Source organism: Polaribacter sp. IC066, from assembly GCF_007997085.1.
GTDB lineage: Bacteria > Bacteroidota > Bacteroidia > Flavobacteriales > Flavobacteriaceae > Polaribacter.
This window is the reverse complement of sequence record NZ_VORR01000003.1, coordinates 1-115,343: the sequence shown is the minus strand read 5'-3', so window position 1 is coordinate 115,343 and position 115,343 is coordinate 1. Positions and strand designations below refer to the sequence as shown.

Annotated in this window: 102 protein-coding genes and 1 tRNA gene (1 of these 103 running past the window's edge); 61 read left to right on the top strand and 42 right to left on the bottom strand. The window is 31.1% G+C overall.

Annotated elements, in window-relative coordinates; all coding sequences use genetic code 11:
- The 11 genes from ES044_RS01805 to ES044_RS01755 form a co-directional block, all read left to right on the top strand.
- Positions 1 to 342 carry the end of a tetratricopeptide repeat protein gene (locus ES044_RS01805; RefSeq protein ID WP_147117617.1) on the top strand. 639 nt of this gene lie to the left of the window's left edge, so only the last 342 of its 981 coding nucleotides appear in the window; its start codon lies beyond the left edge, outside the window; it ends in the stop codon at positions 340 to 342.
- A 69-nt stretch (positions 343 to 411) separates the two neighbouring features.
- On the top strand, positions 412 to 1,116 hold the full coding sequence (locus ES044_RS01800; protein ID WP_223813538.1) for a DUF4292 domain-containing protein: 705 nt from the start codon (positions 412 to 414) through the stop codon (positions 1,114 to 1,116).
- Positions 1,116 to 2,351 carry a murein hydrolase activator EnvC family protein gene (locus ES044_RS01795; protein ID WP_147186853.1) on the top strand — a complete coding sequence of 412 codons (1,236 nt, stop codon included), beginning with the start codon at positions 1,116 to 1,118 and terminating at the stop codon, positions 2,349 to 2,351. The genes ES044_RS01800 and ES044_RS01795 overlap by 1 nt, the downstream gene beginning before the upstream one ends.
- A gap of 342 nt (positions 2,352 to 2,693) precedes the next feature.
- Positions 2,694 to 5,675 carry a hypothetical protein gene (locus tag ES044_RS01790; RefSeq protein ID WP_147117614.1) on the top strand — a complete coding sequence of 994 codons (2,982 nt, stop codon included), beginning with the start codon at positions 2,694 to 2,696 and terminating at the stop codon, positions 5,673 to 5,675.
- Between the two features lie 10 nt (positions 5,676 to 5,685).
- Positions 5,686 to 6,693, top strand: a complete 1,008-nt coding sequence (locus tag ES044_RS01785; protein ID WP_147117613.1) for a mechanosensitive ion channel family protein — start codon at positions 5,686 to 5,688, stop codon at positions 6,691 to 6,693.
- A 566-nt stretch (positions 6,694 to 7,259) separates the two neighbouring features.
- The gene (locus ES044_RS01780; protein WP_189663144.1) at positions 7,260 to 8,021 is read left to right on the top strand and encodes a GLPGLI family protein; all 762 of its coding nucleotides are present in this window, start codon (positions 7,260 to 7,262) and stop codon (positions 8,019 to 8,021) included.
- 261 nt (positions 8,022 to 8,282) lie between these two features.
- Entirely contained in the window at positions 8,283 to 8,612 is a 330-nt protein-coding gene (locus ES044_RS01775; RefSeq protein WP_147117611.1) for a hypothetical protein, read from the top strand.
- Positions 8,613 to 8,715: 103 nt separating this feature from the next.
- On the top strand, positions 8,716 to 9,468 hold the full coding sequence (locus ES044_RS01770) for a GLPGLI family protein (RefSeq protein WP_147117610.1): 753 nt from the start codon (positions 8,716 to 8,718) through the stop codon (positions 9,466 to 9,468).
- A gap of 285 nt (positions 9,469 to 9,753) precedes the next feature.
- Positions 9,754 to 10,098: a hypothetical protein gene (locus tag ES044_RS01765; protein ID WP_147117609.1), complete on the top strand. Its 345-nt coding sequence runs from the start codon at positions 9,754 to 9,756 to the stop codon at positions 10,096 to 10,098.
- 122 nt (positions 10,099 to 10,220) lie between these two features.
- Positions 10,221 to 10,976: a GLPGLI family protein gene (locus tag ES044_RS01760; protein WP_147117608.1), complete on the top strand. Its 756-nt coding sequence runs from the start codon at positions 10,221 to 10,223 to the stop codon at positions 10,974 to 10,976.
- A 61-nt stretch (positions 10,977 to 11,037) separates the two neighbouring features.
- Entirely contained in the window at positions 11,038 to 13,644 is a 2,607-nt protein-coding gene (locus ES044_RS01755) for a carboxypeptidase-like regulatory domain-containing protein (RefSeq protein WP_190311487.1), read from the top strand.
- 28 nt (positions 13,645 to 13,672) lie between these two features.
- Here the strand turns inward: ES044_RS01755 and ES044_RS01750 are convergent, their stop codons facing one another.
- Genes ES044_RS01750 through ES044_RS01740 form a run of 3 tightly spaced genes read right to left on the bottom strand, consistent with a single transcriptional unit; the run spans position 13,673 to position 15,653 of the window.
- The gene (locus tag ES044_RS01750; RefSeq protein ID WP_147186852.1) at positions 13,673 to 14,179 is read right to left on the bottom strand and encodes a mechanosensitive ion channel domain-containing protein; all 507 of its coding nucleotides are present in this window, start codon (positions 14,177 to 14,179) and stop codon (positions 13,673 to 13,675) included.
- Positions 14,180 to 14,188: 9 nt separating this feature from the next.
- Positions 14,189 to 14,698 (bottom strand): acyl-CoA thioesterase, encoded by a 510-nt coding sequence (locus ES044_RS01745; protein ID WP_147117605.1) that lies wholly within the window; start codon positions 14,696 to 14,698, stop codon positions 14,189 to 14,191.
- Between the two features lie 43 nt (positions 14,699 to 14,741).
- Positions 14,742 to 15,653, bottom strand: a complete 912-nt coding sequence (locus tag ES044_RS01740; protein ID WP_147117604.1) for an SPOR domain-containing protein — start codon at positions 15,651 to 15,653, stop codon at positions 14,742 to 14,744.
- Positions 15,654 to 15,747: 94 nt separating this feature from the next.
- Here ES044_RS01740 and dprA point away from each other — a divergent pair, with 94 nt between their 5' ends.
- Positions 15,748 to 16,851: a DNA-processing protein DprA gene (gene dprA / locus ES044_RS01735; RefSeq protein ID WP_147117603.1), complete on the top strand. Its 1,104-nt coding sequence runs from the start codon at positions 15,748 to 15,750 to the stop codon at positions 16,849 to 16,851.
- Between the two features lie 121 nt (positions 16,852 to 16,972).
- Here dprA and ES044_RS19160 read toward each other — a convergent pair whose 3' ends face one another.
- Positions 16,973 to 17,104 (bottom strand): hypothetical protein, encoded by a 132-nt coding sequence (locus ES044_RS19160; protein ID WP_262713728.1) that lies wholly within the window; start codon positions 17,102 to 17,104, stop codon positions 16,973 to 16,975.
- Positions 17,105 to 18,110: 1,006 nt separating this feature from the next.
- Here ES044_RS19160 and ES044_RS01730 point away from each other — a divergent pair.
- The gene (locus tag ES044_RS01730) at positions 18,111 to 19,166 is read left to right on the top strand and encodes a hypothetical protein (RefSeq protein WP_147117602.1); all 1,056 of its coding nucleotides are present in this window, start codon (positions 18,111 to 18,113) and stop codon (positions 19,164 to 19,166) included.
- Positions 19,167 to 19,709: 543 nt separating this feature from the next.
- Here ES044_RS01730 and ES044_RS01725 read toward each other — a convergent pair.
- The 4 genes from ES044_RS01725 to mfd form a co-directional block, all read right to left on the bottom strand.
- The gene (locus ES044_RS01725; protein WP_147117601.1) at positions 19,710 to 20,336 is read right to left on the bottom strand and encodes a hypothetical protein; all 627 of its coding nucleotides are present in this window, start codon (positions 20,334 to 20,336) and stop codon (positions 19,710 to 19,712) included.
- A gap of 120 nt (positions 20,337 to 20,456) precedes the next feature.
- Positions 20,457 to 21,314 carry a DMT family transporter gene (locus ES044_RS01720; RefSeq protein WP_147117600.1) on the bottom strand — a complete coding sequence of 286 codons (858 nt, stop codon included), beginning with the start codon at positions 21,312 to 21,314 and terminating at the stop codon, positions 20,457 to 20,459.
- Positions 21,314 to 21,856 carry a metal-dependent hydrolase gene (locus ES044_RS01715; RefSeq protein ID WP_147117599.1) on the bottom strand — a complete coding sequence of 181 codons (543 nt, stop codon included), beginning with the start codon at positions 21,854 to 21,856 and terminating at the stop codon, positions 21,314 to 21,316. The genes ES044_RS01720 and ES044_RS01715 overlap by 1 nt, the downstream gene beginning before the upstream one ends.
- A gap of 1 nt (position 21,857) precedes the next feature.
- On the bottom strand, positions 21,858 to 25,202 hold the full coding sequence (mfd, locus tag ES044_RS01710; protein WP_147186851.1) for a transcription-repair coupling factor: 3,345 nt from the start codon (positions 25,200 to 25,202) through the stop codon (positions 21,858 to 21,860).
- A 166-nt stretch (positions 25,203 to 25,368) separates the two neighbouring features.
- On the opposite strand from mfd, the gene ES044_RS01705 reads away from it, so the two are divergent.
- Positions 25,369 to 25,962 (top strand): hypothetical protein, encoded by a 594-nt coding sequence (locus ES044_RS01705; protein ID WP_147117597.1) that lies wholly within the window; start codon positions 25,369 to 25,371, stop codon positions 25,960 to 25,962.
- On the opposite strand, the gene ES044_RS01700 is transcribed toward ES044_RS01705, so the two are convergent.
- Both ES044_RS01700 and ES044_RS01695 read right to left on the bottom strand, forming a co-directional pair.
- Positions 25,959 to 26,444, bottom strand: a complete 486-nt coding sequence (locus ES044_RS01700) for a thioredoxin family protein (RefSeq protein ID WP_147117596.1) — start codon at positions 26,442 to 26,444, stop codon at positions 25,959 to 25,961. The genes ES044_RS01705 and ES044_RS01700 overlap by 4 nt on opposite strands.
- 33 nt (positions 26,445 to 26,477) lie before the next feature.
- Positions 26,478 to 28,712 carry a TonB-dependent receptor gene (locus ES044_RS01695; protein WP_147117595.1) on the bottom strand — a complete coding sequence of 745 codons (2,235 nt, stop codon included), beginning with the start codon at positions 28,710 to 28,712 and terminating at the stop codon, positions 26,478 to 26,480.
- Between the two features lie 108 nt (positions 28,713 to 28,820).
- Here ES044_RS01695 and ES044_RS01690 point away from each other — a divergent pair, with 108 nt between their 5' ends.
- From ES044_RS01690 to ES044_RS01615, 16 genes are all read left to right on the top strand, one after another.
- Positions 28,821 to 29,474 (top strand): metal-dependent transcriptional regulator, encoded by a 654-nt coding sequence (locus ES044_RS01690; protein ID WP_147117594.1) that lies wholly within the window; start codon positions 28,821 to 28,823, stop codon positions 29,472 to 29,474.
- Between the two features lie 6 nt (positions 29,475 to 29,480).
- Positions 29,481 to 30,389 (top strand): metal ABC transporter solute-binding protein, Zn/Mn family, encoded by a 909-nt coding sequence (locus ES044_RS01685; protein ID WP_147117593.1) that lies wholly within the window; start codon positions 29,481 to 29,483, stop codon positions 30,387 to 30,389.
- Positions 30,390 to 30,394: 5 nt separating this feature from the next.
- A complete protein-coding gene (locus ES044_RS01680; protein ID WP_147117592.1) occupies positions 30,395 to 31,135 on the top strand; it encodes a metal ABC transporter ATP-binding protein in 741 nt (246 codons plus the stop codon).
- 415 nt (positions 31,136 to 31,550) lie between these two features.
- The gene (locus ES044_RS01675) at positions 31,551 to 32,624 is read left to right on the top strand and encodes a metal ABC transporter permease (RefSeq protein WP_147117591.1); all 1,074 of its coding nucleotides are present in this window, start codon (positions 31,551 to 31,553) and stop codon (positions 32,622 to 32,624) included.
- Complete coding sequence (locus ES044_RS01670) at positions 32,617 to 33,777, top strand: metal ABC transporter permease (protein WP_147117590.1); 1,161 nt, start codon at positions 32,617 to 32,619, stop codon at positions 33,775 to 33,777. The genes ES044_RS01675 and ES044_RS01670 overlap by 8 nt, the downstream gene beginning before the upstream one ends.
- Before the next feature lie 39 nt (positions 33,778 to 33,816).
- Positions 33,817 to 36,945 carry a UvrD-helicase domain-containing protein gene (locus ES044_RS01665; RefSeq protein WP_147117589.1) on the top strand — a complete coding sequence of 1,043 codons (3,129 nt, stop codon included), beginning with the start codon at positions 33,817 to 33,819 and terminating at the stop codon, positions 36,943 to 36,945.
- A gap of 48 nt (positions 36,946 to 36,993) precedes the next feature.
- Positions 36,994 to 38,187: a glycine C-acetyltransferase gene (kbl, locus tag ES044_RS01660; RefSeq protein WP_147117588.1), complete on the top strand. Its 1,194-nt coding sequence runs from the start codon at positions 36,994 to 36,996 to the stop codon at positions 38,185 to 38,187.
- A 116-nt stretch (positions 38,188 to 38,303) separates the two neighbouring features.
- Entirely contained in the window at positions 38,304 to 39,671 is a 1,368-nt protein-coding gene (locus ES044_RS01655) for an OmpA family protein (RefSeq protein WP_147117587.1), read from the top strand.
- 180 nt (positions 39,672 to 39,851) lie between these two features.
- Positions 39,852 to 41,360, top strand: a complete 1,509-nt coding sequence (gene atpD / locus ES044_RS01650) for a F0F1 ATP synthase subunit beta (RefSeq protein WP_147117586.1) — start codon at positions 39,852 to 39,854, stop codon at positions 41,358 to 41,360.
- Positions 41,361 to 41,459: 99 nt separating this feature from the next.
- Positions 41,460 to 41,753: a FoF1 ATP synthase subunit delta/epsilon gene (locus tag ES044_RS01645; RefSeq protein ID WP_147117585.1), complete on the top strand. Its 294-nt coding sequence runs from the start codon at positions 41,460 to 41,462 to the stop codon at positions 41,751 to 41,753.
- 549 nt (positions 41,754 to 42,302) lie between these two features.
- Positions 42,303 to 42,905, top strand: coding sequence for a hypothetical protein (locus ES044_RS01640; protein ID WP_147117584.1), 603 nt, complete (start codon positions 42,303 to 42,305; stop codon positions 42,903 to 42,905).
- A gap of 631 nt (positions 42,906 to 43,536) precedes the next feature.
- A complete protein-coding gene (locus tag ES044_RS01635) occupies positions 43,537 to 44,283 on the top strand; it encodes a sensor histidine kinase (protein WP_147117583.1) in 747 nt (248 codons plus the stop codon).
- Complete coding sequence (locus ES044_RS01630; RefSeq protein ID WP_147117582.1) at positions 44,280 to 44,924, top strand: response regulator transcription factor; 645 nt, start codon at positions 44,280 to 44,282, stop codon at positions 44,922 to 44,924. Before ES044_RS01635 ends, ES044_RS01630 begins: the two co-directional genes overlap by 4 nt.
- A gap of 20 nt (positions 44,925 to 44,944) precedes the next feature.
- Positions 44,945 to 45,337 (top strand): 30S ribosome-binding factor RbfA, encoded by a 393-nt coding sequence (gene rbfA, locus ES044_RS01625; RefSeq protein WP_147117581.1) that lies wholly within the window; start codon positions 44,945 to 44,947, stop codon positions 45,335 to 45,337.
- Positions 45,338 to 45,373: 36 nt separating this feature from the next.
- Positions 45,374 to 46,576: an ABC transporter permease gene (locus ES044_RS01620; RefSeq protein ID WP_147117580.1), complete on the top strand. Its 1,203-nt coding sequence runs from the start codon at positions 45,374 to 45,376 to the stop codon at positions 46,574 to 46,576.
- Positions 46,577 to 46,683: 107 nt separating this feature from the next.
- Positions 46,684 to 47,268, top strand: a complete 585-nt coding sequence (locus ES044_RS01615; RefSeq protein ID WP_147117579.1) for a hypothetical protein — start codon at positions 46,684 to 46,686, stop codon at positions 47,266 to 47,268.
- 16 nt (positions 47,269 to 47,284) lie between these two features.
- On the opposite strand, the gene dusB is transcribed toward ES044_RS01615, so the two are convergent.
- The 3 genes from dusB to ES044_RS01600 form a co-directional block, all read right to left on the bottom strand.
- Positions 47,285 to 48,286, bottom strand: a complete 1,002-nt coding sequence (gene dusB, locus ES044_RS01610; RefSeq protein WP_147117578.1) for a tRNA dihydrouridine synthase DusB — start codon at positions 48,284 to 48,286, stop codon at positions 47,285 to 47,287.
- Positions 48,287 to 48,292: 6 nt separating this feature from the next.
- Positions 48,293 to 48,694 carry a DUF4345 domain-containing protein gene (locus ES044_RS01605; protein WP_147186850.1) on the bottom strand — a complete coding sequence of 134 codons (402 nt, stop codon included), beginning with the start codon at positions 48,692 to 48,694 and terminating at the stop codon, positions 48,293 to 48,295.
- 157 nt (positions 48,695 to 48,851) lie between these two features.
- A complete protein-coding gene (locus tag ES044_RS01600) occupies positions 48,852 to 50,075 on the bottom strand; it encodes a M28 family peptidase (protein ID WP_147117576.1) in 1,224 nt (407 codons plus the stop codon).
- Positions 50,076 to 50,119: 44 nt separating this feature from the next.
- On the opposite strand from ES044_RS01600, the gene ES044_RS01595 reads away from it, so the two are divergent.
- The 3 genes from ES044_RS01595 to ES044_RS01585 all read left to right on the top strand — a co-directional run bounded on the left by ES044_RS01595 (position 50,120) and on the right by ES044_RS01585 (position 51,992).
- Positions 50,120 to 51,214 (top strand): TolB family protein, encoded by a 1,095-nt coding sequence (locus ES044_RS01595; protein WP_147117575.1) that lies wholly within the window; start codon positions 50,120 to 50,122, stop codon positions 51,212 to 51,214.
- A gap of 138 nt (positions 51,215 to 51,352) precedes the next feature.
- Positions 51,353 to 51,688: an EF-hand domain-containing protein gene (locus ES044_RS01590; protein WP_223269087.1), complete on the top strand. Its 336-nt coding sequence runs from the start codon at positions 51,353 to 51,355 to the stop codon at positions 51,686 to 51,688.
- 28 nt (positions 51,689 to 51,716) lie between these two features.
- The gene (locus ES044_RS01585; RefSeq protein WP_147117574.1) at positions 51,717 to 51,992 is read left to right on the top strand and encodes an EF-hand domain-containing protein; all 276 of its coding nucleotides are present in this window, start codon (positions 51,717 to 51,719) and stop codon (positions 51,990 to 51,992) included.
- Between the two features lie 300 nt (positions 51,993 to 52,292).
- On the opposite strand, the gene ES044_RS01580 is transcribed toward ES044_RS01585, so the two are convergent.
- Positions 52,293 to 52,877: an SOUL family heme-binding protein gene (locus ES044_RS01580; RefSeq protein WP_147117573.1), complete on the bottom strand. Its 585-nt coding sequence runs from the start codon at positions 52,875 to 52,877 to the stop codon at positions 52,293 to 52,295.
- Between the two features lie 478 nt (positions 52,878 to 53,355).
- Here ES044_RS01580 and lepA point away from each other — a divergent pair, with 478 nt between their 5' ends.
- From lepA to ES044_RS01570, 3 genes are all read left to right on the top strand, one after another.
- Positions 53,356 to 55,152, top strand: coding sequence for a translation elongation factor 4 (gene lepA / locus ES044_RS01575; protein ID WP_147117572.1), 1,797 nt, complete (start codon positions 53,356 to 53,358; stop codon positions 55,150 to 55,152).
- 50 nt (positions 55,153 to 55,202) lie between these two features.
- Positions 55,203 to 55,373 (top strand): hypothetical protein, encoded by a 171-nt coding sequence (locus ES044_RS18405; RefSeq protein WP_189663141.1) that lies wholly within the window; start codon positions 55,203 to 55,205, stop codon positions 55,371 to 55,373.
- A 376-nt stretch (positions 55,374 to 55,749) separates the two neighbouring features.
- Positions 55,750 to 56,871 carry an ATP-binding protein gene (locus ES044_RS01570; protein WP_147117571.1) on the top strand — a complete coding sequence of 374 codons (1,122 nt, stop codon included), beginning with the start codon at positions 55,750 to 55,752 and terminating at the stop codon, positions 56,869 to 56,871.
- A 275-nt stretch (positions 56,872 to 57,146) separates the two neighbouring features.
- Here ES044_RS01570 and ES044_RS01565 read toward each other — a convergent pair whose 3' ends face one another.
- Both ES044_RS01565 and ES044_RS01560 read right to left on the bottom strand, forming a co-directional pair.
- Positions 57,147 to 57,557 (bottom strand): carboxypeptidase-like regulatory domain-containing protein, encoded by a 411-nt coding sequence (locus tag ES044_RS01565; protein WP_189663140.1) that lies wholly within the window; start codon positions 57,555 to 57,557, stop codon positions 57,147 to 57,149.
- 332 nt (positions 57,558 to 57,889) lie between these two features.
- Positions 57,890 to 58,588, bottom strand: coding sequence for a zinc metallopeptidase (locus tag ES044_RS01560; protein WP_147117569.1), 699 nt, complete (start codon positions 58,586 to 58,588; stop codon positions 57,890 to 57,892).
- Between the two features lie 147 nt (positions 58,589 to 58,735).
- On the opposite strand from ES044_RS01560, the gene ES044_RS01555 reads away from it, so the two are divergent.
- From ES044_RS01555 to ES044_RS01530, 6 genes are all read left to right on the top strand, one after another.
- Entirely contained in the window at positions 58,736 to 59,773 is a 1,038-nt protein-coding gene (locus ES044_RS01555; protein WP_147117568.1) for an asparaginase, read from the top strand.
- Between the two features lie 238 nt (positions 59,774 to 60,011).
- Positions 60,012 to 60,737 (top strand): MotA/TolQ/ExbB proton channel family protein, encoded by a 726-nt coding sequence (locus tag ES044_RS01550; protein ID WP_147117567.1) that lies wholly within the window; start codon positions 60,012 to 60,014, stop codon positions 60,735 to 60,737.
- Between the two features lie 8 nt (positions 60,738 to 60,745).
- On the top strand, positions 60,746 to 61,207 hold the full coding sequence (locus ES044_RS01545) for a hypothetical protein (RefSeq protein ID WP_147117566.1): 462 nt from the start codon (positions 60,746 to 60,748) through the stop codon (positions 61,205 to 61,207).
- A 4-nt stretch (positions 61,208 to 61,211) separates the two neighbouring features.
- Positions 61,212 to 61,856, top strand: a complete 645-nt coding sequence (locus tag ES044_RS01540) for an ExbD/TolR family protein (protein ID WP_147117565.1) — start codon at positions 61,212 to 61,214, stop codon at positions 61,854 to 61,856.
- A 19-nt stretch (positions 61,857 to 61,875) separates the two neighbouring features.
- The gene (locus ES044_RS01535) at positions 61,876 to 62,343 is read left to right on the top strand and encodes an ExbD/TolR family protein (RefSeq protein WP_147117564.1); all 468 of its coding nucleotides are present in this window, start codon (positions 61,876 to 61,878) and stop codon (positions 62,341 to 62,343) included.
- 116 nt (positions 62,344 to 62,459) lie between these two features.
- Complete coding sequence (locus ES044_RS01530) at positions 62,460 to 63,134, top strand: porin family protein (protein WP_147117563.1); 675 nt, start codon at positions 62,460 to 62,462, stop codon at positions 63,132 to 63,134.
- On the opposite strand, the gene ES044_RS01525 is transcribed toward ES044_RS01530, so the two are convergent.
- The 3 genes from ES044_RS01525 to asnS form a co-directional block, all read right to left on the bottom strand.
- Positions 63,129 to 63,656, bottom strand: coding sequence for a hypothetical protein (locus ES044_RS01525; protein WP_147117562.1), 528 nt, complete (start codon positions 63,654 to 63,656; stop codon positions 63,129 to 63,131). The genes ES044_RS01530 and ES044_RS01525 overlap by 6 nt on opposite strands.
- 62 nt (positions 63,657 to 63,718) lie before the next feature.
- On the bottom strand, positions 63,719 to 65,179 hold the full coding sequence (gene rpoN, locus ES044_RS01520; RefSeq protein WP_147117561.1) for an RNA polymerase factor sigma-54: 1,461 nt from the start codon (positions 65,177 to 65,179) through the stop codon (positions 63,719 to 63,721).
- Between the two features lie 84 nt (positions 65,180 to 65,263).
- A complete protein-coding gene (asnS, locus tag ES044_RS01515) occupies positions 65,264 to 66,697 on the bottom strand; it encodes an asparagine--tRNA ligase (RefSeq protein WP_147117560.1) in 1,434 nt (477 codons plus the stop codon).
- Positions 66,698 to 66,837: 140 nt separating this feature from the next.
- Here asnS and ES044_RS01510 point away from each other — a divergent pair, with 140 nt between their 5' ends.
- A complete protein-coding gene (locus ES044_RS01510; protein ID WP_147117559.1) occupies positions 66,838 to 67,140 on the top strand; it encodes a hypothetical protein in 303 nt (100 codons plus the stop codon).
- Positions 67,141 to 67,279: 139 nt separating this feature from the next.
- The gene (locus ES044_RS01505; RefSeq protein ID WP_147117558.1) at positions 67,280 to 67,882 is read left to right on the top strand and encodes a hypothetical protein; all 603 of its coding nucleotides are present in this window, start codon (positions 67,280 to 67,282) and stop codon (positions 67,880 to 67,882) included.
- On the opposite strand, the gene ES044_RS01500 is transcribed toward ES044_RS01505, so the two are convergent.
- The 4 genes from ES044_RS01500 to pyrH form a co-directional block, all read right to left on the bottom strand.
- On the bottom strand, positions 67,877 to 68,605 hold the full coding sequence (locus tag ES044_RS01500; RefSeq protein ID WP_147117557.1) for a response regulator transcription factor: 729 nt from the start codon (positions 68,603 to 68,605) through the stop codon (positions 67,877 to 67,879). The two genes, ES044_RS01505 and ES044_RS01500, sit on opposite strands and share 6 nt — an antisense overlap.
- 215 nt (positions 68,606 to 68,820) lie before the next feature.
- Positions 68,821 to 71,196 carry an efflux RND transporter permease subunit gene (locus tag ES044_RS01495; RefSeq protein WP_147117556.1) on the bottom strand — a complete coding sequence of 792 codons (2,376 nt, stop codon included), beginning with the start codon at positions 71,194 to 71,196 and terminating at the stop codon, positions 68,821 to 68,823.
- 96 nt (positions 71,197 to 71,292) lie between these two features.
- On the bottom strand, positions 71,293 to 71,847 hold the full coding sequence (gene frr / locus ES044_RS01490; protein WP_147117555.1) for a ribosome recycling factor: 555 nt from the start codon (positions 71,845 to 71,847) through the stop codon (positions 71,293 to 71,295).
- Between the two features lie 23 nt (positions 71,848 to 71,870).
- A complete protein-coding gene (pyrH, locus tag ES044_RS01485) occupies positions 71,871 to 72,581 on the bottom strand; it encodes a UMP kinase (protein WP_147117554.1) in 711 nt (236 codons plus the stop codon).
- A gap of 226 nt (positions 72,582 to 72,807) precedes the next feature.
- On the opposite strand from pyrH, the gene tig reads away from it, so the two are divergent.
- From tig to dnaG, 4 genes are all read left to right on the top strand, one after another.
- Positions 72,808 to 74,133: a trigger factor gene (gene tig, locus ES044_RS01480; protein ID WP_147117553.1), complete on the top strand. Its 1,326-nt coding sequence runs from the start codon at positions 72,808 to 72,810 to the stop codon at positions 74,131 to 74,133.
- Between the two features lie 212 nt (positions 74,134 to 74,345).
- Positions 74,346 to 75,005 (top strand): ATP-dependent Clp endopeptidase proteolytic subunit ClpP, encoded by a 660-nt coding sequence (gene clpP, locus ES044_RS01475; protein ID WP_147117552.1) that lies wholly within the window; start codon positions 74,346 to 74,348, stop codon positions 75,003 to 75,005.
- Between the two features lie 79 nt (positions 75,006 to 75,084).
- The gene (gene clpX / locus ES044_RS01470) at positions 75,085 to 76,320 is read left to right on the top strand and encodes an ATP-dependent Clp protease ATP-binding subunit ClpX (protein WP_147117551.1); all 1,236 of its coding nucleotides are present in this window, start codon (positions 75,085 to 75,087) and stop codon (positions 76,318 to 76,320) included.
- A 250-nt stretch (positions 76,321 to 76,570) separates the two neighbouring features.
- On the top strand, positions 76,571 to 78,586 hold the full coding sequence (dnaG, locus tag ES044_RS01465) for a DNA primase (protein ID WP_147117550.1): 2,016 nt from the start codon (positions 76,571 to 76,573) through the stop codon (positions 78,584 to 78,586).
- A 713-nt stretch (positions 78,587 to 79,299) separates the two neighbouring features.
- Here dnaG and nadE read toward each other — a convergent pair.
- Positions 79,300 to 80,088 (bottom strand): NAD(+) synthase, encoded by a 789-nt coding sequence (gene nadE, locus ES044_RS01460; RefSeq protein WP_147117549.1) that lies wholly within the window; start codon positions 80,086 to 80,088, stop codon positions 79,300 to 79,302.
- Between the two features lie 60 nt (positions 80,089 to 80,148).
- Between nadE and gldB the strand changes: the two genes are divergently transcribed.
- Together gldB and gldC are read left to right on the top strand one after the other, a co-directional pair.
- A complete protein-coding gene (gldB, locus tag ES044_RS01455; protein WP_147117548.1) occupies positions 80,149 to 81,111 on the top strand; it encodes a gliding motility lipoprotein GldB in 963 nt (320 codons plus the stop codon).
- A complete protein-coding gene (gene gldC / locus ES044_RS01450; protein ID WP_147117547.1) occupies positions 81,111 to 81,443 on the top strand; it encodes a gliding motility protein GldC in 333 nt (110 codons plus the stop codon). The genes gldB and gldC overlap by 1 nt, the downstream gene beginning before the upstream one ends.
- A gap of 5 nt (positions 81,444 to 81,448) precedes the next feature.
- Here gldC and folK read toward each other — a convergent pair whose 3' ends face one another.
- The 4 genes from folK to accD form a co-directional block, all read right to left on the bottom strand.
- Positions 81,449 to 82,573: a 2-amino-4-hydroxy-6-hydroxymethyldihydropteridine diphosphokinase gene (gene folK, locus ES044_RS01445; protein ID WP_147117546.1), complete on the bottom strand. Its 1,125-nt coding sequence runs from the start codon at positions 82,571 to 82,573 to the stop codon at positions 81,449 to 81,451.
- 109 nt (positions 82,574 to 82,682) lie between these two features.
- Entirely contained in the window at positions 82,683 to 84,962 is a 2,280-nt protein-coding gene (locus ES044_RS01440) for a polyribonucleotide nucleotidyltransferase (RefSeq protein ID WP_147117545.1), read from the bottom strand.
- A gap of 223 nt (positions 84,963 to 85,185) precedes the next feature.
- A complete protein-coding gene (gene rpsO, locus ES044_RS01435; RefSeq protein WP_147117544.1) occupies positions 85,186 to 85,455 on the bottom strand; it encodes a 30S ribosomal protein S15 in 270 nt (89 codons plus the stop codon).
- 138 nt (positions 85,456 to 85,593) lie between these two features.
- A complete protein-coding gene (accD, locus tag ES044_RS01430) occupies positions 85,594 to 86,463 on the bottom strand; it encodes an acetyl-CoA carboxylase, carboxyltransferase subunit beta (RefSeq protein WP_147117543.1) in 870 nt (289 codons plus the stop codon).
- A gap of 1,059 nt (positions 86,464 to 87,522) precedes the next feature.
- Between accD and ES044_RS01425 the strand changes: the two genes are divergently transcribed.
- Entirely contained in the window at positions 87,523 to 87,915 is a 393-nt protein-coding gene (locus ES044_RS01425; protein WP_147117542.1) for a hypothetical protein, read from the top strand.
- A 97-nt stretch (positions 87,916 to 88,012) separates the two neighbouring features.
- Positions 88,013 to 88,195 carry a hypothetical protein gene (locus ES044_RS01420; protein ID WP_147117541.1) on the top strand — a complete coding sequence of 61 codons (183 nt, stop codon included), beginning with the start codon at positions 88,013 to 88,015 and terminating at the stop codon, positions 88,193 to 88,195.
- Positions 88,196 to 88,389: 194 nt separating this feature from the next.
- On the opposite strand, the gene fbaA is transcribed toward ES044_RS01420, so the two are convergent.
- Positions 88,390 to 89,457 carry a class II fructose-bisphosphate aldolase gene (fbaA, locus tag ES044_RS01415; protein WP_147117540.1) on the bottom strand — a complete coding sequence of 356 codons (1,068 nt, stop codon included), beginning with the start codon at positions 89,455 to 89,457 and terminating at the stop codon, positions 88,390 to 88,392.
- A gap of 112 nt (positions 89,458 to 89,569) precedes the next feature.
- Positions 89,570 to 92,050 (bottom strand): BamA/TamA family outer membrane protein, encoded by a 2,481-nt coding sequence (locus tag ES044_RS01410; protein WP_147117539.1) that lies wholly within the window; start codon positions 92,048 to 92,050, stop codon positions 89,570 to 89,572.
- A gap of 69 nt (positions 92,051 to 92,119) precedes the next feature.
- Here ES044_RS01410 and ES044_RS01405 point away from each other — a divergent pair, with 69 nt between their 5' ends.
- Positions 92,120 to 92,851 (top strand): TrmH family RNA methyltransferase, encoded by a 732-nt coding sequence (locus ES044_RS01405; protein ID WP_147186849.1) that lies wholly within the window; start codon positions 92,120 to 92,122, stop codon positions 92,849 to 92,851.
- A 130-nt stretch (positions 92,852 to 92,981) separates the two neighbouring features.
- On the opposite strand, the gene ES044_RS01400 is transcribed toward ES044_RS01405, so the two are convergent.
- From ES044_RS01400 to ES044_RS01380, 5 genes are all read right to left on the bottom strand, one after another.
- Complete coding sequence (locus ES044_RS01400; protein ID WP_147117537.1) at positions 92,982 to 93,689, bottom strand: porin family protein; 708 nt, start codon at positions 93,687 to 93,689, stop codon at positions 92,982 to 92,984.
- A gap of 2 nt (positions 93,690 to 93,691) precedes the next feature.
- Entirely contained in the window at positions 93,692 to 94,423 is a 732-nt protein-coding gene (gene ubiE, locus ES044_RS01395; protein ID WP_147117536.1) for a bifunctional demethylmenaquinone methyltransferase/2-methoxy-6-polyprenyl-1,4-benzoquinol methylase UbiE, read from the bottom strand.
- A 138-nt stretch (positions 94,424 to 94,561) separates the two neighbouring features.
- A complete protein-coding gene (locus ES044_RS01390) occupies positions 94,562 to 95,467 on the bottom strand; it encodes a NifU family protein (RefSeq protein ID WP_147117535.1) in 906 nt (301 codons plus the stop codon).
- Positions 95,468 to 95,571: 104 nt separating this feature from the next.
- Positions 95,572 to 97,008 (bottom strand): OmpP1/FadL family transporter, encoded by a 1,437-nt coding sequence (locus ES044_RS01385; protein ID WP_147186848.1) that lies wholly within the window; start codon positions 97,006 to 97,008, stop codon positions 95,572 to 95,574.
- Positions 97,009 to 97,038: 30 nt separating this feature from the next.
- Complete coding sequence (locus ES044_RS01380) at positions 97,039 to 98,175, bottom strand: hypothetical protein (protein ID WP_147117533.1); 1,137 nt, start codon at positions 98,173 to 98,175, stop codon at positions 97,039 to 97,041.
- Between the two features lie 155 nt (positions 98,176 to 98,330).
- On the opposite strand from ES044_RS01380, the gene proS reads away from it, so the two are divergent.
- The 4 genes from proS (at position 98,331) to ES044_RS01360 (ending at position 104,000) form a co-directional block, all read left to right on the top strand.
- Positions 98,331 to 99,809 carry a proline--tRNA ligase gene (gene proS, locus ES044_RS01375; RefSeq protein ID WP_147117532.1) on the top strand — a complete coding sequence of 493 codons (1,479 nt, stop codon included), beginning with the start codon at positions 98,331 to 98,333 and terminating at the stop codon, positions 99,807 to 99,809.
- Between the two features lie 188 nt (positions 99,810 to 99,997).
- Positions 99,998 to 100,069, top strand: a tRNA-Glu gene (locus ES044_RS01370).
- A gap of 36 nt (positions 100,070 to 100,105) precedes the next feature.
- Positions 100,106 to 100,357 (top strand): 30S ribosomal protein S20, encoded by a 252-nt coding sequence (rpsT, locus tag ES044_RS01365; protein WP_147117531.1) that lies wholly within the window; start codon positions 100,106 to 100,108, stop codon positions 100,355 to 100,357.
- Positions 100,358 to 101,195: 838 nt separating this feature from the next.
- Entirely contained in the window at positions 101,196 to 104,000 is a 2,805-nt protein-coding gene (locus ES044_RS01360) for a M16 family metallopeptidase (protein ID WP_147186847.1), read from the top strand.
- Between the two features lie 696 nt (positions 104,001 to 104,696).
- Here ES044_RS01360 and ES044_RS01355 read toward each other — a convergent pair.
- The 5 genes from ES044_RS01355 to ES044_RS01335 all read right to left on the bottom strand — a co-directional run bounded on the left by ES044_RS01355 (position 104,697) and on the right by ES044_RS01335 (position 109,702).
- A complete protein-coding gene (locus ES044_RS01355) occupies positions 104,697 to 105,038 on the bottom strand; it encodes a hypothetical protein (RefSeq protein WP_147117529.1) in 342 nt (113 codons plus the stop codon).
- A gap of 95 nt (positions 105,039 to 105,133) precedes the next feature.
- The gene (locus ES044_RS01350) at positions 105,134 to 105,565 is read right to left on the bottom strand and encodes a hypothetical protein (protein ID WP_147117528.1); all 432 of its coding nucleotides are present in this window, start codon (positions 105,563 to 105,565) and stop codon (positions 105,134 to 105,136) included.
- Between the two features lie 6 nt (positions 105,566 to 105,571).
- On the bottom strand, positions 105,572 to 105,937 hold the full coding sequence (locus ES044_RS01345) for a DUF2237 family protein (RefSeq protein WP_147117527.1): 366 nt from the start codon (positions 105,935 to 105,937) through the stop codon (positions 105,572 to 105,574).
- A 155-nt stretch (positions 105,938 to 106,092) separates the two neighbouring features.
- Complete coding sequence (locus tag ES044_RS01340) at positions 106,093 to 108,591, bottom strand: outer membrane beta-barrel protein (RefSeq protein WP_147117526.1); 2,499 nt, start codon at positions 108,589 to 108,591, stop codon at positions 106,093 to 106,095.
- A gap of 19 nt (positions 108,592 to 108,610) precedes the next feature.
- The gene (locus ES044_RS01335; RefSeq protein WP_147117525.1) at positions 108,611 to 109,702 is read right to left on the bottom strand and encodes a formylglycine-generating enzyme family protein; all 1,092 of its coding nucleotides are present in this window, start codon (positions 109,700 to 109,702) and stop codon (positions 108,611 to 108,613) included.
- A 131-nt stretch (positions 109,703 to 109,833) separates the two neighbouring features.
- Between ES044_RS01335 and ES044_RS01330 the strand changes: the two genes are divergently transcribed.
- From ES044_RS01330 to ES044_RS01315, 4 genes are all read left to right on the top strand, one after another.
- Positions 109,834 to 110,832: a GntR family transcriptional regulator gene (locus ES044_RS01330; RefSeq protein WP_147117524.1), complete on the top strand. Its 999-nt coding sequence runs from the start codon at positions 109,834 to 109,836 to the stop codon at positions 110,830 to 110,832.
- 2 nt (positions 110,833 to 110,834) lie between these two features.
- On the top strand, positions 110,835 to 111,728 hold the full coding sequence (locus tag ES044_RS01325) for an aldose 1-epimerase (protein ID WP_147117523.1): 894 nt from the start codon (positions 110,835 to 110,837) through the stop codon (positions 111,726 to 111,728).
- An 11-nt stretch (positions 111,729 to 111,739) separates the two neighbouring features.
- On the top strand, positions 111,740 to 112,888 hold the full coding sequence (gene galK, locus ES044_RS01320) for a galactokinase (protein WP_147117522.1): 1,149 nt from the start codon (positions 111,740 to 111,742) through the stop codon (positions 112,886 to 112,888).
- 215 nt (positions 112,889 to 113,103) lie between these two features.
- Entirely contained in the window at positions 113,104 to 114,126 is a 1,023-nt protein-coding gene (locus ES044_RS01315) for a UDP-glucose--hexose-1-phosphate uridylyltransferase (RefSeq protein WP_147117521.1), read from the top strand.
- 342 nt (positions 114,127 to 114,468) lie between these two features.
- On the opposite strand, the gene ES044_RS01310 is transcribed toward ES044_RS01315, so the two are convergent.
- Entirely contained in the window at positions 114,469 to 114,687 is a 219-nt protein-coding gene (locus ES044_RS01310; RefSeq protein WP_147117520.1) for a hypothetical protein, read from the bottom strand.
- Between the two features lie 460 nt (positions 114,688 to 115,147).
- Positions 115,148 to 115,343, bottom strand: a 196-nt coding sequence (locus tag ES044_RS18730) for a hypothetical protein (protein WP_223269086.1), incomplete at its 5' end; no start/stop codon positions are given.

Genomic DNA, 115,343 nt, shown 5'->3' with positions numbered 1-115,343 from the left:
AGCGCTTTAGAAGATCGGTTTAGTAGCGATAAATCTTATCAAGTTTTAGAGCAAATTTTAAAAATTTCTGATGATAAACCCGCTGTTTTATTAAAATATAGCGATGAAGGTATTTCTCTATTTCCGGCACAGCCTTATGTTTATTTAATGAAAGGGAAAGCTTTAAACGATTTAAAAGATCATAAAAAGGCACTTTCGGTGTTACAAAATGGTATTGATTTTGTGATAGAAGATATTATGGAAGCTAATTTTTACCAAGAAATGTCAAGAGCCTATCAAGGTTTAGGAAATAGAAAAGACCAAAATAAATACAAGCTAAAAGCTGAAAAATTGAAAAGTTAATTCATGAGATTTTTAAAATACATACTTCTTTTTACAATGATACTCACTTCTTGTAAATCAACAAAAAATATGATGAATGTCAAGGCAATAGCCAAAGATATGTCTGCGAAAAAAGTAGCAAGAAAGCATATAGCCGCTAATTTTGATAGAAAGACGATTGATGCGAAACTAAAGGTTAATTTTGATAATGAAAAAACAAATCAAAGTTTGTCGGTAAGCATGAAAATTAAAAAAGATGAAGTTATTTGGTTAAAAGGAACTAAATTTCTCACAATTTTTAAAGCAGAAATTACTCCAACTTCAGTGCGGTACTATTCATCGGTTTTTAAAAATTATTTTGAAGGCGATTTTTCGATGTTAGAACAGTTACTCGGTGTTAAGATTAATTTTGAGCAGTTGCAAAATCTGTTTTTAGGGCAGTCTTTAATAAATGTAAAAGAAGAAGAACAAGAGGTAAAAATTGGAAATAACACGTATGTTTTATCGCCAGAAAAGCAAACTGAATTGTTTGATATTTTTTTCACCATCAACCCAGCTCATTTTAAATTAAATCAACAAGCTATTATCAATGCCGATAATAATTTGCGTTTAGAGATCGATTATCCTTCTTATAATTTAATCGATACTGAAATTTTTCCTTCACAGGTTCAAATAAAAGCAAAAAACTCAAAAAGGGTTACAACAATAGATTTGATTTATAAAACGGTTGTTTTTGATACAGCGGTAGAGATGTCTTTTAATATACCAAGCGGTTATAAAGAGTTAAAGTTTTAATGGGTACTTTAAAGTTTCATATAATTTTTTCGTTGATTTTTTTGATGAGTTTTTCTTCTTTTAGTCAAACAAAAGAGCAGTTAGAGTTGCAGCGCAAAAAATATAGAGTAGAAATCACCAAGCTGAATACGTTGCTTTTTAGTGAAATAAGGAAAGAAAAAAATGCATTAGAAGAGTTAAAAGACATCAAACAAAAAATTGATGTCAGAAATAAATTGATCAATACCATTAATTTAGAAGCACAACTTTTATCAAAAGGAATTAGAACCAATCAGCGTAAACTGCAAAAACTGAACAAGAGTTTAGAAGATTTAAAGGCAGATTATGCGGCAATGATTTACAAGTCTTATAAGAGTAAATCGCAACAAAGTAGAACAATGTTTTTGTTGTCTTCACAAAATTTTTACCAAGCGTACAAACGTTTAGAGTATATGAAACAATATACATCTTTTAGAAAAAAACAAGGTGAAGAAATTCTTGTACAAGCTGTTTATATTAAAAAATTAAACGATTCTTTAGGCTATCAAAAACGTGTAAAGGATACCTTGATTTTGGTAGAAAAAGATCAAAAAGCAGCAATAGAAGTAGATAGAAAGAAACAAGAAGGTCTTATTACAACCATTAAAAAGAAAGAAGGCAAATACAAAAGAGAGATTCAGCAGAAAGTTAAAGAAGAAAAGCGAATTGCGGCAAGAATAGATAAAATAGTAAAAGAAGAAATTGCGAGCGCTAACAGATTGGCGCTCTCTAAATTAAAAGATAAACCCGCAGCTACCAAGAAAAACGAGTTTATATTAAGTCCGGAAGCAAAAGCACTAGCTGCAAAATTCGAATTGAATAAAGGAAAACTACCATGGCCAATTCAAGAGGGCGTGGTGGTTAGAAGGTTTGGGAAACAATCGCATCCTTCATTTCCAGGAATTATAATTAATGGCACAGGTTTGCATATTGTTACCAGTAAAGGTAGCAGTGCTAACGCTATTTTTAACGGAGAAGTTTTAAACATTTTAGTGGGTTCTGGCGGAACAAAAAACGTGATGATACGACACGGAAACTACATTACTTCTTACAATAATTTAGAGAATTCTTATGTTCAAAAAGGCGATAAAATAATCACAGGGCAAAAGATAGGGAAGATATTTACGGATAAAATTACGGGTAAAACAACGCTCGTTTTTGTGCTGTTACAAAACACCAATAAACTAGATCCTGCTTCTTGGATGTTAAGAAGGTAAAACATTTTTAAAATTGAAGTTGCACCAATTTTATGGCAGCTTTAACTAATAACACGCTTTTTTTTAGTTCGTTTTTAAGATAATTTGACAAAGAATTAGGCTCATTTTTGATTACAAATAAGTCAAAAGAGTTTTTAGAATAAATTAAATTCACAATTTATTACCGTAAAGCTACAATTCAACTCCAATTAATATCCTCTAGATCAGCCACCTTTTATTTTTTGCTTTGGATTTTTAAAAATTTGATGTTCAAATATTTTTATGAAATCATTCAATATTCTTTTGTAATTTGCATTTAAAAACAGGGGCATCTAATATCCCTTTACACCTTTAATTTTATCTATGGAAGAGATTATTTCACAGCAACAGAGTGCCATAGTAACGCTGTATAATGAAAAATTAGTACCGGTTTTTTTACAGAAAATTACAGAACATCATAAAGTAATTTTAAAGATAGAAGAGCTTCAAAAAAAATTGACTTCTAAAAGTTTTGAAAAGGAAGATAAGGATCTTGTAATTATAGATTTAAACACCTATAAAGCCAATATAGAAACTATTGTTTCAAGCTATTTTTCATCCTTAAATTTAGAAGGAGAAGTGTTGTTTGATGCTTATTATACTTCGTTAAATATCCATTTAGAGACAGTTAATGAAGTTTTAAATCGTACGCAAGATAAAGAGCGTTTTTTGGGTTTAGAAACAGATTCTAAAATACTAAAGTTTCAAAAAACGATTAAACATTTGTTGTTTAAAGTGTCTAAAATTCCTTTGAAAACAACCAATGTTTTCAGAAAAACTAAAAAAGAGGTAATTTTTTGGGGACAAGAAATTCCGCTTAAAAATGCAACAGAATATTATTTTAAAAGCGAGCTTACCAATAAATTAGCAGTGGTTATTGAAGCTTTTTATAAAGAAATTTCTGAAATCACCAACAAATATTGGTCAATAGATAAGCAAATTGATGCGGCAATAGAACTTTTTTTAGAGAACAATGTTCCTTTAATTTTTTCTGATGAATTATTTTCTGGTATCAGAGAAATACCTGCTGCCGAAACAAGAATTGAGCATTATAAATTAGTTTTTAGCGAAATTTATGAAGCCACTGTTTTAAAATATACAAACGCCTTATACAAAGTCGATACTATTGAGTTATCTGCTAGTTTTTTTAAGACACATAAAATTATAAAGTATCAAAAAAGTGTTGTCGAAAAAAGTCAAAAAGAAGAATTGCTTTGGCAGAATACCATGAGCGTTTTTAAAAGCGATTGGGAGTTAGACATCGAAATACACCAAATTGTTTTTAACGTGTTGCTGAACTATAGCGAACTTGAAAAATCAATCCATAAACGAACTACAATAATTGAAAAGGAGTTAGAAGTCATTAAAAAATATGTACATGCTGTAAAACTGGTCATCACAGATAAAAAGACAAGTACAGCTATAAAAAACAGTATTGTAAGTGAACTAAAAAACCTTAAGACTACCTTTCAAGAAATAATTGATAAAACAACCACACTTGTTAGCAACCAAGAAATTTCATTACAAATTAATCAATTTGAAGAAAGTACACAGAGTACTTTAAAAACACTGTCTACAAAAAGAGCAATTAGTACAGACAATAATTACGTGTCTAAAACAACAACATCTTCTATCAATTATATTTCGCCTTATGAACTGGTAAGCTATCAAAGTTGGTCAAGTCTTGCAGGTAAAATTAAGCAAGCAAAAGTAGATTTGAATGTAAAAGTAACTACTTTTATAGAAGATATAAATGCATTAGATAATATAATTGAGTTCAATTTAGAATCTGCATTGTCTCTTTTTGAAAATATTTCTCAAGAAAATACGCCTAAAAAAGTGGCGTTAGAAGGATTAGAAAGAAGTGAAGAAAAAGTAGAAAATTTAAAAAATACGCTGGCAAATTTAAATATTGCGAATGCCGAATTATTACTACCAAGTATCGAGGCGTTTAATAAAAGTATTTTAGCGTTAACAGATACCGAAAATATTGTAGAAATTAGGCTCATTATAGCCAAAGCAAAATCTATAGAAAAAAGTAAACTCCTTAAAAAGAAAGTAATAAATAACGCAAAGAATTTTATACCAATAGCGTTACTTTTTATAAAAACCAACTACTCAAAATCGGTAGCTTTTGTAAAAAGCATATTGCATAAAACGGGTTTGTTTAATGAAATTACAGAAGTAAATAGCGATTTATCAGACTTTTTAAAACAAGCAGAAAAAGCGTTAGATGAACTGCCTTATGTGTACCAGCGTTTATTTCGTTCTGAAACTTTACAAAACGAAGCGCTGTTTATAGGAAGAATCGAAGCTATTGACACCTTGCAAACTGCTTTTAGTACATTTGACAAAGGTAATTTTGCTGCGACTATAATTGTGGGAGAAAGAGGTTCTGGTAAAACTTCTTTAATTCATTATTTTCTGAATAAGAACAAACAAATTACTAAAACAATCTTTTTATCATCAAACGTAAATATTAGCGAAACGAACGAGTTTATGAATTTTTTGAATACTTCTTTTTCGAAAGATTTTAGTAGTATAGAAGAATGGATTCAGTTTTTTAATAGCGGCAAGAAAAGAACAATTGTTTTAGAAAATGTACACTATTTATATTTTAGAAAGGTAGGAGGTTTTAATGTATTGCATCAACTTTCTGCCATAATTTCTGCCACAAAAAATAATGTTTTTTGGATTGTTACTTCTGCTAAATATGCATTTCAATATTTAGATAAGCTGTTACAATTATCAGAGCTTTTTGCATTTACCATAGAAATGAATGAAATAGATAAAGAAACCATAAAAGAGGCCTTAATTAGAAGACATAAGATTAGTGGTTATAATTTATATTTCGAAAAGCCACCGGTTTTTTATCTGTCTAAAAAGTTTTTAAAATCTTCTTTAGAAGCACAACAAGAGAGTTTAAAAGAAGAATTTTTTAGTGATATTCATAAAATTGCACAAAGTAATTATAAAATTGCTTTTATGTATTGGATTCGCTCTACAGTTATGGTTTCTGGCAGTACCATTCATATGCGTTCATTAAAAACGATTGACACATCATTTTTAAATAAAATAGCACCGATAAAATTATTAATGCTCAATAGTATTTTATTACAAGAAAGATTAGATATGAAAGATATTGTAGAGCTTTCTAGTTTAGATGCGCAACATACCCAAAACATTGTGCATAATTTGCAGGAAAAAGGCTTATTAACAATAGACGACGGTGAGTTTTATACCATAAATATATTTTTATACCGTCAAATTACTTCTCTTTTAAAGAGCAAAAACGTGATTCATTAAACCTGATACCATGAAAAAAATAGTATTCATTTTTTTTCTTTTTTTAGCCAGTTTAATGGTTGCAAAAGATAGTAGCGTTGCGTTTCAAGAGCCTTTATCGCCAATAATACAAAAAGCAGATACTGCAAAAGTTACAACGTTAGACATTAATGAAATTGTAAAATCAGAAGCTCAAAAAGAAGTAAAAAAAGAAGTAAAAGCGACTAAAGATAAAATAGTTAAAAATTTAACGCCGCCACCCATCTGGGAATTTTTTTCTGCGGGCAAAATTATTTGGGCATTAATTTTTATCATTATTGGCTATCTGCTCATCCGTTTTGTAGTTTCCTTACTTGAAAAATATGCAGAAAAATTTACAAATCAGCGTATTACCATCAAAGGAATTATTCCGATAATTAAAATATTCGGTTGGATATTTATCATCGTTTTAATCATTGTCGGCATTTTTCAGCCACCGTTAGCAACCTTAATCGCAGTTTCTGCATCTTTAGGTATTGCCGTCGGGTTTGCATCACAAGATATCATTAAAAATATTTTTGGCGGTGTCATTATCTTATTAGACAGGCCTTTTACGGTGGGCGATAAAATTGAGGTTGGTAGCCATTATGGCGAAGTTGTAGAAATTGGTTTACGTTCTATTAGAATTGTTACCGCAGATGATTCTTTGGTAAGTATTCCGAACGGAGAGTTAATGAATCAATCTGTTTCAAATGCGAATACAGGTGAAGCCAATTGCCAAGTGGTAGCAGAAATTTATTTACCAATTACTGTAGATACAAAGCTTGTAAGACAAATAGCAAACGAGTCTGCACAAGTGTCTAAATATATCTATTTAAACAAACCAATTTCCGTACTGTTTTTTAACGAAGTAAAAGAAGGACGTTCGTATTTAAAAATGCGTTTAAAAGCCTATGTAGTAGATATTCGGTACGAATTTGCTTTTAAAAGTGACATGACAGAAATTGTAATGAAACAACTTTTAGAACAAAAAATAATGGATCCAAAAGACTTGAGATAGGGTTTCGTTTGTTTTAATTAATATTTTCAAATATTTGGGGAGTTCCCTAAAGTAGTGGAGTACACTTACCTGTTATTTTCAATTTGTGTTGTTGGTTAATGCTAATTTTGAATAGTTTTTTAAAAACTTACCATATCTTTTTTATCCCTTTGTTGTAAAATAGCAATTAATGAATTATTAAGATTATAAGATTTTTTGTATCTGTTTAATGATATAGTTTTACAACTGTAGCAAATTTCAATGGTAAAATAGAGATTGAAACAAACAATACGAAAGAACTTAAAACTGTAGTTGTCGAATTTAATGGAGTAAGTATTCAAGATGATTTTTTTTTGGATGCGTTGAAAAAGGAACTATTTTTTATAAAAAATTAAGAGATGCAAGGTATAGTTAGAGAGCGCTGCAGCTGAATAGGAGCTAGTGTTAGAGAATGCAGTAAAAGAGTATGCGCATGGCTTCATGTTCTTGTGTTATATGATGATTAATTTTTGAACAATAAAAAGCTTTGATTTTAACTAAATAAGTTTGTTTTATTTTTTAAGTGAACTTTTTTTTAATTTTAAATGATGATGATAAAAACGTTAAACTTATTTTTATTTTGTTTTCTAATTAGTATCGCAGTTTTTTCGCAATCTAAAAAACAATATATCAAAGCCAAAGTTAGTTATGGTATAAAGACATATATAGATAAAAATCTAGGTAGACATAGAGTTTTGTTAGGGTCATTTCCAGAATCGATGCCTAAAGTAGAAACAGTAGCTTCAGAATTTGATTTCACTCTGGTTTTTAACGATTCCATTTCCATATTTTATTTGGAGCGTAAATTATTTTCTGCTAAACTCGCTGCTTTTTTAACAACTACTCATGTAGGTTTTTATGGTCGCATTAAGCAACAACCAAATAATTATATAACAGAAGAGTTACAAGAAGATTTTGGAAAATTTTTAGTAGCACGTTCTTATCAAGAATGGCAATTGCATGATGAAACCAAAATGATAGGAGAGTACTTATGTTTTAAAGCAACTACGTCTAATACAATTACAAATCCTAAAGGTGAAGTATTTACGCGTAATTTTACAGCATGGTATACCCCACAATTACTTTATAAATATGGGCCTTTAGGCTATGGCAATTTATCTGGTTTAATCATAGAATTACAGGGAGAAGGATTTACCTACGGAGTAAAAAAAATAGTTTTTTATGAGGACATTGAAGAAACAAAAGAAAATAAAATGCCCGCATTAAAAAGAAAAAAACTAATTACAGAAGTAGAGTTTGAAAAACTGGCTGCAGAAGATGAAAAACGCTGGTTAAATAAAAATGAATAGTATCTTGTACTTTTGTAATGTAATCGTGGAATACGCTGTTTAATTGTATTTATTAGCATTTTATCGTTTAAATTATGGCGTGTAAAATTTAAATTATTATTTAATTTTTTTGAATATTAAAAAAGTTACTTTCACCAAAGTAATAAGCCATTCTCATATTTGTAACTAATTATAACTTTAATGTGTATACTCTTAAATAAAACTTAATTTCTCTTGTTTATCTGTTAATTGCATAATATTAACTAATTAACCATTAATATTATGAAAAAATTATTATGCATCGCATTTTTTAGTATTGCAATTATGGTAAATGCTACAGCGAAAAAAGAAACTGTTACAAATAACTCTAAAGAAGTTATGATCGAGAAAAGCGACTTGGATAAAAAACTTAAAACTGAGAATATCGAATTTAATACAGATATTTCTGAAGTGGATATGTTTTTTGGATCTGGAAGTCAAGGAAACTCAATGTATGCTGAATATAGAGGAGCAGGTATGAGTCATAGAGATGCAAGAGCAGAGAGAAGAGCATATGTTAGAGATTTTAGAGGGAATGGGCCTGATGAATGGTTATCTATTTTTATAAGTTGAGCATATTAACAAACAAATAATAATTTTTAAAGCACAATTGGTGTTTATATAAATAAAAAAGGTTGGTTTATTTTAAACCAAGCTTTTTTAAATTTTTTATTTTATGAATATAAAACCATTAAGTTTACTTTTTTTTTTAATAAGCATTATAAGCTACTCACAAACTAATAAGCAATTTATAAAAGTTAAGGTTAGTTATAGTGTAATGATACATTTAGATAAAAATGAAAAAATTTATAAAATTATGGAGAAGTACTCGCCTGGATTGGTTTCCAGAATAGAAACAGTTGATTCTGAAATTGATTTCTCTCTAGTTTTTAATGATTCCATTTCTATTTTCTATTTAGAAAAAAAATTATTTTCAGATAATAGAGCCGTTAGATCTGTAATTATTAATTCAGGCTATTATGGAAGAATTAAGCAACAAACTAAAAATTATATAACAGAAGAGCTAGAAGAAGATTTTGGGAAGTTTTTAGTAGCACGTTCTTATCAAGAATGGCAATTGCATGATGAAACCAAAATGATAGGAGAGTACCTATGTTTTAAAGCCACAACGTTTCAGACAACAACAAGCCCTAAAGGTAAAGTGTTCACGCTTAATTTTACAGCATGGTATACCCCACAATTACCTTACAAGTTTGGTCCCGCAGGATTTGGTAATTTGCCAGGTTTAATCATAGAATTACAAGGCGAAAAAGCCACTTATGGTGTTAAAAAAATAGTTTTTTATGATGATGAACAAATTAAAGAAAATAAAATGCCCGAATTAAAAAGAAAAAAACTAATGACAGAAGTAGAGTTTGAGAAACTGGCTGCAGAAGATGAAAAACGCTGGTTAAATAAAAATGAATAGTATCTTGTACTTTTGTAATGTAATCGTGGAATACGCTGTTTAATTGTATTTATTAGCATTTTATCGTTTAAATTATGGCGTGTAAAATTTAAGTTATTATTTAATTTTTTTGAATATTAAAAAAGTTACTTTCACCAAAGTAATAAGCCATTCTCATATTTGTAACTAATTATAACTTTAATGTGTATACTCTTAAATAAAACTTGATTTCTCTTGTTTATCTGTTAATTTATCTGTTAATTTATCTGTTAATTGCGTAATATTAACTAATAAACCATTAATATTATGAAGAAATTATTATGCATCGCATTTTTTAGTATTGCAATGATGGCAAGTACGGCAGCGAAAAAAGAAATTGTAGTAAACAACACTAAAGAAGTTAAAGTTGAAAAAAGTGATATCTTTAAAGAAATCAAAACTTTAAATCTTGAACCTGAAAAAGAAATTTCTGAAGAGGATATGTTTTTTGGTTGTGGAAGTGATGGGAATTTTTATTATGCTCTTAAAAGAGACGAAGGAATGAATCATAGAGATGCAAGAGCTGAAAGAAGAGCTTTTGTTAGAAACTGTAGAGGAGGAACATGGGCGTGGTTGAGCATAGGTATTTCGCCATCTGGAGCAACGTTCTAAATTATGATTTAGGTTTTTGGTTTTGAAATTGAAATAAAAAAAAACTAAAAAAGCCTAATAATAATTTAGTAATCACTAAAAAGAGTTTGTTTGATAAAATAAACTCTTTCTTAATTTAAATAATGAATAAAAAAACGATATTTTTCTTTAGATTTTTTTTGTTGACAAGTATTATAGCACTATCGCAAACCAATAAGCAATATGCAAAAGCAAAAATTAGTTATAGTGTTAAGACTTATATTGATAAAAAACTACCTAGTTATAAATTTTTACAACAAAGAAGTCCTGAATTGCTTTCCAAAAGAGAAACCATTGCTTCAGAATTTGATTTTTCTTTAGTTTTTAATGATTCTACTTCTCTTTTCTATTTAGAACAAAAATTATATTCTGATAATAATGCGGCTAATATGGCTCTTATAGATGCAGCGTATTTTGGGAGAATTAGACAAGAAACAAATAATTTCATAACAGAAGAGTTACAAGAAGATTTTGGGAAGTTTTTAGTAGCACGCTCTTACCAAGAATGGAAATTGCATGATGAAACTAAAACAATCGGAGACTATGTATGCTTCAAAGCCACAACCTTTTACACGACCACCAATCCTAAAGGGAAAGTATTTACACATAATTATACAGCATGGTATACGCCACAATTACCTTACAAGTTTGGCCCCGCAGGATTTGGTAATTTGCCAGGTTTAATCATAGAATTACAAGGCGAAAAAGCCACTTATGGTGTTAAAAAAATAGTTTTTTATGATGATGAACAAATTAAAGAAAATAAAATGCCCGAATTAAAAAGAAAAAAACTAATTACAGAAGTAGAGTTTGAAAAACTGGCTGCAGAAGATGAAAAACGCTGGTTAAATAAAAATTAATATTCCTGTTGTTTTTTAGAATATGCTTTGTAAAAAAATAATTGTTTGTTGTTCTTTATTGTTGAGTAGTCTCATTTTTGCGCAACAAGAAACTATAATTGTTAGTGGTGTTGTGAAAGATAGCTTACAACAGCCATTAAATAATGTAACTATAATTGCGAAACCTAGCCAAGTAAAATTAAAAATAAAATATGCGATCACAGATAATGCTGGCTTCTATAAACTTCTATTAGTAAAGGGTGCATCTTATGCATTTAACATTTCGCACCTAGGTCATAACTCCATCAATAAAGAGGTTCTTTTTTCAGCAAATACTTTAGATTACAACTTTAACCTAAATACAAGAAATGAAAGTTTAGAGGAAGTTGTCATCAATTATAAATACAAACCTTTAGAGAAAAAAAAGGACACCATTACGTATAATTTGGGCGCATTTACCAATGGGAACGAATTTAAGATGCAAGACGTACTTGCTAAATTACCAGGCATAAAAGTAGAAGACAATGTTATTAAGGTACAGGGTAAAACAGTAACAAAGTTATTAGTAGAAGGCAAGTTGTTTTTTGATGGCAGCACCAAATTAGCCATTGAAAACATCCCTGCCGATGTAATGGCTAAAATTGAAATTATCTCCGACTATAAAGAATCTGAATTGTTAAGAAATTTAGCAGATAATGAAGATTTGGCACTAAACGTAGTTTTAAAAGAAGATAAAAAAGATTTTGCATTTGGTGATGTAGAAGCTGGTGTTGGGTTAAATGAATTTTATAGTGTACACAATGCTTTATTTAAATATAACCCAAAATCTAATATTAGTGTTATTGGCGATATTAATAATTTTAATAACAGTAGTTTAAGTTTTAGTGATTTATCACGATTGGTTGGTGGGACAAGCAATTTATTTAAAAGAGGCGATTTGTCTAATAATTTAATGTCTTTTGCATCAAATAATCAAGAGCGATTCAAATCTACTACAAGATTTTCAGCTATAAATTTTCAGAATGATATCAATGATAAATTTGCTATTACTGGTTATGCTATCTATGCGAATAATGATATTGTAAACAAAGCATCTTCTATCATAGAGTATTTAGGAAATGAACCTATTATTGAAACCAGAGAAGACTTTAGAGATGCTAATGATAATGCTGCAATGTTTAACCTAAAGTTTGATTATAACCCGAATGCGAATCAAAAATGGATTTATAACATCAATTATCTAAATAATAATTCAGATTTTTTAAATGAATCTTTATCAAGTGCCGTAAATACAAATCAATTTATTACAAGTGTAGCTGGTAAAAACGATAATTTTTCGCATAATTTAGAGGGGTATTTTAAATTGAATGATACACATACCATGGGTTTGGCTTTGCATCATAGTATTACCAATATGAATTCTACAAATAATTGGTCTAGTAATGCTCTCTTTTTAGAAGAATATTTACCAATAACACAAACAACAGAATACAACATAAAACAGATAAATAAGATCAATTCTCAAAAATTAAATTTTCTTTTAAAAGATTACTGGCTAACCAGTAGGCATTTTCACCTGTTTTATAATATTGGGTTTAATCATAAAAAGTCTACAATAAGAACAGATATAAGTCAGGTTTTTACAGATAACTCCACTACCGATTTCTCTGAATTAAGCAATAATAACCTTTTAACGCTTTCTGATGTAAATGCCGGTTTTGGCATAAAGTCTCAATTAGGCAAACTAGAAATTGTTTTAGAGGCGAAACCACATTACTTTACTTTTATACGCGCTCAAATTGAAAGTACCAACTTGTTTATTGAGCCAAAACTCGACATCAACTATAAAATAGACGCTGATATAGATTTAGATTTTGGTTATGATTTTACAAACAGATATTTAAATGATGTCAGCTATTTAGAGAATTTAAAAGTAGTAGGTTTTAATGCTGTTTTACAAGGAAACCCAAACCTTACAGATACACGTTCTCATAATTTTAGCCTGTATTATAGTGATTATAAAAATATTGACGACTATTTTATAGACGCTTCCGTAGATTACAGTATCAATAATCCAGTAGAAAATAATACGATTATTCAAAGTGGTATAAACAGATTAAATATGCCTGTTATTCTTAATTTGCCCGAAGATAATTTGAGTTTAAATACAGAGCTCGGTCTTATGTTTTATAAATCTAGTTTAGAGTTTGGCGTAGATTTAGAATGGCTTAAATTGAATCAAATTATAAATGAAGAAACAAGTGTTATCAATTCTTTTGAGTACGGTTTAAGTAGTAAGTGGTTATATAAATTAAACAAAAAAACACAATTAAATTTAAAATACAAACATACTGGGTTTCAAGTAACTTCTGATGAAGAATCTCGATCTATAGAAAATATAATTTCTCTAAACTTTGATAGTAAGTTTTTAAAGAACTTTATTTTTAAAACTGATTTTTCTACACACTTTGTAAAAAACTTTAGTGAGAACACAGATAATTACACGCTTCAAAATTTATATGTAGGGTATTCTAAACCAAATAATAAGTTTTCTTACAGCTTAAATGTTAGAAATATGTATAATAATGGCGTTGTTGTAAGAAATTCTTTCAGTAATAATTTACTGATGTCTAATCAGGTTTTTACGCTACCTCGTGTGTTTTTGGTTGCCTTTAAATACAAATTCTAACGTTCTATAACTATTAAAAAACAGATTCTTACTGCTCTGGTTGAGGAGAATATTTTATATTTTTTTGAAGAATAACAGCATTAGGAATGCTAATGAGCTCTGCCGTTGGTGTTTTTAGGGTGATAAAAAAAGCACCAATATCTTTAATTTCTCCAGTTATATTATTGTCTTTTTCTAGGATGGTAATGCTATCGCCAATTTTAACCGGATAATTTACATACAAAATAATACCTGCGGTAATGTTTGATAATAAAGACCATTGTGCAAAAAAAGCAATCCCTAAAATAGAAAAAAAAGAAGAAATATAAATAAGAAGTTGTTTTTCATCTACGCCCCAAATAAAGGCAATAAAAACAACAACGGTCATATAAATTAAAATAGAGATTACTTTATTGGTGATGGCAATTCTAGCTTCTATAAATCCGAATTTTAATTGAATTCTACGCAATGATTTTGTAATTATAAGTCGCAAAAAGAAAGCGCCTACAAAAACGACAATAGACTCTAAAATTTTAAAATGATTTAGAAATTCCATACCTTAAATTTAACTAAACAAAGCTTTTAGTTCTGTAGCTTCATCAGGTTTCATTTTTCCTGCTAAAACCAAACTTAATTGCTTTCGTCTTAAAGCACCTTCAAAACGTTCTTTTTCTAAAGCGGTTTCTGGTATTACTTGCGGAATTAAGACGGGTTTCCCTGTTTCATCAACAGCAACAAAGGTATAAATACCCTCATTTACTTTTGTTTTATGTCCAGATTGTCTGTCTTCAATCCAAACATCTACATAAATTTCCATAGAAGATTTAAAGGCTCTAGAAACTTTTGCTTCAATAGTAACCACACTGCCCACGGGTACTGATTTATTAAAAGCAACATGGTTTACAGAGGCAGTAACCACAATTCTTGCAGAATGCCGTCTAGCAGAAATACTGCACGCTCTGTCCATTCTTGCTAATAACTCTCCTCCAAAAAGGTTATCTAGGTAATTAGTATCTCCTGGTAGTACTAAATCTGTAAGTACTGTTAAAGAGGCGTGAGCTGTTTTTGCTTCCATTTTTTAAATTTTGGCAAAGATAAGAATCGCTTATATATAAATGTTATTTTTTAAGCAATAACCAAGCATCTTTAGAAACTGTATTCTGAATTTTATATAAGTCATTAATAGCGTCATTTCTATCGGCAAAACTATTAAAAGCAACTTCTGTTAATCCCCATTTATTAACACCTAAAATATGAGCATTATATCCTTGCTTTTTAAGCTGATCTACTTTCTTTTTAGCATTTTCAGGAAATTGAAAAGCACCAGCAACCACATGAAAAGGTTTCAGAATTACCGCTTCTTTTAATACATTTAACTGTATTGTTGGCAAAGGATTAGAAATAACAAACGTTGCTGCTTGTATTTTTTTTTCTAACGCAATCTCTTGCTTTGCTAAAAGTTGTTTTTGTTCATCTTGCTGATACATAGTAGTGCCAACAAAGGTTAACGATAATAAAATTGCAGCGCTAGCCGCATATTTAATAAAGGCAGGAACTCTTTTTTTGTTCTGTGTTTCAGATGCAGAAACGAGGGGTTTTACAACTTCTTTATATCTTTTTATAGACGAAGATGTTAGGGGTGCTAAACCAAAAGAGTCCGCTAAATAATTCACTTTATGATTGGGTTCAAAAATAATTTGCCCCTCTTTATTTAAAGATAAAACGCCAATAGAACCAATTTTTAAAGAGTTATTTTGTAACTCATTTTGCCATTTTAGTACCGATACCGCAATAGCATTGGTAGCTTGCTCAAAAGAAATATTTTCTGATGATGCAATATAATTTGCCAATAAACCATCATTTACATTTAAATGACTATTAAACGTAATTTGTTTTGATGGCGGCGAAAACGTATCTGTAAATGCATCTATTTTTGCACCTATTTTGTTGGTTACAAAACCACCAAAATTTGGTACAATTACACACTCATATCTATACAGTAAATCGTTAATGTAATTGGCTAATATCATATTTACAAATATATAAGAATTGTGTTCTAAATGATATTTTATGTTTAAAATTTATCAACAAAAAGTTATATATTGACAATGAAATTGTTAGAAAATGAAAGAAGAAAAGTTATTAGCTATTTTGCGCCTACAAAAAAGTAAAGCAATTGGAGATATTTTGGCAAAAAAGCTCATTGTACATGTTGGTGATGTTGAGCAAATTTTTAAAGAAAAATCAGCTACTCTGCAAAAAATCAACGGAATAGGAAATCATGTTTTAAAACATTTGTTTGATGAAAAGAATTTAGAAAGTGCAGAACAAGAGTTAAATTACATCAAAAAAAATAATATTAAGTACACTTATTTTCTAGAAGATAAGTATCCTATAAATCTTCAAAATTGTATCGATAGTCCTATTTTAATATTCAAAGATGGCAACATCAACTTGAATAATGATAAAATAATTTCGATTGTTGGCACCCGAAATATGAGTTCTTACGGACGAGATTTTTGCACAAAAATTATAGAAGATTTAGCACAATACAATCCTTTAATAGTGAGTGGTTTTGCTTACGGTGTTGATATTTGTGCGCATAAAGTAGCAGTGCAAAATAAGTTACAAACCATTGCTGTTTTAGCCCATGGTTTTGAGCAAATTTATCCGAAGGTTCACAAAAAATACATCAATCAAGTAAACGAAAATGGTGGTTTTTTAACTGAATTTTGGAGCGAAGAACAACCGCTACGAGAAAATTTTTTAAAGAGAAATAGAATTGTTGCAGGCATTTCTAAAGCGACTATCATCATAGAATCAGCAGAAAAAGGAGGTTCTTTGGTAACCGCAGATATTGCAAATTCTTATGATAGAGATGTATTTGCAGTGCCTGGCAGAACAACCGATATATATAGTAAAGGTTGTAATAGCTTAATTAAATATAACAGAGCAACGTTGTTAACGGCTGCCGAAGATGTGGTAAAAATGCTAAATTGGGACGTGAATGAAAGACCCAAAAAAATAATTCAGAAACAATTATTTTTAGAATTGAATGAAAAAGAACAGAAAATTTATGATTTCTTAAATGAAAAAGGACCACAATTATTAGACATCATTTCTTTAGAGTGTAACATTCCTATTTATCAATTATCATCCATTTTATTGCAAATGGAAATGAAAGGAATTACAAAACCTTTGCCAGGTAAGTTGTTTGTAATTGTCTAAACATTATTAATATTTAAATAAAATTAACCTGTTGTATATTTTGATAAAATGCTATCAGTTTAATTAAATTTTACAATTGAAAACATTCTTGTCCGATAAAAGACTCGAGATTGCCCCGCTTTCAGAACCAATAACCAATAACCAATAACCAATAACCAATAACCAATAACCAATAACCAATAACCAATAACCAATAACCAATAACCAATAACCAATAACCAAGAACCAAGAACCAAGACTTGATTCTAATCATCTGATAAACAACTATAAATTAAAATAAAATTGTCTATTTTATGTTGATGAAATTGTTTTTAAAAAAGCAAGGTGGCGTTTAAAAAATTCGCAGAATCCTTTACTTTAAAAGGGTTTGTTAAACTAAAAATATTTTTAATCGGACGCCAATGAATTGAAATGTGTAAAGTTTTATTGAGCATAAGAATTTTAGCTTCTAGATTAGTTTTCGATATAGTTTTGTGCTTAAAAATCAAACGAACTAACATACTTTTAAGTTTGAATTATAAAATGTACAATAGGTTTAAATTATTGACTTTTTTTACTTTGTTATTTCTGTTTGAATTTAGATAACACTGCCCCCAGACTCCAAAAAAAATGCGCTATTTTGTTTGTAATTTTTTCGAACATTTGTTAAGTATTTTACACTTATTTGCACGTCTCAATAATACAATCTAAACCCAATAAAATAATAATTTTATTTTGAGATTGGATTGTTTAAAACAAAAATAACAAGAAAAAATAATTTTAATTTTCGCAATATTATTTGCAACAAGATCAGCCTTTTGTAATACTATAACTTCTGAATTAATACCTTTAACAATTTATGATTCCTGTGGTGGTGTTCATAAATTTGATGATGGCTAAATACTATGGTAGGAAATCTTTGATTACAGTGAATTTCTAGATGAATTTTACCGTGGTAAAAAAAATAAATACTGTATTTTTTATAATGAATCTTGCTTGCAAAACTTCTTTGTTTGCTAGCAAAAAAAACTATGAATATGAAATTTCTGACAACTCTAATAGTTTTTAGCTTTCTTAGATTTTCTTTAAGATAGCGGCAGCAAATAATTATAAATTTTAAACACTTTCAGAAAAAACTCGCAAACCTCTATGCTGCGAGCAATTTTATAGTAATTTTTGCTTCTGAATATTGTAAAATTTTCAAGGATGAAGCACCAAGATAAATTCGTTTTTAAAATTCTTTTAATTATTCTTATTTTTGAACCAAATGAATCGAAAAGATGGCGGTAGAAAAAAAGTTAATGTCTAAAAAGAAACCAACGTTTCCTATTAGTGAGATGTTGCATAATTATTTAAAAAATTATAACAGAAATATTATAATTCCTATTTTTTATGACGACTTGCTGCGCTTTCAGGGTTCAATTACCGTTTATGATAAAGATGACGAAGATACACTTTGGGTAAGAACGTATTATTCTGAATTTGATAGAGTAGAAATTGATAATAGCTTAAAGAAAATTTATACCATGTTGCATTCAGACGGAAATAATGAAGCCATTCCGTTTTTAAATGTAGATGCGATTGATTATTGCACCTTTGGGAACTCGAAACCATTTCGAATAAAAATCAGAAATATTTTAAATGATAATTACATCTATTTTTACGTTAAAAAAGCTGACGCTTCTCGGGTGTACGGTTTAGAATTAGAGCATATTTTGTCTCCGCATAATATCAATTTTTTGGTGTACAAAGACACGCTCATAGAAGAGCATATTGTTGGCATTCCTGGAGACGATTTTATCAATGATTTTTTACCCAAATGTACCGAGTTAGAAAAAGCTCAAATAGCAAAAGAGTTTGTAAAGTTTAAAGAACGATGCTTGGTGCGTTTGCTAGGAGATATGCGTTCTTATAATTACGTAATTACCCCAACACATGATTTTGATAGTATTGTTTACAAGATTAGAGCAATCGATTTTGATCAACAATCTTTTGAAGGAAATTTAAAAGTCTACAATTTACAGTTTATGAAAGAAAACTTTAAAATGATAGAAATGGTGGGTAAAAAATTACAAAATAACTCTATTCGGCAGTATAAAATTGAAGAGCGTTCTTACATGGCAAAAAGAATGATTACGGCGCCAAGAAGAACCGCTCGTTTGATAAAATGTATGAAAAATGACACCATTTCTTTCCCAGAAAATGTAGCACTTTTAAAGAGGCAATTAATTCAGTATGTAGGAGATGTAAAGTTTAAAGATTGCAAAAATATGGGCGAAATTTTAGAAACTATTTTAGACTTTGTAAAGCGTAATTATTTAGACCTTAAAAAGTAATAATCAGCATTGTAAAGATCAATTTTTAATTTTTTTTTGAAGCTATTTCATGCTTTTCATTATATCTTTTTATGCTTAATTTTTGATCAGCATTTTTAAGTAACTATAAATGTTTTGAGGGTTCACGAAAAACACAGAAACCAGTTGAGCATAAAAAGGATGCCATTGCAATCATGGCTAAACTTGTTTGCTAGTTTTTTATGGTAACGAAAAAGGGTTTACAGATTTATTTTATTAAAGTTGATTTATGAGTTCTTTTTAGGTTTTAAAGTTTTTATTTTTGAGAATACATTGAAAGTTTAGTTGTCTAGATAATTCCGAACTTTAAGAGAGGAATCAACTTCAAAAGAAACAGGCAAGTTGTATTTTGTTTTACAGTTTCTTTTCCGTGTTTTCCTGGGATAAATTGTGGTAGTTTTTGAAGCATTTCTTTAATTTCTTTTCTCAAGCTTGGGTGAGGTGCTCTTATTTTTATATCAGATAGATTCCCTTTCTTATCAATTATAAGCTGTGTGTATATTTTCTAACAGATAAATTGAAGTTTTAATGAAGGTTTTTATCAAAGTTTTCTTCAACGAATTTTTTCATTCTTGAATCAAAATCTTTTTTAGCATTTTTTGTGGATAAATTTTTAGATTTTTTAAATCTTGGAGGTTCTTCTATGCTGATAAAACCAATTTCTTCAGTCTCGTAATCCAACGCAATAATTCCTTCAATAACATTTATTGGTGCCTTTCCCACGATTATATTTTCAGGAAATGAGCTTGGAACAATTATCCGGTTTGTGTCTATTTTATGAGAGTTAATTGTATTTTTAATAGGAATAATAAAATCTAATTTATCTTCAGTTAAGTTTAGAGAATCTTTTATAATTACGTTTTTAATTTTCTGTTTCTTTCCTTCAGAATATTGGCAACTAAAAAGTGTTGTTCCCATAACAAAGAATAAAATCAAAACAAATAATTTTTGAAATGATAATTGTTGATGAAAAGTTATTTGAGGTATTTCAATAATAATCGTGTCTAACTGTTTTTTATAGAAATGGCCACAAATACGCTCCTTTTTATTCTCAAGAATAAAATTCTGAATTTCTTTAGGAAATCTGTGTGTAAAATCAACTACTGTTTTTGAACATGAACCGCAAAACTTACCTTTATCTTTTGGTGTCATTGCGTTCTAGTTTTCGTGACAAGGTTTAGGAATGGTAATTTTAAACTTTGAGTTCATAGTTTTAAGTTTTTATACTTGAAATCAAAGAAGATGCCAGGGTTAAAATTTTGTTAAATAACTTTATTTTTTAACTCTAAAACTCTCTATAACAACCGTTAATAAAATTAAACTTCCGCCCCAAAAAGTATTCCAAGTAGGAATTTCATTCACAACAAAAAAAGCAATTATAATTCCGAAAATTGGTTGAATACTGCTGATAATCGTTGCGGTAGCCGCAGAAAAATGCTGCAGAGATTTTACCATCATAGTATGACCAATGGCAGTCGTTAAAACCGCAAGTAAAATTAAATAAGGAAACTGACTCTGGAATCCTGAAACATCAACATAAAATAAAACAGGAGCCAAAATAATAGTAATGATTGCTGTTTGATACAACATGAGCATACTTCCGTTATAATTAGTAACATGCTGTTTTAAGATTAAAATTCGCAAAGAATAACAAACTGCAGAGACTATACCCAATAAAATACCTTTCAATTCGTCACTTTCTAACGTGAATTCTGGTGCTAAAATATAGAGTCCAGTCAATACTAAAATTCCGAGAAAAATATAAACAGGATCAAATTTCGATTTAGAAAAAAGTGGTTCTAAAAAAGCGGTAATAATAGGAAAAGTAAATAAAGACAACATTCCTATGGCAACACTAGAGAGTTTTAAAGCAAAAAAGTACGTAAGCCAATGACCCGCCATAAAAAGGGCGCTCAACAAAAAAGGAATCCAATCTTTTTTAGCTTTTATTTTTAAATCTACTTTGGTAAACTTACAGAAACCATAAATAAAGACAAAAGCAAATGCAGATCGAAACCAAACAATTGCTTCTACAGGCATGGCTATATATTTGCCTAATACTCCAGAGGTACTGATAAATAGTGTGGCGAATAGTAAGCTAGAAATATTTTTAAAGTTGGCGTTTTGCATTATGGTTTTTTTCTGTTTTTTTGTATTAGAAAAGTAATTAGAATATAGATGGTTCCCGGGATTCCAATCCAAATAAGTTCACTAAAAATTACTTTTAATCCTCTTTCACTAAAAAAGCGAGCAATACAGATGGGTGAAACTTTAATGGGTCTCCAAGAAAAAAAATAACGAGTATCATTAAAAGGAGAAAAAAAAGCAACTCCTTTTCCTCCAGTGGTCATGGCATCTAAAATTGAATGAGAAGCTGTGCACAGAAAGAAAAAAAACATTAAAAGGATTCCTTTTTTAGATAAGAAATGTTGTTTGTAGAAAATAAAAGCAATCAAAACACCAAAAAACAAGGCAAACACAAAGGAATGTGAAAACCCTCTATGACCCCAAAAACTGCCATAAGAAATATCAAAATAAAAACCAATAACATCTGCATCAGGAATAACTGCGCAAAGAACAGCGAGTAGAAATAATTCCGAAGTTTGTTGCGGTTTAGAAAAACTTTTTCCTAACGCAACAGCAACAAACGCATGCCCAAATATTGAAGCCATTTTATACTTTTTGCAAGATTCCTAAAGCTGTTTTTACAGTATCAATTCTAATAAAAGTGATTAATAATCGCAATCCGTTTTTAGTTTCTTTTTCTTTCATGACACAACTTTTAGAATTCTGTTGCACATATTTTAACATTCTAGAAAAAGAGGTAGTTTGGTAAAATTCACTTTGTTGATCAGCTACAAAATAACCAATCATTCTTTTTTGTTTTAAAATAATTTTATCTAAACCTAGTTCTTTCGCCAACCATTTTATTCTCACAGAATCTAGTAAATCTTCAACTTGAGTAGGAATTTCTCCAAAGCGATCAATAATTTCAGTTTCAAAAGTTTGCAATTCAGCTTCATTTACAAGTTCACCTAATTTGCTATACAAAGCCAATCTTTCAGTAATAGAATTGATATAATCATCTGGAAATAAAATCTCAAAATCGGTATCAATCGTAACTTCTTTTACAAACTCTTTTGGTTTAGAATCGTCTGTAGGGTAGAGTTCCTTAAACTCATTTTCTTTTAGTTCTTCGATAGCTTCTTGTAATATTTTTTGATAGGTATCAAAGCCAATGTCGTTGATAAATCCGCTTTGTTCGCCACCTAATAAATCTCCTGCGCCACGAATTTCTAAATCTTTCATGGCAATGTTAATGCCGCTTCCTAAATCAGAAAATAAAATTAAGGCTTCAATACGTTTTCTGGCATCGTCCGTCATCATATGATATGGAGGGGTAATAAAATAACAGAATGCTTTTTTATTAGAACGACCAACTCTACCTCGCATTTGATGCAAATCTGATAAGCCAAAATTATTCGCATTATTAATAAAAATGGTGTTTGCATTTGGCACATCTAATCCGCTTTCTACAATGGTGGTAGATACCAAAATATCAAATTCATTGTTCATAAAGCCCAGCATTAAACCCTCTAGCTTTTTGCCTTCCATTTGTCCATGACCAATGCCAATATTTGCATACGGAACTAATCTTTGCAACATACCAGCAACTTCTTTAATATTCTCAATTCTATTATGAATAAAGAAAACTTGTCCGCCTCTAGAAATTTCATAAGAAACAGCATCACGAATTATTTCTTCAGAAAAACGAATCACATTACTCTCTATAGGGTGTCTGTTTGGTGGTGGAGTTTTTATGACTGATAAATCTCTTGCCGCCATTAAACTAAACTGCAAAGTTCTCGGAATTGGTGTTGCCGTCAATGTTAATGTATCAACATTTTCTTTTAAAGTTTTTAATTTGTCTTTTACAGCAACCCCAAATTTTTGCTCTTCATCAATAATTAAAAGTCCTAAATTTTTAAATTGTAAACGTTTATTTGTTAACTGGTGTGTACCAATAATAATATCGACAGAGCCGTCATTTACGCCATTTATGGCTTCCGTTCTTTGTTTTGCAGTTCTAAATCTGTTTAAATAATCAATTCTTACAGGAAAATCTTTTAAACGTTCTGTAAATGTTTTATAATGTTGAAAAGCTAAAATGGTTGTTGGAACTAAAATTGCCACTTGTTTACCGTTATCAACAGCCTTAAAAGCAGCTCTTACGGCAACTTCTGTTTTTCCGAAACCAACATCACCACAGACTAATCTGTCCATGGGCTGCTCTTTTTCCATATCATTCTTCACATCTTGTGTAGAGGTAAACTGATCAGGCGTATCTTCATACATAAAGCTACCTTCTAGTTCATGCTGAATATGCGTGTCTGGGCCAAATGCAAAGCCTTTTTGTAACTTTCTTTTGGCATATAATTGAATTAAATTAAACGCAATATGTTTAACTCTTGCTTTTGTTTTTTGTTTTATTTTTTTCCAAGCACCAGATCCTAATTTATAAATTTTAGGTGCTTTACCGTCTTTTCCACTAAATTTAGAAATCTTATGAAGTGAATGAATACTAACATATAAAATATCTCTTTCTCCATACACCAATTTAATGGCTTCTTGTTTTCTTCCTTGAACATCAATTTTTTGCAAACCACCAAATCTTCCAATTCCATGATCCATGTGTGTTACATAATCGCCTATTTCAAGCTTATTTAATTCTTGTAAAGTGATGGCTTGCTTTTTAGCGTAGCCATTTTTTAATCGGAACTTATGATACCGGTCAAAAATCTGATGATCGGTATAACAAACCAACTTATTATCAACATCTACAAAACCCTGATATAATGGAAAAACAACAGTTTCATAATGCACTTCTTGCACAGCGTCGTCAAAAATATCATGAAAACGTTGTGCTTGTTGCTCGTTTGCACAGAAAATATAATTTGTAAAACCTCCTTTATGGTATTCTTCTAAATTTTCAATTAACAAATCAAATTGTTTGTTAAAAGAGGGTTGCGGAATGGTGTTAAAGGTTATCTTTTCAGAAGTTGTTGTCTCGTTATATGTATTGTCTGCACCAAAATTAACTAAAGAAAAATCTTGTAATTGATCTTTAATAAAATTGCCATCGCAAAACAACTCATTGGGTTTTGCATGGTTTATTTCTTTGGATAAATCGTTGAAAGCTTCTTCTGCTTTTTGAAAGAATTTATCTAGATTCCCAACTAATAAATCGATATTTTTTGTAAATACAATGGTGTTCGAAGCGATGTATTTTAAGAAACTTTCTCTACTTTCTTGCAAGGTTTTATTCTCTACATTGGGCATTATAGAAACTTTTTTCAGTTTCTCGGTAGAGAGTTGCGTTTCTACATCAAAAGAGCGAATACTGTCTATCTCATCACCAAAAAATTCTATTCTATAAGGTTCATCATTAGAAAAAGAAAAAACATCTATAATACCACCTCTCACCGAGAAATCTCCGGGTTCAGTAACAAAATCTACGCGTTTAAACTTGTATTCGAACAGCACTTCATTCACAAAATCTAATGACAAGTGATCACCAAGAGCCACTTTTAAGGTGTTTTTTTCTAGTTCTTTTTTAGTGACCACCTTTTCAAATAAAGCGGCTGGATACGTAACGATTACTGCAGGTTTTTTCCTGGAATTAATTCTATTTAAAACTTCTGCACGCAATAAAACGTTGGCGTTGTCGGTTTCATCTAATTGGTAGGGTCGTCGGTAAGAACTAGGGTAAAAAAGAACATTTTTATCACTTAAAAGTTGCTCTAAATCATTTAAGTAATAAGCCGCTTCTTCTTTATCGTTAAAGATTAAGAGGTAAGGTTTGTCTACTTTTTTAAACGTTTCTGAAATCACAAAAGACAATGAAGAGCCAACTAAATTCTTTATTTGAAAATAGTTTTTCTTTTGTTGAAGTACTTTAATTATCTGCGAAATATAGGCAGATTTTTGATATTGATTTACAATATTCTGCTTACTCAATTTGAAATATTTTCTGCAAATGTACCATCTTATGCAACAAAAAACCACAAACAAAATTCTTTTATTAAAGAATACAATATATTTGTAGAAAAAGTGCTTATTTTTTATGCAATCAAATACACCCCTAAATAATTGTTCGTACGGTTTAAACCTAAAGTGTTACGACATGAAAAAGAAACTATTTAGAATATTTCTTTTACTTTTTTGCGTGTTGTCTATGAATGCACAGCATAACGATAAGAAATGGTCTGTTGGTTTTAATGCTTCTGTAGTATTTTTTAACAAAGATGGAATTAGAAAAGTTAAGGATAATGTAAACTCACAATTTCCAAGTTTACAGGTGAGTCGAAAAATAGGTAAAAATCTTTCTATAGATTTGATTTATACCTTTGAAATGGTAGAAATTATTAAAGGTGGGAATGCATTCCCGTACTCAGCGCTTGATGCTTATTTAAGTTACGATCTTCCTGAACTTTTTTTTAATATTTATCCGTTTGTTGGAATCGGTGCAGGATATATTTCTGGCGCTACAACTACACCAGATCCGCAAGGATCTCTAAGTTTAAATTTTATGGGTGGAGGTATTCTTTGGCTTACCGATAGATTTGGTCTTACAGGAAGGTTAATTTATAAAAATGTTTCTGCTGATTCAGAATCTATGGCGACTCATTTTCAGGGTCTTGCTGGAGTTATTTTTAATTTAGATGTGGGTTCAAATGCAGGAGAAAGGCGAAAACGTATTTGGGATCGGAAACATTAATTTTTAGTGAGAAGTGTTTTTTCTAAAATGAAATACATGTTTTTACTGTTGATATAAGTATTTATTTGAAAGGCTATCTCTAAATTGGTATTTAAGATGGTCGTTGTAGGATACTGAATTTTATTATTTATGGATGCTAACTCTTTAGCCAGTTCATGAGTTCCTGTTTTAGCTCCAGAAGGTTTGTACACGAATTTTTTACCTAAAAAAAAGATGTCTTTTTTTTCTTCACCATTCAATTTTACAAAATAAAATTGTTCATTTAAAATACGAATAACTTCTTGATCTTTAAAAGTATTTTGTTTCATTCCGAAGCAAATTTTACACCAATCTGTGTGCATAAAAACTACGATTGGTTTTGCTTTTTGTTGCTGTAACTTCTCAACTTCTTCAAAAGTAAAAACCCTTAATTCACTTTTTTCAGATTGAGAAAATATGGCCAATTTTCCCAAAAAAATAGTAAGAATTAAGAGTTTTTTCATCAACAAAAAATATATTTATGTTTTATAAAAGTACTAAAAAAGTGTGTAACGAATACCAGCAAAAGCTCTAATTCCTTGGTTAGAGGCAAACATGTAGGCTGGGTCAAAAGCTAATTCCGGATTTTGTTCTGTATCAATACCAGTATCAAAAGGATTATTTGCACCATTAATGCTGTTTGCTGGTGGCGTAAAGTTTAATAGGTTTTTTACACCGCCATAAACTTCCCAACTATTGCTAAATTTTTTTGTTAACTGAATGTTCTGAATGCTAAACCAAGGCGAATTTGGATCTCTAGAATCATTTTCTCCTAATACTGGCAGTCGCATTGGTCCATAAACATTTCCTGTATAATCCACAGAAAAATTATTATTAAACTTGTAAGAGATAGACCAAACACCGCTAAAACTTTCAGTTAATATTTGTCTTGTTTCAATGTTATCTTCAGTAATAGAAACATCCATTAAGGTAGCACCTGCGTTTATAGATAAGCCATTGGTAAAGGTGATGTCTGTATTTAAAGAAATACCTTGAGATACAGAAAAACCGTCTAAATTTGCATAAATAATTTTATTAGAGTCAGTTTCGTAATCTGGTAAAATTCTATTGCTAAAATATGTGTAAAAAGCACTTGCGTCTATGGTGATAAAAGAGTTTTCTGTGTTTATTTTTTTAACATAATTTAAGTTTGCGTTCCAAGAAGTTTCTGGCGCTAATTCGCCATCAAATTCAACTTCTCTTGCACCTGTTAAAGCCGCATGATCTTCTGTAAAAACATTGGCAACTCTAAACCCGTTACCAGCGCTTATTCTTACAATATTAGAATTGTCTTTAGAATTCCATTTATAATTTACTCTTGGCGAAAAAATATTTCCGTGCAAACTATTATGATCCCAACGAACACCTAACAATAGTTTTTTTCGTTCACTCAAACTAATTTCATCTTGCGCAAAAATACCTGGTAAATGGATGATTGAAGGGTTGTTCTCACCACCATTTTCATTTAAAGTTGCAAAAGTATTATCATCATAAAAAGTATATCTATATGCTGCACCTAATAATAAATCGTGTTTTTCGCCTAATTGTTTACTGTAAATGAACTGACCAAAACCAATTAACTGTTCTGCATCGTAAGAAGTATCTCCGTAAAAAGAATCTTGATAATGACCATTTGCACTAAACTGAAAACTAATATCTTCTGATGTTGGCAATTCATACGTTCCGAATGTTTCCCATCTATTTGTATAAATACTTTCTCCGTAAATTTGATTTCCTCCTCTAAATTCTTTTTCCCAATCCATTTCTCCGCCCCATCGATCTTCATACATATATCTACCAGCAATGGTAAAAACCTTATTACTTTTTCTTTCAATATTAATTTTATTAAAAATTGAAATTCGATTTTGAAGCGTTAAATCTGTAAAATTATCATTGTTGTTGTCAATTCTATTTTGAAAATTAAAATAATTTACACCTAATAAACCTTGCACTTTTTCAGATGCTTTGTAGCTCATACTGATATCCGTATTCACTTCTCCCCAAGAAGTACTCATAACATCCGTAGATAAGATAGGGGCATTTGTAGCTTTTTTGGTAATTATATTTATAATACCACCAACTGCTTCAGAACCATACAGGGTAGATGCGGGGCCTTTTACAATTTCAACTCTTTCTATTAAGGCTTGCGGAATTCCAGTTAGTCCGTAAACAGTAGAAAGTCCACTTACAATTGGCATTCCGTCAATTAAAACAAACGTATAAGGCCCCTCTAAACCATTAATATGAATATCACCAGTATTACAAACATTACAATTTAGTTGTGGTCGAACGCCGTTTACATTTTGTAAAGATTCAAAAACAGAAGGGGTAGGGTTTTTTTTGAAGAATGTTTCACTATAAACTTCTACAGGCACCGGACTGTTTGTTTTTGATACAGGGCGTAAAGTACCAGAAACTACAATTTCATTTAAAGAATCATCCTCAAGTAAAGTAATATTTTTGGTAATTTTTTGATCACTGTTAATCGTAATTTTAATAGATTTTGTTTTGTAACCAATACTACTAATTATTAATTTATAGCTGTCTTTAGGAATCTTGTTTAGCTCATAAAAACCATTTTCATCAGAAGAAGTGCCGATTTTGGTTTTCTTTAAATACACATTTGCGTACGGTACTTCATCACCATTTTCTGTGGTTATTTTGCCGGTAATTGTTTGTCCGAAAGTAAAGGTTGATAAAAATAAAAACCCAAGAATTACAATATATTTCATTTTAAAACACTTTAATTTTCGGCAAATATAACATTATTTTTAGACTAGTCTAAAAATTATTTAATAAATATAAAAAGTATATCTTTGTCCTATCAAAAATTTAGTTGAATGTTTACACTTTCTGAAGAGAATTATTTAAAGGCAATTTATCATTTAGAATCAGATTCTAAAAAAGGGATTAGTACAAATGCAATTGCCAAAAGTTTAGAAACAAAAGCTTCTTCTGTAACAGATATGATTAAAAAATTATCTGAGAAAGAAGTGGTGCTTTATAAAAAATACCAAGGAGTTACGTTAACCGAATTCGGAAAAAAAACCGCAGCCAATATTGTAAGAAAACACAGATTGTGGGAAGTTTTTTTAGTAGAGAAATTAAATTTTTCTTGGGATGAGGTGCATGATGTTGCAGAACAATTAGAGCATATAAAATCGCCAAAATTAATTAATGAATTAGATGCACTTTTGGGTTTTCCGACACATGATCCTCATGGAGATCCAATTCCTGACAAAGAAGGGAATGTAAACACAGTTGATAAAATTCTTTTATCAACCTTAAATAAAGAGGAAAGTGGCGTTTGTGTTGGGGTGAATGATTCTTCATCAGAATTTTTACGCTTTTTAGATAAGAAGAAAATCACACTAGGAAAAAAAATTACGGTGCTAGAAAAAGAAGATTTTGATGATTCTTTATCCATAGAAATTGATGGAGAAAAACTATCAATCTCAAAGAAAATAGCAAATAATTTATACCTAAAGAAGTAGCATAATATGAAAAAATATATAATTTTAGTATTATTAATAACCGTTTTCGCTTGCCAACAAAAACCCAAAAAGAACGGAAAATTACAAGTGGTTACTACCACAACAATGATTACCGATCTGGTAAAAAATATTGGTGGTGATAAAATAGACATCCAAGGATTGATGGGTGCGGGCGTAGATCCGCACTTATACAAAGCAAGTGAAGGCGATGTAAGTAAACTATTTAATGCGGATGTAATTGTGTATAACGGTTTGCATTTAGAGGGGAAATTAGAGGATGTGTTTGAGAAAATGCGTCAACAAGATAAAAAAACCATTGCAGCTTCTGATGCTATTGATACCGCTACCTTAATTGGTTCAGAATATTTCGCGTCTAATTACGATCCTCATATTTGGTTTGATATTGCCAATTGGGAAATTATCACGCAATATATTACCGATAAATTATGTGAGTTTGATGCTGAAAATGCAGCAACTTATAAAAAAAACGGAGCGAATTATTTAAAAACATTAGCATCTTTAAAGACAACAATAATCCAACAAGTAAATTCTTTACCAATTGAAAAGAGAATTTTAGTAACAGCGCATGACGCTTTTAATTATTTCGGAAAAGAATTTCAGTTTAATGTCGTTGGCTTACAAGGTTTATCTACCGCAACAGAGGCAGGCGTAAAAGACGTTCAGAGATTGGCGAATTTTATTGAAGAAAAAAATGTAAAAGCAATTTTTGTAGAAAGTTCAGTGCCAAAAAGAACCGTGGAAGCTTTGCAAGAGGCGGTAAGGGCAAAAGGCAAGGAAGTAGTGATTGGAGGAACGTTATATTCTGATGCTTTAGGAAGTAGAGGCACAGCCGAGGCTACCTATATTGGCATGTATAAACACAATGTGAAAATCATTGTAAATTCATTAAAATAGAGTCTATGGAACCACAAAAAATAGCAATTGCTGTAGATGATTTAACGGTTGCATACAATTATAAACCTGTTTTATGGGATATTGATTTAGCGATTCCTGAAGGTGTTTTAATGGCAATTGTGGGTCCGAATGGCGCAGGAAAATCAACCTTGATAAAATCTATTTTAGGAATTATAGATCCGATTGCAGGTAGTGTTTCTATCTACGGAAAACCCTATGACAAACAACGGAAATTAGTTGGTTATGTTCCTCAAAAAGGAAGTGTAGATTGGGATTTTCCTACCACAGCTTTAGATGTAGTGATGATGGGAACTTACGGAAGTTTAGGTTGGATTAAAAGACCTGGCAAAAAAGAACGAAAAACAGCATTAGAGTCTTTAGAAAAAGTAGGAATGCTTTCTTTTAAAGACCGACAAATAAATCAATTATCAGGCGGGCAACAGCAACGGGTGTTTTTGGCAAGAGCTTTAGCGCAAAATGCTGCTATCTATTTTATGGATGAGCCTTTTCAAGGGGTAGATGCAACCACAGAAATTACGATTATCAACATATTAAAAGAATTACGAAAAGCTGGAAAAACAGTGGTTGTTGTACATCACGATTTACAAACCGTGCCAGAATATTTTGATTGGGTTACGTTTTTAAATGTAAAAAAAATAGCAACAGGCCCCGTAAAAGAGATTTTTAATGATGATAATTTGACCAAGACCTATGGGATAAATTATAAGGTTAGTGTGCAGCGGTAGGTTTTTTTGAAATAGAGACAAGAGACAAGACTAAAGCATCAAAATTTATGTTTTCTATGCACCTATTTGTTGATTTTTTTAAAACAAGAAGCAAGAAACAAGAAACAAGATAAAAAAGAAACAAGAGACAGACTAAAATAACAAAATCTATGCTTTTTATTTGTATATGTGTTGATTTTTTAAACAAGAAACAAATTTTAACGATTATAACTTAAATATTTAAGTTTTTTAGATGAGTTCGTATTCATAAAATATATAAATTTAAACAACCAACCACCAACCACCAACCACCAACCACCAACCACCAACCACCAACCACCAACCACCAACCACCAACAACTAAAAACTAAAAACCAAAACCATCGACTTTTCAGAATACATACAACTAGTTTTTACAGATTATACCCTACGGACAATCACCTTGGGTACGGCAATATTGGGTGCAATTTGTGGTATGTTAGGTAGCTTTGCTGTTTTGAGAAAACAAAGCTTGTTGGGTGATGCTATTTCACACGCAGCTTTACCTGGAATTGCAATCGCTTTTTTAATTACAGGCACAAAAGAAACCAATGTATTACTGATAGGTGCTTTGGTAAGTGGTTTGTTGGGTGCATTTTGGATTCGAAGTATTACCAAAAGAACACATTTAAAATCAGATACTGCATTGGGTTTAATTTTATCCATTTTCTTCGGATTTGGGATGTTATTACTAACCTATATTCAAAAGCTACCAAATGCGAACCAAGCTGGCTTGGATAAATTTTTATTCGGACAAGCAGCAACTTTGTTGGCAAGAGATGTTTGGTTTATGGCGATCGTAACTTTTATCTGTTTAATTGTTTTGCTGTTGTTCTGGAAAGAGTTTAAAATTTTATTGTTTGATGCCGATTATGCAAAGACTCTAGGGTTTAATATTCAGTTTATTGATATTTTAATAACCTCATTTATTGTAATTGCAATTGTTTTAGGCTTACAAACGGTGGGCGTTGTATTAATGAGTGCCATGTTATTAGCGCCAGCTGCAGCCGCAAGACAATGGACGAATAGTTTAGGAGTTATGGTAGTTCTGGCTGCGTTTTTCGGAGCTAGTTCAGGCGTTATCGGTACTGCCATTAGTGCAAGTCAGAATAATTTATCAACCGGACCCGTAATTGTTTTAGTAGCTGCTGTTTTTGTGGGATTCTCTTTTGTTTTTTCTCCGTCAAGAGGCTTATTATTTAGACAAATTAGATTTATTCAGAATAGAAAAGATTTAGAGCTGCATAAAACATTGGCTTTTATGTTTGAAATTGCCCAAGATCATGAGAATATTTCGCATCCACACGCGGTAAAAATATTAAATAATTTTCATGGGTATACCAGAAAATCACTCGGAAAATTAGAACGAAAAGAATATATAAGTGTAGATGGTTCTATGTGGTCTATGACGCCAAAAGGATATCATTTTGCAGCAAATTTATACAATCAACAAGGAAACGAAAATGAGTAGTGCTCAAATAGAAATACAATTAATTGCGAGTATCGTGGCAATTGCCTGTGCAATTCCGGGTACATTTTTAGTGTTGCGAAAAATGGCGTTAATTAGCGATGCAATTAGTCATTCTATCTTACCAGGTTTAGTGTTGGGCTTTTTTATCACACACGATTTAAACTCGCCGTTATTAATTGTTATGGCAGCATTGTCTGGAGTAGTTACGGTTGTTTTAGTTGAATTTATTCAGAAAACAAGATTGGTAAAAGAAGATACTGCAATTGGCTTGGTTTTCCCAGTCCTCTTTAGTATTGGTGTGATTATGATTGCAAAAAATGCGAATGATGTACATTTAGACACAGATGCCATTTTATTAGGAGAATTAGCGTTTGCGCCTTTTGATCGTTTTTTAGTTGATGGAGCTGATTTAGGACCAAAATCTCTCTGGATTATAGGAACTATTTTATTAATAACCATCGGTTTGTTATTCGCTTTCTTTAAAGAATTAAAAATTAGCACGTTTGATGCTGGTTTGGCAACCGCTTTAGGTTTTTCGCCAATCATGATTCATTACGGATTAATGAGTGTTGCCTCCATAACGATTGTGGGTTCTTTTGATGCAGTCGGGGCAATTTTAGTGGTTGCCTTAATGATTGCGCCAGCAGCAACTGCCTATTTATTAACCGATAATTTAAAGAGAATGTTAGTTTTGTCGGTGATTTTTGGAGTTTTTTCTGCGATTGCTGGTTATTGGTTAGCGCATTGGTTAGATGCTTCGATTTCTGGTTCTATGACCACAATTTTAGGAATTGTATTCTTACTAGTGTATTTATTCGCTCCAAAAAGAGGTTTAATTTCTGTGTTATATAGAAACAGACAACAACAAATAGAAGTCTCATTATTAACTTTTTTATTACATTTAAACAATCATCAAGAAATAAGTGAACGCCATATAAATCATTTAAATGAACATATTAATTGGCGACGTGTAAGATCGAAATCGGTGCTAGATTTAGCTTTAAAAAACAATATGATCACCATCGATAAAAGTATTATTTCTTTAACGGATAAGGGGAAGAATTTTACCGATAAAGCGATCGATTATATTATTACCAATGATCATTCTAAAATAGAATCTATAAAAGAGGATTTCTTTTTATTTAGAGGATAACAATCGCTATATTTTGTATTTTGCATAAAAAATAATTCTGTGCAACAATCATCAGCTTTTCAAGTTTACAATGCTTCTGCCGGTAGCGGAAAAACTTTTACACTCGTAAAAGAATACATAAAAGTTTTATTAAGTTCAGAAAACGTTTTTACGTTTCAAAAAGTATTAGCAATCACTTTTACCAACAAAGCCGCTGGTGAAATGAAAGAGCGGGTATTGTCTAATTTAGAAGATTTTTCTGAAGGAAAAGAAAATGATTTACTTCAACTAATTTTGAAAGAAACTACTATTGATAAAGCGCTAATTCAAGAAAGAAGTCAGAAAATATTAAATGCAATTTTGCAAAATTATTCTGCATTTTCAATTACTACAATTGATAGTTTTACGCATAAAATAATCAAAAGCTTTGCACATGATTTAGGATTATCATTGAATTTTGAGGTAGAAATGGATGCTATTTCACTTTTAAATCAAGCAGTTGATGTGTTGATTTCTAAAATAGGAACCGATAAAAAACTTACAAAATTACTGATAGAATATACTTTAGATAAAACAGATGATGATAAATCTTGGGATATTTCTAGAGATTTAAATGATTTTGCTAGAATACTTTTAAATGAAGACGATATCAAACATTTTAGAGCGCTTTCTGCTAAAAGTTTAGACGATTTCACGAATTTAAAATCAAAGCTTTTTTTACATCAAAAAGAATTAAAAATTGAATTTAAGAAGGTTGGGGAAGACTGTTTGGGTTTAATTGCAAGTCATGATTTAGAGCATAAAGATTTTATGCGCGCAACCATACCAAAGTTCTTTGCAGATATCAATGAGAAAGCTTTTAATTTTACCTATTTAACAAGAAGTGAAACCGTTCAAAAAGCCATTGATACTCATCAATATTACTCAAAATCTACCAATGATTCAGTTGCACAAAGTATAGAAAGTATTGTTCCAGAAATCATCAATTTATTTCATAAATCAAAAGGAATTTACAGTCAGTTTTTAATGAATAAATTGGCATTAAAAAACATCATTCCGTTGGCGGTTTTAAATAATATTAATATTGAGTTAGAGAAAATTAAGGAAGAGAATAATATTAGACTCAATTCAGAATTTAATCAGCTGATTTCAGATAACATAAAAGAGCAACCCGCACCTTTTATTTATGAAAGAATTGGGCAGCGTTTTCAGCATTATTTTATTGATGAAATGCAAGACACTTCGGTATTGCAATGGCAGAATTTAATTCCGTTAATTGATAATGCATTAGCACAAGAAAACGGTAATTTACTCTTGGTTGGCGACGGAAAACAAGCAATTTATAGATGGCGTGGTGGTAAAGCAGAGCAATTTATAGCATTGGGTTCTGATCAAGTAAATCCTTTTGCGATTCCCAAAGAAATTAGAAATTTAGAAACTAATTTTAGGAGCTATTCAGAAGTTATCAATTTTAATAATTCGTTTTTTAAACATACCGCGAACTTCATCCAAAATGATTCCTATAAAAACTTATTTTTAGAAGGCAATAATCAATTAGAAAACTCTAAAAAAGGCGGGTTTGTTTCACTTTCGTTTCTCGAGAAAGAAGAAGAAAAGGAAGATGAGAAAGTAAAATATCCGAAGAAAGTTTTAGAGAAAATACACGAGTTAAAGAAGGATTTTTCTTTAGGTGAAATTTGTATTCTGACAAGGAAAAGGTCAGATGGTGTGGCGATTGCAAACTATTTATCAGAAAACGGAATCGATATTATTTCATCAGAAACGCTGTTATTACAAAATAGTCCAAAAGTATGTTTTATAGTCGATGTTTTAAAAGTTTTACAAAATCCGAATGACGAGGAAACGCGCTTTGAAATGCTCTATTTTTTACAACAACATTTACAAATTGAAAATCTAAAACATACTTTTTTTAAAGAGTTCGCTAAAGCGGATAATAAAACCATTTTTGAAGCTTTAAAAGTACACGGAATTTCATTTGAGATTTCAGTATTTCATCAAATGCCATTTTATGAGAAAATTGAGGAGATTGTAAGGAGTTTTAATTTAGTGAATTCTTCGGATGCCTATGTTCAGTTTTTTTTAGATGTTGTTTTAGAGCAACAGAGAAAAAATATCGATGTTAGTGAGTTTTTAGAGTTTTGGGAACTCAAAAAAAATGCATTAAGTATTGTTGCGCCAGAAAGTGCAAATGCAGTGCAGATTATGACGATTCATAAATCGAAAGGATTAGAGTTTCCTGTAGTAATTTTTCCTTGTGATGTAGATATTTACCGACAAATTAATCCGAAGGTTTGGATTAATGAATTACCCGATAATTATGATAATTTTAAGGAGTTGTTACTTCCGTATAACAAAGAGTTAAGCCATGTAAATAATACAGGTTTAGAAATTTATAACGAACAAAGAGAAGAATTAGAATTAGATAATTTCAACCTACTATATGTTTCTTTAACGAGAGCAGTTGAGCAGTTACATATCATTACAGAGAAGAAACTGTCATCTAAAGGAGAAGAAAACACCAACTTTTATTCGGGTGTTTTTATCAATTATTTAAAACAACTCAATCTTTGGGACGATGATTTATTAACTTATTCTTTTGGCAATGAAAATAGAGCTAGTAAAAAAGAAGCGTTGAAATCAGTTGCAGAAATTCACGAAAAATTTATTTCTACGCCTTGGCAAGAACATAATGTAGTTTTATTAGCAGGTGCTTCTAAATTGTGGGATACAACGCAAGGCGAGGCGATTAATTTCGGGAATTTAATTCATGAAATTTTATCAAAAATTATTACAATAAACGATGTTGCTATCATTGTAGATCAATTTCAGCAACAAGGATTTATGAATGAGAAGCAGTCAAAAGAAATTAAAGATAAAATTTATGACGTTTTAAGGCATCCAAAGTTAGCAAACTATTTTTCGGAAGAAGTCATTATATATACTGAAAGAGAAATTGTAGATGTTGATAATCAAATTTTAATTCCAGATAGACTGGTATTTAACAACATAAATGAGGTTGTGATTATGGATTATAAGACAGGAAATCCTTCAAATGAGCATCATCAACAAATTTTAAGATATGAAAGAGTTTTAAAGTCGATGAATTTTAAGGTGGTCAAAAAAATATTAATATACATAAATAACAAAATTGATGTTGTTGAAGTATAAGCAGAAAAATTAAACTTTGTAACTTTGTATTTCTTAAATAAATAAAAAATGTACGGTAAAATTAAAGATACTTTAGCAAAAGAGCTTCAAGAAATTAAAGATGCAGGTTTATACAAATCAGAAAGAATTATAACATCTTCGCAAGATGCACTTATAAAAATTTCTACAGGGCAAGAAGTACTTAACTTCTGTTCTAATAATTATTTAGGATTGTCAAACCATCCGGAGGTAATTAAAGCTGCGAAAGATACGTTAGATTCTCATGGTTTCGGAATGTCGTCAGTTCGTTTTATATGCGGAACGCAAGATATTCATAAACAATTAGAAGAAAAGATTGCAGAATTTTATACGACAGAAGATACAATTCTGTATGCTGCTTGTTTTGACGCAAATGGGGGTGTTTTTGAGCCTTTACTAACAAAAGAAGATGCTATTATTTCGGATAGCTTAAATCATGCTTCTGTAATAGATGGTGTTCGATTATGTAAAGCTGGGCGTTATAGGTATGATAATAATGATATGGCTTCGTTAGAAGAGCAGTTAATCAAAGCGAATGAACAAAATCATCGTTTTAAACTTATTGTAACCGACGGTGTTTTTTCTATGGATGGAATTGTAGCGAAGTTAGATGAGATTTGCGATTTAGCAGATAAATACGACGCTCTAGTAATGGTAGATGAATGTCATGCCACTGGTTTTATAGGGAAAACAGGAAGAGGAACTGTTGAGCTAAAAAATGTAATGGATCGAGTAGATATTGTAACTGGCACTTTAGGAAAAGCTTTAGGAGGTGCAATGGGAGGTTATACAACAGGGAAAAAAGAAATTATAGAAATTTTACGTCAGCGTTCTAGACCTTATTTGTTTTCAAATTCATTGGCGCCAACAATTGTAGGAGCTTCGTTAAAGGTTTTTGATTTAATTTCTGAAGATACTTCGTTTAGAGATCAATTAGAATGGAATACCAATTACTTTAGAACCGAAATGGAAAAGGCTGGTTTTGATTTGGTAGGTGCAGATGCAGCCATCGTTCCAGTTATGTTATATGATGCAAAATTATCGCAAGTGATGGCAAACAAATTATTAGAAAAAGGTATTTATGTAATCGGTTTCTTCTTTCCGGTTGTGCCAAAAGAAAATGCTAGAATTAGAGTGCAACTCTCTGCTGCTCACAAAAAAGAACATTTAGACAAAGCAATTTCAGCATTCATAGCCGTAGGGAAAGAATTAAAAGTTATTTAGAATTGATAAAAATTTGTTTTTTTGTGAATATTTTGTAGATTTGTCTTTGTATATACCGCGGAAGACTTTACTTTTGCGTATTATAAGAACGAACTTTTAATTTAAAAATTTTGATAATGAATCGATTAAAAATAGCTGTGATAGCTTTATTTGCGTTAGTAGCCGTTGGCAATTTAAGCGCACAAGATGAAAATAACCCTTGGGCAATAGGCTTCGGTATCAATGCCGTAGACGTTTATAATAGTAATGGAGAATTCTTTGGTTCAGGAGGACAGATCGAAGATCTTCTTGGTACTAAAGACTGGAATATACTTCCTTCTATTACTAGAATTACTGCTGAAAAATACCTTGAAAAAGGATTTTCATTGCAATTAGCGGGTTCTATAAATAAAATAGACTTTATAAATTCTAAAAATGATGTAGACTTATTATACTGGTCTATTGATGCAGTGGTAAAGTACGATCTAAATAGATTAATAGGAGAAACAGGTTGGTTTGATCCTTATGTTTTATTGGGTGGTAGTTATGTGTCGTTAGGTGAAGAAGGTGAAGGGATGTTAAATGCTGGTTTTGGATTCAATACTTGGATTAATGATAACTTCGGATTTAATTTTCAACACTCATCTAAAATAGGGTTTGCTGATAAAATTAATTCTCATTACCAAACCTCTGTTGGTTTAGTAATCAAATTCGGAGGAAAAGATACTGATGGAGACGGAGTTTATGATAGAGAAGATGCATGTCCTAATGTTTCTGGTTTACCAGAATTTAATGGATGTCCAGATGCAGATGGTGATGGAATAAAAGATTCTGATGACGCTTGTCCTAATACAGCTGGTTTAGCTGCTATGAATGGTTGCCCAGATTCTGATGGCGATGGAGTAGCTGATAAAGATGATATGTGTGCAAATGAAAAAGGAACAAAAGCAAACAAGGGTTGTCCAGATTCTGACGGAGATGGTGTATTAGACAAAGACGATAAGTGTATTTCTGAAGCAGGTCCTGCAGCTAATAATGGATGCCCTTGGCCAGATACTGACGGTGACGGAGTATTAGACAAAGATGATAAGTGTAAGAGTGAAGTAGGTCCAGCATCAAATGGTGGATGTCCTGAAGCAGCTATGACGCCAAGTGAAATAGCAATGTTAGCAGAATATACTAAAGGTCTTGAATTTGCAATTGATAGAGCAGAGGTGAATAAAGATACAGCTAAAAAGTTGGATAGAATTTATGATTTAATTAGTCCTATTAAAGAAGTGATTTTTGTAGTAGAAGGTTACACAGATAGTACAGGTGCTGAAGGTTATAATTTATATTTATCTGAAAGAAGAGCTGAATCTGCAAAAGCGTATTTAGTGAAAAAAGGTTTTGATGCGGATAGATTAGAAACTTTAGGTTATGGAGAGAAAAATCCTTTATCAACTAACAATACGAGATCAGGTAGAAAAGACAATAGAAGAGTGTTAGTTCAATTGACGGAGTAAACAATCATAAGATCTTAAAATAAATAAAAACTCTGCTCATTTTGGGCAGAGTTTTTATTTTTAGGTTACCTTTTTTTTAATTAAAAATACTTTTTTAATTCCAATCAAAAAAATTATCTTTGCAACCTTAAAAAGAGAGATAGGTCTCACAAATAAATAATAACTTTAATTAGATACATAATGTCTACAATAACAGGTAAAGTTTCTCAAATTATTGGACCAGTAATTGATGTTGAATTCAATACAGATAGCGAACTGCCTAAAATTTACGATTCACTAGAAATCAAAAAAGCAGATGGTTCTATTTTAGTGCTAGAAGTGCAACAGCATATTGGTGAAGATACCGTTAGAACAATTTCTATGGATGCCACTGACGGATTAAGCAGAGGTGTAGAAGTTTTTGCTACAGGTAGTCCTATTCAAATGCCAATAGGTAACGATATTTATGGACGTTTATTTAATGTTACTGGAGATGCAATTGATGGTTTAGGTAATTTAAAAAAAGAAGGTAAGAATGGTTTACCCATTCATAGATCTGCACCTAAATTTGAAGATTTATCGGTATCTACAGAAGTTTTATTTACAGGTATTAAAGTAATTGATTTAATTGAGCCGTATGCAAAAGGAGGCAAGATTGGATTGTTTGGAGGAGCAGGAGTAGGAAAAACAGTATTAATTCAAGAATTAATTAATAATATAGCAAAAGGACACGGTGGTTTATCTGTTTTTGCAGGGGTTGGTGAAAGAACTCGTGAAGGAAACGATTTACTTCGTGAAATGTTAGAATCTGGAATTATCAAATATGGTGATGATTTTATGCATTCTATGGAAGCAGGAGGATGGGATTTATCAAAAGTAGATAAGCCAGGAATGAAAGAATCTAAAGCTACTTTTGTATTCGGACAAATGAATGAACCACCTGGAGCTCGTGCAAGAGTTGCCTTATCTGGTTTAACAATTGCTGAATATTTTAGAGATGGAGCAGGTGAAGCACAAGGAAAAGATGTACTTTTCTTTGTTGATAATATTTTTAGATTTACGCAAGCAGGTTCTGAAGTTTCTGCATTATTAGGTCGTATGCCTTCAGCAGTGGGGTATCAGCCTACATTAGCAACCGAAATGGGTGCAATGCAAGAACGTATTACATCAACCAAAAAAGGTTCTATTACCTCTGTGCAAGCTGTTTATGTGCCTGCAGATGATTTAACAGATCCAGCGCCAGCAACAACATTTGCGCATTTAGATGCAACAACAGTTTTATCTCGTAAAATTGCCGAGCTAGGTATTTATCCTGCAGTAGATCCTTTAGATTCTACTTCAAGAATTTTATCAGCTGAAATTTTAGGCGATGAGCATTATAATACAGCAACGTCTGTTAAAGAAATTTTACAACGTTATAAAGAATTACAAGATATTATTGCAATCTTAGGGATGGAAGAATTATCTGAAGAAGATAAATTAATAGTTCATAGAGCAAGACGTGTACAACGTTTCTTATCTCAACCCTTTCATGTTGCTGAACAATTTACCGGGATTCCTGGTGTATTAGTAGATATTAAGGATACTATTAAAGGTTTTAATATGATTATGGATGGTGAATTAGATAAGTATCCTGAAGCTGCATTTAATTTAAGAGGATCAATTCAAGATGCAATTGATGCTGGAGAAAAAATGTTAGCAGAAGCATAGTCAAAGCTAATACTGAACTTTTTTATGTTCATTTATTAAGATCTAATTTATAAATAAGAAGACCCTGAAGCATATTTAGGGAGTTAAATAAGTTTAACTATGTTTTTAGAAATTGTAACGCCAGAGGCTATATTATTTTCATCAAAAGTGGATGCTGTATCTGTTCCTGGAATTAATGGTGAGTTTCAAATGTTAAATAATCACGCACCAGTAGTATCGATTTTAAAGGAAGGAACCGTTAGTATTCATGTTCATACACAAGAGCATTTAGAGTTTGATCAATATAGCGGTCATTACGAAGTGCATGTAGATGATGATAAAATTTTAACGATAGCTATTAAGTCAGGAACTATAGAATTGAATGACAATAAAGTTATTATTTTAGCAGATTAGCGCTCAAAGTACACTTAAAAATATAAATCTCAAAATGGATATCCTTTTTGAGATTTTTTATTTTTTAATAGTAGATATAAAAACATTAGTGTTCGATTAAAAATATTTTTAGTTTGATAAACCCTGCAAAAATAAAAGATTCGGCTAATTTTTTAAATGATACCTCGCTTTTTTGAAAATAATTTCATGAAGATAAAGTAAACAATTTTATTTCAAGGCATTTTTGTTTGTCAGATAGCTAAAACCAAGTCTTGGTTCATATGGTTCTGAAAGTGGAGTAATTTGGAGTTTTTTATCTGACAAGAATGATAGAAAAACACCTTTAATTACAAAGGTGTTTTTTTTAGCAATCTCCCCCAACGAAGCGAATTTTTCTTTTTTATAATCTAAACAAATTTGCAAAACTTTTTAAAGGTATTTCTTAGTGAAAACCTTTAAATGAATACAGGAAAAACCTTCTTTAAACTTTATGCATTATCCTTTTACAAAAGGATAATAAATGGGTTTTTTTTTATTAAATTACATATTCGAACTTCTAAATTATTAAAAATGAAAACTTCTTCGATAGCAATCTTATTATTTATTTTGATGTTTTCATCTTGTTCAGAGAAAACGAAAGCACCAGAATCAAGTTGCTACCCAAACAATAAACGACCATCAGAAGCTATCACATATGAAGAAATGTCTGCTATGATGGATACGTATGAGAAAGGGGCTAAAAAGGAGTTAAACAAATACATGAAGAAAATATCTGGAGGAAAAGACTCTATTTCTACAAATTATAATTGGTACAAACTAGATGAGTTAAAGCAATACATTGCCTATATAGAGAGAATATCTAAAGAAAAAGATATTGAAGTTACAGGTTTTAGAATTTATCCTACTTCTTACCCTAAAAATTATAGTATAGAAGATTTGCAAGGAAGGCAAACTTTAATTTTTACACCAACTACAAAAATTGGTCTTAAAGAGGACGTAGCTTTTGAGCCATTGTATTCTGAAAAAGGAAAACCGGTTGGCATTTCAAAGTTTTTAAAACAAGTTAGAGCTAAAAAGGCATACAAAGATACTTTGCTTCTTTCAACATTAAAAGAGCAAACTGGTTTAAAGAGTTCATCGGCTAATAGAATTAAGCCTAATCCTCCATATTAATTATGTTTGATGACGGTTTATTTACGATATCTGATGACGGCTTATTTATTAAAGAATTTAGTGTTTATATTCAATATTTCACCTTTTTACTAGCGCTCATTTTTTACAAGACGTATAAAGATTATAAGTTTTATAAATTTTTTACTATTTATCTTTTCAATCTTATTTTATTAGATATTTTGGCTTCTACTTTCTTTAAAATTAATAATTTAGAATTATTTAATCTATACACTTTTTTTGAGTTTAATTTCTTCGTTTTAATTTATTATAATTTATTAGAGCAGAGAAAAAATTTAAAGTTCGTAAAACTATTAGCTATTATTTTTAACTTTATTTATGTTATTAGTTTTTATTTTATAAGTTTACAGTTATGCACGGTTCCTCTTGAAGGTATCTTTAATAGTACACTAGTTATTATCTATTTTACAGAATTATTAAATTCAGAAAAAATTTTAAATTACAAGAAATTGTTGTCTTTTTGGATTTCTGTCGGTTTTTTGCTCTTTTATTTAACTTCTGTACCCTTTTTTACGCTGCTTTCTTCAAATATGTTCGATACTAGGGCTATGTTTCCTATAATTTATTATCTTACTACCATATTGCACTTATTTTTAATTTATGGTTTGATAACATGCAGGAAAAAGAAAATATAGTCTTAATAGTGTCCACGCTTTTAGTACTTTTAATTCTAATTGCACTGATAGTATTATTTACAGTATTTCAAAAGAAGAAAAATTTATTAATAGAAGAAAGAAAAAAAACGAAAGAAGACTTCGAAAAAGAGATTGCAGAAACCCAAATAGAAATTAGAGAAGAAACATTAAGAAATATTAGTTGGGAGTTGCATGATAATATTGGGCAATTATTAACTTTAGCAAAGATTCAGTTACAAAATGCAACAAAAGAGAATATTAATGAGGTTTCTGAAACTATTACCAAAGGACTGTCTGAAGTGCGGGCATTATCAAAATTAATTAACCCTGAAGCCATCAATAAAATTAATTTAAGAGAAGCTGTTCAACTAGAGATTGACCGCTTTAATCGATTAAATTTCATTGATGCGAGTTTAATAATTATTGGAACTCAAATAGAAATAGATAAGAAACATAACATTATTATGTTTAGAATTCTACAAGAATTTTTTTCGAATACAATTAAACATTCAAGAGCATCTAGTTTAATAGTTTCTTTAGAGTACAAATCAGCATACTTAATTATTATCGCAAAAGATAACGGTGTCGGTTTTTCATCCGAAGTAAAAAAAGAGGGTATTGGTTTGTTGAATATAAAAAATAGAGCCAAATTAATAGGGGCAGTTGCTTTGTTTTCATCTGGTGATAATAAAGGGACAACACTTGAAATTCATTATAAATTATGACACAGTTTTCAGTAGTTATTGTAGATGATCATACCTTATTATCTCAAGCAATACAGGTTATGGTAGATACTTTTGATAAATTTAAAGTATTGTATACTTGTAAAAATGGTCAGGAATTGGTAGATAAGTTTTCTAATTCGCCAAAAGATATTCCGGATGTCGTTTTAATGGATATTAATATGCCTATCATGAACGGAATTGAAACTACCGCTTGGATTAGTAAAATGCATCCAAAAGTAAATGTAATGGCGCTCTCTGTAGAAGACGATGATCTAACTGTTTTAAAAATGTTAAAAGCAGGTGCTATTGGTTATTTATTAAAAGATACAGATAAGTATATTTTAGAAAAAGCTTTGGTTGAAATTGTTGAAAATGGCTTCTATCATTCAAAAAGTGTTACTAATTTATTAATGAAATCTATTTCTGGTAATGTACAAGAAGAACTTACCTTTAAAGAACGAGAGCTAGCTTTTATGAATTTGGCTTGCACAGAGTTAACCTATAAAGAAATTGCAGATAAGATGTGCTTAAGCCCGAAAACAATAGACGGGTATCGAAACGATTTGTTTGTGAAATTGAGCGTTAAAAATAGAGTGGGTTTGGTAATGTATGCAATCAAAAATAAAATTTACACTCTATAAAAATATTGTAAATTTGCAGTATGGAAGAAACAAATAGACAAAAAAAAATTGCAGGAGTTTTGCAAAAGGATTTAGTTGATGTGTTGCAAAAGGCGGCACAAGATGGAATGAAAGGTGTGTTAATATCTGTTTCTAAAGTACATGTTACATCTGATTTAGGCGTTGCTAAAGTATATTTGAGCATCTTTCCTTCAGAAAATAGAAGTGAAATTGTAAAAGGTGTACAATCTAATACTGCTACCATTCGCTACGAGATGGCAAAACGTACTCGTAATCAATTACGTAGAATGCCAGAGTTACTGTTTTTTGGTGATGATACTTTAGATTATTTAGAAGAAATTGACAAATCTTTAAACGGTGGAGACGAAGATCCTATAAAGAATCCAGAAGTTTTACCAAGGCGCAAAAGATAACCTTCATTTAAGATTTTATTTAGCGCAAACGAGATTATGAATTTTTCTCTATACATAGCCAAAAGATATTTATTTACCAAAACAAGTAATAATGCCATAAATATTATTACAATAATTGCTTCTTTTGCAGTTATTGTAAGCTCTTTAGTGCTATTCATTATTCTTTCTGGCTTTTCAGGTTTACGCACATTTAGTTATAACTTGCTAGATGCTTCTGATCCTGATCTTAAAATTACAGTTGTAAAAGGTAAATCTTTCGTCGCTACAGATGCGGTTTTCGAAATTATTGATAATAACAAGGCGATAGAAGCAAGCTCTAAAATTATTGAAGAGCGTGTTTTTTTGGAATATCATGATAAAAATGAAATTGCTTTCGTAAAAGGAGTAGAAGAAAATTATGCTCAAATTACCAAGATAGACGCGGCGTTAAGTTTAGGAAATTGGCTAAATCATGAATATACCAATACAGCGGTTGTGGGTAGAACAATTGCTCGAAAGCTTTCTTTGGGAGTTCGAAGTTTTGGAGCGCCTTTATCAATTATGGTTCCAAAGCCAGGAGTAGGTTTTATCAATCCCATAAATGCATTTTATAAATCTGACGTTCAAATTGTTGGAATGTATACAGGTACAGAAGATTTTGAAAGTAAATTTGTTTTTGTGATACTACAACAGGCCAAAGATTTATTAAGGTTCGAAGAAAATCAAGTGACGGCCATTGAGTTAAAGTTGATCAATGATTCAAATTCAGAAAGCGTTGCTAATGAACTTCAAGAAGCATTGGGAGGCACATATAAAGTGCAAACTAAAGAGCAATTAAACGAAGTTTTTTATAAAGTAATTAATACAGAAAATTTTGTTTCTTATCTCATTTTTACGCTGATCGTTATTATTGCCTTGTTTAATGTAAGTGGCACTATTATTATGATGATTATTGATAAAAAAGATAACTTAAAAACGCTATTTAGTCTCGGAGCAACCGTAAAAGAGATTAAAAAAGTATTTATTCTTCAAGGTTTTTTGCTCACTTTCTTCGGAATGATGATCGGTTTAATACTCGGAATAATTTTGGTTTTTCTTCAAAACAAATTCGGACTATTGATGATCGTAGAAGATTTACCCTATCCGGTTGAATTTCAATTTATGAATTTATTCATCGTTTTTTCAACCATCACTATTTTAGGTTTTATTGCAGCAAAAATAGCGAGTAGTAGAATCTCTAAAGAGTTTATTGAAAGGTAGTATCATAAAAATAACCGATTAATAGTGCTTTTTTACTTTAGATTTCGGTTTAAAAATAAAGCTAAATATTATTCTTAATGCTTTTTAATTACCAAAAATTGAAAATTATGAAAACTTTATTGTGCTTATTATTTTTGGTAATCACTTTAGCTTGCTCATCGAATAAGAAAATAGTAAAAAACTGCAAGTTGAACCCTTTTGAGCAACTAGACAGTATTCAAACATCAAAAGTTATTTTAAAATATGAAGTGGCTTTGCCAAAATCATGGAAGAAAAGTACCTCTAGTAATGCAGATTGGTATTTTATTGAGAAAGCTTATCTAGATTCTTTAGGTTTTCAGGCTACAAATGCAGATCTGTACATTCGTAAATTTAAAATAAAGAAGGAGTGTAATTCAAGGAGTTATGATGCAAAAAGTTTTTTAGATTTTTATGTATCTTACAGAAGTAAATGGTTTATAAGGCAACCATTTAATTATATTCTTTTAAAGTCAAAACATCCCATTTATGGTGATTTCTATATTATAAAATATAAATGGGCAGTTGGAAACTTTGAATATACCGCGAGCTCATTTTTATTAATGCACAATAATGAAGGTTATCTTTTGGAATATAGAAATAATAGTAAAAACTTTGATATCTATCTTATGGATGTACAAAAGATTGTTCAGAGTTTTAAAATAGCATCATAAAAACTATGGTGTAGCTTTATCGATATTCAGAAATTACAACATTTCCAAATATTTCTTCTACCTCATCAAACGCTTTAAAAACATCTCTAGGATCGTCTGAAGTAACCATTTTGGCTCTGTATTCTTTAAAATGCGGAATTCCTTTAAAATAATTTGTGTAATGTCTTCTAGTTTCTACAACACCTAAACGTTCTCCTTTCCAATCAATTGCCATTTGTAAATGTCTTCTGGCAATTTGTGTTCTTTCAGAAATTGTAGGTTTTGCTAAATGTTCTCCTGTTTCAAAAAAGTGTTTTACTTCTTTAAAAAACCAAGGGTATCCAATAGAAGCTCTTCCAATCATTGCGCCATCTAAACCATATTCATCTCGCATTTCCATGGCTCTTTCTGGAGTAGTAACATCTCCATTACCAAAAATAGGAATGTGCATTCTTTGGTTATTTTTTACATCGGCAATAGGTTGCCAGTCTGCATCGCCTTTATACATTTGTGCTCGGGTTCTTCCATGAATTGAAATTGCTTTGCAACCAACATCTTGCAAGCGTTCTGCAACTTCTACAATTTTTATGGAATCATGATCCCAACCTAAACGAGTTTTTACAGTAATTGGTAAATTGGTATGTTTTACCATGGCTTCTGTAAGTGAAACCATTAAGTCGATGTCTTTTAAAATTCCGGCACCAGCTCCTTTAGAAACTACTTTTTTAACCGGACAACCAAAATTAATGTCGATAATATCGGGATTCGATTTTTCTACAATTTCAATCGTTCTTAACATCGATTCTAAATTGGCTCCAAAAATCTGAATGCCTACAGGTCTTTCTTTTTCATAAATATCTAGCTTCATGACACTTTTTGCAGCGTCACGAATCAATCCTTCTGAAGAAATAAATTCTGTGTAAACAACATCTGCACCGTTTTCTTTACACAACGCTCTAAACGGCGGATCTGAAACATCTTCCATGGGTGCTAATAATAATGGAAAGTCTGGGAGTTCTATGTTGCCTATTTTTACCAAAGTAATTTATTTTTCTGCAAAATTAGTGTTTTTAATGCTCAAAACCCAACATCCGTAGAGGCCTAAAAAAAGTTCTGCAAAAGTGCCAAATTGATAGCCAAAAGTGGGGTTTCCATCCATAAAGAAGCCTAAAGTTCGGCCAAGACCCAAGCCTAACATAAAAATTATATTGGTGATGATGGCTGTTTTTAAATATTTACTTTTAAAAACTCTTAAAATCCAAAGAATTGAAAAACCTAAATACAAACCCATGATCGCTTTAAAAAAGTTATGTTCGTCGATGGTTTCTAAATGAATATCAAATTGAGAACCTGGATTAAATCCGTAGAAAAAAGAAATAGGCACAACAATGCACACCGAAATGATTAAGTGAATTTTATGGGTAAAATCTTGTTTGGTTTTGAACATGAAGCTTGATGATTAATTATCGATGTTTTAAATGTTCTCGATACAATTTCGATGAAAAATCGAAATCACTCGAACTGACAATTCGTTTAGCTAGTTTATATTGAGGTTGTCACTTCTAGTGATCCTGCTTTTAGGCGGGATTGTATCAAGAAGCTTTTTAGAAATTAATCACTTTTTCAACTTCTTCATTACCTCTTTTTACCACAACTTTAGTTGTATTTCCTTCTTCAAAAACAGATAAAGCACGCATATAACTCATCATGTTAGTCACCAAGCTATCACCGAGTTGAATAACGATATCACCTTTTTGCAAGCCTGCTTTTTGTGCGGGTTTTTCTTCGGATATTCCATCAATACGCATTCCCTTTCCATCAAACAAGTAATCTGGTATCACTCCCAAACCAACTTTAAACCTTGGTGCTTCTTCACTTTCGTTTTTGGTTTTTCTAAAAGCAAGTTTTCCGTTGTTATCTAGATCAGAAATTATATTAAAAATATAGTCAGAAATTAAATACATTCCGGTATAATTCAATTTTTCTGAATCATCTCCTGGTTTGTGATAATCTTCATGTTGCCCTGTAAAAAAGTGCAATACAGGAATATTAGCCAAATAAAAACTGGTATGATCGCTTGGCCCAACCCCAGATTCTCGCGTCACTAATTTAAAAAACTCATTATGAGATTTTAAGACTTGTTTAAATATCGGCGATGTTCCGGTGCCATAAACCGCTAAAGAAGAATCTTTTTTCATTCTACCAACCATATCCATATTTATCATGTAAGATATTTTTTTGGTATTGATAGTCGGATTTTTAATAAAGTAATTAGAACCTAATAAACCCATTTCTTCGCCAGAAAAAGCCATTAATAAGTAATTATTATTCGTATTTTTCTCTTTTAATTTTGCAGCTAAATTCAGTAAAACAGCAACACCAGATGCATTGTCATCGGCACCATTATGAATTGCTTTTGTAGAATCTCTGTATAAAGAACCTTCGCCACCAAAACCTAAATGATCGTAATGTGCGCCAATAATGATCGTGTTTTCGGCTTTGTTATCTAAAAAACCAATCACATTATTTCCGGTGATGGTTCCATCTCCATTCACATCAAATTTTACTTCATCATGCGGATTTGTCTTTGGTTTAAAGCTAAAAGTTTGTAGATAATCTTGAGTTCCTTTAGGCTGTAATTCTAATTCTTTAAAGCGTTTAGCAATATAAGTTGCTGCTTTTTTTTCGCCTTCAGTTCCTGTTTGCCTTCCTTCTAGTGCATCCGAAGCCAAAAAAGTGACGTCTTCTTTTAGCTGGTTTTCTTGGTTCTTTTCTGGTTTACAGGAAACTAAAAAACAGAAAAAGATTAAAAATAGGAGGTTTCTCATGATGATAAATATTATTTTTGCAAAGTTAAATAATAAAAAATAAAATGAGAATCCTTTCTTTACTCGTAATAGCGTTATTAATTTTTTCTTGTAAAACTGATAAAAAACAATCAGAAACTAAAGCATTAGATGTTTTTGTAAAAGACTCTTTAATTTATCCTGAAGAAGTGCACTTTAAAAGCATCAAACAAGTAACTTTTGGTGGCGATAATGCAGAGGCATATTGGAGTTTTGACGACAAACAATTGGTTTTTCAATCGAATTATAAAAACTGGAATGTAGGCTGTGATCAAATGTTTTTAATGAATGCTGATGAAAACTTTAAAGACAAAATGCCACCGATGATTTCAACCGGAAAAGGGAGAACAACCTGTGCATACTTTTTACCTGATAATAAACACATAATTTACGCTTCTACACATTTGGTTGATGACAATTGCCCTGATGTGCCGTTGCGTAAAAACGGAAAATATATTTGGCCAGTGTATGATAGTTTTGATATTTTTATGGCAGATTTAGAAGGGAATATTGTGAAGCAATTAACCAACGAAAAAGGCTATGATGCAGAACCAACAGTATCACCAAAAGGAGATAAAATTGTTTTTACATCAACCCGAAGTGGAGATTTAGAATTATACACCATGAATATAGATGGTTCTGGTGTAAAACAAATTACAGATGAATTAGGGTATGATGGTGGCGCATTTTTCTCACCAGACGGAACAAAAATTATTTTCCGTTCTTCAAGACCAAAAACTGAATCAGCAATTAAAGCATATAAGGATTTATTAGCAGAAGGTCTGGTAGAACCAACAGAAATGGAGCTTTATATTTGTAATGCAGATGGTTCTGATTTGCGTCAACTAACAGATTTAGGCAACGCAAATTGGAGTCCGTTTTTTCATCCTTCAGGAAAAAAGATATTATTTTCTTCTAATTTTGAAGCAGAAAGAGGATTTCCATTTAATTTATATTTAATAGATGTAGACGGTAAAAATCTAGAGCGAGTTACACACGGAGAAACTTTTGATGCTTTTCCTGTGTTTTCTAACGATGGTAAAAAGTTAGCTTTTTCTTCTAATAGAAATAATGGAGGTGGTAGAGATACCAACTTATTTATTGCAGAATGGCAAGACTAAAAGGATTGACATTCTGAAATAACAATAAGAGATACCAACTTATTTATTGCAGAATGGCAAGATTAAAAGGATTGGCATTCTGAAATAACAATAAGAGATACCAACTTATTTATTGCAGAATGGCAAGATTAAAAGGATTTGGTTTCTGAAATAAAAGTAAGAGATGCTGATTTATTACCCAATTACAGAAGTAAAATGGCTTGGACGAAAGAAAAAATATTACAGAATATTGAAGTTTTAATGCGAAGTAAATTCGAAACGCCCGAACAAGCTTTTAGTTATTATGATCGTGATAAAGATGGCTTATTAACAAAAGCTGATTTCAAAATATTATTAAAGGAAGCTAACGTTAATGCAATAATAAGAGGTGTAGTCGCCGAATTTATGATGAAAAGTTTTGATCAAAACAATGACAAAACTGTTAGTTGGGAAGAATTTCAGGAAGCAATAAAAGAATCTGGTATAAAAGAGTAAAATAAATCAACAAAATAAATTCAATAAAATGGGAGCAAAAGAAAGTCTTTTAAAAGATATTCATACCTTAATCACAACTAAATTTAAATCTCCTGAAGAAGCGTTTTTAGCTTTTGATAAGGACAAAGATGGATCTCTAAATAAAGACGAAATTAAAGAGTTACTAAAAGAGGCTGGTATTAATAGTTTTTTAAGAGGTCTAGTAGCCGGAGAAATGATAAAAGGCTACGATAAATCTGGTGATGAAAAGATGAATAAAGAAGAATTTAAAGTCGCTATTGCAGAGCTAAATAGAGATTATTAAATTTAGTTCAATAAAAACAAACATTAGTGTACGATTAAAAATATTTTTAGTTTTATAAACCTTATTAAAATAAGAGATACTGTAAATTTTTTAAATGACACCTTGCTTTTTTGAAAATAATTTCATGACTATAAAGTAGACAATTTATTTCAATTTATTTATGTTTGTCAACTAGTTAGGGTCAAGTCTTGGCTCTAAAAGCAGCGTAATCTTGAGTTTTTTCTCGGACAATAAATTTAAAAAACAAAAAAGTACAATAAGTTTAGTGTACTTTTTTGTTTTCATAAAGTTGTGGTTAAATTATTCTAGTTCAACAATCACTTCATTTTTTCTGTTAAATACTTCAAAGGGTGCATTGTAACCTAAAAACAAAAAATTATTTGAATATTTGATGCCTTCTCTTTCTAATGCGGCTATCAACTTTTTCTTGTAAGATTCAATTTTTTCACTGTCTGCCCAACCTCCAAAAGTAATTGCCGCCATTTTCTTGGCTGGTATTTCTTTAAACTCAATCGATGCATCATTAGGGGTTGGTAAATTCTCTTTGGTATATTTTTTAGGAACCATAAACATCATGGTCGTTGTATCGTCTAAAGTCATAGCAACTGGAGAAGTCATCGCTATTTTTTCTTCTTCTTCATTGCCTCCAAAAATATAACCAGCTAACACAGAAAATCCCTTACTAGATGCTTTATCGTACTCATTGGTAGCTAATTTTACAGCTGTAAAAAGTGTTGCTTCATAATTTCTGATTTCAAAATTATCGTAGGTTTTTACTACCTTAAAAGGGTATTGTTCAATGTTTTTCTGACTGCTCATAAAAAAGATTTGAGATGCAACAAAGAGAGCGATAAGGATTCCTAGAATGATGTAAACTATTTTCATTTTCATTTTTTGTGTTATTTAGGTTGAATATACAAAAAAATAATATTTTTAACGGTTTAAAATAATCATATGTTCAATTAAAAAAGAAGTTCTTTTTTTTTTGAATTTAAATCAGCCATAAGTGTACGGTTAAAGATATTTTAAGTTTGAGAAACCCTTTTAAAGTAAATATTTTACGAATTTTTTAAATGACACCGTGTTTTTTTGAAAATAATTTCATAAAAATAAAGTAGATATTTTTATTTCAGGTTATGTGTCTTTGTCAGATAGCTAGGGTTTAAATCTTGTTTCCCTGTCTGCCGGAAGGTAGGTTGGTTCTAAAAGTAGAGCAATTTTGAGGCTTTTATCGGATAAGAACGATTTTAAATTATAAAATAAAAAACAGTCATAAGTTTCAATACTTTACAAAAATGTTTTATTGTTTCTGCTTTTTAAATCCCGTATATTTGTAATCTATTTTAGAACTCAAATTTAACGAATGAAGAATATTAGAAACTTTTGCATTATTGCTCACATCGATCATGGTAAAAGTACATTAGCAGATAGATTGTTAGATTTTACTGGTACTGTAACAGATCGAGAGAAGAAAGATCAGTTATTAGATAGTATGGACTTGGAGCGCGAACGTGGAATTACTATAAAATCGCACGCCATTCAGATGGATTATACGCACAACGGAGAGCAGTATATTTTAAATTTAATAGACACTCCTGGGCACGTAGATTTTTCTTATGAAGTTTCAAGATCTATTGCTGCCTGTGAAGGGGCTTTGTTAATTGTAGATGCTGCGCAAAGTATACAAGCGCAAACAATTTCTAACTTATACTTGGCTTTAGAGAATGATTTAGAGATTATTCCTGTTTTAAATAAAATAGATTTACCTTCTGCTAACCCAGAAGAAGTAACCGATGATATTGTAGATTTATTAGGTTGTGAACCAGAAGATGTTATTCACGCAAGTGGAAAAACAGGTTTTGGTGTCGATAAGATTATCGAAGCGATTATCAATAAAATACCTGCTCCAAAAGGAGATCCTGATGCACCTTTGCAAGCCTTAATTTTCGACTCTGTTTACAACTCTTATAGAGGTATTGAAACCTATTTTAGAGTTTTAAATGGTGAGATAAAAAAAGGTCAAGAAATAATGTTCATGGAAACAGGTAAAAAATATTTTGCTGATGAAGTCGGAACGTTAAAATTAACACAAGTTGCAAAGAAGTCTGTAAAAACAGGTGATGTTGGGTATTTGATTACAGGAATAAAAACAGCAAAAGAAGTAAAAGTAGGAGATACTATTACAGATTTCGCAAGACCAACTACTGAAACTATTGATGGTTTTGAAGATGTGAAACCAATGGTTTTTGCAGGTATTTATCCGGTAGATACAGAAGACTATGAAGAATTGCGTAATTCTATGGAAAAACTGCAATTAAATGATGCTTCTTTGGTATTTCAGCCAGAAAGTTCTGCTGCTTTAGGTTTTGGTTTTCGTTGTGGGTTTTTAGGAATGCTACACATGGAAATTATTCAAGAACGTTTAGAGCGTGAATTTAATATGACTGTAATTACAACAGTTCCCAACGTTTCTTACCACGCCTACACAAAGAAGAACCCAAATGAAATTCTTATTCTTAACAATCCAACAGATCTGCCAGATCCGTCAAGATTAGATAGAGTAGAAGAACCTTTTATCAAAGCATCTATTATTACAAAGTCCGATTTTGTGGGGCAAGTAATGAGTTTGTGTATCGAAAAACGAGGTCAAATTATCAATCAAACATATTTAACAACGCAAAGAGTTGAGTTAATTTTTGAAATGCCTTTGGCGGAAATTGTTTTCGATTTCTATGATCGTTTAAAAACAGTTTCTAAAGGATATGCTTCTTTTGATTACCATCCTATCGGTATGAGAGAATCGAAATTAGTACGAGTAGATATTTTATTAAATGGTTCTGGAGTAGACGCACTTTCTGCTTTATTACACGCAGACAATGCATACCATATTGGTAAAAAAATTGTTGAAAAATTAAAAGAATTAATACCAAGACAACAGTTTGATATTCCTATTCAAGCAGCAATTGGTGCAAAGATCATTGCGCGTGAAACTACTAAAGCTTTGCGTAAAGATGTTACTGCAAAATGTTATGGAGGAGATATTTCTAGAAAACGTAAGTTATTAGAAAAGCAGAAAAAAGGGAAGAAAAGAATGCGCCAGGTTGGTAATGTAGAAATTCCGCAAGAAGCATTTATGGCTGTTTTGAAGTTGAATGATTAAGAGTAAGAGACAAGACTGTTTTGAGACAAGAAACAAGGTTAAAAATTAGTATGAATACCTATAAGAGTTTAGGAATTTTTATTTTAGTAATCTGTACTGCTCTAATATTCATATTTAAGTTAGAAAATGATATTTTAGATTTTTTTACAGGAGTATTTGCTGCTGTAGGGTTGGCATTAACATTTGGTTTATTTCCTGCAAAAAAGAAACAAACGAGGTAATTTTTTAAGTTATATAAAAACAGAAAAACCTTTTTGAGAAATCAAGAAGGTTTTTTTAGTTGAAATCCAAATTAATAGATTTTCTCGTCTTTGCGAGGAACGAAGCAATCTTTTAATCAGAAATCCAAGAGGTTTTTGAAGAGTGGATCTGTTTTTACTACTTTTTTTTACTTCGTAAGATACTTTCAATAGAAATACATCTTCATTTTAGCAATCTTTAAATATCTCAAACAAACCTTCAATGACGAATAGACTTATGTACCAGCTTTTTGATTTATAAATAGAGCTATTTTGATTAGTGTATTCACTGTAAATACGTATATTTGGTGAAATTATTCACTGAATATACGTATATTTGGTGAATTAAGATGTTTCCATGATAAAAAGACAGTTATACTCTCAAATTATAGAAAAGTACGGAAAAGGAAAATCTATTGTTTTGGTTGGGCCAAGACAAGTGGGTAAAACGACTTTGTTACATACTATTTTGAAAGAGAAGAAGCACCTTTTTTTAGATGGTGATGATCCAACTGTAAGGGCATTGTTAGAACATGTAAATACAGAACAGTTAAAATCTATTATTGGTGATTTTAAATTTGTGTTTATAGACGAAGCGCAAAGAATTCCGAATATTGGTTTGACTTTAAAAATAATTACAGACCAATTTGAAGAGGTACAACTTTTAGTAAGTGGTTCATCTGCATTTGAATTAAAGAACCTTACTAACGAACCTTTAACTGGTAGGAAATTTCAATTCAGTTTATTACCAATTTCCTGGAAGGAGTTTGAGAGTAATGTTGGTTACTTAAAAGCTACACAACAATTAGAACAACGTATTTTATACGGAATGTATCCAGATATTATTAATAATTTGGGTGATGAAATAGAACTTTTAACCAATTTGGCAGATAGTTATTTGTATAAAGATATCTTACCCTATCACTCAATTAAAAAACCAGAAATTTTAGAGAAATTAGTACAAGCATTGGCCTATCAAATTGGTCAAGAGGTAAGTTTTAATGAACTTTCTAGAGTATTAGGCATCGATAAAAATACGGTAAGTGCGTATATAGATATTTTAGAAAATAATTATGTTATTTTTAGATTGCCTAGTTTTAGTAAAAATTTGAGATCTGAAATAAAGAAAAGTCAGAAAATATATTTTTACGATTTAGGAATTCGAAATGCAGTTATTAGAGATTTTAGAAGTCTTAATTTAAGACAAGACAAAGGAATGTTGTGGGAGAATTTTTTAGTTACAGAACGTCTAAAAAGTAATTTGTACAATAAAAATTATTCTAAAGCTTATTTTTGGAGAACAACAAGGCAACAAGAAGTTGATTATGTAGAAACTTCGCATGATTCAATAGTTGCATATGAGTTTAAATGGAGTAACAAACAGAAAGTAAAAATTCCTAAAACTTTTGAAAACACCTATGATTTAAAAGTTGAGGTGATAGACATAAAAAATTTCAGGTCTTTTGTTAATGTGCAATAATGTATTTAAGAAAGGGTTTTAATTTTTTTTTGGTTTTGTTCCTAAATTTTTCAAAATCTCGAGTTTTAATCTTTTTTAAGCTCGTTTCTCAAATCAGTTTAGTCTTGTTTCTTGTCTTTTTTTTATCCTGTTTTCAAAGCTTGGTTTTCTTATGTTGTTTTTGTGTCCTTTTTTTACTTCTTGTTGACGATCCCTAAATAAGGTTGACCGTTTTTAATATGAATAATTTATTGATATTTCTGATAGTCATTTAGGGTAATTAGGATTTGTATAGATCATTTCTGATTTTTTAAATTGACAATTAGTTTTTCTGCAGTTTGTTTAATAACTGGGCGTTTACTTTTTACTACCACTTCGTTTAAAGTTTGCATTTCTTCTTTTAGAGTGATGTTAAAAACCTTATTTGTCTCTAACCTAGATTCAATTATTTTTTCAATTTCAAAACCTAACATAGAGATTTCTAGTGAATAATTCCCTGAAGCAATATTTTCCAACGTATACTCCCCTTTGTCATTAGAGACTGTTCCTTTTGGGTTAGCTTCGTTACCAATTTTATACAAAATAATATTCGTAAAAGGCAAAGGTTGATTTTCTTCATCAATAATTTTACCCTTAATTTCGTATTTAAAAAATGTTGTTAAAACTCCGAAGAAAAGAATAAAAAGAATTTTTGTATAAAATTTCATTTGAGAGCTTATTAGAAAAATGCTGCTTAATATTTTTGATGTTGAGGTTTCCGGTAAAATTGTTTGTCCGGAAAAACGGATGGGTTCTTAAGGAGGTCTGTTCTTTGTTTAACACTGCAAAAGTCTGTATTTTGTTAAAGTGTAAAAATCAAAATCGGACGAATTGGGTTAATTTTCCGATAAACAGAGTGCTATTTTCTATAAAAGTAATACGCGGATAATCTCAAAAAAGTTTCCTAATAAAAAAAATACTCTTGACTTTTTCTCAAGAGTATTTTGTTTTAAATTAATATTGTTGCTAAAAAAATGAAATATAAAAAGAATTTTTGAGACTAATCTCTACCTCCTAAAATTTGCATTCCCCAATATAAAAGCATTGCTAAAGAACCCAGCGCAGCAACTAAATAAGTTCTAGCTGCCCATTTTAGGGCGTCTTTAGAACCAGCATATTCATCTGGTGTTACCATGTTTTTATCTTTTAGCCAAGCTAAAGCTCTGTTACTAGCGTCATATTCTACAGGTAGCGTTATAAAGCTAAAAAGTGTAGCAAACCCCATAAAGACTAAACCAGTAACGGCAATATAAAAACCGATACCTGTTGCGCTAGAGGCAGCTCCTAAAATTAAACCACCAAAAACTAACCATTGCGAGTATTTAGAGGTAACACTTACAATAGGTACCAATTGAGAACGCATTGTTAAATAACTATAAGCTTGCGCATGTTGCACAGCGTGCCCAACTTCATGCGCAGCTACGGCAGCAGAAGCAGCATTTCTTTGGCTGTAAACCGATTCACTTAAATTTACAGTTTTGTCTTGTGGGTTGTAGTGGTCTGTTAATCTACCCGGGGTAGAAATTACTTTTACATCAAAAATACCATTGTCTGCAAGCATTTTTGTAGCAATTTCTGCACCGCTCATTCCATTTTTTAAATGAACTTGAGAATACTTCTTAAATTTTTGTTTCAATTGATTGCTTACAAACCAACTTAAGAGCGCTATTATACCAATTAATACATAGAATCCGATCATAATTTTATTATTTTAAAAATTGTATTTCATATTTGTTTGATAAATTTACAACATAAAGTATTCCAAGATGATTTTTGTCAATAAAAATTGTTTGTTGGCGTATGTAAAGAGATATAATTTAAGGATTTATTAAGAATTAATGTCATAATGTCAAAAAAACCAAACATATTAATTGTTTACACAGGCGGAACAATAGGAATGATCAAAGATTACAAAACAAAGGCGTTAAAGGCTTTTGATTTTAGTCAGATAATAGAAAATATTCCAGAATTAGAACAATTAAACTGCAATATTAAAAGTATTTCTTTTGAGGATCCTATAGATTCTTCAAACATGAATATTTTATTTTACAAAGAACTTGCCGAAACAATTGAGACCAATTACAGGAAGTTTGACGGATTTGTAGTCTTAACCGGTTCAGATACCATGTCTTATATTTCATCGGCGATAAGTTTTATGTTCGAAAATTTACAAAAGCCAATTATTTTTACAGGTTCGCAGCTGCCTATTGGCGATTTAAGAACAGATGCAAAAGAAAATTTGATTACATCTATAGAAATTGCCTGTTCTCAAAAAGACGGTAAGCCAATAATCTCTGAAGTTTGTCTGTATTTTGAATATAAACTATACAGAGCTAATAGAACAACAAAAATAAATGCCGAACAATTTGAAGCATTTACTTCTATGAACTATCCTGCTTTAGCAGAAAGTGGGGTGCATCTTAACTTTAATGAATATTTTTTATACAAACCGAAAGGAGGTTTAAAAGATTTAATCGTTAGAAAAGAATTGATTGATGATCTTGTTATTCTAAAACTATTTCCAGGAATTACAGAGAATGTGGTTCATAGTATTTTAAATATCAGCAATTTAAAAGGGGTTGTTCTTGAGACTTATGGCGCAGGGAACGCATTAGACAAACCGTGGTTTTTAAACTTGTTAAAAGTTGCTATTTCAAAGAATATAAAAATTATAAACGTAACGCAGTGCGCAGGAGGAAGCGTAATGCAAGGGCATTATGAAACAAGTCTTGGTTTAAAAGAAATAGGAATTATCAGTGGAAAAGATATTACCACAGAATCTGCAGTTGCAAAATTAATGTATTTATTGAATAAAAATTTATCTGTAAAAGAATTTACTTTTTATTTTGAAAAACCTTTAAGAGGAGAAATTTCTGATGTTTAGGTAACTAAATGATTCATAATTTGTCAAAACACAAATATTTTCGCAATAAAATGAGCCTATTGAGAGAAATAGCGTAAAAAAATTTTTTTATGCATAACATTTTTTGTTACTTGGCAGTCTCTAAAATGAAAGAAGAGATTTCTTAATTAAATAATAGAAATTTTATCATTTTTTCTTTTTTTGAGATGAAAATTTATATCTTTAACCCATTAACAATTAAAATTAATCTATAACAAAGATGAAAAAAGTAGTAAATGTCTTATCTGTAACAGGATTTATGTTTTTTGGAGCTATACAATCCACTTTCGCTCAGGAAGCAGCAGCAACAGAATCACAAACGTTTCACCAAATTTTAAAGCAAAACTTTATTGATGGTGGTCCAGAATTTATGGGAATTGTATTAGTAGCCTTAATTTTAGGTTTGGCTATTTCAATTGAAAGAATTATTTATTTAAACATGGCTACAACAAATACAAAAAAGTTGTTAGCAAGTGTAGATGATGCTTTAAGTTCTGGTGGAGTAGAAGCTGCAAAAGAAGTTTGTAGAAATACAAAAGGGCCTGTAGCATCAATTTTTTATCAAGGTTTAGATAGAGTTGACGAAGGTGTAGAGCAAGCTGAAAAAGCAGTTGTTTCTTATGGTGGTGTACAAATGGGGCAATTAGAGAAAAATGTTTCTTGGATTTCTTTATTTATCGCACTAGCGCCAATGCTTGGTTTCATGGGTACTGTAATTGGTATGATTGGAGCATTTAACGATATTGCTGTAGCAAATGATATCTCTCCGGCAGTAGTTGCAGGTGGTATTAAAGTAGCCTTATTAACAACGGTATTTGGTCTTATTGTGGCTATTATTCTTCAAATTTTTTATAATTATATCGTTGCAAAAATCGATAGTATTGTAAACAGTATGGAAGACGCTTCTATCTCATTGATAGATTTATTAGTTAAGTATAAAAAATAATATTCAATATGAAAAGTAATAAAATTTTAAATATTTTAATTGCTGTGATAGCCCTTATTGGTGGTTTTCTTTTCATAAGAATTTTTATGGAAGATACCGAGGCTCTAGTAACAGACGTAGAACTTCAAAATAGTGTAGTAAGCCCGTTAATATCTTTTTCTACTTGGTTATTTATCATAGCAGTAATTGTAACGATCGCTTTGTCTTTATGGAGTTTAATTAGAAACCCAGAAAATTTAAAGAAAACTTTAGGTGGTATAGCAGTATTAGCAGTGCTTTTATTTATTGCTTACTTCTTGTCTGATAGTGATGTAGTGTACAACGCAGCAGGTAAAGTTGAGGTAGGTGGTGAAGAGGGGTCTTCTGTGAATCGTTGGGTAGGAGCAGGTATTTGGTATAGCATTATTTTAGGTGGTATAGCAGGTATATTCTTTGTAATCGATTTATTAAAAGGATTAGTTAAATCATAAATATATGGCAAGAAGAGAAAATCCAGAAATTAACGCAGGTTCGATGGCAGATATTGCTTTTCTGTTATTAATTTTCTTCTTAGTAACTACAACCATGAATGTAGATTCAGGTGTCTCTAAGAAGTTATCAGAAAAACCGCCAATAGATTATGTGCCGCCTGTAATTAAAGAAAAAAATATCTTTGAGGTAAATATTAATAGAAATAACGAACTTCTTGTAGAAGGAGATCGTATGGAAATTAAAGATTTAAAAGAAGCTGCCATGGCTTTTATAGATAATGGTGGAGGTACAGGGAATCCTGATGAAGACGGTACTCCTGGTAAAGCTTGTGATTACTGTAAAGGAGAAAGAAGTGATGCATCTTCAGATCATCCTAACAAAGCAATTGTTTCTGTTCAAAGTGATAGAGGTACAGAATATGGTACCTACATTATTGTTCAAAATGAGTTGTTAAGAGCCTATAACGAATTAAGAGATCGTCTTTCTAGAGAGCGTTACGGTATCTCTTTTGAAGAATTAGAGGAGTCCTTTAAAGATGCTAAGAAAAGTGCAGATTTAAAAAATAGAGTTGAGCAGTTAAGAAGAAAAGTTGAAGATATAAAAATATCATATCCTCAAATTATTTCTGATGCAGAACCAACCTCTTAATTAATTTAAAATTAAACAAATGTCTAAGTTTAGAAAGAAGAAAAAAGGGATGCCCGCTGTAAATACAGCGTCTTTACCAGATATCGTTTTTATGTTACTATTTTTCTTTATGGTTACAACAACTATGAGAGAAACTAATTTAGTAATCGAAAACCCAAGACTACCTGCGGCCACTGAAATTAAAAAGTTAGAGGACAAAAGTTTGGTAAGTACAATCTATGTGGGTAAATCTAAAGATGCTAATAGAGATGGAGTAGGTTTTAATAAAATACAACTGAATGACAAAATTTCTACAGCAGATCAAGTGCCTGCTTTTATTTTAAGTAAAAGAGAAAAGATTGCCGAACAGTTAATACCACTTATGACAACTTCTATCAAAGCTGATAAAGAGTCTAATGTAGGAACTATTATAGATATTAGATTAAAGTTAAGAGATGTAAATGCTCTTAAAATTAACTATTCTACTACAGCAGGTAAAAAGAATTAGTAAAAATTATTTTATGATAACAGGGTTTAATTCTTACGAATTAAACCCTTTTTTTTATTTAAGAGTTTAAATGATTGTTCTCAAAGTATCGTATATTCATCTTTTGTTACTTTAAAATGAAGAAGATTGTATTTTTAATATTTTTAATGTTTTTTGTGTTGAGTATATCAGCTCAAAAAGATTCCTTGCAATTAGGAGATCGATATGCTGAAGATCAAATTTATGCATCGATTTCTTATGCTCAATTTTTTAATCAACCAAAAGAGATAAGTAGAAGTGGTTTTTCGTACGCGATCTCAATGGGTTTTATAAAAGACATTATTTTAAACAAAAAAGGAAACGTATCGGTTGCCTTTGGGATCGGTTATGGTTTTGATTTTTTTAATCATGAATTAAAAGTACAAGAAATTAACAAGGTAACTGTTTTTAATACTTCTAGTACTCTTACTTCTAATGTGTTTAAATCGCATAATTTAGAGATTCCTTTAGAGTTTAGATTAAGAACATCTACTGCAAAAAAATATGATTTTTGGAGAATTTATGGAGGGGTAAAATTCTTGTATAATTTTTCTAACGAATTTGAGTTTGTAGAAAATGCTACTAAATTTAGCTATCAAAACGTAAGTGCTTATAATCAATTTCAATACGGTTTAACACTTTCTGTGGGGTATGACGAAGTGAATCTTAATCTTTTTTATAATCTTACTCCAACTTTTACAAATGCGCAAATAAACGGAGAAGCAATGGACTCTAGTATTTTAAAATTCGGACTTATATTTTATATTCTATAATAGAAGGTAAACTAGCAAAGGGGCACCAATACCAATAAAAAAGCCGATATATATTTCTTTGGTGGTGTGTGCTTTTAAGTTTAGTCTTGCACTTGCCAAAACTCCAGAAAGCAATAAGAGTATCATGATTAAAAGAATATAAGATTGAGCGTAAATAATACTTAAAATCATAAAAAAGCCCGCAAATAAACCTAATGAAAGTAGGTGGATGCTTGCTTTGATATTGAAAAAGAATAGGATATAAATAAAAACTAATCCGAATGAAGTTGCATAAAAAAGTAATGCTAAATTACCGATATGACTAGTAGTATTGCCTAAAAGGTAAAATAATACAATCATTAAGGCAACGGGTAATTTTCGTTCTTTTATAGTGTTTGGTTCGTAACTTTTAGTAACCTTTAATTTTTTAAAAAGAATTAAAATTAATAAAGGAATTAAATAGGTAACCGTAAAAACCAAACTTAAAACCGTTAATTTCTGATTGCTTTGAAAATTACTTGGCGTTAATAAGAAGTATAGCATAACCCCGATTGTAGGAATTACAATCGGGTTTAAAATGGTGGATATGAATTTGTAAAAACGCACTAGATTTCTTTTCTTAAACGAGCCACAGGTAAGTCTAACTGTTCTCTGTATTTGGCAATGGTTCTTCTTGCAATTGGGTAGCCTTTTTCTTTTAATATTTTAGATAATTTATCATCTGTTAAAGGTTTCTTTTTATCTTCTTCTAAAATAACAGTTTCTAAAATCTTTTTAATTTCTTTGGTAGATACCTCTTCTCCTTGATCATTTTTCATAGATTCAGAAAAGAATTCTTTAATCAATTTAGTGCCATAAGGGGTAGATACATATTTACTATTGGCAACTCTAGAAACTGTAGAAACATCCATTTTTATTTTATCTGCAATATCTTTTAGAATCATAGGTTTTAAGTTGCGCTCATCACCTGTTAAAAAATAATCTAATTGATAATGCATAATCGTGTTCATGGTCACTAAAAGAGTTTGCTGACGTTGTTTTATAGCATCTATAAACCATTTTGCAGCATCTAGCTTTTGTTTGATAAAAAATACGGCATCTTTTTGAGACTTACTCTTTGTGTTAGATTCTTGGTATCCTTTTAACATATTGTTATACTCTCTAGAAATATGCAATTCAGGAGCATTTCTTGAGTTTAAGACCAAATCTAATTCCCCATCGATAATCTTAATCGAAAAGTCTGGCACTATTTGCTCTGCAATTTTGTTATTGCCCGCATAAGAACTGCCCGGTTTAGGATTTAATCTAGAAATTTCTGTATTAACTTCTTTTAATTCATCAGAAGAAATATTAAATTTTTCTTGAAGTTTTGTGTAGTGTTTTTTTACAAAATGATCAAAGGCTGTTTCTAATATCTCAATCGCTAAACTTCTTATTTTAGTACTGTCTTTTGCTTTTAATTGAATAATTAAACATTCTCTTAAGTCTCTTGCACCTACGCCAATAGGATCTAAGGTGTGCACAGCTCTTTTTAATATAGAAACCACTTTTTCTTCTGTTGTAAAAACGTTTGCAGTAAAGGCAAGATCATCTACTAAATCTATAATTTCTCTTCTTATATAGCCACTATCATCAATGCTCCCCACTAAAAACTCTGCAATAGCTTGTTCTTCTTCACTAAAACTATACGTGTTTAATTGGTTTTTTAAAGATTGATGAAAGCTAGTTCCTGCGGCATACGGTACATTTTTTTCTTCATCATCCGCAGAATAATTATTTGCTTGTGTTTTGTAGCTTGGTACTTCATCATCACTTAAGTATTCATCGATGTTAATATCTTCAGCTTCAATTTTTTCTGTACCTGCATCGTCGTCATATTCATTAGATAAATCATCATCGATAGAATCTAATTCTTCCTTGCCAGTATCTAAAGCTGGGTTTTCTTCAATTTCTTGTTTTAAACGTTCTTCAAAAGCCTGTGTAGGTAATTGAATTAACTTCATCAACTGAATTTGTTGAGGAGATAGCTTTTGTAATAATCTATATTGAAGGCTTTGTTTTAGCATATACACAAATATAGGAAATAGCTTAAAATAAAATCGCCATTCTTTTTAGGAATGACGATTGTGCTATTTAATTTTATTTTTTCTTTAAAATTCTGCATTTTGAGGAGTTCTAGGAAAAGGAATTACATCTCTAATATTGTTCATTCCGGTAGTAAACTGCACCAATCTCTCAAAACCTAGACCAAAACCAGAATGCACAGCAGTACCATATTTACGTAAATCTAAATACCACCATAATTCTTTTTCATCAATATCTAACGCCTTCATTTTATCAACCAAAACATCATAACGTTCTTCTCTTTGAGAGCCACCAACCATTTCACCAATGCCAGGAAAAAGAACATCCATTGCTCTGACCGTTTTTCCATCATCATTTAAACGCATATAAAATGCTTTAATATTTGCAGGATAATCAAATAAAATAACGGGACATTTAAAATGTTTCTCAACCAAATAACGTTCGTGTTCAGACTGTAAGTCTGCGCCCCATTCATTTATTGGATATTGAAATTTCTTCTTTTTATTAGGTTTAGAATTTCTTAAAATATCAAAAGCTTCTGTGTAAGAAACTCTTTTAAAATTATTATATACTACAAATTTTAATTTATTTAGCAAACTCATTTCACTTCTTTCGGCTTGTGGTTTGCTCTTTTCTTCTTGTGTTAAACGTTGATCTAAAAACTCTAAATCGTCCTTACAATTTTCTAACACATCTTTTAAAACCGACTTGATAAAATCTTCTGCCAAATCCATATTTCCATCCAAATCCATAAAAGCAACTTCTGGCTCAATCATCCAAAATTCTGCTAAATGGCGGGTTGTATTAGAATTCTCTGCTCTAAAAGTTGGCCCAAAAGTATAAGCTTTTCCTAAAGCCATTGCAAAAGTCTCTGCTTCTAACTGTCCAGAAACCGTTAAATTTGTTTCTTTACCAAAAAAATCTTTCGAATAATCTATTTTTCCATCTTCAGTTAAAGGAGCCTTGTTGTCTTCAAAATTGGTAACTCTAAACATTTCTCCAGCACCTTCTGCATCAGAACCCGTAATAATTGGTGTGTTTACATAGTTAAAACCATTTTCTTGAAAATATTTATGAACAGCAAAAGATAGTTTAGACCGCACTCTCATTACGGCACTAAATGTATTTGTTCTAACACGTAAATGGGCATTTTCACGCAAAAACTCAAAGCTATGTTTTTTAGGTTGAATAGGATATTCATCTGCATTAGAATCTCCTAAAATTTCAATTTCAGAAACTTGTATTTCAACGGTTTGTCCTTTTCCTTGGCTTTCTACAATAGTTCCTTTAATAGCGATTGCAGCACCAGTTGTTATTCTTTTTAAAATTTCTTCATCTGTATTTTCAAAGTCGATAACACATTGAATATTGTTAATAGTAGAACCATCATTTAAAGCAATAAACCGGTTGCTTCTAAAAGTTCTTACCCAACCTTTTAAGCTTACCTCTTGTAAAAATGCATCTGATTTTAAAATTTCGGCAACGTTTTTCTCTGTCATTTTGTCTTTTGTTTGATTTGTTTTAAAAGCTTTCTTTGCGTGGTAAAGATACTTTTTTTGCTGTAAAATGAGTGTTAATTTATAGGTGTTAAATTAATAATGATAAAATAAATCTATATTTGAGAACATTTATTTCTCTTATGAAAAAGACAATCCCGCTCAACAGAATTTTAAAACAGTTAAAAGATGATGCAATAGGCAAAGATTCACACAGAGGTATTACTTTAACGTACGCTTGGTTGGCAAATCAGTTTGGCCATATTTCTTTAGGTTTTATTCCTGCTTTTTTAGTATTTCATTGCTTTAATGTTGATGAAATAAAATCCGCAATATATGTTTCAGTTTTTTGGTTACTTTTTGAAACGTATAATTTTTTAGGACCATTATTAAGGAAGAGAACCTCTAGTTCTGATATGATTTTTATCCAAAAAAACAAAATATAAGTTTAAGTCAAAATGGGCTAATGCAGCTTTTGATACATTTACAGATGTTTGTTTTTTTGCATTTGGTTCTTTTTTATTTAGCTTAATTATTAGTGAAGGTAAAAATACAGCAGTCTTAATTGTTTTATCAATTTTAACCATGAACTTACTCTTTGCCACTAGATATTGGTTTATTACTAAAATGTACCAATTCTATGCGCGTTTTCCTTTTCAGTTTCGTTTAAGTCAATGGGATTTTCACATAGAGGATGAAAACAAGTTAAAAGTAGATACTTTTTTAGGTGCCAGTAAAACCGATGGCGAACATCTTTTGATTTTTGGTTCTTTAAATACAGGAAAAACAAGTTTAGGTGTTGGGATTTTAAATGAATTAAGCATAAGAAACAACAGTTGTTTGTATGTAAGTGCGATAAAAATGTTCAATTATTTCTTTAAAGATGAGGGTGATGTTTTAGAATCTCATGAAATATGGAATTGGAAAACCGCAGATTATGTAATGATTGATGATATAAACCCAAGTGAGCCCATACAAGACGAGTTAATATCCCCAAAAAAGCTTTTAAGTTTCATAGATACGCTAAAGCCAGAAAATAAAGAAAATAGAGCTTTGTTAAAGAACAAAAATATAATTTGGGTTTTAGGAAATAAGCAACCTAAAGATATAGCACATAAAGATACTTGGAAAAAAATGTTATTAGATATTGGTATTGAAGAACATAAAATTGCTAAGGTAAACCTATAAAATATGATTTTCGTACGCAAAACTGATTAAATGTGTTAATCCTTTTACTTGAAATCTTTTGTAAAGTGGCATAATTCTTTTTTCTATGGCAGATTGACTAACATGTAATTGGTTCGCAATTTCTTTAAAACCGAAACCTTTAGCAGCCAACTCTAAAGCTTCTATTTCTTTTCTAGAAATGCCTAATTTATTAAATAATTGATCGTTTAGGGTTTCTTCAAATCCAGAAAGTTTTGGTCCAAAAGCGGCATATTGCATAATAGCGCCTAGTTTTCTAGAATGAATTCTTTCTGAAATACCAATTATTTCTAAAATAGTTCCTTGGTTTGATTTATAAATACCAACCCGAGAAAACAACGGAATTATAGTACCATCATTATGAATTTTTTCTACTTCAATGGTAAAACTATATTTATCTAAATCTTTTTTAATGCCTGCCAAAAACTGTAGTGCTTTGTCATTTAGTTCGTTAGAGAAGTTGAAGTGTCTTTTTGAAGTATTACCTACTATTTTTAACAAAGTAATTTCTTCATTTTTATAGCCTAATAAATCTTCCCAACCAAAAGCATATAACATTCTGTTTTTTTCAAAAGAATAAATATAAACGGCTTGCCCAATAAATTGAGGTACTTTTTTTGCGTACTCTTTGTAGCTAGGATCTTTTAAATCTATGGGTACATCTGAAACTCTTTTTCTGGTGTATTCGCCAAAACCTTCTTTCATAGTGCAAGAATAATAAAAAACTGCGTGATAACACAGTTGACTTTATAATAAAAGTATCTTAAATTTGAGTATTCTATTGAAAAGGACAAAGCTTTAAAAAATTGCTATGAAAAATAATTTGTTTTGAGTAGTTTTACTCTAGATTTAATAAATCTTGAATTCCCCAATTTTCAATAATAATAAACCTTTACTAAATTATTTTAGTAAAGGTTTTTTTATAGTTCTGTTTTTTCTTCTTCTGTTGGTAAAATTTTAATTTTAGGTTCTTTAAACATTTTTTTATTGGCAATTTTCTTTTCGAAAGTTAGCAATAAAGAGGGGAGCAATAATAAGTTAGAAACCATTGCTAATAGTAACGTTATAGAAACCAAGCCACCAAGTGCTATCGTGCCACCAAAACTTGAGAGACAAAATACTAAAAAGCCAAAAAATAACACAATAGAAGTATAAAACATACTTACCCCTGTTTCTCTTAAAGCGGCGTACACAGAGGGTTTTATGCGCCAATCATGCGCAATTAATTCTTGTCTGTATTTTGCTAAAAAGTGAATGGTATCATCTACAGAAATACCAAAGGCAATACTAAACACTAAAATTGTAGAAGGTTTTATAGGGATGCCGAAAAAGCCCATCAATCCTGCTGTAATAAGTAGCGGAAGAATATTTGGCAGCAACGAAATGACAATCATTTGTGGTGATCTAAACATCCAAGCCATAAAAAGTGCAATTAAAACAATAGCCAATGATAAAGAAAATACCAAATTGGTAATTAAGTAATTAGTTCCTTTAATAAAAACGAGTGCCTTACCTGTAATAGAAACTTCATAGGTATCCGAAGGAAATTCTTTATCAACAACGGCTCTTAATCGTTCTTGAATAACATCCATCTTATCGGTGCCAATATCTTTCATAAAGGTAGTTATTCTTGCATAACGCCCCGTAGAATCTACAAAGTTTTTTAGCAAGCCTGCATCATTATTTGTGTTTTTTGTATAGGCAAAAATATAACTCTGCTCTTGTGTTGTTGGTAGCTGATAGTATTTAGGGTTACCCAAATAATAAGCTTGTTTTGAGTATTTTACTAAATTTACAACAGAGATTGGTTTTGATAGCTCAAGGAAGGATTCAATGGCTTCATTAATTTTATCCATCTTTTTTAAGGTCGATAATTTCATAACGCCTTTTTCCTTTTTAGTATCAATTAAAATTTCTAATGGCATAATACCACCAAATTCTCTTTCAAAGAACTTAATATCTTTATAAAAGCTGGTGCTTTTAGGCATATCTTCTATTAAACTGCCAGAAACTTTAATTTTATAAACGCCAATAATGCTTAATACAATGACAATAACGGTTGTAAAATAAATGGTAATTCGTTGATTTCTTACCATTCTTTCCATCCAATCTACTACATTTTCTATCCATTGCCTTTCAAGGTGATTTAGATGCTTCTTTTTAGGAAGTGGCATAAAACTATAGATAATTGGAATAATCAATAAAGCTAAAATAAAAATACTAATGATGTTTACAGAAGCTAAAATTCCGAATTCGCGTAATAAATCACTCTTAACAAATACAAAAGTGGCAAAACCAGAGGCAGTCGTAATATTGGTCATTAAAGTTGCATTCCCAACTTTAGCAATTACACGTTGTAAAGATTTTGCTTGATTACCGTGTTTTTTAATTTCTTGTTGATATTTGTTTATCAGAAAAACGGCGTTGGGTACCCCAATTACAATAATTAATGGCGGAATTAATGCTGATAAAACAGTAATTTCAAATCTAAACCATCCTATAAAACCAAAAGCCCAGGTAACACCTATGGTAACCACAAGTAGGGTTATAAAGGTTGCTCTATAAGATCGGAAAAAGAAAAAGAAGATAACGGCTGTTATTAAAAGTGCGCCTAAAACAAACAGCAGTATTTCACCTTGAATGTTTTGTGCGTTTAAAGTTCTAATGTATGGCATTCCAGAAATACGAACATCAACATTATTATCCTTTTCAAACTTTTCTATGATAGGAATTAACGTATTAAATATGAAATCTCTACGTTTTGGTGTGTTTACAATATCTTTTTTTATGTAAATAGCAGTTTGTAGGGTGCCTGTTTCTTTATTAAATAGCAAATTATCATAAAAAGGAAGTTTTTCGAAAAGCTCTTTCTTAATGGCTAAAACTTCAGCTGTTGTTTTAGGGTTTGTTTTATAAAGTGGTTCTAAAACAAATTTTCTTTTTTTTCTATCGGCCTTTAATTTTTGAACATCTGCAATAGAAAGTGTAAAATCTATTTCTTCTAAATCATCAAATTGATTTACTAAATTGTTCCAAGCATTAAATTTTTTAGGTGTAAAAACAGTAGAATCTTTAATACCAAGAATAACAAGATTGCCTTCTTCACCAAAAATTTCTAAAAACTTATTGTATTCTAAATTGGCTTCATGGTTTTCTGGTAATAAGTTTGCTTCTGTATATGAAAACTTCATATACTTCATTTGTGATGCTAACAAACCTGTAATGATGGCAATACCTAATAAAACCAAGTAACGGTTTCTTAAAATAATACCCGCAACTTTTGTCCAGAAATTCATTTAAAAATTTTATGTAAAGGTAGTTAAATTGTAGAGGTGTATAAACAAACAAAGAGTGTTTTGCAACACTCTTTGTTAAACACTTAAATAATAGTTTTATACAGTCATGATTTCCTTTTCTTTTACAGATAAGGTTTCATCTATTTTTTTAACATAAGTATCTGTTAACTTTTGAATATCGTCTTCTACAATTTTCTTCATGTCATCAGAAACATCTGTTTTTTTGATGTCGTTATTAGCGTCTTTACGCGCATTTCTAATACCAACTTTTGCATGTTCTGCCTCTGCTTTTGCTTGTTTTGCCAAACCTATTCTTCTTTCTTCGGTTAACGGGGGTACGTTTATCATTATAATATCACCGTTATTCATTGGGTTTAAGCCAAGGTTTGCTATTTGAATTGCTTTTTCTATGGGCTGTAACATATTTTTTTCCCAAGGCTGCACGCTTAATGTTCTTGGGTCTGGTGTGTTTACGTTTGCAACTTGCCCAAGTGGGGTTTGCGAACCATAATAATCTACCATAACAGTGCCTAACATAGCAGGTGTTGCTTTACCTGCCCTAATAGAACGCAATTCTTTTTCTAAATGCTCAATGGCATTTTGCATTGCTTCTTTGGCAGTATCTAAAATAAATTCAATTTCTTCGTTCATCTTTTATTATTTAAAGATTTTGCTTAATTAATGTCTACTATGGTTCCAATTTTTTCTCCAGAAACCAATCTTAATAAATTTCCGTTTGTATTCATATCGAATACGATGATTGGCAGTTTATTTTCTTCACTTAAGGTAAATGCGGTCATATCCATCACTTTTAAACCTTTTTGAATTACTTGTTTAAAGGTAATCGTTTCAAATTTAACAGCATCTTTATTTTTTTCAGGATCTGCGTTGTAAATTCCATCAACTCTTGTTCCTTTTAAAATACAATCTGCATCTATTTCAATAGCCCTTAAAACCGCTGCTGTATCTGTTGTGAAATAAGGATTTCCGGTTCCTGCACCAAAGATTACTACACGTCCTTTCTCTAAATGCCTAATTGCCTTTCTTTTAATATACGGTTCTGCAACTTCTTTAATTTCTAAAGCAGTTTGTAAACGCGTATTTACATCTTCATCTTCTAGTGCACTTTGTAAAGCCAAACCATTTATAACGGTCGCTAACATCCCCATGTGATCACCTTGCACACGATCCATGCCATTTGCAGCGCCAGCAACACCTCTAAAAATATTTCCACCACCAATAACAATAGCAACTTCAATACCTCTTTCTACTACTTGTTTAATTTCTTTTGCGTATTCAGCAAGACGTTTTGGGTCTATACCATATTGTCTATTGCCCATTAAGGCTTCTCCACTTAATTTTAAAAGAATTCTTTTGTATTGCATGTTTATTTGGTTGTTTGTACTTTTCTTGTTAAGGAAGAAAAGTTACGCAAAATTAAGTATTTTTTTTATTTATAATGAATTCAGCTTTATTGTTTTAGTTTTTAATTCTCTTAATAAAATTAAAAGGGATTCGAAAAACCTGAAATTGAACAATTTAAACTTTTGTAAGCTAAATTAATTTGATTATTTTTGCAGTCGATTTTTTAAGAACTAGATACAATAAGAAATGAATATTACAAGAGAAAATGTAGATGCGTTAAACGCAGTTGTAAGAGTGGATATTGTTGCAGATGATTACCAAGCAACCGTAACAGAAAAGTTAACAGATTATCGTAAAAAAGCAGATGTTCCTGGTTTTAGAAAAGGGCATGTGCCAATGGGGATGATTAAAAAGCAGTATGGCAAATCTATCATGATGGAGGAGGTTAACAAGCTTTTACAAAATTCTTTAAATAAATTTATAACAGCAGAAAAGTTAGAGATTTTAGGAAATCCTATTCCTAGAGTTAATGAGAACTTTAACTGGAATTCAGATAGCTTTACTTTTGAATTCGAATTAGGTTTAGCGCCGGTATTTGAGGTTGATTTATCAGAAAAAAACAAAATTAAACAGTACAATATTGTTGCTACTGATACTTTAATGAACGAAGAAGTAAAGAATATTCAGACTCGTTACGGAAAAGTTAGTCCGGTAGAAGAAGCAACTGAAGAGGCTAATATTACAGGAACTTTTGTAAACGAAGAAAAGGAAATCAATAAAAAAGCTACTTTTTTAGTTCAAGATTTAGAAGGAAAAGATAACCAAAATAGCGTTATTGGATCTAAAATAGGTGATGTGCTTGAGTTAGGAACAAAGAAATTGTTTAAAAACGATCATAAATTACAAGAAATTTTAGAAGTTGCTCATGAAGAAATTCATGATTTAGATATCACCATTACTTTTACAGTAGAAGATATTACAACAACAGAGCCAGCGGCGTTAGATCAAGAATTGTTCGATAAATTATTTTCTGATGGAAGCGTTACTACCGAAGCCGAATTAAGAGAAAAAATTAAGGAAGATGCAGAAAAGCAATTTCAACAACAATCAGATCAACAGTTATTAACTTCTGTACAGGCATATTTAATAGAGAATACAAAGTTTGATTTACCTGCAGAATTCTTAAAAAAATGGCTAAAAACTGCGGGTGAAAAAGAATTAACAACCGAAGAGGCTGAAGCTGAATTCGAAAAATCTGAAAAAGGATTGCGTTATCAATTAATCGAAGGTAAAATGATGAAAGATAATGACATCAAATTAGATTATAAAGAATTGGTGGATTATGCAAAAGGATTTATTCGTCAGCAAATGGCACAGTTTGGTAACATGAATCCAGAAGAAAAAGAGTTGGATGATATTGCGGGTAGAATTTTACAGAATCAAGAGGAAGCTCAAAAATTACAAGGACAGTTAATTAGTCAAAAACTAATTACGTTCTTTAAAGAGCAGATCACTTTTAAAACAGAAGAGGTTTCTTACGAAGATTTTGTTAAAGAAGCGTATGCACAATAATTATCATTGCAAGTATTAATGCTGAACTTGTTTCAGTAACGAAGTACGTTGGCTCTAGAAAAGAGACGACTGCATCTAGTTGTACTTCACAAAGACAAAAATTATAGAAAACCTGAATTGTAAGATTCAGGTTTTCTAGTTTAAACTCTAACAAAATATTAAGAGAATTGTTCATACCTTTGCAATTCATAATATCATAAAAGAAACAATACATGGATTACGGCAAAGAGTTCAAAAAATTCGCAACAAAAGACCAAGGCATTAGTAGCACTTACTTTAATCAAATTACAAGTAGTTTAACGCCATATATCATGGAAGAACGTCAAATGAACATCACTCAAATGGATGTTTTTTCGCGTTTAATGATGGATAGAATTATCTTTTTAGGAACAGGAGTTAACGACCAAGTAGCAAACATTATACAAGCACAATTGTTATTTTTAGAAAGTTTAGATTCTAATAAAGATATTTCAATTTATATCAACTCTCCAGGAGGAGGCGTTTACGCTGGTTTAGGTATTTATGATACAATGCAGTTTATAAAACCAGATGTAGCTACAATTTGTACAGGAATGGCGGCTTCTATGGGCGCAGTTTTAATGTGTGCAGGTGCTAAAGGAAAACGTTCTGCGTTACCTCACTCTAGAATTATGATTCACCAACCAATGAGCGGAACGCAAGGTCAAGTTTCTGATATGGAAATTACCATTAAAGAAACAATCAAATTGAGAGATGAATTGTACACAATTATTTCTAATCATTCAGGTCAGACTTACGATAAAATTAAAACAGATTCTGATAGAGATTATTGGATGAGGGCAGATGAGGCAAAAACCTACGGAATGATTGATGAAGTTTTAGCGAGAAAATAAAAAAGCAGTTAGCTAGTAGCTTTTGGCGGTTTGCTAATAGCGAAATGCCAAAAGCTAAAGGCAAAAAGCAAAATAGAAAATGTCGAAAGAAGAAAATTTAGAGTGTTCATTTTGTGGACGAAAAAAAGTAGAAACAGATTTGTTAATTGCAGGTATGGATGCCCATATTTGTGACAAATGTATAGAACAAGCACACGGAATTGTAGAAGAAGAAGTTTCTGAATCTAAATCTAGTGGTTTGTCAAAAGACTTAATGCTAAAAAAGCCTAGAGAAATTAAGGACTTTTTAGATGAATATATCATTGGTCAAACTGAAACAAAACGTGCAATGGCAGTTGCTGTTTATAACCATTATAAGCGTCTGTTGCAAGAAAATGAGGATGACGATGTAGAAATAGAAAAGTCTAATATTATTTTAGTGGGTGAAACAGGTACAGGAAAAACATTGGTTGCAAAAACAATTGCAAGAATGTTAAATGTTCCTTTTTCTATTGTAGATGCTACGGTATTAACACAAGCAGGTTATGTAGGTGAAGATGTAGAAAGCATTTTAAGTAGATTATTACAAGTAGCTGATTACGATGTTGCAAAAGCAGAAAAAGGAATCGTTTTTATTGATGAAATAGATAAAATTGCCAGAAAAGGTGATAATCCGTCAATTACAAGAGATGTTTCTGGCGAAGGTGTGCAACAAGCCTTATTAAAATTATTAGAGGGTACGGTTGTAAATGTTGCGCCAAAAGGCGGAAGAAAACATCCAGAGCAAAAGTTTACAGAGGTAAATACCAAAGATATTTTATTTATTGCAGGTGGTGCTTTTTCAGGGATAGACAGAATTATTAGCAAACGTTTAAACAGACAAGCTGTTGGTTTTGGCGCATCTCTAGAAGATGATAAAATTGATGAAGAAAACTTACTACAATACATTACACCTTTAGATTTAAAATCTTTTGGACTGATTCCTGAAATTATTGGGCGTTTACCAGTTTTAAGTTATATGAATCCTTTAGATGCTGAAACTTTACGGGCTATTTTAACAGAGCCAAAAAATTCAATAATTAAGCAATATGCGAAGTTATTTAAAATGGATGATGTTGATTTTACGATCGAAGAAGATGCTTTAAACTATATTGTAGGGAAAGCAGTTGAATATAAGTTAGGAGCAAGAGGTTTGCGTTCTTTATGTGAAGCTATCTTTACAGATGCAATGTTCGATTTACCAAGTTCTGACGAAAAAGAACTGCATGTAACTAAAGAATATGCAGAAGCAAAACTAACGAATACTACTTTAAAGAAGTTAAAAGCGGCTTCTTAGTCTTATTTGGGCGTTCCCTAAAGGTCAGGCTTTCGCACTCGCTTTTTTTGTAAAACACAAAAAAGAGCTCAAACAATTGCTCAATCCTTAACGCGTATCGCAAGCTAAAAAAGGAAGTACATATAATTTTATTTTATAATTATACAAACCTCAAAGGCTTCTAAAACCTTTGAGGTTTTTTTAATTACAATTTTTTTAAAAACAAAAATTGTAATTCTTATATTTGTTTCACTCTCTAATCAATTATTAAATGATTTCTAGAAGTAGTATAGATCGAGTTTTTGAATCTGCAAGAGTAGAAGAGGTTATTGGTGAATTTGTGCAACTAAAAAAAGCAGGAAGTAACTTTAAAGGACTAAGTCCGTTTACTGATGAAAAATCACCATCTTTTATGGTATCTCCTGTAAAACAAATTTGGAAAGATTTTTCTACAGGAAAAGGCGGGAACTCTGTTTCGTTTCTAATGGAGCACGAGCATTTTACGTATCCAGAAGCCTTAAAATGGTTGGCGAAAAAGTACAATATCGAAATTGAAGAGACCGAGCAAAGCAATGAAGAAAAAGCACAGATGAACGAGCGAGAAAGTATGTTCTTGGTTTCTACATTTGCCAAAGATTATTTTCATGATTTAATGCTAAATACCAATAAAGGAAAAGCAATTGGGCTAAGTTACTTTAAAGAAAGAGGTTTTAAGGATGAGATTATTACAAAATTCGATTTAGGATACTGTTATGATGAATGGGATAATTTTACAAAAGCAGCGTTAGCTAAAGGCTATGATTTAAAATATTTAGCTTCTACAGGATTGTCTATAGTAAAAGAAAATAGGCAGTTTGATCGCTTTAAAGGGAGAGTTATGTTTCCTATTCATTCTATGTCTGGAAGGATTTTAGGCTTTGGTGGTCGAATTTTAACAGCAGATAAAAAGGCAGCAAAATACTTAAACTCGCCAGAAAGCGATATTTATCATAAAAGTAAAATTTTATACGGAATTTATCAAGCCAAGAAAGAAATTGCAAAACAAGATAATTGTTATTTGGTAGAAGGCTATACAGATGTTATTTCTTTTTATCAATCGGGTATAGAAAATGTTGTGGCTTCTTCTGGTACTGCCTTATCATCTGATCAAATTAGATTGGTAAATAGATTAACAAAAAATATTACAGTACTTTTTGATGGAGATGCTGCAGGGATTAGAGCTTCTATTCGCGGAATCGATTTAATTCTAGAGCAAGGAATGAACGTAAAGGTAGTTCAGTTTCCTGATGGCGAAGATCCTGATAGTTTTGCGAAGGCGCATTCTGATGCCGAATTGAAAGAGTACTTAGAGACTTCTTCACAAGACTTCATCAACTTTAAAGTCTCACTTTTACTAAAAGACTCTAATAACGATCCTATAAAAAAAGCCACGGTTATTAGAGATATTGTTACCAGTATTTCTAAAATTCCTGATGGCATTCAAAGAGAAGTTTACGTACAAGAATGTTCTAGAATCATGGATATTTCAGAGCGCGTATTGTTTAGTGAGTTGGCACAAATATTAAAAAAAGAATCTTTTCAAAAGAGTAAAACGAGTTCAAATACAAGTTATAACTCAAATGTAGATCCTAACGAACCACCACCAGAATACTTTCAAGATCAAGAGCAAGCAGCAATGGGTCTTGTAAAAGGTGGTTCTATATCGTCTCAAAAAATTGATCAACTTACTATTTTAGAGCAAGAAATTATTAGAATTTTACTTTTATATGGTAACGAAGAGGTTGGTTTTATAGAAGAAATTACGAACGTAGATGAAGAGGGAAAAGAAATAATAACGAAAAGAAAGTACCAAAATAAAGTTTCTACAGAAATTTATTTGCATTTACAAGACGATGAAATTGAGTTTTCAAACACTATTTTTCAAGAAATATATAATGATATTATTATTCAATTAAATCAGTTTCAAAAGCTCGAAATCGAAAAGTTAATAAACAATCATAACCCGAATATTGCCGATACTGTTACTTCTATTTTAATGGATGAAGAAAAATACCAATTAAGCAATTGGGAAAGCAAAAGTATTGAAGTGAAATCTGCTTTAGAGGTTTTAACAAAGGTAGTAAATGATGCTGTTTTTAATTTACGTAGAATTTTGATCGGAAAAAAAATAGACGAACTTATGAAAGAGGCGATGGATGATGCTTCTGTCGAGATTGATTTAGAAACTATTAAAAATTATACAAGTCTTAAAACACGTCTTTTCGAGAAGCTAAATCGAGTCGTATAAATGCATCAATTGTACCTTTTTTTTTGATTTTAAATCATGAAAAGTAAAATGATTGATACATAATACGTTGTTTTGATATTTTTAAGCGCTAAAAAAAACAAGGATTTCTGCTTGCAGATTGCGATGTTAAAACTTGTAATATACTGTTTGGTCTCGTGAAAAATTGTAGAAAGTAGCGGTAAGAAGCATAAAGTATAAAGTTACTTATAAATTTTATTTTTTTTATATATTTAAATTTCAGTTACTTAAGTTCTGTTTAATCATCTATACAATCTCTTAAACATTTTTACAACATAGAAAAAAGGGGTTTTTCCCGTTTGTCTTTTTTTGTGAGATTTCTTTATTTTTTGTAGATTTACAATAGGTAAAATGCTTAAATATTATGAAAAGACTATTGCAAATCTTAAAAATTATCCAGTTGTTTATTTTTTTACCACTTGAAATTTCAAAAGGCTCCCAAAGAAGAGCTTATATGAAGATAAAAAGAATAATGGTAGCAGCTAATCTTCTTTAAATTCATCTACAATAAATTAAGATAAACCTCTATATTTTATTTATTACATGATTTTTTTATCTGGTGTGAAGATTAGTATTCACACTAATGACTATAATTTAAAAAAAAATCAACAGTATCAAAAATTCTAAAAGTTGATTTTTTTTTAGGTTATAAAATGGAGAAGGCCCCAAAATGAAAAACTAATAATCGCAGCGAATTATCGTACGTTTTTAGGTATTTCACAAACAGGAATTGGCATCATTTTATGTTGATTCATTCGATTTAATTTCTCGTAAAGAATAAAAACTTCTTTTTGTCTATCAATAAAATCTTTAGCAGTTTTACCCTGTTCTTGCATGCCCATTGCCCATTCTAATTCATCATAAGAAGCGCCTATTTGATCTTCATCAGTTCTGTCATCTCCCCATAAACCATCTGTAGGTGCAGCTTCAAGAATCTCTTGATGTATACCTAAATATTTTGCAAGTTCAAAAACCTCTGATTTCATTAAATCGGCAATCGGACTCAAATCGACACCTCCATCGCCATATTTTGTGTAAAAGCCAACACCAAAATCTTCTACTTTATTACCAGTTCCGGCAACTAAATACCCATGCAATGCAGCAAAATAATATAAAGTGGTCATTCGTAAACGAGCTCTTGTATTTGCTAAAGACATAAAACGACTTTCTTCGTTTTCTACTGCTGGGACTGCAGCAATTAAGCTATCAAAAACTGGTGTTAAATTTACTTCGGTTTTGGTTACCTTACTAAAATTTGTTTGTAACCATTTAATGTGGTTTTCTGCTCTTGATACTTGCTTTTTAGCCTGATGAATAGGCATTTCTAAACATAGTAAAGGCAAGCCTGTTTTTGCGCACAACGCAGAGGTTAATGCCGAATCTATTCCGCCAGAAACACCAATAACAAATCCTTTACTATTTGCATTTACCGCATATTCTTTTAACCAGTTGATGATGTATTCTGCTACTTTTTCGCTGTTCATTGATAAACTATTTTAGTACTTTTATCGTTCTTTAAATTGAACTACTAATATACGAATATAATGAGATTTTTATTTGCGTTTTTGATAGTTTTGAGCCTGTTTTTTTCATGTTCTCATAAAAATAATTCTAAAATTGACGTTTCTAAAATTGACGTCGATTTTAAAGTAAAAAGATATGACGTAGATTTTTATACTGCCACAAAAGAAACACTCCCAAAAGTTAAAGAAAAGTATCCATATTTATTTCCTAAAGAGTTTACAGATAGTATCTCATTATCAAAAATAAACGACCAACAAGAACAAGCGTTATATGCAGCAACACAGAAAGTGTTTAAAGACTTTTCATCCACAGTAAAACAAATTTCATCTCTTTTTAAACATGTAAAATATTATAATTCTGATTTTAAGGAGCCTACCATTGTTACGATGTTAACAAATATAGACTTCAACAATCGAGTAATCTATGCAGATAGTTTATTACTGATTTCTTTAGATGTTTATCTAGGAAAAGAAAATTCTTTTTATGGCGATTACCCGAAGTATATAAAAGAAAATAACACAAAAGAGCATATTGTGGTAGACGTGGCAAACGCCATGATTGATCAACAAGTGTATCCTTACAAGAGCAATAGAAGTTTTATTGATAAAATGATTCTCGAAGGAAAAAAAATGTATGCATTAGATGTGTATATACCAGCAATTCCGGATAAAGAAAAAACGGGCTTTACTCAAGAAAAACTCAATTGGGCAGAAGCAAATGAACTGGAAATATGGACCTACTTTATAGACAGAAAACTATTGTTTAGCACCGATACAGCGTTGAACAGTCGTTTTTTAGAAAGTGCGCCTTTTTCTAAATTTTATATGGAGCAAGATAATTTATCTCCAGGTAAAATTGGCGTTTGGATGGGCTGGCAAATTGTAAAATCGTACATGAAACATAATGACGTATCTTTGCAAGAATTATTAAAAATGAGTGAAGAAGAAGTCTTCAACAAATCTAAATACAAACCAAAAAGGTAATGGCAGTTAAACATAATTCAGAAATAAGATTTAAAATTGGTTTAGACGAAAATAAAGTTCCCGAAGAAATTTCTTGGACAGCAATAGACGGGGGTATTGATAATGACCCATCTAAAGCAGTAATGATTTCTGTTTGGGATCATAAAAAGAAAGATACCTTGCGGATGGACTTATGGACAAAAGACATGCCTGTTGATGAAATGAAACAATTTTATCATCAAACATTAGTATCTATGGCAGATTCTTTTGAAAAGGCCACAGATGACGCTAAAATGGGCGCTACAATGAAAGACTTTTGTGCTTATTTTGCAGAGAAGTTAGATCTAAAATAAAATTTTTAGACTTTTCTAATTTGATTAACAATCGATCTGTAATCGGTTTCATTGTCTACAAAATCAATTTCAGAAACATCAATCACCAAAATATTTAAGTCTTGTTGGGTGTTTATAAAACTTTTATAACCATCATGAATTTTTTGTAAATACCCAGCTTCAATATTTTGTTCATAGTCTCTTCCGCGTTTTTTTATATTTTCTAAAAGACGTTCTGTATTTTGATATAAATAGACGTACAAGTCAGGTTTTGTAATTTCCTTATACATCATATCAAACAATTTTCTATACAGAAGATATTCTTCTTTTTGAAGTGTAATTTGCGCGAAAATTAAAGATTTAAAGATATAATAATCAGATACTATAAAGTTTTTAAAAAGGTCTAATTGGGCTAAATCATCTGACAATTGTTGATAGCGATCTGCTAAAAAACTCATCTCTAAAGGAAATGCAAAGCGTTCTTTGTCTTCATAAAACTTCGGTAAAAACGGATTTTCTGCAAAGCGTTCTAAAATGAGTTTCGCATTAAATTCATCAGAAACCATATTGGCTAGCGATGTTTTTCCTGCGCCAATGTTTCCTTCAATGGCAATATAATTGTATTTCTCTGTAATCGGAATTGGTCTTTTTAGTAGTTGATTTACCAAAGAAATTTCAGAAGAATCTGTACAATTCAGTAAACAAACGGCAAGTTCTCTTTTTTCTATTGGATGCGTTATATTCGGAGCAATTTCAGCTAAAGGAACCAAAACAAACTTACGTTCTAACATTTTTGAATGCGGTACAATTAAAGTTTCTGAAAATATAATTTCTTGATCAAACAAGAGCATATCGATATCAATATTTCTATCAATATAGGCAGATGTTTCTTTTCTTTTTCTACCCAATTCTTTTTCTATTTCTAAAAGAATTTGCATCAGTTTTTCTGGTAGATGCTGTGTTGTTGTTTTTAAACAAATATTAAAGAAATCAGCACTCTCAAAACCCCAAGAAGCAGTTTTATAAACCGAAGATATTTTTTGAATCGAACCAACTTTATCAGCAATTAAATCAATTGCATTTTGAAGGTTGTCAAGCTTATCTCCTTGATTTGTTCCTAATGATAAGTATGTTATGTGTTGGTTTTTCAATATTTTTATTTAAAAAAGATGAGGTAGAAATTGCGAATACAAAGAAACAAAAAAGCATAAAAAAATCGCCAAAATTAATTGGCGATTTTCAATATCTATTTAAAAGAATTTACTCTTCTTTTTTTGGTTCATTAGAATCTCTAGGTGCTATTGGCTCTCTAGGTTTTCTATCATCACGTCTGTCATCACGGCCACGAGTATCTCTACTTCTAGAATCACGGCTTCCAGAGCGCTTATCATCTCTTGGTGGTCTTGCTACATACCCTTCTGGTTTTGGTAACAATGCTTTACGAGAAACTTTTTCTTTACGAGTTCTTGGGTCTAAGCCAAAGTACTTCACATCAAAAACATCACCCATATTCACAACATCTGTAACGTTTTCTGTACGTTCCCAAGCTAGTTCACTTACGTGCAATAAAACTTCGTTTCCTGGAGCTTCTGCATATTCTACAACGGCACCAAAATCTAACATTTTAATTACTTTTACTTCGTAAGCACTACCAACTGTTGGTTTGAATAACATCGATTCGATACGCGCAATTACTTTTTCTATTCCTGCAGGATCTGTTCCTAAAATTTCGATAATTCCTTCTTCTGTTACAGCGTCTTCAGTAATTACAATGGTAGTTCCTGTTTCTTTCTGTAATTCTTGAATATGTTTACCTCCTGGTCCAATAAATGCACCAATCATATCATTAGGAATACGTTTGTTAATCATTTTAGGAGCATGTTCCTTAACTTCTATGTTTGCAGAAGAAATGGTTTCAGTTATTTTCCCTAAAATATGTAAACGACCTTCACGAGCTTGTTTTAGTGCATTCACTAAAATTTCGTATCCTAATCCTTTTACTTTAATATCCATCTGACAAGCAGTAATTCCTTCAGAAGTACCTGTTACTTTAAAATCCATATCTCCTAAGTGATCTTCATCACCTAAAATATCAGATAATACAGCATATTTTCCAGATGCAGCATCAGAAATTAAGCCCATTGCAATACCAGAAACAGGTCTTATCATTTGTACACCTGCATCCATTAATGCCATTGTACCCGCACAAACAGTTGCCATAGAAGAAGAACCGTTAGATTCTAAAACTTCAGAAACTACTCTCACTGTATAAGGACAATCAGCAGGAATCATTCCTTTTAATCCACGTTGCGCTAAATTACCATGTCCAACTTCTCTACGAGAGGTTCCACGAATTGGTCTTGCTTCACCTGTACAAAAAGGAGGGAAGTTGTAATGTAAATAGAAATTCTCTTCACCTTCATAAGACGGCATATCTATTTTGTTTGCATCTCTTGATGTTCCTAGAGTAACGGTAGCTAAAGCTTGCGTTTCTCCACGAGTAAAAATTGCAGAGCCATGCACTGATGGTAAATAATCTACTTCAGACCAAATTGGTCTAATTTCATCCGTTTTACGACCATCTAAACGTAGACCTACATTTAAGGTTAAATCTCTAATCGCAGCTTTTTCTGCTTTGCGATAATAATCAGAAACCAAACCACCATAATCTGCTAATTCTTCTTCAGAAAAGGTAGCTTTAATAGCTTCTTTTATTTCTTTAAATGCAGCGCTTCTTTCATGTTTAGCAGATCCAGCTTCTGCAATAGCATATACTTTATCGTATGCCATATCATGAACCTTTTTCTCTAACTCTTTATCTTCTCTTGCGCCTTCGTATTCACGAACCGGTTTTTTACCAAATGCTTCTGCTAATCTTAATTGAGCAGCACATTGAATCTTAATAGCTTCGTGTGCAAACTTAATAGCGTCTGCCATTTCTTCTTCAGAAATCTCATCCATTTCACCTTCTACCATCATTACAGAATCTGCAGAAGCTCCAATCATCATATCGATGTCAGATTCTGCTAATTGTGCTCTTGTTGGGTTGATGATAAATTCACCGTTAATACGACCAACTCTTGCTTCAGAGATGGCACATTCAAACGGGAAGTCTGATAATTGAATCGCTGCCGATGCTGCTAAACCAGCCATTGCATCTGGCATTACGTCTTCATCATGAGACATTAACTGAATCATTACTTGCGTTTCTGCGGTATAATCTTTTGGGAATAACGGACGTAAAACACGGTCTACTAAACGCATTGTTAATACTTCGCCATCACTTGGTCTTGCTTCTCTTTTAAAGAAACCACCTGGATAACGACCTGCAGCTGCAAATTTTTCTCTGTAATCTACCGTTAATGGTAAAAAGCCAAGATCTTTTTGTTCATAATTGGAAACAACTGTACACAACATCATACATTTTCCTGATTGCACAACAACACTACCATGAGCTTGTTTTGCTAATTTTCCGGTTTCGATAGAAATTTCTCTTCCATCTCCAAGGTCTATAACCTCTCTAAATACTTTTGGAATCATAAAATTTAATTCTAATTTTTAATTACTATTTGTTGTTATGCTGTTGTTTGTTGTTGCAATGGAAATACAGAATTATTGTTGGTAACTCTGATTTTTTATATTTTAAATCTGTTTGTTAAACAGAAAGTATTCATTTTTAATAGCTTTAGGCTTCAGCCTAAAAACCCTTATTTTTTTTGCATAAAAAAAGAGGCACGTTTATAGCACCTCTTTTTTACAAGAATTATTTTCTAATTCCTAATTCTTTGATAATTGCACGGTATCTGTTGATTTCAGTTTTCTTTAGATAATCTAAAATACTTCTACGTTTACCTACCATCATTACAAGAGAACGCTCTGTATTATAATCTTTACGATTATTTTTTAAGTGTCCTGTTAAATGGTTAATTCTGTGCGTAAATAAAGCAATTTGTCCTTCTGAAGAACCGGTGTCGTTTTTTCCTTTACCGTGCTTCTCAAAAAGTTGCTCTTTTAATTCTTTAGTCAAGTACATGCCAATATTATTTAAATGATTTTTATGTAGATCAATGATGTATTCATTGAAGTTACAAAGGTACTATTAATTTTAAAAATAAAATCAACAAAATCAGTTCTTTTGTTGGTCTTTAAGAAGTCTAAAAAGTAATGGTTATTAGCTTTTTATTTCTTTTCTAACGGGTAAATTCTGAATTAAATCAATATATAAATTTACTTGTTTTTTTAAGTCTTTTCTTTCGTAAATAGCATCTAAAAAACCATGCTCTAATACAAATTCAGACTTTTGGAAACCTTCTGGCAATTCTTTTCCTGTAGTATCTTTTACAACTCTTGGACCTGCAAAGGCTATTAATGCGTTGGGTTCTGCAATATTAATATCGCCCAGCATAGCATAAGAAGCCGTTGTACCACCTGTTGTTGGATCTGTACATAAAGAAACGTAAGGAATTTTAGCTTCTGCTAATTGTGCTAATTTTGCAGAGGTCTTTACCAATTGCATCAAAGAAAGTGACGCTTCCATCATTCTTGCGCCTCCAGATTTAGAAACCATTAAAAAAGGAATTTTATGTTCGATGGAGTAATTAATTGCTCGTGCAATTTTTTCACCTACCACAGAACCCATAGAACCACCAATAAATGCAAAATCCATTGCGGCAATAACGATGTCTTTTCCTAAAGATTTTCCTACTGCAGTTCTCACAGCGTCTTTTAATTTGGTTTTCTCTTGAGCAGCTTTTAACCGTTCTGGATATTTTTTTGTGTCTTCAAATTTTAAAGGATCTTTAGAGGTTAAAGTCTCATTTAATTCTTCAAATTTATTGTCATCAAAAAATAACTCAAAATACTCTTTACTACCAATTCTTACATGGTAGCCGTCTTCTGGACTTACATATAAGTTCTTCTTTAGTTCTTCAGTATCTATAATTTTACCGCTAGGAGTTTTATACCAAAGACCTTTGGGTGTGTCTTTTTTATCTTCTGTAGCAGTTTGTATTCCTTTATCTGTTCTTTTAAACCAAGACATAGTTAGTTTATTTTATTTATTATGCGTTTTTTATCATCTTTTTGATCATAAAAGTAAGTTACAAATGTAAAATATTTTTGGTTACTATTGTTTTTTCTTCAAATAATCTTTTTTATCATTTAATGCTAGTTTCTAGCAAATGCGAATGCAAATTTAATTGTATAGGGTCGTGTAAATTAAATTGAATTATTTTTTGATTCATTGAAATTAAAAAGAAGTTGCATAGCATTGGTTACTGTAATTTTTCAATAATAAGTGGACGAATAAGAAATGATGTATTAGGAAATTATATGGTTAAATGAGATTATTAGGAATCTAAAGGTTTTAATATGTGCCGTAAAAAAACGAATTACACACATTACAATTTAATTTTTGAAAAAGAATCTCCTATTTTTACTACTACTTGCGCTTTCAATATCATTATTGGTCCTAAAAAGAACATTAGCAGGCTAAGTTAAAGGGCATTTAAAACTTTTTATCCCACACGAGTATTATTTCCAAACCCAAAGATGTTAGCAAAAATTTACATTTTGCCATCTCAGACAATGTAGGCAACAATAAACTAATCTTATCTAAAGAGAGCGCATAACGATTAGCGGGCGCTATTTAAAATTATCACCAAATAAAGATTTTTTTTTTGTAAAAACCAATATAAAAAAATCTTGCATGAATCGTTTTTTGTTTTAGCTTTAGTATTGTAAAAAGGTGTTAAAAGTTAGCTGTCTAGAATAGCTTAAAACTTCTAAAAAAATTGCGCAAAAAAATTACACTTTTTTTTAGTATATTTTGAAAAATTGCTTTGATTACTATAAATTACAACCAAACTTTAGTAAAACTATTTTAAATTTAAAAATAAGTAGATAGGATTATTGCTGGTAACAATTGCTTACCAGAATATCTTTCACCTTATATTTAAATTGCTATTCTGTTTTTAAAAAATTAGTATTTTAAAAACAGAATAAAAACCCCCGCTTGCGGAATTATGAAATATAAAAATCTTGCAAATAAATGACCTACTTAAAATAAATGCCAAGGCAATAATTAAATTAAAAAAAAAACATGAAAAATCTCATTTTAATTATTTTTTGCATTTTAGCAACCGCTACTTTCTCTCAAAACTCTTACGACATAGATCAAAGAAAAGGAAAATTATTTTTTTCTTTGGGTACTGAATTAAGACCCGTACCATTTCGGTCTAAAAATGCAGTTTATAACTCAAGATTTTCTATGGCATCAAATGGTGATGTTCAAAGTTCTGGTATGGCTTTTTCTTATTCTTTTGATTTTTTTATAAATAAAAATTTAGCGATAGGTTTTTCTCAATCTGTTAGATATGATTTAATTACAGAGCCATTAGATGAGATTACAGATAATTTTGGTGTTCGTTCTGCAAACAATGATTTAATTTTTGATTATCACGTTTATTTGGATTATCATTTTCAAAATTTTTAAAAATTCAGAAATATTTGCTAGAATTGGTGTTTCTTTTTTAAATAGGGGTACAGAGTTTGTCTCAAAACGATCTATTTTTGACAATAATGGAAATCTAATGTTTAGCAGATTAAATTCTATGGATGCTGCATATGAACCAGGAAATTTTGCTTTAGGTTATAAAAAAAATAAAACTAGTTTAATGATTGGTATGTATTCTTCTACAATTTCAGAATATCTTGTTGGCTCAACTTATATTATACCTTATGTTGGTTTCAGGTATAATTTAGGTAAATTATAAATAGAATAACAGCCCAAAACTAAATGAAGTCTTGGGTTGTTACTTTTTAGTTTTCTGTTAGAAATGCTTTTGTTTTATCAAGAATAGCCATGTTTCGTGTCGGTCTTAATTTGTAGATTTCAATTCGAGATAGCAATAAAAAAAAGCATCTTGAAATTAATCAAAATGCTTTTATATAATAATTGTGTTAATTTTTATAAAGTATCAACATTATTTAAGTCTGCAAAAGCTTGTTTTAAACGTGCTTTAAAAGTTTCTTCACCTAAACGTAACCACTTTCTTGGATCGTAATGTTTTTTATTTGGCTGATCTGCTCCATCAGGATTCCCAATTTGGGTACCTACATATGCAGCTTTTTCTTGCATATAATCACGAATTCCTTCTGTGAAAGCATACTGCATATCTGTATCAATATTCATTTTGATAACTCCATACCCAATAGATTCTCTAATTTCTTCTAAAGTAGAACCAGAACCACCATGAAATACAAAATCGATATGGTTTTCTTCAACACCATATTTCTTTGTAATAAACTCTTGAGAGTTTTTTAAGATTTTTGGTGTTAATTTTACATTACCTGGTTTGTAAACTCCATGAACGTTACCAAAAGCTGCAGCAATTGTAAATTGCGGAGAAACTTTTAGCAATTCTTCATAAGCATAAGCAACTTCTTCTGGTTGGGTGTATAATTTAGATACATCTACATCAGAATTATCAACGCCATCTTCTTCACCACCTGTAATCCCTAATTCAATTTCTAAAGTCATGCCCATTTTGCTCATACGAGCTAAATAGGTTTTGCAAATTGCAATATTTTCTTCTAAAGGCTCTTCAGATAAATCAATCATGTGAGAGCTATATAAAGGCTTGCCTGTTTCAGCAAAATGTTTTTCTGAAGCATCTAACAAGCCGTCGATCCAAGGTAATAATTTTTTTGCACAATGGTCTGTATGTAAAATAACAGGCACTCCGTATGCCAATGCTAATTCATGAATATGTTTTGCACCCGCAATACCACCTGCAATAGCTGCTTTTTCATTTTCGTTTGATAAACCTTTTCCTGCATTAAATTGAGCGCCTCCATTTGAAAACTGAATAATTACCGGAGCGTTTAATTCTTTAGCAGTTTCTAAAACACCGTTTATAGTATTAGAACCAATAACATTCACTGCTGGTAAGGCAAACCCTTTTTCTTTGGCTAGTTTAAAAATTTCTTGAACTTCTTTTCCTGTGGCAACACCAGGTTTTATATTATGACCCATTTTATGTTTATTTTAGATATTTACTTGTCAAAAGTAATAAAAAATAGTAGGTTATGGTGGCTGAATGCGAATAAAGTAACGAAAACGTTATAGAGTTTACGTGCTGTTTTTATTAAAAAGGATAGTTAATCCCCACATTATAAACGGCGTCGTTAAAACTGTAATTTTTAAACCATTTATTTCCATCTAAATAAGGTTCATAGGTTTTAAAACCAACATCGAACCGTAAAATTAAAAAATTAAAATCTAATCTTGCTCCAAAACCAGAGCCTACAGCAATGTTTTTTAACGAAGAAAGGTTGGTAAATTTAGCTTCTTCTTCTATAAAGCTAGATCCAGAAATATCCCAAATATTTCCGGCATCAATAAATAGAGCTCCTTTTAATTTGCTAACCACATCAAATCGATATTCTGCACTTGTTAAAAATTTAAAATTACCTACGTTAAATTCTAAACCAGAATTTCTGCTACCTGGGCCTAACTCATAAGTTTGCCAAGCTCTAATATCATTAGAACCACCGGCAAAATAACTTTTGGTAAACGGAACGTCTGAATTATCATAGGTTATAATAGCGCCTAAAAATGTTCTAAATCCAAATACGGAGTTATTACCAACATCCCAAAACTTTTTGAATTCAATATCTGTTTTAAAATACTGTGCTAGCGGAATATTTAAAAATGTTTTTTTATTATTTGCGTTTTCTTTATCTGATAATAAACCTAGAACATTGCCAGAGTTAGCCACTCTAATTTTAAAGAAAGAAAAGTTATTATCCTTAAAATCGCGCTGACTATTGTAGGTAAAAGTATAGGCAATTGTAGGGATTAAAAAGTCTGATGTTATAATATTGTATCGATTTAAAATATTTAAACTTATATTGTATTCTTCGGGGTTCGTGTTTTGAAAGCTATTGTTAGCTACCAAAGTATTCATAAAAGAAACGGCCTCTTCAGGGAGGTTTAAAACTCTATTAGCATCATTATAAAATACTTTTGCAACGCTATTTAAACTTTCATATTCAGAATTATAAATGGTAAAAAAGCTATTCACATTAAGATTCTGAATATATTGTGTGTTTAAAATTTCTAATTGAATGGTTTTTTTGTCATTATATTGCCATTTGTAATCTGTGAGTATGGTAAATGTTTGCCGATCTAAACCTATATTTTTTTGAAAACTAGATCCTAAAGAAAAGAGTGTTCTTGGCGACATTGCTTTGGGTACAAATTTGCTTAAACCAAAAGGAGCTAAAAATCTTGGTATTTCTAAAGAAGCATCTGCACCAATTTCCCAACCAGGGCCGGTATTAGAATTAAACCAAGAGCCTAAAAATGATAATTTTAATAATTCGGCACCTTTAAACGCATTTCTATCCGTAATAGAAAACTTACCAGAAACGCCAAGATTACGAACATTAGAGTGTGTTAATTCTGTTTCGGTTCCCAACGTATATTTCTCTAAAGGGGCTAAAAAAACATCCATTTTTAGTTCATTTTCACTGGCAGGATCAGCGGTGAATTTTATGTTGGTAGATTTAAAATTTTGCAAAGATTTTAAATGAGTTCTTGTTAAATTTCTTAAAGTGTCTTTATAAATTTTACCGGGTTTTAAAAAAATAGATTGAGATAAATATTTAGGACTATATTTTAACTTATTATAAGACAAAAAATTGATGCCGTTGTAAGAAACAGAATTTGTAGGAGACTCGTCTTTTCTTGTAAAAGAATAATCGGTAATTACGTTCACCTCTTTTATAGTGTGTATTTTATAAGGTTTTTCTTTGTATTGTCCGTTTTCTTCTATTAACCTATTTTTAGCAATTATAAAATCTACGTTCGTTTTATAATCGGTTCTTGTAGAGTCTACATAAAAACCCAAGGCTGCTTCGGCAAAATGATAAACGCCATTATTTCTAAAAAGCTTTACAACCTTGCTAGCTTCATTTCTAAATACTTGATCTTTATATTGGTCATTTGTTTTTAACAACGTTTCTAAACCAGAGTTTCTGTAAATAGAGTCTAAAACCGGAGATTCTATTTTAATGTGAATGGTATCTAAAAGCGTAGGTTTTCCTTTTTTGATATAATAAGTAACTGTTGCTTTTTTATCGGCAGAATCTTTGCTGATTTTAGAATTTACAGAAGATCTAAAAAACCCTTGGGTTTTATAATAAGCCCATAAATTGTCTGCAGTTCGTTTCACTTTATTGTTGCTTACAATTTCTGGATGCGGATATTTTAAAAACCATTTATTTAAGTTGATAAAATAATTTGAGTAAGCAATACTTTGTTTTTCAGAAAATACTTTCTTTACAAAATTATAAGATTTTGAGTTTTCTTCTGCCCATTCTGTTGGTGTTTCTGGTTTTTCATGATTGCCTAAATTATGAAAATATAAACTTAAAGGAAGCCCGAGAAAACGCGGATTTCGTTTCTGTAAAATATATTTTTGTAAGTTAGAACTTTTGGTTTTTACACTATCTATGTTAATACTATTTTCTGTTAGCATAAATTCTCCTTCTGCAACATGTTTGGTAGCATTACATGACGCAAAAAAGACAGCTAATAAAAAATAGAACGGAATTTTTTTCATTATTTTAGCACTCGAAAGAATATCAAAAATAGTATTTTTCAACGGTTTATTTCTATTTACAATCAATTAATGAGCATTTCAAAAAATCAACTAAAAATTATAACAAGTTTATCTCAAAAAAAGTATCGACAAAAACACAATTTATTTATCGCTGAAGGTAAAAAAGTAGTAGATGAGTTGTTAAATTCATCTTTTGTAATCGATACTTTATTTGCAACTGAAGATTTTATAACGAACATTTCTTCGGATCGTATTGTTTGGGTTTCAGAAAAAGAGCTACAAAAAATAAGTAATTTAAAAACGCCCAATAAAGTTTTGGGTATTTTTAAGATTCCTGATGAAAGATTGCCAGAAAAAAGTGGTTTTACAGTTGCTTTAGATGCCGTAAATGATCCAGGAAATCTTGGGACAATTATACGACTTTGCGACTGGTTTGGTGTTCGTCAATTAATTTGCTCAAAAGATACTGTAGATTGTTATAACCAGAAAGTAGTGCAGGCAAGTATGGGGTCTTTAAAGAGGGTTTCTATAAAATATGTAGCTCTAGAAGCATATTTGCAAGAAACTGAATTGCCAACTTTTATAGCGGATATGGAGGGTACAAATGTTTATAAAACGCAATTGCCAAAAGAAGCTATTTTAATCATAGGAAATGAAGCCAATGGTATTTCTAATGGAGTAAAAGCAATTGTGAAAAATAAAATTTCAATTCCTAGGTTTGGCGAAACGCAAGAAACAGAAAGTTTAAATGTTGCGACGGCAACGGCAATTCTATTAAGTGAGTTTAAGCGTAGTTGGTAGTTTTTAGTGCTTTAGTTTGAGTAAAAAAAGTTGTAAATATATTTTTTCTACTATTGATATAGTAGATTGCTGAAATAAACTCTAAAAAATATATAGCAGAAAAACTCCGTGAATTTCTGTATAATGAACTTTACTCAAAGGCAAAATTCAAGAAAATACCACGAGTTCCCATAAAATTGATGGGAGCCGTCCATTTACTGTCCGGATCATCATCGTATTTTATTTCATTATTAATGGCAAATACACCACGAATAGAGGGCGAGAATTTGAAGTAATTTAAATAAATATCAATTCCCATTCCTACTTCATACATAAAGTTGTGAGTTTTCATTCTAAATTGTCCCGCAGAATTATCGTCTTGATTGGCTTCATTACTAGAGAAATTATAATCGTAAGAAATACCCCCTAATACATACGGACGAATATTTTTATACCGATCTGTACTAAATTTAAAAAGCAAAGGAACATGTAAATACGTAGAGCCAATTTCTCTGATACTATCTTGAGGATTGCTTGAAGAACTTAAATGCTTGAAAATAATTCTTTTTGTATTACTTACTAAGCCCGGTTCGAAGCGCAAACTTAAGTTTTTATGAAAACGTAATTCTGCAATTAAACCTACATTAAAACCAGTACTTGGTTCTACCGAAATAGAAGGATCAAAGATTGGACTATTTTTATAATTTAGTTTAAAATCATTTTGATTTAACCCAAGATAAAAACCGTAATGTATTTTTCTATTATCGAAAGTTGGTAAATTTTCTACACGCTCTCTTTGTGCAAAAACCACAACAGAAATCATTAGAAAAAAACCAAAAAGAATAATTGTTCTATTCATTTTTATTTGCTTGCAGTATAAATTGTAGCCACGCCAAATGTTACAGGAGTGTCTTTTGTATGTGTAAACCCATTTTTTTGTAAAATATTGTTGAAAGCCTCTCCAAAAGGAAAAGAATTTGCAGATGCTGATAAATACGTATAGGCGTCTTTATCTTTTGAAAACAATTTGCCAACAACCGGTAAAAATAGGTTCGTGTATAATTTATAGCCTTGTTTAAAAGGAAATTTGACAGGGTTAGACGTTTCTAAAATAACCAAAACTCCTGTAGGCTTTAAAACGCGTGCAATTTCTTTAATTCCCTTTGCCAAATTAGCAAAATTTCTTACGCCAAAAGAAACGGTAATGGCATCAAAAGTAGCATCATCAAAAGGCATATCTTCAGAATCACCAACAATCATTTCTATTTTGTCAGATAAATTTGCTTTGGCAATTTTTTGTTTTCCAACCTCGAGCATTCCCGCAGAAATATCTAAACCCACAATTCTATCAGGATTTAATTTTGCCATCATTAAGACTAAATCTCCAGTGCCTGTGGCAATGTCTAAAATTTGCTTCGGATTGTTTTTACCCACAATCTCAATCACTTTTTTACGCCACTTAATATCAATTCCTAAAGAAATTACTCTGTTTAAACCATCGTAATTACTAGAGATATTATCGAACATTTGAGCAACTTGCTCTTTTTTTCCTAAATCTGAATCTTTATATGGATTTATTTTTTCTGCTGACATTTTAATTTTGCTTTGGGCTTTATATGCTATGCAGTAAGCCAAATGTTAGTTTTTATACCTTTATACTATAAATTTAAGCTTGTAGCTCTTTTTACGCTTTTTCCTTTCAGAGAAATAGTAGTTAGTACAAAGTGAGTTTTACCCATTAATTGCAACAACTCCATTAATTTGACCTGGTAACATATCTTTTAATAAAGTTTCTATTCCGTTTTTTAAAGTAGCGGTAGAAGACGGGCAACCACTACAAGCACCTTGTAAAACAACGCTAACTATTTTGTTTACTTCGTCATAAGACTTAAAAGCGATATTGCCGCCATCAGCAGCCACTGCAGGCTTTATATATTCATCTAAAATAGTTACAATTTGTGCAGATACCCCTTCTAAAGCAACAACAGGAGCTGCAACTTTAGTTTTGGTTGCTGTTTCTTCACTAGGTAATTCTTTAATAATGGTTTTTCCTTCCACTAAATATTCACGGATAAAAGTTTTTAATTCTGGATAAACTTCATTCCATTCTACAATATCATATTTTGTAACAGAAATATAATTATCAGAAATAAATACCTCTTTTACAAAAGGAAAGGAGAAAATTGCTTGCGCTAAAGGCGATGATTTGCTGGCTTCATCACTATTTTTAAACTCAACATCGGTTTGTGTTAAAGCTTTACTACAACCAAATTTCATGACCGAAGGGTTCGGCGTAACTTCTGCATACACCTCTATCACTACTTTTTTTGTTGTGGAGGTTGTTTCTGTCACAACTACGTTTCCATCATTTAAATAAGCTTCAATTTGCTCTGCTACTTCTTCTTGAACATCAAGCCACTGAACAATATCAAAACGTTGAACAGCAATAAAATTAGCAGTCACAAAAATCTTTTTTACAAAAGGTAAATAGAATAGCTCTTGTGCTAAAGGTGAGTTTTTTGCTTCATCAATATTTGTAAATTCATAGCTACCACCGTTTATTAAAATTGTGGAGCTATTGAATTTTAAAATGGTATCGTTTGTTGTTTCTTGAATTGTAATTTTTGTCTCTTGCATACACTTAAAATAAGCTGCAAAATTACGGGAAAAAAACTGGATTGTAATAAAAAAGACCTTGTATGTTTTGTAAATACAAGGTCTTTTTTAGAAATGATTTTTATTTATAAGCTTAAACTTACGGAAGCGGTAAAAATGCTATTATCGATTGTTAAATTTGCTGCACTATTGTTAAAGCCTGAATAAAAACTATGAGCAGCTGTTCTGTTGTTATTGCTGTAAGCAAAGTCTAACTTAAAGTTCCCAAAGTTATAGCCACCGCCAAGGGAGTAGCCTTCTATATCGCCAAAATTAGTAATACTGTTATTTGTTAAACCACTAGTTGTGTGTGGTGTTTGTTCAAAACTATAGCCTCCTCTTACGCTAAACCTATCAAAACGCCACTCTGTACCAATATTAAAATTATGAGTGTTTTTTAAATTATTTTGAAAAAATTGATTCTCATTAGAGAAGCTTTCATCAGGCGAGAAATCATCACCAGAAAGCCTCATTCTTTGAAAGTTTTTATTGTTGTAATCAAAACTTAACAAACCGTTTTTACCAAAAATAAAAGCTGTACTTGCTGTTAGGGTGCTAGGTGTTCTAAACCTATAAATTACAGATTGTAAGGGGAATCCTCCTAAATCTGTATTTCTGTAAGTATCATTGCTATCACTTACTACTATTTCCGCATCTCCAAATAATACTTCATTTTCTGTAATATTACTATCTTCAATAATTTCTGTAAAATAGGTTGGTGTTTTGTATGATAAACCGAATCTAAAATTTTGATGGGCCTTATAAATAAAACCAATATTTGCAGAAAAACCAGTTCCGGTAGTAAAGTTTTCTTGATATAAAAAGGCATCTAATGTGTTGCCATCAATATCGCTATTAAATTCGCTTAAAGTAGATTGTTGGCTAAAATTTAAATCGTAAAAATTAAGACTTACCCCTAAATGCAATTTATTTTGATGAACAGAAGAAAACGCCACGTTAAATTCACTTAATTTACCACCGTACGTATTGTTGTAACCTTGCTCATCTGCAAAATCATAAATAAGAGCTGGGTCATTTGTATCTTTAGGGAAATTAGTGAAAGTAGTAAAACCACTGTTACCTTCTGCTAAAAAGCTATTGTTAAAATCTTTTGTAATTCTATAATTAAAACCGATTGCAAATTTGCTCCAGTTGCTACTATGGGCACTATCAAAAACTAAAACCGCCCCTGCCTGCGATAAATTTATAAATTGGTCTTGTGTGGTTACTGCAGTTCTATTTAACGATTGATTGCCGTAAACCGAGGTAATATCAGAACTTCTAGCATTAAAACTGCCTGTAAACATGCTATTGTTAAAAACAGACAAACCAGCAGGGTTCACATTTATAGAAGATATATCGCCACCTAATGCGCCAAAAGCACCACTCATTGCTGTAAAACGTGCAGAACCATTATGGTCGTTTTGAGAAAATAAAATTCCTAAATCTTGGTATCCCAAAGATTGAGAAAAAGACGTGAATGCAGTAGCGAAAAAGGACGCTAGGATAAAAAATCGTTTCATAATTTTGGTGTTATATGTAATAATTTTATATTAATTTCCTCTTCTAGAAGAAGATCTGCTACCTGAACTTCTTGAACCAGAGCTTCTTGAAGATGAAGAACCGCCACTTCTTGTAGAAGATGATCTTGAACTTCTGTTAGACGTAGAGGTTGCTCTTCTGTTGTTAGAAGAAGAACTTCTGGATGAAGCATTTCTACTATTGCTAGAAGATCTTCGTGAGCTAGCATTAGAATTTCTAGAGCTTGTATTAGCGCTTCTTGTTGAATAATTTCTTCTTGTTGGCACAGAACTTCTTTTAATCGTTGATGAGCTTCTTCTTGTTGAAGCACTTCTTCTTGTAGGGCTTGTGCTTGTGTTATTTCTGTTAACGGTGTTAGATGATCTTCTGTTCGCTACAGTGCTATTGTTATTTCTAGTACCAACGGTTGTTCTGTTTCTTGAAGTTACGTTTCTATTTCTAGTTATCGCACCATTATTGGTTCTTCTGCCGTATCTATACTCTCTGTAAGAACGGTTGTTGTATCTATTGTTTCTAAAGCCTATACCATTATAATGATTGTTAAACCCCCAGTTGTTATAGCCAAAGTTTCTGCCAAATCCTCCTCTAAAACCCCAGCCGTTATTAAATCCCCAACCATTGTTGAATCCCCAGCCATTGTTAAAACCATAACCGTTATTAAAACCCCAGCCATTATTGAATCCATTATTAAACCCCCAACCATTATTAAACCCCCAACCGTTGTTGAAGCCCATGCCCCAATTATTGCCGAACAAAAAAGGATCGTTCATTAAATTCACATTTACAACAACATTGTTGTCTTCATAACCCCAAGGCTGACTCGCGCTGTAATTTAATGTTTCGTCACTAATTTCATCGTTCACAAAAGCAGCATTAGAATTATAAGAATCTACATCGGTAAAAATCTGATTAGCTTCTATTCGCTGTAAGTTTTCTAATGTTTTGGTGAAGTAATCTTCTTCATATTTTTCAAACTGTTGTTCGTTAACAACAATTACTTTTTTATTTTCTTGTCTCGGCGTAACGTCTCCATAAATCCCGTCATCATTGTAAACACTTTGGTATGTGCCACAAGAAACCAAAAATAAATTAGCCGTTACAAATAAGATTAGTCGGTTTAGCTTTACGTTTTTATAAGATAGTTTCATAGTGATATAATTTTAAGTGAATACTTTTTAATAAAAATTTTTGCTTTTAAAACTCTTAAATATAGTAGTTTTGTGCTAATTTTAAAAACGATATGATGTTTTTAACAAAAATTTTCAGTTATAATAATACAATATCTGTGCCAAAGTAAAAGATTATGAGTAAGAAGTTAACGAAAAGAACAGAAGATTATTCTAGGTGGTATAATGAATTGGTAGTAAAAGCTGATTTGGCAGAAAACTCTGCTGTAAGAGGCTGTATGGTTATAAAGCCTTACGGATTTGCTATTTGGGAAAAAATGCAAGCAGAGCTCGATAGAATGTTTAAAGAAACAGGGCATGAAAACGCTTATTTTCCCTTATTTGTTCCTAAAAGTTTATTTGAAGCTGAAGAAAAAAATGCAGAAGGATTTGCAAAAGAATGCGCTGTTGTTACCCATTATAGGTTGCAAAACGATCCTGATAATCCAGGGAAGTTAAGAGTAGATCCTGATGCGAAATTAGAAGAAGAATTGGTGGTAAGGCCAACGTCTGAAGCTATTATTTGGAGTACTTATAAAGGTTGGATTGAATCTTACAGAGATTTACCGCTTTTAATAAATCAGTGGGCAAATGTAGTACGATGGGAAATGAGAACACGTCTATTTTTAAGAACCGCAGAGTTTTTATGGCAAGAAGGTCACACCGCACATGCAACAAAAATTGAAGCAATCGCAGAAGCAAAACAAATGCAAGAGGTGTATGCCGAATTTGCAGAAAATTTTATGGCAATGCCCGTTGTAAAAGGAGTAAAATCTGATAGCGAACGTTTTGCAGGTGCTGTAGATACATTTACAATTGAAGCTTTAATGCAAGACGGTAAAGCACTGCAAGCAGGAACAAGCCATTTTCTAGGTCAGAATTTTGCCAAAGCTTTTGATGTTAAGTTTACGTCTAAAGAAGGAAAGCAAGAACATGTTTGGGCAACTTCTTGGGGTGTTTCTACACGTTTGGTAGGTGGGTTAATTATGACGCATTCAGACGATTTAGGATTGGTTTTACCGCCTAAACTAGCGCCAATTCAAGTGGTTATTGTGCCTATCTATAGAGGTGAAGAGCAATTACATGCAATTTCAGAAAAAATGGATGTAATCGTGAAAGAACTGCGTGCAAAAGGAATTTCTGTAAAGTTTGATGGAAGAGATACGTACAGGCCAGGTGCCAAATTTGCTGAATATGAGTTAAAAGGTGTTCCGGTTAGAATAGCGATTGGAAATCGTGATTTAGAAAATGGTACTCTAGAAATTGCCAGAAGAGATACTTTAGAGAAACAAACAGTGAATCAAAATGAAGCCGTTGTTTTTATCGAAAAGCTTTTAGAAGAAATTCAAAATAATTTATTTAACAGAGCAATTGAGTACAGAAAAGAACATACAACCGAGGTAACCACTTTCGATGAATTTAAAAAAGCAATAAAGAATAAAGGTGGTTTTGTTTCTGCTCATTGGGACGGAACAGAAGAGACAGAGGGCAGAATTAAAGAATATACCAAGGCAACAATTAGATGCATACCAAATGACGCAAAAGAAGAAATAGGGCTTTGTGTGTTAACAGGGAAACCATCAACTAAAAGAGTGCTTTTCGCAAAGGCATATTAATTAATAAATAGTTTTTAAAAAGGTTATTTTTAGATGTGCATAGAAATTATAATTCTTGGTAAAATTTACGTTTAAGAGGGGTGTTTTATGTGAATCAAAAAAAAATGATTTTTTTTTTAAAAAATTGTTGCACAATTAAAAAAGCGTTGTATATTTGCACCCGCAATTGGAGAGTATTTGATTGTAACGGTCCGTTCGTCTAGGGGTTAGGACGCATGGTTTTCATCCATGTAACACGGGTTCGATTCCCGTACGGACTACAAATGTTTTAATAAAAAAACAAAGAAAACAAAATTATGGCAAATCACAAGTCAGCATTAAAAAGAATTAGAAGTAACGAGGCAAAGAGGTTACGTAACAAGTATCAGCATAAAACAGCTCGTAATGCTGTAAGAGATTTACGTATTGTTGAGGATAAAAAAGATGCAGAAACGAAGTTAAATAACGTTATTTCAATGTTAGATAAATTAGCAAAAAACAATATTATTCACAAGAATAAAGCAGCTAATATCAAGTCTAAATTGACCAAGCACGTAGCAACATTGTAAGATTCTAAATCTTTCAAAAAATTTAAAAACTCTGAATATATATTCAGAGTTTTTTGTTGTTGATTATTTTTACAAATTATAATTGAATCAATACTAAAAGTTGTAGTTGTGATAAAAAAGTTGAACGTTTATTTTTAAATTATTTTTATTTTAGACAGCTCAATTGAAGTTATTAAATTATTATTGCCAGTAATTCTTGTTGGCTAATTAAAGAGGGCAAGTCCAAAAGTTGTGGGGCTTTAGAATTAAGCATACATCTTTAAGGGGCTAAAAAGAAAGAATTCTATATTTTAACCATTGGTGTCCGATTAAAAATATTTTTAGTTTGATAAACCTTCTTAAAATAAAGGATTCTGCGAATTTTTTAAATGACAACTTGCTTTTTTAAAAATAATTTAATCAGCATAAAATAGATAATTTTATTTTAATTTGTAGCTGTTTATCAGGTGGTTAGGGTCAGGTATTGGTTCCCGGCCTGCCAGCAGGTTGGTTCTGAAGGCGGAGCAATCTAGAGTCTCTTATAGGACAAGAATGATTTTTAACCTTTCGAAACGGTGTTCTAAAAGCCTTTATCTTGCATTAAAAGATTTTAATGAAGTGTTTTTGGATCAAAGTCCAAAAGTATTTCCTCACAAATGAATTCCTCGACCCTCTATTCTGTCAAAGAAAAATCGCATAAGATTCAACAAAAAACACTTTAATTATCAAAATATTAACAGGGATCTAGTTTAAAATACACCGCAAAAATTTATATTTGTTAGTTGTTGAAAAGAAAATATTTTTAATAATGACTTAAATATACTGATAATTAAGAGTATAACTAAAAAAAACAATAAGAATGAAGAAAATTTTATTATTTACTTTGTGCATTGCATTTAACTTTACGGCATCAGCACAAAACATCAACCCAGAAATGCCTTTGCCAGAAGAGCAAACCATTAAAAAAGGAGTATTAGAAAACGGAATGACGTACTACATTCATGATACAAAAGTGACCAAAGATGTGGCAAGTTATTACATCATACAAAATGTAGGGTCTGTTTTAGAAAAAGACAATCAACAAGGATTAGCACATTTTTTAGAGCACATGGCATTTAACGGAACAAGAGATTTCCCTGGCAAAGGAATCTTAAATAAAATGCAAGAAAGTGGTCTTGTTTTTGGGAAAGACATCAATGCATATACTTCTTTTGATGAAACTGTTTATAACATCAACAACATACCAACAACACCAGAATTAATTGATACTGGTTTGTCTATTTTGCAAAACTGGTCTAATTATTTATCATTAACAGATGAAGAAATAGATTCTGAGCGTGGCGTCATTAAAGAAGAGTGGAGAACTCGCCAAAGCGGTGGTATGCGCGTATTACAGCAGACTATTGGTACTATGTTTAATAATTCTATTTATTCAGAACGTTTGCCAATTGGTCAAATGGATATTGTAGAAGGGTTTGAATACAAAGCATTACGTGATTTTTACCATGATTGGTATAGAACAGATTTACAAGCAATCGCAGTGATTGGTGATGTAAATGTTGATGAGATTGAAGCAAAAATAAAAGCGTTGTTTTCAACGATTCCGGCAGTAAAAAATCCTATTGAACGCACAGAGGTTCGCATTCCAGATAACGACGAACTAATTTATGCAATTGGTATGGATAAAGAAGTAACTTCTTCAAATATTGCTTTTGCTATTCGTCATGATAAATCTTTAGAAAACGAAACACTAGCAGATTTAAAAGAAAATCTTCTGAATAGCATGGTTACAGCAATTATTTCAACAAGATTAAATGAGATTAACCAAAAGCCAGATTCTCCTTTAATTTATGCAGGAGTTAATTACGGTACGCTTTCAAGATTAAATAATGAGTTTAGTGTGCGTATGCTTCCGAAGCCAAACATGCAACACAAAGCCTTTGAATTGGTCATGTCAGAAATTAATAGAGCTGTAAAATTCGGATTCACAAAATCAGAGATTGCAACAGTTGTAGCGCAAACTATCGGTTCTTATGAAAATAGAATTGCAGGTTTAGGCAACAGAAGTCACGGACAAATTGTTAGAGATATTCAAACGAACTATTTAGAAAACGCGCATATTACAGATTTGGCAAAAGAGTTCGAGATTGCTAAAGTAATTTTTAGCCAGTTAACACAAGAAGAGTTGTTAGCGAAAGCGCAAAAATTATACCTCAAAAATAACAGGTCTATTGTAGTTACTGGGGTAGCAGCAAATAAAAACTTAACTAAAGAAGATGCACTCAACATTCTTAATAGTGTAGAAAATGACCCAAATTTAAAAGGGTATGTAGAAGAAACAAATGTAAAACCTTTAATGTCTGGGGTTGATTTAGTTTCAGGTACTATTGTTTCAGAAAAAGAAAACGCAGAAATTGGGTCAACAGTATTTACCTTAAGCAACGGTATTCAGGTACATTACAAGTTTGTAGATAAGAACAAAAATGATGTAAACTTAAGTGCGGTTAGCTACGGAGGCGAATCTTTGTTAGCGGTTGAAGATTTACCATCAACAATTTTGTTAGGTAATGTGATACAAATGTCTGGATTAGGTGATTTTTCTGCAATTGACTTGCCAAAGGTTTTAGCGGGTAAAAAAGCAAATTCCATAGCAAATGTGGGTAGTATTGATGAAAGTGTTTCAGGCTCTTCTTCTACAAAAGATGTAGAAACAATGATGCAGTTGGTGAACTTGCGCTTTACAAAGCCTCGTTTTGATGAGCAGTCTTATAATGTATTAATGCAACAAGTAGATGCTTTTTTAATTAGAAAGAGTGAGCAAATACAATCTAAAATGCAAGATAGTATTACGACTATTTTGTATGGTAAAAATCATCCTACAGAGCGTTTGTTTGATAAAAAATTAATGTCTGAAATGTCTTTTGATAAAATGAAGAGCATTTACACAAGTAGATTTGGCAATGCAGCAGATTTTACATTTTTTATTGTGGGTGATGTAACAAAAGAAACCATAAAGCCATTGTTAGAAAAGTATATTGCGAGCATACCAACAACAAGTGAAAAAGAAAATTGGAAAGACAATTCAACAAATTGGGTACGTAGCAATATTGATAAAGATGTGTTTTTAGAAATGAAAGATCCTAAAACCTCGGTTAATGTAGTGATTAAAAATGATATGAAGTACTCGTTAAAAAATTCTATATTAATGAGAGCTATGGGTGATGTGTTGCAATTACGTTATACAGAATCTTTGAGAGAAGAAGAAGGTGGAACTTATGGAGCAAGATCTAGAGGTACAATTTCTAGAAGACCAACAGAAGAAGCATCATTATCGGTTAGTTTTGATTGTAATCCAGATTTAGCAGAAAAATTAATTGCGATTGTTAATAAAGAAATTGAAGCAATTAAAAATGGAGATATTCAACAAGCAGATTTAGACAAAACACTGACCAACTACTTAAAAGAAAAAGAAGAAAGTAAGAATTACAATAGGTTTGAAATGAGTTTGTTAAAGGAGTACGTGATGGAAGGATATAATATGAATGATCCGAAGAATTACGAGGATATCGTAAAATCTATCAAAGTAAAAGATTTAAAAAATATTGCAAAGAAATTATTAAAAAACAGCAAATCATACGAGATTGTTTTTAAACCAAAGGAATAAAAATAATTTGTATTTAAGGTAAAAAGCTTCTCAATTTTGAGAAGCTTTTTTTTTGGAATTTAAGGTATCAATTGAAAAGAAGAAGAGAACATAGCTAAAGGAAAGGTATAGAGCAATCTTAATTATTATAGGTTGTTTAATAAGTAGCTTTCGATTGCATTTTTTGGTTACAAACAATGCTTTTATCAGAGATCAATTAGAGCTTATCGAAGGTTTTTGAAGAGCATATGAACAAGCTATTACAAACTAAAAAAGTTATTTTGAGCTTTATTTTTAAACGATTTTTTAAAGTTAAAAGGATACAAAGTATTTTGTGAATTGTAGAACTATTAAACTCGCATCAATAGAAGTTTACTTTTTAAAGAACCTATTTTGTTAAAGGGCATCATCCGTTCCGTGCGTTAGATGACAGATTTCTACACCCGAAGTTTCGGAATATAGCATTCACAATCTAAACCCGACATGCGATAATTTTAGTAAGAATTCAAAAGAGATGAAATGGTTACCTGTCCTACAGCCCTTTTGCGGTCTGGACACGATAGCGAAATATTTTGTAGAATTCAATAAAATTATCAGAAATCTAGGTTTTTGTTTCTTGGAATTTATCTTGAGCGAAGTCGAAAGGTCAATGGAAAAGAAAAATGAATAAAATTGTAAGACAACTTTAAAGTATAATTACTTCGAGGTTAATAACATCTAATCGGAGTTACATTCTTGCATGTAAAACTTTTTAGCCACTAATTTATTTCGATTTTTTTTAGAGGCAACAATTCTAAAGCTACCTTTTAAAGAGAGTTTTAAAGGCATTTTTAAACTCATAAATTCGCATTCTAGGGTGATTTTTGGGTGCGATTTTTTTGTGAATTTATATTTTATATAATCAGGTAAAGTCGTGATTTTTCTGGCAGCGCTATGTGTTTCAAATAAGGTATATAAGTCGTCTTTTGTAACCATTTTTTTGGTTAGAACCTCTTTGGCTACCAGTTTCATTACCTTTCTAAAATAACGGCTTATTCTTAATCTTTCTCTTTCTTCCATTTCAATTTGTATTAGCGTGCATAAACCTTTAAGATACTACAATTTAAGGATACTGCTATTTTTAAGAGACGCCTTTTAAGAAAAAATATACTTGTTTACAGAAGAGAAATATAGCATGTAATATGAAATAGCAACAAAGCCGACCATAAAAAAGTACGAATCCAATTTCTTTGAATCAATTGTTGCAAAATTTTTTGGTTGTGTTTTCCTTCGGATATTTTAAAATGTAGTGGAGCAAAACTTAAAAAAGTAAAAATCCATAAAAATAATACGACGGCTAGTACAGATACTGTTTGCGTACTAAAGTTTAAAAACACATCGGTAATAGCTAATACTAGCTGCACAAGCATTAAAGGAACTACCACAACAGCAATGCGCGAGGTATATTTTTGATGCCATTCAAGTAAGTTTTCTGTTTTGTAATATGTAAAACTCGGGTAAATAATAAGCTGCACCATCCAAATAAGCACCACCAAACCAGCATCAACTAAAAGAGAAATTTGTAAAATAATTTGTGAAGATTCCAAAATCAATTACTTTTTAATGAAAGCATATTTTTGAAGCATTTCTATGTTTGTATATTGCAATGATTTTATGTGTGTAGCTTCTAAAAGAATAAAAGGTGCTTTGCCTGCTTTTTCGGCTTGCAACCATCTAGAAATGCATAAACACCATTTATCACCAGCTTTTAAACCAGGAAAACTCCATTGCGGAATTGGGGTCATTAAATCATTTCCTTTGGCGGCAGAATAGTCTAAAAAATCTTGTGTAACAATTGCACAAACGGTGTGTGTGCCAACATCTTGAGAAACTGTTCTACAAAAACCATCTCTAAAATAACCAGTTGCAGGCTCTGTGCAACAAGATTCTAAAGGTTTGTTAAATACGTTTAATTCCAATTTTGATTATTTTAAAATGTTACCGACTATTTTTACCACATGCTCACAAAGTTTACAAAGCCTCTGTTTTCTATATGGTTAAACTTTTATTGATGAATTTAAAATCTACAATTAATTACAAAGACTAAAAGTATAAAGATACAAAAACTAACTTTCTAAAACTCTTTTGCACCAAATTCGCTTTCAATAAATTTCGATTTATTTTTATTAGAGTTCAAATTATAAGAAAGGTTTAAGGTGACCATATCTACCTCATACACGTAATTTGTAGTCGTAAAAAATGAGCCTTGTTGTGCTGTTGTAATTCGTTGCTCATTAGTGTCTAACAATCCTAAATCGATGTTTTGCCATTGTAAAGTTGCGGATAATCGATTGTCAAAAAATGTTTTTTGAAAAGTTAAGTTGGGCGAGTAAAAACGAGAATCTTCCCCTTGGGCAGTAACCCTTTTTGATAAATAATTCAATGTAAATTGCAAAGAAGATGTTGTATTAAATTGATAGGTTGAGTTGAAGTTGATTGTATATTGTGTTGCATTATTATCAATTTTTTTAGTAAAAGTAGTCCCGTTTTCTTCGTACACAAAATCGCCATTTATGTCTAAATTAAAGATGTTTACGCCAATAAAATTACGCCAATTCTCCGTTGGTTTTAATTGTGCGCCCAATTCTAGACCCAATGATTTTCCTTGACCAACATTGGTGTAAATTCTATCTAAAATAGTGTCATTAAATACTTTGTTTACTCTGTTGACCAAATTTTTTACATTTCTTAAATAAGCAGTTGCATAGACTGAATTCCCTTTTTTGTAGCGTTTAGAAATACCAATTTCTACCAAATCTACAAATTCGGGTAATAAGTTTTTATCACCCTGTTCTAAAGTTTCAGAATGTTCTCTTTCTCTAAAAGGATTCATTTTAAAAGTAGTTGTTCTCTGTACCCTTCTGCTGTACGCCATTTTTAATTGGGCTTTGTTCTTTAAAGTATATTGTAAAGTTGCAGACGGAAATAATTGCAAATAATCATATGGAATCACTTCGGGGTTTGGCTCATTTTCGCCTTGTAAAGTCAATTCTCTATCCATTTTTTCTAAACGGATTCCTGCCACATATTCCCATTGTTCTTTTTTACCAGATACATTTACATAGCCAGAATGTAAGGTTCTTTTTAGGTCTATTTGACTTGTAAATTCAGGCACAGTCTCAAAAAAACCACTTGTATTATTTCTTCTAGTATATAAGAAATCGCCTTCGTGGTTTAAAAAACGATATTGATATCCAGTTTCTAGTTTTCCGAAAGAGAAATCTGCAAACTCATAATCTACACGCAATAAGGTTCCGTTTAAAGGATTGTCATTGGTATTGTATTCATCCTGAATAATTTGAGAAGTATCTGGAAAACCTAAATTTCTATTCGTTGTTGGGCCACCTAAAAACGTGTATTCATATAAAAAAGAAGTTGATAATTTTGAATCGTCTCTAAAAGTATGTGCATAATCAAAACTACCTAAAGCAAAGTCGCTTTTTCTAATTCGTAAGTTTTCATTAAAATATTGAAAGGTGTACAATCTGTTATCACTATCAGCTGGTTGCACCGCATTGTTATCAAAATATACAATATCTGCTCTTCTGTCTTTGCTTCTTTTTCCTGCAAAAAAACCAATAGAAAACTCGTTATTTTTGTTAGGCGTATAATCAATTGTAAAACGACCACTATAATTTTCTTCATCAAAAGAACGCTCACCATCCGAAGGAAAGCTCGTTTTGACATCCTTTATTATAGTAAAAACATCGCCTTCTCGTCTTCCTGCTAAATCATTTCTTTGATAACTTGCACCTAAAGATACATTCCATTGATCTTTTCTGTAATTAAAAGTGGCATCGACTCCATAGCGCTTTGCAGCTTCAGAATTGTTATAGTTTTCAATTGACGGCGCGCCAATCCTTGTATTTATTTGGGTAAAAGTTCCGTTTAAAGCACCTTTTTTCGTGAAAATGTTTATGATTCCGGCTTTTCCTTCAGGATCATATTTTGCCGAAGGTGCTGTAATTACCTCTACTTTATCAATGGCATTTGCAGGTAATTGATTTAAAATGGTAGACGCGTTTCCTTGCACGGGGTTTCCGTTTAGTAAGACCACGAAACCAGTAGTTCCTCTCACAGAAATTTCTCCAATACCGTTTACAGAAACGGAAGGTAAATTTCTAATAACATCGGTTCCTGTACCACCTTGGCTGTTTTGAAAGTTTGTTGCATCAAAAATTTGCTTATCAATTTTACTAACAATGGCGGCTCTTTCTGCTTTTATAACAACTTCATTTAAAGAATTTCCTAAAGATATCTTCAAATTTCCGAGGTCTTTGGCATTCCCAGAATAAACAATATTTTCTATTTTTTTGGGTTGATATCCAATAAATGAAACTTCAATAATGTAGGTTCCTTTTTTGATTTTATCAAAAGTAAAAACCCCTTTTTGGTTGGTGATCACTCCTGTAATTAATTTTTTAGGAGTTTGCGTATACAAAGCAACGGTGGCATACTCTAGAGGAGTAGCATCTTCTCTATCTAAAATTTTGCCACTTAATTGCGCAGACGCGAATTGAGTTCCGGCAATAAACAAGATAAAAAGGAACCAAGCTTGAATTGATTTTTTCATAAGCATATTAAAATATTTTCTATTTATAAAGTAACATTGCTGGCGTTGCAACCGTTCTAAACCCAACATGATCGGAACCTGAATCTATAGCAACACCCATTTTAGCAGAAATTCTAAAACTTGCACAATACGATTCGTGGCATAAAAACGAGCCACCTTTCATAACATGTTCTATTTGGTAAGGATTGCCAGGGCTATAAGACTTATTTGCGCCTTTAGGGTTTAATATGGTTTTAGAAATATCTAATTCTCGATAATGATTGATGTTAAATAAATCGCTGGTAATTTCCCAAACATTCCCAGTCATATCATACAAACCAATACTATTTGCTGGGTACGATTTTATAGCCGAAATAAACTCAAAACCGTCTGTAGATTCATTTTTTGTCGGAAACGTTCCTTGCCAAGTATTTGCGTTTGCGTCTAAAATAGTAGCGTCATTACCCCAGGTAAAAATAGCATCTGTGTTTTTTCCTTGTGCTGCTGCTTCCCATTCTGCTTCTGTTGGTAAACGTCTATTGGCCCATTTGCAATACGCCAAAGCATCTTCTAAAGCAATGTGTACAACTGGGTAATTTTCTTTGCCATTAATTGTAGAACCGGGTCCTTCTGGGTGTTTCCAATCTGCTCCAATTTTCCAAGTCCACCATTGTTGGTAGTTATTCATATTTACAACGGCATTTATATTTTTATTAAAAATTAAACTTCCGGGTTGCAAAATAGAATCGTGTGGTTTTGGCGTATCCGCAGGCAACTGACTTTTCATTTCTTCCCAATCAATTGTTCTCTCTGCAACGGTACTATATTTTGTGGCGGCTACAAACTTTTTATATTGCTTGTTGGTTACTTCTGTAACGTCTATATAAAAACCATCTACAGTAACTTTGTGCGCTGGTTTTTCTCTAGGCATTGCAAATTTATCGGTTTCTTTTGCACCTCGTAAAAAAGTTTTTCCGGCTACCCAAATCATATTATTAGGTGTTTCTATTGTTGATTTTTCTGTGGATGATTCAGTGCCTTCTTCGCCTTTTTTACAACTGTTTAAAAGAATTAGGCACATTATAAAAAGTACACGACATATTTTTAAAAGACCTTTTTGCTTGAATACCATTTATTTCTTTTTTAAGATGCTAAAGGTAAGAATTCATTTTTAATAGCGTACGTTTCCATATTATTTTTTGAGTAAATAACCTACTAGTACATACTAGTTGGTAATTTGGTAAAAAAGTATATCTTTGCACTGTGGAACACGTAAAACTAAAAATAGATAGCAAAACACCAAAATATAAGCAAATTATTGCTGCTATTGAAACTGCTATTGTAAAAGGAAATTTACAAAAAGGAGATAAATTACCTTCTTTAAACGCTATAAAAACCAAACATTCACTTTCTAGAGACACCGTTTTAACGGCCTTTAAAGAGTTAAAAAATAGAGGCATTATAAAGGCTGTTGTGGGCAAAGGTTATTATGTTTCTTCGGTAGATGTTCAATTAAAGCAAAAAATATTTGTGCTGTTTGATGAGCTAAATTCTTTTAAAGAAGATTTATACAATGCTTTTTTAGACAGTTTAGGAGATCATGTAGAAGTTGAAATTTACTTTCACCATTTTAATGTTCAGGTTTTTAATAAGCTTATAAATGAGAATGCGGGCAGTTATAGTGCGTATGTAATTATGCCAGCAAATTTAGAAAACACTAAAGATGTCATCAAAAATTTACCTAGTGATAAAGTCTATATTCTAGATCAAATTCAAGAAGATTTAGAGGATTATCCAGCAATTTATCAAAATTTTGAAAAAGATATTTTTGAGGGTTTATCAGTATTGCTCAAAAAAATTAAAGAGTATGATAAACTGTTGCTGTTATTTTCTGAAGACAAGCAGCCAAAAGGAATTTTAAAAGGATTTTATCAGTTTTGTGCTCAAAATAATATTTGTCATGAAGTAGTAGATTCTATAAAAGAGGCAACGCCTAAAAAAGGGGATATATATATTGTTTTAGACGATCGGAATTTAATCAGAATCATAAAAAAAATGAAAGAGGAGCAATTGGTTTTAGCAAAAGATATTGGTATTATTTCTGTAAATGATAGCCTATTAAAAGAAATTGTAGAAGGCGGAATTACCACAATTTCTACAGATTTTAATTTGATGGGAGAAAGATTGGCAACAATGATTCTTAATAAAGAACACGTTAAAATTGAAAACCCTAGTCGTTTAATCGTTAGAAAATCTATATAAGAATGTTTACAATTCAACATATAAAAGAAAACGGATTGCGTTTTGTAGCACTGCAAAATGCATCGAAAACAACAACTGCAAAAATTTGTTTAGATCAAGGAGCAAGGCTGCAAGAATTAAAATTTAACGAGGTAATTTTAATTAAAGAACAAGCTGATTTCGATTATAAGGAGTCGTATGCTTCTTCAATTTTATTTCCTTTTGCAAGTAGAATTCAAGATGGAAAGTATTCGTTTTTAGATACTGCGCATCAATTAGAGTGCAACGAGAATGGTAAAAATGCGTTACACGGTTTGGTGTACGATAAAAAGTTTGAACTTTTTGAACCAGAAGAGCACAAAGACAATTGTTCTGCAACGTTTACTTATTACGAGAAAAATGTAAGCAAAGGTTTTCCTTTTACTTATTTCTTTTCTGTAACCTACACACTTTTAGAAAATGATTTGCAAGTAAGGATAACGGTTAAAAATACAGCTCAAAAACCTTTTCCGTTTACGTTAGGCTGGCATCCTTATTTTTATAGTGATTCTTTGGCAGAAAGTGTATTGTCTTTTAAGAGTGATCAAAAAGTTGTGTTTGATGAAAACTTGATAACCAAAAATGTAGTTGCTTGCAGTACACCAAAAACTTTTAAATTGAAAGACAAACAATTAGATGATTGTTTTATTTTAAAGGATAATAAGGTAAGTTTTACCACGGCGACTTATAAAATTGAAATTTCTTCAGATTCAAAAAAGAATTACCTACAATTATACACCCCGAAAGACAGACCCATTATTGCCATAGAACCCATGACGGGAGTTTCTAATACATTTAATAATAAAATAGGATTGCAAGTTTTAGAACCTGAAAAAACCTATGTTTTAAATTGGAATTTAAAATTTATCAACGTTTAAATTAAATTAAAATGAGTACACTATTAATCAAGGAAGTAAAAGAGGAGTTTATCAAACGATTTCATAAAGAACCTTTGCTCGTTTTTTCTCCAGGAAGAATAAATATTATAGGCGAACATACAGATTATAATGGAGGTTTTGTTTTTCCGGCTGCCGTAGATAAAGGGATTGTCGCTGCCATTCAGAAAAGTGATGTTGGCATTTGTACTGCAATAGCGTTAGATTTAGAAAGTACTATTGAATTTGAGTTAGACAAACTAAAACCATCTAAAGAAGGAAGCTGGGAAAATTATGTGTTTGGTGTTGTTGCAGAAATTCTGAATAGCAACAAGGTTTTAGGTAATTTTAATATTATTTTTAAAGGAAATATTCCGGGTGGTGCAGGTATGTCTTCATCTGCAGCTTTAGAAAATAGTGTTGTTTTTGGTTTGAATGAGTTGTTTGATTTAGGTCTCACAAAAACAGAAATGATTTTAATTTCACAAAAAGCAGAACACAATTATGTGGGTGTAAAATGCGGTATTATGGATCAATATGCAAGTATGTTTGGCGTAAAAGACAATGCGCTGTTGTTAGATTGCCGAACGATTAAAGCTACAGCATATAAAATCGATTTTAAAGAGCATCAATTCATGCTTATAAATACAAATGTTACCCATAGTTTGGCTGATAGTGCTTATAATGATCGGCGTTCTGCTTGTGAAAGTATTGCAGAATTGCTAAAAGTAGCAACGTTACGAGATGCTACAGAAAAAGATTTAGAGAAGATTAATAATAAGGTTACACCAGTAAATTATCAAAAGGCTTTGTATGTAGTTCAAGAAATAGACAGAACCCAAAAAGCAGCAAAAGCTATTCAAGAAAATGATTTAGAAAAATTAGGCGCTTTAATGTATGCATCCCACAACGGATTGCAACATCAATATAAAGTAAGTTGTGATGAGTTAGATTTTTTAGTACTGCAAGCCAAGAAAAATAAACAGGTGTTAGGCGCAAGAATGATGGGTGGCGGTTTTGGGGGTTGTACTATTAATTTAATTGCAAAAAGCGAAGCAAAAGCCTTTGGAGAAGCGACTGCTAAATCTTATAAAAATAAATTTGGTACTGATTGCTCTGTATATTTTATAAACCTCTCTGAAGGAACACATTTAGTGCAATAATTTTTGAAATTAGGATGTCAAATTTTAGGATAGCCGTTTGAGTGATTTCGGTTTTTGGCAAAACTCTAATGAGCTATATATTTAGAAAAACAAATTTCGTGATGTTAGTTCGAGCGATTTCGATTTTGGGAATGCTTGTATCGAGAACATGTTAAACTTTCAAAAATCTGCTCTAATGAAAAAAATAATTAAAAAGTCAACTAAAAACAAGTAACATGGAAAACACATACTTACAGGAGTATTCTCATAAAAGGTATAATATTTTAACGGGCGAATGGGTTTTAGTTTCTCCGCACAGAGCAAAACGACCTTGGCAAGGACAAAACGAAGAAATAGCAACAGAAAAAAGACCAGCACACGATAAAAGTTGTTATTTGTGTGCAACCAATACCAGAATAAATGGGGAAATAAATCCTGATTATAAAGATGTTTTTGTTTTTACAAACGATTTTGCTGCGCTTCAAAAAGATTCGCCATCCTTTAATATAAATGACGGTTTACTGCAAGCAAAAAGCGAAACCGGAATTTGTAAAGTAATTTGTTTTAGTCCAGATCATTCTAAAAGTTTGGCAGAAATGGCTGTTGAAGATATTAGAAAAGTAGTGCATGCATGGCAAAAAGAATTTACAGAATTAGGTAATATTGAATCCATAAATTACGTGCAAATTTTCGAGAATAAAGGCGCAGTAATGGGGTGCAGTAATCCGCATCCTCATGGGCAAATATGGAGTCAATCTACGTTGCCAAATGAAGTAGAAAAGAAAGATGTGCATCAAAGAGCATATTTCAATAAAAATAAAACAAGTTTGTTAGGTGCTTATTTACAACAAGAATTAATAGCTAAAGAAAGAATTATTTTCGAAAATGATGATTTTGTGGTGTTAATTCCGTTTTGGGCAATTTGGCCTTTTGAAGCGATGATTGCACCTAAAAAACAGCAAAAAGATATTTTGCAAGTATCAGATAGCGAAGCTAAAAATTATGCGGCGGCAATCTCTGCGATTACAAAATCGTACGATACATTATTTAATACTTCTTTTCCCTATTCAAGCGGAATTCATCAAGCACCAACAAACGGAAAAGAAAATGAACATTGGCATTGGCACATGAGTTTTTATCCGCCATTATTAAGAAGTGCAACGGTAAAGAAATTTATGGTTGGCTATGAAATGTTTGGTTCTCCGCAAAGAGATATTACGGCAGAAATAGCTGCAAAGAGATTAAGAGATTTAATTTAGAAAATTTTGTTTATTTTATATAGAAAAAAGTAGCTGTGAAACACTACGTTTTTTTGGTTGTAATTATTCTTTTCTTAAACAAAATTAAAGATTTCTTCGCCATTAGAATCAAATTATTTGCAGGCAGTCAAGGAGGCAATATTTGATTATGACTCTCTGATAAACAGTAAATTTAAAATAAATGTAAGTGTTATTTAAAAATGTAGAGAATCTATTATTTTAAAGCTATTATATGCGGAAAGTAGCATAATAAAAATGTACTAATTTTAAATTATAAACAATAAGAATAGTTAAGTGCAAACACTGTAGATTGCACTTAACTGCTATTTTTTATATACGGTTTTATGCTACGTTATTTTTAACATATTTTGTAGTCATAAAATATAAAACAAATGACGTTACAATAAATATTCCAAAATAATAATATCCTAAAGTTTGAGTAGCATTGTCGTTTTGCTCTAAAATTAAAAAAGGAAATATCATTAAAGAAAAACAACATAAAGTTCCTGAAACAATAAGTATCAATGATTTAAAAATAAATTTACTATTTAATTTTTGCATAATTTTATTTTTTAATATTAACTCTAATTTGGTTCACAATGAGCTCAAGCACCAAGCAAGCCTAAAAGACTAACGATTGAAAATTTAGCGGAAATTCCACCAGCTTTTGCATTTGGAAAAGAAACTTTTTTGGACTATGAGTATCGAATTTAATTCAAAGTAAATTTTTATAATTATTAGCTAGTACTAAAAATTCTTCAATTATTTAATACTTCAGTAATTTAAATAAATTTAAAAAATCTAGGTTAATTTCCGGTGCTAAATTTAATATTTCTTTTTCTGAAGTTGAATCGTTATTTTTACTTGATTTTAAGCTCTTTTAGATTTAACTCAAGTTTCGCACCTCCAAAGAACGTAAGAACATTGAGATTTAGATTTTTTTTTGAGTGACTTTAAGTAAGTTAAACACTTGATCATTAAAAGTTTATTGCTTTTGTTCCAAAACTAACTTTTCAAGCTACTATTCGGTTAGTTTTAAGTTAGGATCTGGCTCAAAAATTCTTTTGATCCTGTGAAAATAATCAGAATCAGCTATCATCCTAGTCATCATTTTTCGAGAATCTACCTCGGGAAATAGTTCTTCCACAATGGTAAGAATAGCAATAAGTAATGCGATGAGCCTTTGATGTAATCTTACTTCAAGACATTCTGCCTTA

Excerpts from the sequence above, each read along its gene's own strand:
- ES044_RS01645 (WP_147117585.1), top strand. The coding sequence starts at position 41,460 with ATGTTTTTAGAAATTGTAACGCCAGAGGCTATATTATTTTCATCAAAA.
- rpoN (WP_147117561.1), bottom strand. The coding sequence starts at position 65,179 with ATGCTAAAACAAAGCCTTCAATATAGATTATTACAAAAGCTATCTCCT.
- ES044_RS01385 (WP_147186848.1), bottom strand. The coding sequence starts at position 97,008 with ATGAAACGATTTTTTATCCTAGCGTCCTTTTTCGCTACTGCATTCACG.
- ES044_RS01315 (WP_147117521.1), top strand. The coding sequence starts at position 113,104 with ATGGAAAACACATACTTACAGGAGTATTCTCATAAAAGGTATAATATT.
- ES044_RS01730 (WP_147117602.1), top strand. The coding sequence starts at position 18,111 with ATGGCGGTAGAAAAAAAGTTAATGTCTAAAAAGAAACCAACGTTTCCT.
- ES044_RS01670 (WP_147117590.1), top strand. The coding sequence starts at position 32,617 with ATGAGTAGTGCTCAAATAGAAATACAATTAATTGCGAGTATCGTGGCA.
- ES044_RS01355 (WP_147117529.1), bottom strand. The coding sequence starts at position 105,038 with ATGGAAGAAAGAGAAAGATTAAGAATAAGCCGTTATTTTAGAAAGGTA.
- ES044_RS01700 (WP_147117596.1), bottom strand. The coding sequence starts at position 26,444 with ATGAAAAAACTCTTAATTCTTACTATTTTTTTGGGAAAATTGGCCATA.
- ES044_RS01530 (WP_147117563.1), top strand. The coding sequence starts at position 62,460 with ATGAAGAAGATTGTATTTTTAATATTTTTAATGTTTTTTGTGTTGAGT.
- ES044_RS01585 (WP_147117574.1), top strand. The coding sequence starts at position 51,717 with ATGGGAGCAAAAGAAAGTCTTTTAAAAGATATTCATACCTTAATCACA.
- ES044_RS01525 (WP_147117562.1), bottom strand. The coding sequence starts at position 63,656 with ATGCTATACTTCTTATTAACGCCAAGTAATTTTCAAAGCAATCAGAAA.
- ES044_RS01600 (WP_147117576.1), bottom strand. The coding sequence starts at position 50,075 with ATGAGAAACCTCCTATTTTTAATCTTTTTCTGTTTTTTAGTTTCCTGT.
- ES044_RS01790 (WP_147117614.1), top strand. The coding sequence starts at position 2,694 with ATGGAAGAGATTATTTCACAGCAACAGAGTGCCATAGTAACGCTGTAT.
- ES044_RS01505 (WP_147117558.1), top strand. The coding sequence starts at position 67,280 with ATGAACTTACTCTTTGCCACTAGATATTGGTTTATTACTAAAATGTAC.
- ES044_RS01680 (WP_147117592.1), top strand. The coding sequence starts at position 30,395 with ATGGAACCACAAAAAATAGCAATTGCTGTAGATGATTTAACGGTTGCA.
- ES044_RS01580 (WP_147117573.1), bottom strand. The coding sequence starts at position 52,877 with ATGAAAATAGTTTACATCATTCTAGGAATCCTTATCGCTCTCTTTGTT.
- ES044_RS01565 (WP_189663140.1), bottom strand. The coding sequence starts at position 57,557 with ATGAAATTTTATACAAAAATTCTTTTTATTCTTTTCTTCGGAGTTTTA.
- ES044_RS01615 (WP_147117579.1), top strand. The coding sequence starts at position 46,684 with ATGAAAACTTTATTGTGCTTATTATTTTTGGTAATCACTTTAGCTTGC.
- ES044_RS01775 (WP_147117611.1), top strand. The coding sequence starts at position 8,283 with ATGAAAAAATTATTATGCATCGCATTTTTTAGTATTGCAATTATGGTA.
- ES044_RS01605 (WP_147186850.1), bottom strand. The coding sequence starts at position 48,694 with ATGTTCAAAACCAAACAAGATTTTACCCATAAAATTCACTTAATCATT.
- ES044_RS01360 (WP_147186847.1), top strand. The coding sequence starts at position 101,196 with ATGAAGAAAATTTTATTATTTACTTTGTGCATTGCATTTAACTTTACG.
- ES044_RS01495 (WP_147117556.1), bottom strand. The coding sequence starts at position 71,196 with ATGAATTTCTGGACAAAAGTTGCGGGTATTATTTTAAGAAACCGTTAC.
- pyrH (WP_147117554.1), bottom strand. The coding sequence starts at position 72,581 with ATGCAATACAAAAGAATTCTTTTAAAATTAAGTGGAGAAGCCTTAATG.
- ES044_RS01425 (WP_147117542.1), top strand. The coding sequence starts at position 87,523 with ATGAAAAATCTCATTTTAATTATTTTTTGCATTTTAGCAACCGCTACT.
- ES044_RS01335 (WP_147117525.1), bottom strand. The coding sequence starts at position 109,702 with ATGGTATTCAAGCAAAAAGGTCTTTTAAAAATATGTCGTGTACTTTTT.
- ES044_RS01380 (WP_147117533.1), bottom strand. The coding sequence starts at position 98,175 with ATGAAACTATCTTATAAAAACGTAAAGCTAAACCGACTAATCTTATTT.
- ES044_RS01410 (WP_147117539.1), bottom strand. The coding sequence starts at position 92,050 with ATGAAAAAAATTCCGTTCTATTTTTTATTAGCTGTCTTTTTTGCGTCA.
- ES044_RS01560 (WP_147117569.1), bottom strand. The coding sequence starts at position 58,588 with ATGATCGGATTCTATGTATTAATTGGTATAATAGCGCTCTTAAGTTGG.
- ubiE (WP_147117536.1), bottom strand. The coding sequence starts at position 94,423 with ATGTCAGCAGAAAAAATAAATCCATATAAAGATTCAGATTTAGGAAAA.
- ES044_RS01620 (WP_147117580.1), top strand. The coding sequence starts at position 45,374 with ATGAATTTTTCTCTATACATAGCCAAAAGATATTTATTTACCAAAACA.
- dnaG (WP_147117550.1), top strand. The coding sequence starts at position 76,571 with ATGATTTCTAGAAGTAGTATAGATCGAGTTTTTGAATCTGCAAGAGTA.
- frr (WP_147117555.1), bottom strand. The coding sequence starts at position 71,847 with ATGAACGAAGAAATTGAATTTATTTTAGATACTGCCAAAGAAGCAATG.
- ES044_RS01770 (WP_147117610.1), top strand. The coding sequence starts at position 8,716 with ATGAATATAAAACCATTAAGTTTACTTTTTTTTTTAATAAGCATTATA.
- ES044_RS01780 (WP_189663144.1), top strand. The coding sequence starts at position 7,260 with ATGATGATAAAAACGTTAAACTTATTTTTATTTTGTTTTCTAATTAGT.
- ES044_RS19160 (WP_262713728.1), bottom strand. The coding sequence starts at position 17,104 with ATGATTAGAATCAAGTCTTGGTTCTTGGTTCTTGGTTATTGGTTATTG.
- ES044_RS01390 (WP_147117535.1), bottom strand. The coding sequence starts at position 95,467 with ATGCAAGAGACAAAAATTACAATTCAAGAAACAACAAACGATACCATT.
- ES044_RS01420 (WP_147117541.1), top strand. The coding sequence starts at position 88,013 with ATGTTTAGCAGATTAAATTCTATGGATGCTGCATATGAACCAGGAAAT.
- tig (WP_147117553.1), top strand. The coding sequence starts at position 72,808 with ATGAATATTACAAGAGAAAATGTAGATGCGTTAAACGCAGTTGTAAGA.
- ES044_RS01690 (WP_147117594.1), top strand. The coding sequence starts at position 28,821 with ATGTTTACACTTTCTGAAGAGAATTATTTAAAGGCAATTTATCATTTA.
- ES044_RS01640 (WP_147117584.1), top strand. The coding sequence starts at position 42,303 with ATGAAAACTTCTTCGATAGCAATCTTATTATTTATTTTGATGTTTTCA.
- atpD (WP_147117586.1), top strand. The coding sequence starts at position 39,852 with ATGTCTACAATAACAGGTAAAGTTTCTCAAATTATTGGACCAGTAATT.
- ES044_RS01340 (WP_147117526.1), bottom strand. The coding sequence starts at position 108,591 with ATGAAAAAATCAATTCAAGCTTGGTTCCTTTTTATCTTGTTTATTGCC.
- accD (WP_147117543.1), bottom strand. The coding sequence starts at position 86,463 with ATGTCTTGGTTTAAAAGAACAGATAAAGGAATACAAACTGCTACAGAA.
- ES044_RS01725 (WP_147117601.1), bottom strand. The coding sequence starts at position 20,336 with ATGACACCAAAAGATAAAGGTAAGTTTTGCGGTTCATGTTCAAAAACA.
- lepA (WP_147117572.1), top strand. The coding sequence starts at position 53,356 with ATGAAGAATATTAGAAACTTTTGCATTATTGCTCACATCGATCATGGT.
- ES044_RS01595 (WP_147117575.1), top strand. The coding sequence starts at position 50,120 with ATGAGAATCCTTTCTTTACTCGTAATAGCGTTATTAATTTTTTCTTGT.
- ES044_RS01540 (WP_147117565.1), top strand. The coding sequence starts at position 61,212 with ATGGCAAGAAGAGAAAATCCAGAAATTAACGCAGGTTCGATGGCAGAT.
- ES044_RS01760 (WP_147117608.1), top strand. The coding sequence starts at position 10,221 with ATGAATAAAAAAACGATATTTTTCTTTAGATTTTTTTTGTTGACAAGT.
- ES044_RS01750 (WP_147186852.1), bottom strand. The coding sequence starts at position 14,179 with ATGGAATTTCTAAATCATTTTAAAATTTTAGAGTCTATTGTCGTTTTT.
- ES044_RS01745 (WP_147117605.1), bottom strand. The coding sequence starts at position 14,698 with ATGGAAGCAAAAACAGCTCACGCCTCTTTAACAGTACTTACAGATTTA.
- dprA (WP_147117603.1), top strand. The coding sequence starts at position 15,748 with ATGAAAGAAGAAAAGTTATTAGCTATTTTGCGCCTACAAAAAAGTAAA.
- asnS (WP_147117560.1), bottom strand. The coding sequence starts at position 66,697 with ATGACAGAGAAAAACGTTGCCGAAATTTTAAAATCAGATGCATTTTTA.
- rbfA (WP_147117581.1), top strand. The coding sequence starts at position 44,945 with ATGGAAGAAACAAATAGACAAAAAAAAATTGCAGGAGTTTTGCAAAAG.
- ES044_RS01400 (WP_147117537.1), bottom strand. The coding sequence starts at position 93,689 with ATGAATAGAACAATTATTCTTTTTGGTTTTTTTCTAATGATTTCTGTT.
- ES044_RS01655 (WP_147117587.1), top strand. The coding sequence starts at position 38,304 with ATGAATCGATTAAAAATAGCTGTGATAGCTTTATTTGCGTTAGTAGCC.
- ES044_RS01535 (WP_147117564.1), top strand. The coding sequence starts at position 61,876 with ATGTCTAAGTTTAGAAAGAAGAAAAAAGGGATGCCCGCTGTAAATACA.
- clpX (WP_147117551.1), top strand. The coding sequence starts at position 75,085 with ATGTCGAAAGAAGAAAATTTAGAGTGTTCATTTTGTGGACGAAAAAAA.
- clpP (WP_147117552.1), top strand. The coding sequence starts at position 74,346 with ATGGATTACGGCAAAGAGTTCAAAAAATTCGCAACAAAAGACCAAGGC.
- ES044_RS01555 (WP_147117568.1), top strand. The coding sequence starts at position 58,736 with ATGTCAAAAAAACCAAACATATTAATTGTTTACACAGGCGGAACAATA.
- ES044_RS01550 (WP_147117567.1), top strand. The coding sequence starts at position 60,012 with ATGAAAAAAGTAGTAAATGTCTTATCTGTAACAGGATTTATGTTTTTT.
- ES044_RS01800 (WP_223813538.1), top strand. The coding sequence starts at position 412 with ATGATGAATGTCAAGGCAATAGCCAAAGATATGTCTGCGAAAAAAGTA.
- ES044_RS01740 (WP_147117604.1), bottom strand. The coding sequence starts at position 15,653 with ATGATATTAGCCAATTACATTAACGATTTACTGTATAGATATGAGTGT.
- ES044_RS01545 (WP_147117566.1), top strand. The coding sequence starts at position 60,746 with ATGAAAAGTAATAAAATTTTAAATATTTTAATTGCTGTGATAGCCCTT.
- ES044_RS01715 (WP_147117599.1), bottom strand. The coding sequence starts at position 21,856 with ATGGCTTCAATATTTGGGCATGCGTTTGTTGCTGTTGCGTTAGGAAAA.
- gldB (WP_147117548.1), top strand. The coding sequence starts at position 80,149 with ATGAGATTTTTATTTGCGTTTTTGATAGTTTTGAGCCTGTTTTTTTCA.
- ES044_RS01635 (WP_147117583.1), top strand. The coding sequence starts at position 43,537 with ATGCAGGAAAAAGAAAATATAGTCTTAATAGTGTCCACGCTTTTAGTA.
- galK (WP_147117522.1), top strand. The coding sequence starts at position 111,740 with ATGAGTACACTATTAATCAAGGAAGTAAAAGAGGAGTTTATCAAACGA.
- ES044_RS01405 (WP_147186849.1), top strand. The coding sequence starts at position 92,120 with ATGAGCATTTCAAAAAATCAACTAAAAATTATAACAAGTTTATCTCAA.
- ES044_RS18405 (WP_189663141.1), top strand. The coding sequence starts at position 55,203 with ATGAATACCTATAAGAGTTTAGGAATTTTTATTTTAGTAATCTGTACT.
- ES044_RS01685 (WP_147117593.1), top strand. The coding sequence starts at position 29,481 with ATGAAAAAATATATAATTTTAGTATTATTAATAACCGTTTTCGCTTGC.
- nadE (WP_147117549.1), bottom strand. The coding sequence starts at position 80,088 with ATGAACAGCGAAAAAGTAGCAGAATACATCATCAACTGGTTAAAAGAA.
- kbl (WP_147117588.1), top strand. The coding sequence starts at position 36,994 with ATGTACGGTAAAATTAAAGATACTTTAGCAAAAGAGCTTCAAGAAATT.
- ES044_RS01440 (WP_147117545.1), bottom strand. The coding sequence starts at position 84,962 with ATGATTCCAAAAGTATTTAGAGAGGTTATAGACCTTGGAGATGGAAGA.
- ES044_RS01720 (WP_147117600.1), bottom strand. The coding sequence starts at position 21,314 with ATGCAAAACGCCAACTTTAAAAATATTTCTAGCTTACTATTCGCCACA.
- ES044_RS01630 (WP_147117582.1), top strand. The coding sequence starts at position 44,280 with ATGACACAGTTTTCAGTAGTTATTGTAGATGATCATACCTTATTATCT.
- ES044_RS01785 (WP_147117613.1), top strand. The coding sequence starts at position 5,686 with ATGAAAAAAATAGTATTCATTTTTTTTCTTTTTTTAGCCAGTTTAATG.
- gldC (WP_147117547.1), top strand. The coding sequence starts at position 81,111 with ATGGCAGTTAAACATAATTCAGAAATAAGATTTAAAATTGGTTTAGAC.
- ES044_RS01510 (WP_147117559.1), top strand. The coding sequence starts at position 66,838 with ATGAAAAAGACAATCCCGCTCAACAGAATTTTAAAACAGTTAAAAGAT.
- fbaA (WP_147117540.1), bottom strand. The coding sequence starts at position 89,457 with ATGGGTCATAATATAAAACCTGGTGTTGCCACAGGAAAAGAAGTTCAA.
- ES044_RS01325 (WP_147117523.1), top strand. The coding sequence starts at position 110,835 with ATGTTTACAATTCAACATATAAAAGAAAACGGATTGCGTTTTGTAGCA.
- rpsO (WP_147117544.1), bottom strand. The coding sequence starts at position 85,455 with ATGTACTTGACTAAAGAATTAAAAGAGCAACTTTTTGAGAAGCACGGT.
- ES044_RS01795 (WP_147186853.1), top strand. The coding sequence starts at position 1,116 with ATGGGTACTTTAAAGTTTCATATAATTTTTTCGTTGATTTTTTTGATG.
- ES044_RS01705 (WP_147117597.1), top strand. The coding sequence starts at position 25,369 with ATGAAAAAGAAACTATTTAGAATATTTCTTTTACTTTTTTGCGTGTTG.
- ES044_RS01695 (WP_147117595.1), bottom strand. The coding sequence starts at position 28,712 with ATGAAATATATTGTAATTCTTGGGTTTTTATTTTTATCAACCTTTACT.
- proS (WP_147117532.1), top strand. The coding sequence starts at position 98,331 with ATGAGTAAGAAGTTAACGAAAAGAACAGAAGATTATTCTAGGTGGTAT.
- ES044_RS01500 (WP_147117557.1), bottom strand. The coding sequence starts at position 68,605 with ATGAAAGAAGGTTTTGGCGAATACACCAGAAAAAGAGTTTCAGATGTA.
- ES044_RS01765 (WP_147117609.1), top strand. The coding sequence starts at position 9,754 with ATGAAGAAATTATTATGCATCGCATTTTTTAGTATTGCAATGATGGCA.
- ES044_RS01310 (WP_147117520.1), bottom strand. The coding sequence starts at position 114,687 with ATGCAAAAATTAAATAGTAAATTTATTTTTAAATCATTGATACTTATT.
- ES044_RS01570 (WP_147117571.1), top strand. The coding sequence starts at position 55,750 with ATGATAAAAAGACAGTTATACTCTCAAATTATAGAAAAGTACGGAAAA.
- rpsT (WP_147117531.1), top strand. The coding sequence starts at position 100,106 with ATGGCAAATCACAAGTCAGCATTAAAAAGAATTAGAAGTAACGAGGCA.